91 protein-coding genes, 4 tRNA genes, 1 other RNA gene and 1 pseudogene are annotated in these 101,446 nt (G+C 68.1%); 52 read left to right on the top strand and 45 right to left on the bottom strand.

The genetic code is table 11. The annotated features are described in order from the left end of the window. Positions 1-244, bottom strand: a 244-nt coding sequence (locus ACY48E_RS14190; RefSeq protein ID WP_462872856.1) for a hypothetical protein, incomplete at its 3' end; no start/stop codon positions are given. Positions 245-457: 213 nt separating this feature from the next. Here ACY48E_RS14190 and ACY48E_RS14185 point away from each other — a divergent pair. Together ACY48E_RS14185 and ACY48E_RS14180 are read left to right on the top strand one after the other, a co-directional pair. Further along, on the top strand, positions 458-1,132 hold the full coding sequence (locus tag ACY48E_RS14185) for an RDD family protein (RefSeq protein WP_462872855.1): 675 nt from the start codon (positions 458-460) through the stop codon (positions 1,130-1,132). Positions 1,133-1,191: 59 nt separating this feature from the next. Next, positions 1,192-3,240 (top strand): NAD(+) synthase, encoded by a 2,049-nt coding sequence (locus ACY48E_RS14180; protein WP_462872865.1) that lies wholly within the window; start codon positions 1,192-1,194, stop codon positions 3,238-3,240. Here ACY48E_RS14180 and ACY48E_RS14175 read toward each other — a convergent pair. The 4 genes from ACY48E_RS14175 to ACY48E_RS14160 all read right to left on the bottom strand — a co-directional run bounded on the left by ACY48E_RS14175 (position 3,225) and on the right by ACY48E_RS14160 (position 5,273). Next, on the bottom strand, positions 3,225-4,085 hold the full coding sequence (locus ACY48E_RS14175) for an alpha/beta fold hydrolase (protein ID WP_462872854.1): 861 nt from the start codon (positions 4,083-4,085) through the stop codon (positions 3,225-3,227). The two genes, ACY48E_RS14180 and ACY48E_RS14175, sit on opposite strands and share 16 nt — an antisense overlap. A gap of 29 nt (positions 4,086-4,114) precedes the next feature. Further along, positions 4,115-4,399, bottom strand: a complete 285-nt coding sequence (locus tag ACY48E_RS14170) for a barstar family protein (protein WP_462872853.1) — start codon at positions 4,397-4,399, stop codon at positions 4,115-4,117. After that, the gene (locus tag ACY48E_RS14165; RefSeq protein ID WP_462872864.1) at positions 4,396-4,794 is read right to left on the bottom strand and encodes a guanyl-specific ribonuclease; all 399 of its coding nucleotides are present in this window, start codon (positions 4,792-4,794) and stop codon (positions 4,396-4,398) included. Before ACY48E_RS14165 ends, ACY48E_RS14170 begins: the two co-directional genes overlap by 4 nt. 71 nt (positions 4,795-4,865) lie before the next feature. Next, positions 4,866-5,273: a YccF domain-containing protein gene (locus tag ACY48E_RS14160; RefSeq protein ID WP_462872852.1), complete on the bottom strand. Its 408-nt coding sequence runs from the start codon at positions 5,271-5,273 to the stop codon at positions 4,866-4,868. Between the two features lie 53 nt (positions 5,274-5,326). Between ACY48E_RS14160 and ACY48E_RS14155 the strand changes: the two genes are divergently transcribed. Together ACY48E_RS14155 and ACY48E_RS14150 are read left to right on the top strand one after the other, a co-directional pair. Continuing rightward, on the top strand, positions 5,327-6,187 hold the full coding sequence (locus ACY48E_RS14155; RefSeq protein ID WP_462872851.1) for an SDR family NAD(P)-dependent oxidoreductase: 861 nt from the start codon (positions 5,327-5,329) through the stop codon (positions 6,185-6,187). Positions 6,188-6,309: 122 nt separating this feature from the next. Next, a complete protein-coding gene (locus tag ACY48E_RS14150) occupies positions 6,310-7,353 on the top strand; it encodes an alpha/beta hydrolase (protein ID WP_462872850.1) in 1,044 nt (347 codons plus the stop codon). Positions 7,354-7,402: 49 nt separating this feature from the next. Here the strand turns inward: ACY48E_RS14150 and hisC are convergent, their stop codons facing one another. Further along, the gene (gene hisC / locus ACY48E_RS14145; protein ID WP_462872849.1) at positions 7,403-8,443 is read right to left on the bottom strand and encodes a histidinol-phosphate transaminase; all 1,041 of its coding nucleotides are present in this window, start codon (positions 8,441-8,443) and stop codon (positions 7,403-7,405) included. Between the two features lie 98 nt (positions 8,444-8,541). Here hisC and ACY48E_RS14140 point away from each other — a divergent pair. Beyond that, positions 8,542-8,631 (top strand) — tRNA-Ser (locus ACY48E_RS14140). 34 nt (positions 8,632-8,665) lie between these two features. Then, positions 8,666-8,738, top strand: a tRNA-Arg gene (locus ACY48E_RS14135). Positions 8,739-8,749: 11 nt separating this feature from the next. On the opposite strand, the gene ACY48E_RS14130 is transcribed toward ACY48E_RS14135, so the two are convergent. From ACY48E_RS14130 to ACY48E_RS14115, 4 genes are read right to left on the bottom strand one after another with little or no spacing between them, the layout of a single operon-like run. Further along, positions 8,750-9,469, bottom strand: coding sequence for a DUF998 domain-containing protein (locus ACY48E_RS14130; protein ID WP_462872848.1), 720 nt, complete (start codon positions 9,467-9,469; stop codon positions 8,750-8,752). Next, positions 9,445-9,915, bottom strand: a complete 471-nt coding sequence (locus ACY48E_RS14125; RefSeq protein ID WP_462872863.1) for a very short patch repair endonuclease — start codon at positions 9,913-9,915, stop codon at positions 9,445-9,447. The genes ACY48E_RS14130 and ACY48E_RS14125 overlap by 25 nt, the downstream gene beginning before the upstream one ends. Beyond that, positions 9,908-10,723: a hypothetical protein gene (locus tag ACY48E_RS14120; RefSeq protein ID WP_462872847.1), complete on the bottom strand. Its 816-nt coding sequence runs from the start codon at positions 10,721-10,723 to the stop codon at positions 9,908-9,910. The genes ACY48E_RS14125 and ACY48E_RS14120 overlap by 8 nt, the downstream gene beginning before the upstream one ends. Further along, positions 10,723-11,868, bottom strand: a complete 1,146-nt coding sequence (locus ACY48E_RS14115) for a DNA cytosine methyltransferase (RefSeq protein WP_462872862.1) — start codon at positions 11,866-11,868, stop codon at positions 10,723-10,725. Before ACY48E_RS14115 ends, ACY48E_RS14120 begins: the two co-directional genes overlap by 1 nt. 191 nt (positions 11,869-12,059) lie before the next feature. Between ACY48E_RS14115 and ACY48E_RS14110 the strand changes: the two genes are divergently transcribed. From ACY48E_RS14110 to ACY48E_RS14100, 3 genes are all read left to right on the top strand, one after another. Next, the gene (locus ACY48E_RS14110; protein WP_462872846.1) at positions 12,060-13,850 is read left to right on the top strand and encodes an ABC transporter ATP-binding protein; all 1,791 of its coding nucleotides are present in this window, start codon (positions 12,060-12,062) and stop codon (positions 13,848-13,850) included. After that, positions 13,847-15,739, top strand: a complete 1,893-nt coding sequence (locus ACY48E_RS14105; protein ID WP_462872845.1) for an ABC transporter ATP-binding protein — start codon at positions 13,847-13,849, stop codon at positions 15,737-15,739. The genes ACY48E_RS14110 and ACY48E_RS14105 overlap by 4 nt, the downstream gene beginning before the upstream one ends. 61 nt (positions 15,740-15,800) lie before the next feature. After that, positions 15,801-16,427, top strand: coding sequence for a putative glycolipid-binding domain-containing protein (locus tag ACY48E_RS14100; protein WP_462872844.1), 627 nt, complete (start codon positions 15,801-15,803; stop codon positions 16,425-16,427). A gap of 14 nt (positions 16,428-16,441) precedes the next feature. Here the strand turns inward: ACY48E_RS14100 and ACY48E_RS14095 are convergent, their stop codons facing one another. Beyond that, a complete protein-coding gene (locus ACY48E_RS14095) occupies positions 16,442-17,386 on the bottom strand; it encodes a prephenate dehydrogenase (protein ID WP_462872843.1) in 945 nt (314 codons plus the stop codon). A gap of 66 nt (positions 17,387-17,452) precedes the next feature. Here ACY48E_RS14095 and ACY48E_RS14090 point away from each other — a divergent pair, with 66 nt between their 5' ends. The 10 genes from ACY48E_RS14090 (at position 17,453) to tgt (ending at position 27,766) form a co-directional block, all read left to right on the top strand. Next, positions 17,453-17,983, top strand: coding sequence for a tRNA adenosine deaminase-associated protein (locus tag ACY48E_RS14090; protein ID WP_462872842.1), 531 nt, complete (start codon positions 17,453-17,455; stop codon positions 17,981-17,983). A 5-nt stretch (positions 17,984-17,988) separates the two neighbouring features. Next, complete coding sequence (locus ACY48E_RS14085; protein WP_462872841.1) at positions 17,989-18,453, top strand: nucleoside deaminase; 465 nt, start codon at positions 17,989-17,991, stop codon at positions 18,451-18,453. A gap of 64 nt (positions 18,454-18,517) precedes the next feature. Further along, positions 18,518-18,608, top strand: a tRNA-Ser gene (locus ACY48E_RS14080). Between the two features lie 131 nt (positions 18,609-18,739). Beyond that, entirely contained in the window at positions 18,740-19,222 is a 483-nt protein-coding gene (locus tag ACY48E_RS14075) for an SRPBCC family protein (protein ID WP_462872840.1), read from the top strand. Between the two features lie 9 nt (positions 19,223-19,231). Beyond that, positions 19,232-19,714 (top strand): RrF2 family transcriptional regulator, encoded by a 483-nt coding sequence (locus ACY48E_RS14070; RefSeq protein WP_462872839.1) that lies wholly within the window; start codon positions 19,232-19,234, stop codon positions 19,712-19,714. Positions 19,715-19,781: 67 nt separating this feature from the next. Continuing rightward, on the top strand, positions 19,782-20,423 hold the full coding sequence (locus ACY48E_RS14065; protein WP_462872838.1) for an acyl-CoA-like ligand-binding transcription factor: 642 nt from the start codon (positions 19,782-19,784) through the stop codon (positions 20,421-20,423). A gap of 48 nt (positions 20,424-20,471) precedes the next feature. Beyond that, positions 20,472-22,790, top strand: a complete 2,319-nt coding sequence (locus tag ACY48E_RS14060) for an MMPL family transporter (protein WP_462872837.1) — start codon at positions 20,472-20,474, stop codon at positions 22,788-22,790. Positions 22,791-22,863: 73 nt separating this feature from the next. Continuing rightward, the gene (locus tag ACY48E_RS14055) at positions 22,864-24,597 is read left to right on the top strand and encodes an ABC transporter ATP-binding protein (RefSeq protein ID WP_462872836.1); all 1,734 of its coding nucleotides are present in this window, start codon (positions 22,864-22,866) and stop codon (positions 24,595-24,597) included. 17 nt (positions 24,598-24,614) lie between these two features. Continuing rightward, positions 24,615-26,522, top strand: coding sequence for an ABC transporter ATP-binding protein (locus tag ACY48E_RS14050; RefSeq protein WP_462872861.1), 1,908 nt, complete (start codon positions 24,615-24,617; stop codon positions 26,520-26,522). Beyond that, positions 26,519-27,766, top strand: coding sequence for a tRNA guanosine(34) transglycosylase Tgt (gene tgt / locus ACY48E_RS14045; RefSeq protein WP_462872835.1), 1,248 nt, complete (start codon positions 26,519-26,521; stop codon positions 27,764-27,766). The genes ACY48E_RS14050 and tgt overlap by 4 nt, the downstream gene beginning before the upstream one ends. 8 nt (positions 27,767-27,774) lie before the next feature. Here the strand turns inward: tgt and ACY48E_RS14040 are convergent, their stop codons facing one another. From ACY48E_RS14040 to ACY48E_RS14030, 3 genes are all read right to left on the bottom strand, one after another. Then, positions 27,775-28,464, bottom strand: coding sequence for an RDD family protein (locus ACY48E_RS14040; protein WP_462872834.1), 690 nt, complete (start codon positions 28,462-28,464; stop codon positions 27,775-27,777). A gap of 116 nt (positions 28,465-28,580) precedes the next feature. Next, on the bottom strand, positions 28,581-29,267 hold the full coding sequence (locus ACY48E_RS14035; RefSeq protein ID WP_462872860.1) for a queuosine precursor transporter: 687 nt from the start codon (positions 29,265-29,267) through the stop codon (positions 28,581-28,583). 138 nt (positions 29,268-29,405) lie between these two features. Further along, positions 29,406-30,095 carry a TetR/AcrR family transcriptional regulator gene (locus ACY48E_RS14030; RefSeq protein WP_462872833.1) on the bottom strand — a complete coding sequence of 230 codons (690 nt, stop codon included), beginning with the start codon at positions 30,093-30,095 and terminating at the stop codon, positions 29,406-29,408. Between ACY48E_RS14030 and ACY48E_RS14025 the strand changes: the two genes are divergently transcribed. Beyond that, complete coding sequence (locus ACY48E_RS14025; RefSeq protein WP_462872866.1) at positions 30,019-30,228, top strand: hypothetical protein; 210 nt, start codon at positions 30,019-30,021, stop codon at positions 30,226-30,228. The two genes, ACY48E_RS14030 and ACY48E_RS14025, sit on opposite strands and share 77 nt — an antisense overlap. Here ACY48E_RS14025 and ACY48E_RS14020 read toward each other — a convergent pair. From ACY48E_RS14020 to ACY48E_RS13980, 9 genes are all read right to left on the bottom strand, one after another. Continuing rightward, entirely contained in the window at positions 30,204-31,424 is a 1,221-nt protein-coding gene (locus ACY48E_RS14020) for a cytochrome P450 (protein WP_462872832.1), read from the bottom strand. The genes ACY48E_RS14025 and ACY48E_RS14020 overlap by 25 nt on opposite strands. Before the next feature lie 57 nt (positions 31,425-31,481). Then, positions 31,482-31,688: a ferredoxin gene (locus ACY48E_RS14015; RefSeq protein ID WP_462872831.1), complete on the bottom strand. Its 207-nt coding sequence runs from the start codon at positions 31,686-31,688 to the stop codon at positions 31,482-31,484. 70 nt (positions 31,689-31,758) lie between these two features. Continuing rightward, entirely contained in the window at positions 31,759-32,919 is a 1,161-nt protein-coding gene (locus ACY48E_RS14010; RefSeq protein ID WP_462872830.1) for an NAD(P)/FAD-dependent oxidoreductase, read from the bottom strand. Positions 32,920-33,059: 140 nt separating this feature from the next. Further along, positions 33,060-33,956 carry a tRNA glutamyl-Q(34) synthetase GluQRS gene (gene gluQRS / locus ACY48E_RS14005; protein WP_462872829.1) on the bottom strand — a complete coding sequence of 299 codons (897 nt, stop codon included), beginning with the start codon at positions 33,954-33,956 and terminating at the stop codon, positions 33,060-33,062. Next, positions 33,953-35,128 (bottom strand): MFS transporter, encoded by a 1,176-nt coding sequence (locus ACY48E_RS14000; RefSeq protein WP_462872859.1) that lies wholly within the window; start codon positions 35,126-35,128, stop codon positions 33,953-33,955. The genes gluQRS and ACY48E_RS14000 overlap by 4 nt, the downstream gene beginning before the upstream one ends. Before the next feature lie 35 nt (positions 35,129-35,163). Continuing rightward, positions 35,164-36,141: an alpha/beta fold hydrolase gene (locus ACY48E_RS13995; RefSeq protein WP_462872828.1), complete on the bottom strand. Its 978-nt coding sequence runs from the start codon at positions 36,139-36,141 to the stop codon at positions 35,164-35,166. 290 nt (positions 36,142-36,431) lie between these two features. Beyond that, positions 36,432-38,036: an MDR family MFS transporter gene (locus tag ACY48E_RS13990; protein WP_462872827.1), complete on the bottom strand. Its 1,605-nt coding sequence runs from the start codon at positions 38,034-38,036 to the stop codon at positions 36,432-36,434. A 66-nt stretch (positions 38,037-38,102) separates the two neighbouring features. Next, complete coding sequence (locus tag ACY48E_RS13985; RefSeq protein WP_462872826.1) at positions 38,103-38,771, bottom strand: TetR/AcrR family transcriptional regulator; 669 nt, start codon at positions 38,769-38,771, stop codon at positions 38,103-38,105. A gap of 220 nt (positions 38,772-38,991) precedes the next feature. After that, a tRNA-Ser gene (locus tag ACY48E_RS13980) sits at positions 38,992-39,079 on the bottom strand. Positions 39,080-39,177: 98 nt separating this feature from the next. Between ACY48E_RS13980 and ffs the strand changes: the two genes are divergently transcribed. The 7 genes from ffs (at position 39,178) to ACY48E_RS13945 (ending at position 48,540) form a co-directional block, all read left to right on the top strand. Further along, an RNA gene (gene ffs, locus ACY48E_RS13975) (signal recognition particle sRNA small type) lies at positions 39,178-39,272 on the top strand. Positions 39,273-39,353: 81 nt separating this feature from the next. Then, positions 39,354-40,643, top strand: a complete 1,290-nt coding sequence (locus ACY48E_RS13970) for an aminotransferase class I/II-fold pyridoxal phosphate-dependent enzyme (protein ID WP_462872825.1) — start codon at positions 39,354-39,356, stop codon at positions 40,641-40,643. Between the two features lie 226 nt (positions 40,644-40,869). Continuing rightward, complete coding sequence (locus ACY48E_RS13965; RefSeq protein ID WP_462872824.1) at positions 40,870-42,009, top strand: DUF4185 domain-containing protein; 1,140 nt, start codon at positions 40,870-40,872, stop codon at positions 42,007-42,009. 115 nt (positions 42,010-42,124) lie between these two features. Next, the gene (locus tag ACY48E_RS13960) at positions 42,125-42,739 is read left to right on the top strand and encodes an HhH-GPD-type base excision DNA repair protein (RefSeq protein ID WP_462872823.1); all 615 of its coding nucleotides are present in this window, start codon (positions 42,125-42,127) and stop codon (positions 42,737-42,739) included. A 76-nt stretch (positions 42,740-42,815) separates the two neighbouring features. Beyond that, positions 42,816-44,960, top strand: coding sequence for a DNA polymerase III subunits gamma/tau (locus tag ACY48E_RS13955; RefSeq protein ID WP_462872822.1), 2,145 nt, complete (start codon positions 42,816-42,818; stop codon positions 44,958-44,960). Positions 44,961-45,150: 190 nt separating this feature from the next. Continuing rightward, complete coding sequence (locus ACY48E_RS13950) at positions 45,151-46,362, top strand: acetyl-CoA C-acetyltransferase (protein WP_462872821.1); 1,212 nt, start codon at positions 45,151-45,153, stop codon at positions 46,360-46,362. A gap of 15 nt (positions 46,363-46,377) precedes the next feature. After that, positions 46,378-48,540, top strand: a complete 2,163-nt coding sequence (locus tag ACY48E_RS13945) for a 3-hydroxyacyl-CoA dehydrogenase NAD-binding domain-containing protein (protein WP_462872820.1) — start codon at positions 46,378-46,380, stop codon at positions 48,538-48,540. Between the two features lie 124 nt (positions 48,541-48,664). Here ACY48E_RS13945 and ACY48E_RS13940 read toward each other — a convergent pair whose 3' ends face one another. Continuing rightward, positions 48,665-49,759: a substrate-binding domain-containing protein gene (locus tag ACY48E_RS13940; RefSeq protein WP_462872819.1), complete on the bottom strand. Its 1,095-nt coding sequence runs from the start codon at positions 49,757-49,759 to the stop codon at positions 48,665-48,667. A 112-nt stretch (positions 49,760-49,871) separates the two neighbouring features. Here ACY48E_RS13940 and ACY48E_RS13935 point away from each other — a divergent pair, with 112 nt between their 5' ends. Genes ACY48E_RS13935 through ACY48E_RS13915 form a run of 5 tightly spaced genes read left to right on the top strand, consistent with a single transcriptional unit; the run spans position 49,872 to position 56,053 of the window. Then, positions 49,872-51,194 (top strand): ABC transporter substrate-binding protein, encoded by a 1,323-nt coding sequence (locus ACY48E_RS13935; protein ID WP_462872818.1) that lies wholly within the window; start codon positions 49,872-49,874, stop codon positions 51,192-51,194. Then, positions 51,191-52,135: a carbohydrate ABC transporter permease gene (locus ACY48E_RS13930; RefSeq protein WP_462872817.1), complete on the top strand. Its 945-nt coding sequence runs from the start codon at positions 51,191-51,193 to the stop codon at positions 52,133-52,135. Before ACY48E_RS13935 ends, ACY48E_RS13930 begins: the two co-directional genes overlap by 4 nt. Then, positions 52,132-53,025 carry a carbohydrate ABC transporter permease gene (locus ACY48E_RS13925; RefSeq protein WP_462872816.1) on the top strand — a complete coding sequence of 298 codons (894 nt, stop codon included), beginning with the start codon at positions 52,132-52,134 and terminating at the stop codon, positions 53,023-53,025. The genes ACY48E_RS13930 and ACY48E_RS13925 overlap by 4 nt, the downstream gene beginning before the upstream one ends. Continuing rightward, positions 53,022-54,032: a hydroxyacid dehydrogenase gene (locus ACY48E_RS13920; RefSeq protein WP_462872815.1), complete on the top strand. Its 1,011-nt coding sequence runs from the start codon at positions 53,022-53,024 to the stop codon at positions 54,030-54,032. Before ACY48E_RS13925 ends, ACY48E_RS13920 begins: the two co-directional genes overlap by 4 nt. Further along, the gene (locus tag ACY48E_RS13915) at positions 54,029-56,053 is read left to right on the top strand and encodes a DUF2264 domain-containing protein (RefSeq protein ID WP_462872814.1); all 2,025 of its coding nucleotides are present in this window, start codon (positions 54,029-54,031) and stop codon (positions 56,051-56,053) included. Before ACY48E_RS13920 ends, ACY48E_RS13915 begins: the two co-directional genes overlap by 4 nt. Before the next feature lie 34 nt (positions 56,054-56,087). On the opposite strand, the gene ACY48E_RS13910 is transcribed toward ACY48E_RS13915, so the two are convergent. Next, positions 56,088-57,662 carry an acyl-CoA synthetase gene (locus ACY48E_RS13910; protein WP_462872813.1) on the bottom strand — a complete coding sequence of 525 codons (1,575 nt, stop codon included), beginning with the start codon at positions 57,660-57,662 and terminating at the stop codon, positions 56,088-56,090. A 60-nt stretch (positions 57,663-57,722) separates the two neighbouring features. Between ACY48E_RS13910 and ACY48E_RS13905 the strand changes: the two genes are divergently transcribed. Together ACY48E_RS13905 and ACY48E_RS13900 are read left to right on the top strand one after the other, a co-directional pair. Continuing rightward, on the top strand, positions 57,723-58,328 hold the full coding sequence (locus ACY48E_RS13905) for a TetR/AcrR family transcriptional regulator (RefSeq protein ID WP_462872812.1): 606 nt from the start codon (positions 57,723-57,725) through the stop codon (positions 58,326-58,328). 196 nt (positions 58,329-58,524) lie between these two features. Continuing rightward, positions 58,525-59,430: an alpha/beta hydrolase gene (locus ACY48E_RS13900; protein WP_462872811.1), complete on the top strand. Its 906-nt coding sequence runs from the start codon at positions 58,525-58,527 to the stop codon at positions 59,428-59,430. 21 nt (positions 59,431-59,451) lie between these two features. Here the strand turns inward: ACY48E_RS13900 and ACY48E_RS13895 are convergent, their stop codons facing one another. Continuing rightward, a complete protein-coding gene (locus ACY48E_RS13895) occupies positions 59,452-60,048 on the bottom strand; it encodes a TetR/AcrR family transcriptional regulator (protein ID WP_462872810.1) in 597 nt (198 codons plus the stop codon). 59 nt (positions 60,049-60,107) lie between these two features. Further along, entirely contained in the window at positions 60,108-61,031 is a 924-nt protein-coding gene (locus ACY48E_RS13890) for an SDR family NAD(P)-dependent oxidoreductase (protein WP_462872809.1), read from the bottom strand. A gap of 203 nt (positions 61,032-61,234) precedes the next feature. On the opposite strand from ACY48E_RS13890, the gene ACY48E_RS13885 reads away from it, so the two are divergent. Next, complete coding sequence (locus ACY48E_RS13885) at positions 61,235-63,082, top strand: flavin-containing monooxygenase (protein ID WP_462872808.1); 1,848 nt, start codon at positions 61,235-61,237, stop codon at positions 63,080-63,082. A gap of 28 nt (positions 63,083-63,110) precedes the next feature. Here the strand turns inward: ACY48E_RS13885 and ACY48E_RS13880 are convergent, their stop codons facing one another. Beyond that, on the bottom strand, positions 63,111-63,905 hold the full coding sequence (locus ACY48E_RS13880) for a sugar phosphate isomerase/epimerase family protein (protein ID WP_462872807.1): 795 nt from the start codon (positions 63,903-63,905) through the stop codon (positions 63,111-63,113). Positions 63,906-63,956: 51 nt separating this feature from the next. After that, the gene (locus ACY48E_RS13875) at positions 63,957-64,976 is read right to left on the bottom strand and encodes a LacI family DNA-binding transcriptional regulator (RefSeq protein ID WP_462872806.1); all 1,020 of its coding nucleotides are present in this window, start codon (positions 64,974-64,976) and stop codon (positions 63,957-63,959) included. Positions 64,977-65,133: 157 nt separating this feature from the next. Between ACY48E_RS13875 and ACY48E_RS13870 the strand changes: the two genes are divergently transcribed. Genes ACY48E_RS13870 through ACY48E_RS13860 form a run of 3 tightly spaced genes read left to right on the top strand, consistent with a single transcriptional unit; the run spans position 65,134 to position 68,311 of the window. Further along, the gene (locus ACY48E_RS13870; protein ID WP_462872805.1) at positions 65,134-66,294 is read left to right on the top strand and encodes a Gfo/Idh/MocA family protein; all 1,161 of its coding nucleotides are present in this window, start codon (positions 65,134-65,136) and stop codon (positions 66,292-66,294) included. Then, complete coding sequence (locus ACY48E_RS13865) at positions 66,291-67,475, top strand: dihydrodipicolinate synthase family protein (RefSeq protein ID WP_462872804.1); 1,185 nt, start codon at positions 66,291-66,293, stop codon at positions 67,473-67,475. The genes ACY48E_RS13870 and ACY48E_RS13865 overlap by 4 nt, the downstream gene beginning before the upstream one ends. After that, entirely contained in the window at positions 67,472-68,311 is an 840-nt protein-coding gene (locus tag ACY48E_RS13860; protein ID WP_462872803.1) for a sugar phosphate isomerase/epimerase family protein, read from the top strand. The genes ACY48E_RS13865 and ACY48E_RS13860 overlap by 4 nt, the downstream gene beginning before the upstream one ends. Positions 68,312-68,316: 5 nt before the next feature. On the opposite strand, the gene ACY48E_RS13855 is transcribed toward ACY48E_RS13860, so the two are convergent. Beyond that, positions 68,317-69,615: a class I SAM-dependent methyltransferase gene (locus ACY48E_RS13855; RefSeq protein ID WP_462872802.1), complete on the bottom strand. Its 1,299-nt coding sequence runs from the start codon at positions 69,613-69,615 to the stop codon at positions 68,317-68,319. After that, on the bottom strand, positions 69,612-71,018 hold the full coding sequence (locus ACY48E_RS13850) for an FAD-binding oxidoreductase (RefSeq protein WP_462872858.1): 1,407 nt from the start codon (positions 71,016-71,018) through the stop codon (positions 69,612-69,614). Before ACY48E_RS13850 ends, ACY48E_RS13855 begins: the two co-directional genes overlap by 4 nt. 193 nt (positions 71,019-71,211) lie before the next feature. On the opposite strand from ACY48E_RS13850, the gene ACY48E_RS13845 reads away from it, so the two are divergent. Then, on the top strand, positions 71,212-71,664 hold the full coding sequence (locus ACY48E_RS13845) for an SRPBCC family protein (RefSeq protein WP_462872801.1): 453 nt from the start codon (positions 71,212-71,214) through the stop codon (positions 71,662-71,664). A gap of 35 nt (positions 71,665-71,699) precedes the next feature. Beyond that, entirely contained in the window at positions 71,700-72,311 is a 612-nt protein-coding gene (recR, locus tag ACY48E_RS13840; RefSeq protein ID WP_462872800.1) for a recombination mediator RecR, read from the top strand. A gap of 4 nt (positions 72,312-72,315) precedes the next feature. On the opposite strand, the gene ACY48E_RS13835 is transcribed toward recR, so the two are convergent. The 9 genes from ACY48E_RS13835 to ACY48E_RS13795 all read right to left on the bottom strand — a co-directional run bounded on the left by ACY48E_RS13835 (position 72,316) and on the right by ACY48E_RS13795 (position 82,590). Next, complete coding sequence (locus tag ACY48E_RS13835) at positions 72,316-73,023, bottom strand: hypothetical protein (protein ID WP_462872799.1); 708 nt, start codon at positions 73,021-73,023, stop codon at positions 72,316-72,318. A 107-nt stretch (positions 73,024-73,130) separates the two neighbouring features. Further along, positions 73,131-73,598, bottom strand: coding sequence for an RNA polymerase sigma factor (locus tag ACY48E_RS13830; protein ID WP_462872798.1), 468 nt, complete (start codon positions 73,596-73,598; stop codon positions 73,131-73,133). A gap of 112 nt (positions 73,599-73,710) precedes the next feature. Further along, positions 73,711-74,178, bottom strand: coding sequence for a hypothetical protein (locus ACY48E_RS13825; protein ID WP_462872797.1), 468 nt, complete (start codon positions 74,176-74,178; stop codon positions 73,711-73,713). 113 nt (positions 74,179-74,291) lie between these two features. Further along, the gene (locus tag ACY48E_RS13820; RefSeq protein WP_462872796.1) at positions 74,292-76,106 is read right to left on the bottom strand and encodes an Hsp70 family protein; all 1,815 of its coding nucleotides are present in this window, start codon (positions 76,104-76,106) and stop codon (positions 74,292-74,294) included. A 79-nt stretch (positions 76,107-76,185) separates the two neighbouring features. Further along, on the bottom strand, positions 76,186-77,613 hold the full coding sequence (locus ACY48E_RS13815; protein WP_462872795.1) for a GTPase: 1,428 nt from the start codon (positions 77,611-77,613) through the stop codon (positions 76,186-76,188). After that, entirely contained in the window at positions 77,610-79,475 is a 1,866-nt protein-coding gene (locus ACY48E_RS13810; RefSeq protein ID WP_462872794.1) for a dynamin family protein, read from the bottom strand. Before ACY48E_RS13810 ends, ACY48E_RS13815 begins: the two co-directional genes overlap by 4 nt. A 163-nt stretch (positions 79,476-79,638) precedes the next feature. Then, entirely contained in the window at positions 79,639-80,442 is an 804-nt protein-coding gene (locus ACY48E_RS13805) for a hypothetical protein (RefSeq protein WP_462872793.1), read from the bottom strand. A gap of 194 nt (positions 80,443-80,636) precedes the next feature. Beyond that, on the bottom strand, positions 80,637-81,350 hold the full coding sequence (locus ACY48E_RS13800) for a type 1 glutamine amidotransferase (protein ID WP_462872792.1): 714 nt from the start codon (positions 81,348-81,350) through the stop codon (positions 80,637-80,639). Then, positions 81,343-82,590: a MurT ligase domain-containing protein gene (locus ACY48E_RS13795; RefSeq protein ID WP_462872791.1), complete on the bottom strand. Its 1,248-nt coding sequence runs from the start codon at positions 82,588-82,590 to the stop codon at positions 81,343-81,345. Before ACY48E_RS13795 ends, ACY48E_RS13800 begins: the two co-directional genes overlap by 8 nt. A gap of 56 nt (positions 82,591-82,646) precedes the next feature. Between ACY48E_RS13795 and ACY48E_RS13790 the strand changes: the two genes are divergently transcribed. Together ACY48E_RS13790 and ACY48E_RS13785 are read left to right on the top strand one after the other, a co-directional pair. Beyond that, positions 82,647-83,288, top strand: a complete 642-nt coding sequence (locus ACY48E_RS13790; protein ID WP_462872790.1) for an MSMEG_1061 family FMN-dependent PPOX-type flavoprotein — start codon at positions 82,647-82,649, stop codon at positions 83,286-83,288. A 385-nt stretch (positions 83,289-83,673) separates the two neighbouring features. Continuing rightward, positions 83,674-85,185, top strand: a complete 1,512-nt coding sequence (locus tag ACY48E_RS13785; RefSeq protein ID WP_462872789.1) for an LGFP repeat-containing protein — start codon at positions 83,674-83,676, stop codon at positions 85,183-85,185. Between the two features lie 1,048 nt (positions 85,186-86,233). Here the strand turns inward: ACY48E_RS13785 and ACY48E_RS13780 are convergent. Beyond that, positions 86,234-87,157: pseudogene (locus ACY48E_RS13780) on the bottom strand (EamA family transporter); the annotation flags it as partial. A 71-nt stretch (positions 87,158-87,228) separates the two neighbouring features. Between ACY48E_RS13780 and ACY48E_RS13775 the strand changes: the two are divergent. Together ACY48E_RS13775 and ACY48E_RS13770 are read left to right on the top strand one after the other, a co-directional pair. Beyond that, on the top strand, positions 87,229-88,134 hold the full coding sequence (locus tag ACY48E_RS13775) for a LysR family transcriptional regulator (RefSeq protein ID WP_462872788.1): 906 nt from the start codon (positions 87,229-87,231) through the stop codon (positions 88,132-88,134). A gap of 28 nt (positions 88,135-88,162) precedes the next feature. Beyond that, the gene (locus ACY48E_RS13770; protein ID WP_462872787.1) at positions 88,163-89,023 is read left to right on the top strand and encodes an SDR family oxidoreductase; all 861 of its coding nucleotides are present in this window, start codon (positions 88,163-88,165) and stop codon (positions 89,021-89,023) included. A 12-nt stretch (positions 89,024-89,035) separates the two neighbouring features. Here ACY48E_RS13770 and leuA read toward each other — a convergent pair whose 3' ends face one another. Next, complete coding sequence (gene leuA / locus ACY48E_RS13765) at positions 89,036-90,844, bottom strand: 2-isopropylmalate synthase (RefSeq protein WP_462872786.1); 1,809 nt, start codon at positions 90,842-90,844, stop codon at positions 89,036-89,038. Between the two features lie 288 nt (positions 90,845-91,132). On the opposite strand from leuA, the gene ACY48E_RS13760 reads away from it, so the two are divergent. Further along, entirely contained in the window at positions 91,133-92,398 is a 1,266-nt protein-coding gene (locus ACY48E_RS13760; protein WP_462872785.1) for an aspartate kinase, read from the top strand. Between the two features lie 7 nt (positions 92,399-92,405). Continuing rightward, the gene (locus tag ACY48E_RS13755) at positions 92,406-93,431 is read left to right on the top strand and encodes an aspartate-semialdehyde dehydrogenase (protein WP_462872783.1); all 1,026 of its coding nucleotides are present in this window, start codon (positions 92,406-92,408) and stop codon (positions 93,429-93,431) included. A gap of 12 nt (positions 93,432-93,443) precedes the next feature. On the opposite strand, the gene ACY48E_RS13750 is transcribed toward ACY48E_RS13755, so the two are convergent. Both ACY48E_RS13750 and ACY48E_RS13745 read right to left on the bottom strand, forming a co-directional pair. Continuing rightward, entirely contained in the window at positions 93,444-93,638 is a 195-nt protein-coding gene (locus ACY48E_RS13750) for a PspC domain-containing protein (protein ID WP_462872782.1), read from the bottom strand. A gap of 10 nt (positions 93,639-93,648) precedes the next feature. Further along, entirely contained in the window at positions 93,649-94,626 is a 978-nt protein-coding gene (locus ACY48E_RS13745) for a phosphotransferase enzyme family protein (RefSeq protein ID WP_462872781.1), read from the bottom strand. Positions 94,627-94,851: 225 nt separating this feature from the next. On the opposite strand from ACY48E_RS13745, the gene ACY48E_RS13740 reads away from it, so the two are divergent. The 5 genes from ACY48E_RS13740 (at position 94,852) to ACY48E_RS13720 (ending at position 100,237) form a co-directional block, all read left to right on the top strand. Next, the gene (locus ACY48E_RS13740) at positions 94,852-95,379 is read left to right on the top strand and encodes a TetR/AcrR family transcriptional regulator (protein ID WP_462872857.1); all 528 of its coding nucleotides are present in this window, start codon (positions 94,852-94,854) and stop codon (positions 95,377-95,379) included. Next, a complete protein-coding gene (locus ACY48E_RS13735; RefSeq protein ID WP_462872780.1) occupies positions 95,376-96,866 on the top strand; it encodes a flavin-containing monooxygenase in 1,491 nt (496 codons plus the stop codon). Before ACY48E_RS13740 ends, ACY48E_RS13735 begins: the two co-directional genes overlap by 4 nt. Further along, positions 96,863-98,596: a GMC family oxidoreductase N-terminal domain-containing protein gene (locus ACY48E_RS13730; RefSeq protein WP_462872779.1), complete on the top strand. Its 1,734-nt coding sequence runs from the start codon at positions 96,863-96,865 to the stop codon at positions 98,594-98,596. The genes ACY48E_RS13735 and ACY48E_RS13730 overlap by 4 nt, the downstream gene beginning before the upstream one ends. Positions 98,597-98,666: 70 nt before the next feature. Further along, on the top strand, positions 98,667-99,140 hold the full coding sequence (locus ACY48E_RS13725; RefSeq protein ID WP_462872777.1) for a Dps family protein: 474 nt from the start codon (positions 98,667-98,669) through the stop codon (positions 99,138-99,140). A 71-nt stretch (positions 99,141-99,211) separates the two neighbouring features. Continuing rightward, complete coding sequence (locus ACY48E_RS13720; protein ID WP_462872776.1) at positions 99,212-100,237, top strand: hypothetical protein; 1,026 nt, start codon at positions 99,212-99,214, stop codon at positions 100,235-100,237. Positions 100,238-100,252: 15 nt separating this feature from the next. On the opposite strand, the gene ACY48E_RS13715 is transcribed toward ACY48E_RS13720, so the two are convergent. Next, positions 100,253-100,816: a dihydrofolate reductase family protein gene (locus ACY48E_RS13715; RefSeq protein ID WP_462872775.1), complete on the bottom strand. Its 564-nt coding sequence runs from the start codon at positions 100,814-100,816 to the stop codon at positions 100,253-100,255. Between the two features lie 113 nt (positions 100,817-100,929). On the opposite strand from ACY48E_RS13715, the gene ACY48E_RS13710 reads away from it, so the two are divergent. Continuing rightward, positions 100,930-101,446: DUF222 domain-containing protein (locus ACY48E_RS13710; RefSeq protein ID WP_462872774.1), on the top strand; the 517-nt coding region annotated here is incomplete at its 3' end.

The raw sequence follows: 101,446 nt of genomic DNA, 5'->3' as shown, positions 1-101,446 counted from the left end.
TAGGGATGGTGGTGCCGTCCCCGCATTCCCGGTTCCGCCGCCCCTGATCGACATCGGCCGCCTCCGCGCGCTCGTGCAGCCGCGCGATCACACGCAGCTGCTCCGCGGCGGCGAACGCCACCACCCGCTCCAAAGACCCCAACGCCCGCTCGAGGGCACCATCGGACAACGAGTCACCGACCCTCAGAGCAGACCGCACCGCCTCCTCGTCCACCCCCACACCACCGACCCCCGCACCGTCCACTGCTCCACACCCCCTCACCGGCATCCCCCGACGCCTCCGACCACCCTACCACATGATCGAACATATGTTCTATATCTCGATCGAAAATCAGAGAGATTCCCCGGAGGGTTCCGTGACGACCAGCAGTGGAGCAGCGGGCACCACTGCGGACGGGAACATTTCGCGCACCGACGCCATCTGACCTCCCGATCGCCGATACCAGTCCCGATCGCCATGCCAGTCCCGATCGCCAGTGCCCAGTCGCCGCAGGAGGCAGCCGTGAACTACTACAACCAGAACCAGAACCCCTACGCCCGACCCGTCGACCCGCCCACCCAGCTCGTCGCTAAGGTCCCACCGCAGGGTCCGCGTTATCCCGCGCCGGGCAATCTCTACGGTCCGCCCCCGATTCCGCCCGGTCGCCAGTACGGCTACCCCGCGCCAGGACCGCTGAACGTGCGGTACGCGTCGTGGGGTCGTCGGGTGCTCGCCTACTTCGTAGATGCGCTGACGATCGTGCCCGTCTCGATCGCGTCCCTCGGTGTTCAGGTGTGGTACTTCGCCGGAATCCGCTCCAGTATCGAGAGAGGCGGGAATGTCCCGGAGATGTCCCCCGGCATGGTGGCGCTCCTCGGTCTGATCAGCATCGCAGGCGTCGTGGTCGTGGTGTGGAACCTGATCGTTCGGCAGGGCCGCACCGGAGCCTCGCTGGGCAAGAGCGCGATGGGGATCAGGGTCGTCGACGCGAAGACCGGACAGCCGGTCGGGGTGGCCACCGCATTCCTGCGCCACTTCGCACACTTCCTCGACCTTCTCCCGCTGGGTCTGGGCTACCTGTGGCCACTGGTCGACGAGCGCAATCAGACCTTCGCCGACAAGGTGGCCGGCTCGGTGGTGGTTCGGTCCTGAGCATCCTCGGTCGAGATCGCGGGCGGACCTGCCAAGATGGCAGGGTGACCACTCGCGATCTGCCCTTCGAGAGCATCTACCGCCACGGGTTCGCGCGCGTGGCCGCGTGCACGGTGCCGGTTGCGATCGCCGATCCGGCCACCAATGCCGAGACCGTGCTCGCCGAGGCCCGGCTGTGCAACGACGACGCGGTGGCGGTGGCCGTGTTCCCGGAGCTCTGTCTGACCGGTTATGCCATCGACGATCTGGTGCTGCAGGACGCGGTGCTCGACGGTGTGCTGGCCGCGCTGGACCGCATCACCGCCGAGTCCACCGCACTGATGCCCGTCCTGCTGGTCGGTGCGCCGCTGCGGCACGGCAATCGAATCTTCAACTGCGCAGTGGTAATTCACCGGGGACGGGTGCTGGGCGTGGTCCCGAAGTCCACCCTGCCCACCTACCGCGAGTTCTACGATCGCCGCTACTACGCGCCGGGTGACGATCAGGTCGGTGCGAACATCACCCTCGGCGGCACCGAGGTCCCGTTCGGGCCGGACCTGCTCTTCGACGCCGTCGACGTGCCGGGCCTGACGGTGCACGTGGAGATCTGCGAGGACATGTGGGTGCCCGTGCCGCCGTCGTCGCTCGCCGCGCTCGCGGGTGCGACGGTGCTGACCAACCTCTCCGGTAGTCCCATCACCATCGCCCGGGCCGACGACCGGCACGCGCTGGTGGCCGCACAGTCGCTGCGGTGCCTGGCCGCCTACGTCTACGCCGCGGCCGGATCGGGGGAGTCGACCAACGACGTCTCGTGGGACGGGCAGACGATGATCTACGAGTGCGGAATGAAAGTGGCAGAGTCCGAACGCTTTCCGGACGGTCCTCGCCGGAGTACCGCCGACGTCCACCTCGATCGACTGGTCCAGGACCGCCTGCGGCAGGGCACGTTCGACGACAATCGACGCACCCTCGCCCCGACGTTTCGCACGGTGTCGTTCGAACTCGCCCCGCCGGCCGCCGACATCGGTATCCGCCGCACCCTCGATCGGTTCCCGTTCGTACCCGACGACCCTGCCCGACTGGCGCAGGATTGCTACGAAGCCTTCAACATCCAGGTCTCGGCGCTGGTGCAGCGGATGGAGGCGATCGGGCATCCGCGCCCGGTGATCGGTATCTCCGGTGGGTTGGACTCCACCCACGCGCTTCTGGTGGTGGCCCGCGCGATGGATCGAATGGGCCGCCCGCGCAGCGACATTCTCACCGTCACCATGCCCGGGTTCGCCACCTCCGACCATACGAAGTCCAACGCGGTTGCGCTCTGTGAGGCCGTCGGGGCGCCCTGTCGGACCATCGACATTCGCCCGGCGTGCACCGAGATCCTCACGGGCATCGGCCATCCCGCGGCCAACGGTGAGCCGGTGTACGACGTGACTTTCGAGAACGTGCAGGCCGGGATGCGCACCGATTTCCTCTTCCGGCTCGCCAATCGCCACGGCGGCATCGTGATCGGCACCTCCGATATGTCGGAGCTGGCTCTGGGCTGGGCAACCTACGGCGTGGGCGATCACATGAGCCACTACGCGGTGAACCCCGGGGTGCCGAAAACGTTGATCCAACACATCATTCGGTGGGTGATCGCCCATCGCGAGGGGATAGACGACGCGGCGGCGCAGGTGATCCAGTCGATCCTCGACACCGAGATCAGCCCGGAGTTGGTACCGCCCGGCGCCGACGGGTCGGTGCAGTCCACGCAGTCCACCATCGGCCCGTACGCGCTGCACGATTTCACGCTCTTCCACGTGCTGCGGTACGGACTGCGACCGTCGTCGATCGCGTTCCTGGCGCACCAGGCGTGGCGAGATCCGGCCGTAGGCGCGTGGCCCCCGGGTTTCCCGGACGACGAGAAGATCGCCTACGACCTCGCCACGGTCACGCGGTGGCTGGAGGTGTTCCTGCGCCGTTACTTCGGCTTCGCCCAGTTCAAGCGCAGTGCAATTCCGAACGGGCCCAAGGTGTCCGCTGCCGGTTCACTGTCCCCGCGCGGCGACTGGCGGGCGCCGTCGGACGGCAACCCTCGAGTGTGGTTGGCGGAGTTGGCTGCCGCACTTCCCGATCACGTGAGCGGGTAGGCCTGCAGGTGGGCCAGTACGCCCTCCCGCACGGCGTCGGGGGCTTCCTGCACGAGCCAGTGGCCGGCATCGACGTCGACCACCTCGTACGGCCCCGTCATGTATTGCGCGGCGCGCTCGACGGCCAGGCGCCCCACGTACGGATCGTCCCGGCCCCACAGCAGTGTGGTGGGGATGTCGACGGGGCCGAAGTCCAACGACGTCCCATCCAGAGCGCGCTCGTGTGCGCGCGCCGCGCGGTACCACTTCACTGCCGCTGTCAACGCGCCGGGCTGGCCCAGAACACCCGCGTACGAATGCTTTTCGTCTTCGGAGCTCGCAGACCACACGGCTCGCAGGCCCTCGAGATCGCGCGCGGTCCACATCTGCTCGAGGTCCACGTTCTCATCGGTGAGCAGTGTCAGCAGGTTTCGGTAGAGGTCGCCTCCGGGGTCGTCGCGAACCGCCTCGGCGAAGCCGCGGTAGTGCGGGATCGACAGCGCGCACAGGCTTGCGATGCGCTCACCACCGTCGATATCGGCCGCGCACCAGGCCGCCCCCGCGCCCCAGTCGTGTGCCACCACGTGGAAACGGTCGACGCCAACCGCGGTCGCAATGGCGAGCACGTCCTCACCGAGGTGACGGTGGTCGTAGGACTCCACCTGATCGGGGCGCGCACCGGGGCTGTAACCGCGCTGATCCGGTGCCACGCAGCGGTATCCGGCAGCCACCAGGTCGGCCATGAGCGGCTCCCACATGGCGGAGGTCTCCGGGAACCCGTGCAGCAGCAGCACGGGCTCGCCGTCATCGCCGGCAGCGCGAGCGGTGAAGGTGAGACCGGAGGCCTCGATCTCGGTGGTGTCCACGAACCCTCCCGGTGCGGTGATCGGTCATCTCACCGTAGTTCGAGGCGCACGCCCACATCGTCGAACACCGCGAGTACGTTCTCGCCCCCGCCCAACCGGTGCAGGCAGGGTTCGCTCTCGGTCAACTCGAAAGCGAAATTGCCGTGGTCCGGGGTGCCGAAGCCCCCGCGCAGGCAGTCCTCGAGGGCGTCGAGGTTGCTGCCGAAGTACCCGTCGGGGCCGTTCACGGCACGACCGATCTCGCGGTAGAAGTCCGACATCGACTCGATGGCCGAGCCGTCGATCCGGTACACGACGGTGTCGTGAGAGCTCATGCGTCGATTATCTCGCAGAACGAGCTGTAGTGGTCACCGGTGTAGTAATAGTGCGCAGGCGAGTACAGCGGAGTGCCGCCGGTGATGACGCGGCGGGTGCCGCGCGTACTCGCACCGGGGGTGATGACGGTGTACTCGTGGTAGTAGCTCGCCGATGCCGGCGGCAGGAGGCCCTCGCGGTTGCCGAACACCACGCCGTCGTTGCGAGGGTAGGGGAACGGGCCGCCGGAGTGGATGAGGTCGACGGTGTCGCTCGCCTGCACCGGCAGGTCGGACAGTGAGCAGGTGGGGATGGCGGCGTCGGCCACACCGGGCGTGAGCAGGGCGATGGACGCCGCACCGACGGCGGCGACGAGCGCGGTGAGCGGGCGACGAAGGGTGCGGGGAGCGGAAATCAGGTGTGTAGTCACCGTAAGGGTTTTACCGGCTCACGATGACCGGCGTGTGAACGACGGATGACCCGTCGTCATCGCATCGCGGGGTACCCGGCGGCGAACGGCTGATCGGTCGGCACGATCCGCGCTCCCAGGGGCAGCAGCGACACCGGAATCAGCTTGAAGTTGGCAATTCCCAACGGGATTCCGATGATCGTCACGCACATCGCGATCCCGGTCACCAGGTGCCCCACGGCGAGGAACAGACCGAAGAACACGATCCAGATGATGTTGCCGATCAGCGACAGCGGACCCGGGGTCGAATCCAGCTCCACCCGGCGCCCGAACGGCCACAGCGCGTACGCCCCGATCCGGAACGACGCGATGCCGAAGGGGATGGTGATGATCAGCAGGCATGCGATCACGCCGGCCACGAAGTACCCCAACGCCAGCCACAGACCGCCGAAGACCAACCAGATGATGTTCAGCACGAGTCTCATGACAACCAGTCTGCCCGAGACCAGGGTGGGGGCCACCGGATACGGTCGTGACCATGGCTTCACTACTGACTTCTCTCGTCGACGGGGTGGTCCACACCGCGTTCCAGCGCCCGCGCACCTCGCGCGAGCTCGCCGGCACAGCCGTCTCGATGGCCGGCAAGACCGTGCTGATCACCGGTGCGTCGTCGGGCATCGGCGCCGAGGCCGCACGGCTGTTCGCCCGTAAGGGCGCCACCGTGATCGTCGCCGCCCGTCGTCGTGACGAACTCGACACCCTCGCCCGCTCGATCAACGCCGACGCGGCCGAACCGGTGGCGCACGCGCTGACGGTCGACATGTCCGACACCGACGACGTGGCTCGGTTCGCCGAGGTGGTGCTCACCGAGCACGGATGCCCGGACGTGGTGATCAACAACGCCGGGCGGTCGATTCGTCGCTCGGTGCTCGATTCCACCGACCGCCTGCACGACTACGAGCGCACGATGGCCGTCAACTACTTCGGGCCGGTGGCGCTCACGCTGGCCCTGCTCCCGGCGATGCGTGAACGCGGCAGCGGGCACTTCATCAACGTCTCCACCTGGGGAATCCCCATCGGTGCGGTGCCGAAGTTCTCCGCGTACGCCGGGTCCAAGGCGGCGCTGACGTGCTTCGGGCGCAGCATTGCGCTCGACCTCGAGGGCACCGGAATCGACGTCACCACCGTGTTCTTCCCGCTGGTGCGTACCCCGATGATCGCGCCCACCGAGGAGTTCACCACCGCCCCCGCGCTCGACCCCGACGAGGCCGCACGGTGGTTGCTGCACGCTGCCCGGTACCGCGAGTCGGAGGTCATGCCGCGCGTCACACGCTTCATGCGGCGACTCGGTTCGATCAATCCGGCCATATCCGACGGGCTGATCGCCTACGTCTCCTGAAGTCGGGGCGGACCGCGGTTTCCGCCCCGAGCTGCTCCCGTCGGTGGTCATGGTGGAACTTACCGAGCGGTAAGCTATCGATCGGGTCGTCCGAACGTCGGACGCGCCAGTAGGGAGTTGCCGTGTTCCGCAAGTTCGTCGCGTCAGGCCTCGTAGCCGCGTTCGCGCTGGCTGCCGTGATCGCGGCGCCCGTCGCGCAGGCCAACGTACCGGGAGGCGCGAATACGCCGGGAACCGGGAACACGGGACAGACGACGGCACCGACGAGTTCTTCCGGAGCGACCATCGACCGCATCGTCCCGATCTCCGACCGCCGCGTCGCGGTGTTCGTGAAGTCCCCGGCGATGAGGTCGATCGTGCAGGTGCAGGTTCTGCTGCCGGCCAACCGTGCTGCGAGCAGGCCCACCCTCTACATGCTCGACGGCGTGACGGCGGGTTCGGAAGCGAACAACGTCGAGAGCACCTGGACGTACCGCACCGATGCCGAGTCCTTCTTCGCGGACAAGAACGTCAACGTGGTTCTCCCGGTCGGCGGCCGGGCCAGCTACTACACCGACTGGCTCCGACCCGACCCGGTGCTCGGGGTGTACATGTGGGAAACCTTCCTCACCTCCGAGCTCCCACCCCTGATCGACCGGGAGTTCAACGGCAACGGCAACAACGCGATTCTCGGCCTGTCGATGGGCGCGCAGTCGGCGGTCAATCTCGTCGCCCGCCATCCCAAGCTCTACACCGGCGTCGCCGGGTTCAGCGGCTGCTACTCCAACGGCTCGACCGTCGACCGCGCCGCCGTGCGTGGCGGCGTGATCAGCCAGGGCGGCGACCCGAACAACATGTGGGGTGCCGACGACAACTCCGCCTGGGCGGCCAACGACCCCTCACTGCACGTCGATGCTCTTCGCGGCAAGCAGATCTACATCGCCGTGGGCAGCGGGGTACCGGGACCGTACGACGTGGGCGTCGAAGCGTTCTACAGCATCCCGATCGGCGGGCCGCTCGAGTCCGCGGCAGCGGAGTGCACCAGGAGGTTCACCGACAAGCTCGCCGCGGCAGGGATTCCCGCCACCGTCGACTTCAAGCGAGTGGGCACCCACGCGTGGAAGTACTGGCAGGACGACATGAAGGCATCCTGGCCCACCCTCGCGCGTGGCCTGCGGCTCGGCTGACCCAGCGTCTGCGCGAACGGACCCGGCTTCAGCGAGAACGGACCCGGCTTCAGCGAGAACGGATGAAGTGAAGGAAGCGGTCGTTCTCCTCGGGATCGCCGATGCTCACGCGCACACCCTCGGTTCCGTAGGCGCGCAGCAGGACGCCCGCCTCGGCGGCCGCGGCGGTGAACTCCGGTGACCGCTCACCGAGCGGCATCCACAGGAAGTTCGCCTGCGAGTCGATCACCTCGACACCGAGGGTGCGTAGCTCCCGGGCCACCCGCTCACGCTCGGCGATCACGGCGTCGGTGCGCGCCAGCAACTCGTCGCGGGCCTCGAGCGACGCGATGGCCGCCGCCTGGGCCACGGCGCTCACCGAGAAGGCGAGGTGCACCTTGGCCATCGCTGCGATGACCGAAGCCGGACCGACGGCGTAGCCCACGCGCAGCCCGGCCAGTCCGTACGCCTTGGAGAACGTGCGCAGCACCACGACGTTCGGCCGCTCACGCCGGACGTCGATGCCGTCGATGTCGCCGCGGTAGTACTCGTAGTACGCCTCGTCGAGCGCCACCAGGACGTGGCCCGGCACCGCGTCGAGGAACCGGTCGAGCTCGGCGCGGGTCACCGCGGTACCCGTCGGGTTGTTCGGGTTGCACACGTAGACCAGCCGCGTGCGGTCGGTGACGGCCGCAGCCAGGGCGTCGAGATCGTGGACGAAACCAGGGCCCAGCGGCACCCGCACAGCCGAGGCGCCGGCCACCTGCGCCACGATCGGGTACGCCTCGAACGAGCGCCACGCGAACACCACCTCGTCGCCGGCCGCGCACGTGGCCTGCACGAGTTCCTGGCACAGGGCCACCGATCCGCATCCGATCGCGATCGAGTCGCCGTCGACGCAGAGGAACTCCGCGAGCGCGTTCACCAGGGCGCTCGAGCGGTTGTCCGGGTAGCGATTGACCGTTGCGGCGGCGGCAGCGATGGCCTCGACCACACTCGGCAGCGGCCCGTGAGTGCTCTCGTTGCTGGCCAGTTTGACGGCGCCGGGATGGGTGCGGCCGGGTATGTAGCCGGGTATCGAGTCGAGGTCTGGGCGCGTCCACGTTCTCACCCGTCCGAGTATGGCAGCCGTTTTGCCTTCCACAGATCGGGCTGTGTAGTCTTCCGATTCGGCGGTTCGAAAGGACCGGTGCCCTCGCAAGAGGCTCAGGAGGCGTGCCAGAGCGGCCGAATGGGAGTCACTGCTAATGACTTGACCCTTCACGGGGTCCGGAGGTTCAAATCCTCTCGCCTCCGCCACACCGGCGTTTCGTCGGCACAAGTTCACATCCAGGCGCCCGTAGCTCAACGGATAGAGCACTTGACTACGGATCAAGAGGTTAGGGGTTCGAATCCCTTCGGGCGCACAGCGGCAGGTCTAGCCTGCCTGACGAATCGGGTGCATCGAGTCACCCCTGCGGTCACTCTCTGCACCGGATTCACCACTGCTCGCACGCCACACCGCGGCACCCAACAGCACCATCCATACAGTGATGCCGCCGATCTGGATGCGCTGGGCCAGGCCGAGGGCGTAGTCGCCGGGCAGGTTGTCCGCGGCGAGCATCCATGCCGTCGCCACGGAAATGACTGCCAGCACGCTCGCCCCCACAGTTCGCAGTAGCGGCAACCGCCGGTATCGAGTGGCGGCGACGGTGAACGCGATCATGGTGGTGAAGATGGCGAACACGGCGACGCTGCTGGTGAGCGCATGAATGTGGTGCAACTGCGGGAACAGCCCGCTCGGCCCGGTGGGGCACTGGGGGTCGACCCCCGGGATGCACTCGATGGGCGCCAGCACGTCGGCGAGCGTGGCGCCGGCGAACACCAGTAGGGCAACCCAGCCGGTGCGCACCCACCGCTGACCCCGCACGGAGATCGAGAGCCCGGCCACCGCCGCCAGGATGCACAGCACGGCGGTGATGGTGTCGCCGGTGGAGAACACCTCGGCGTACGGGCGGCCCACCGCATCGAGCTCACTGAGGAAGGAATCGGTGGGATCGAGGCCGGTGGGGAGAACGAACTCGAGTACCCACGACGAGTACGAGATCCCGGCGAGCGCGACGGCAAGGGCGACTATCCCTCGCCATCGGGTGGACATGACTCACCATCGTAGGCGAGCGCCGAGACCACTCGATCCGCCGCCGCAACGGGATGCTCGTGCTCCCAGATGCGGATCACCGTCCACCCCAGTGCCCGCAGCCGGGCGTCGGTGTCGCGGTCACGTGCGACGTTGGTGTCGAGCTTGTTCGCCCACCACGCCGCGTTGGCGGCCGGGCGGGTGCCGTGCACCGGGCAGCTGTGCCAGAAACACCCGTCCACGTACACCGCCACTCGGCGCCGCGGGAACAGCACGTCCGCCCGTCGACGCAGCGTCGGATCGGGTGCGCGGTCCACGAAGTACCGCAGGCCGCGGCGATGCAACTCCCGCCGCAGCGCCATCTCCGGCCCGGTGTCGCGGCGGCGCTGGCGGGACAGGCGGGCACTGGTGGCGGGGTCGGTGGTGGGCCTTTCGGGGGCTGGCGTTCTGCGGGCAGGTTTACGGATCGTCGTCCTCCCAGGCGTCCGACCAGGAGGGGGCGAAGCGGTTGCGGTGTTCGACCTCGCGGTGCACGGCGTCGATGAATTCCTCGAACGACAGGGTGGACCGATCGGGTGGGCGGCCGTTGCGCGGCGGCGCGTCCTCGACGTCGAAGAACCGCACCTCCCCGCGATACGGCCCGTCCGGCTGGTAGAGCCCGATGTAGACCTTCTCGAACAGCTCGTGGCGCGAGTCCTCGGCGCCGAGATCGATCCAGGCTCTTCCCTCGAGCCCGACGACGGGACGACGGCCGCGGCCGGTGCGCTTGGCCAGGGTGGTCACGTGGTGGGCGAAGGAACTCTTGCCGGTGTCGCTGGCCTTGGCGGGATCGCCGTCCTCACACGTCGACCACGGCTCGAACAGCACAGCGACCAGCACGCTGTAGGGCTGACGTTGGTGCAGAACCATCGCCTCCCCGCGCAGCTCGTGGTCGTTGCGGACGATGTTCTTGGTCCACCGACCGAGCTTGCCGGTGGTGGGGCTGTAGTCCTGGAAGCTGTAGGTCTTGATCGACAGGGCCAGGATCAGACCCAGTGTGGGATCGAGTGCCTTGACGTCGAGGCGCTTGCGGCCCTTGGCGACATCTACCTGTGATTCCTGACCGGCGCCGAGCGCATCCGGGGTGACCGACGGGTACTGCGGGCGCAGCGCATCCGCGAGAGTCTGGGCGAGCTGGTTCGACAGGCGCTGCGCGTAGTTCTTCTTCGCGCTGCGATCGGCATCGGGGGCGGGACGGTCGCCGGCGAAATCGAGCGCGAACGTCAGGGGGTACATCAGGCCACCATCACCGGCTGGGCGCTCATCCGATCGAGGTGAGCCTCCACGATGTCGAGGAACCCGTCCTCGAATCGCAGGTTGCCCGAGCGAGCCCGCTTGAGGAACCCGGCCGTCGCGCGGGCCGAGAGCAGCTTGGCCTCGTCGAGGAACCCGTCGAGATTCTCGTACGGCTCCTGAACCGGCCAGGTGCTCGCCGCCACCCGATACGCGGTGCGGTCGCGACCCCACGCCGCCGACGGCCACCGCCCGCCCGGCAGGAGCAGCTGGTCACCGGATGCGTCGTACACAGTGGGGGAGTCGATGCCGCGGCCCACCCACTCCGACATCCGCACGCTCACGGCATTGCCGACCAGCTTGAACCGGTGCCCCGGGCGAACCCCGGGCGCCGTGAGAGCGGGCGCCGTCCAATCCGGATCGAACCCCTGCAGGCGCTCGACATCGGTGATGCCGGGGGTGACCAACTCGCCGGAGGGCAACCGCACCGCGGGCGGGCTGGCGATACCTATGGTGGAGCCGCCCTTGAGAGTGGGCACGGCGTTGACGGCCCAGCCCAGCCCGCGCACACCCTCGGTCCAGTAGAAGCCGCACGGATGCTCGGCAGCATCGCCCACCTCCGCCTCACCGGCGTCCGCTCCGAAGAGCACCTCGCGGGGGTCCTCGGTGCGTGATGCCAGCATCAGCACGCGTTGACGACGCTGCGGCAGCCCGAACGATCGCGCGTCGACCACCCGGTAGGCCCACGTGTAGCCCAGATCCTCGAGGGCGTGGGTGATGTGGCGCATGGCGGCGCCGCGACCGAGCGAGAGCATGAAGGGCACGTTCTCGATCAGCAGCCAGCGCGGACCGCGACGACGGGCGACGAGGCGGAAGACGTGCTCCACCAGGCCCGACCGATCGCCGGTGATGCCCGCCGTGCGCCCGGCCTGCGAGAGGTCTTGACAGGGAAAGCCTGCCGCAACCAGGTCCGTGCCCGACGGCAGTGCCCGCAGAGTGCCGACATCGGTGTGCAGCGGGGCGTTCGGGAACCGGGCGGCCAGCACAGCACCGGCGCCGGGGTCGATCTCGCACAGCAGTTCGGTGGACCACCCGTGCTCGGCGAGCCCGAGTTCGAGCCCGCCGATGCCGGCGAACAACCCGACCATGCGCCCTGCCGTCACCACAGCCCTCTCGTTCGCCCAGACCCGTGAGAATCCGAGGCTACCGCTGCCCACCGACAAACTCGGCCGGCGACGAGCGCGTCGAGTCCGATCCCTACCGCCGACTATTTCAGTTGCCTCGCTAACGAAATGCGAGGACACTGGAGGCTTCGCCCGCTGTGAAGGACGCCGCCCACGTGAGCACCGCAACACTGAACTCGTCCGTCGACAACCGAGACACCCGCCCGACCACCATCGCGCACCCAACCAATTCTCTGATTCGCCTCTGGCCCTACATCCGCCCGCACCGGGTACTGATCGCGCTGTCGATGGTGGTGGCCTTCGTCGGGACCGGCACCGCGCTGCTCATCCCGATCGTCGTGCGCCACGTGATCGACGGCCCGGTTGCGCGCCGCGACTTCGCAGGTGTGTGGTGGCCGGCCGCCGGTGTCCTGGCCCTCGGACTGGTCGACGCACTCGCCGTGTGGCTGCGACGGTCGATGGTCGCCGTACCGGCCAACACGTTCGAGACCGACAGTCGCATGGTGCTCTTCCGCAAGCTGCAGGACCTCTCGGTGGGCCGCCACGACGGGTGGGAGTCTGGTCAGTTGCTCTCGCGCGCGATCACCGACCTGTCCACCCTGCGCCGATTCATCGCGTTCATCGCCCCGTTCCTCGTGGTGAACACCCTCGTCATCGTCACCGGCGCGATGGTGTTGGCCGCGATCGCGCCGATTCTCGGCCTCGTGATGCTGGCGCTGGCGGTGCCGATGATCGTGCTGTGCGCCTACTTCGAGACTCGCTACCGCTTGTTCGCCCGTCGCGCCCAGGAACAGTCGGGCGACCTCGCCACCACCGTCGAGGAGACCGTGCACGGTATCAGGGTTCTGAAAGCGTTCGGCCGCACAGGATTTCAGGGCCGCCGCTTCCTCCGGGAGGCCGCGGCGCTGCGCGGTTCCGAGCTGACGAAGGTGCGCTACGACGCGTGGCTGTTCATGGTCATCGCGGCGCTGCCCACGGTGGCCATCGGGATCATGCTCGCCGTGGCCACCCACTCGATCGTCGCCGGCACCCTGACCGCGGGTTCCCTCGTGGCCGCCATGTCGGTGATCGCGGTGCTGCTCTGGCCCATCCAGTCGTTCGGATTCCTGATCGCCGAACTGGTCAACGCGCGCACCGCAGCGGATCGATTCTTCGACATCATCGACCTGCCCAGTGACATCGCCGATCCCCCGCAGCCGCACCCCCTGCCGAGACGCGTGCGCGGTGAACTGAGTTTCCGCGGAGTCGATTTCGCCTTCCCCGATGCGCCGTCCCTCCTGCTGCACGACGTCGACCTCGATGTTCGACCCGGCGAGACCGTCGCGGTGGTCGGTGTCACCGGCAGCGGCAAGACAGCTCTGTTGTCACTGGTCCCGCGTCTCTACGACGTGCGAGCGGGGTCGGTGTGCATCGACGGCATCGACATCGCCGACCTCGCCGTCTCGGACCTGAGATCACTCGTCGCGGTGGCGTTCGAGGAACCGGCCCTGTTCTCGGCCTCCGTGCGCGAGAACATCACGATGGGGCGAGCCGGTGTCGACGACGATCAGGTGTGGGCGGCCCTGGCCGTCGCGCAGGCCGACGGGTTCGTCGCCGACCTGCCGTGGGGCCTGGCCACACGTATCGGGGAGCAGGGCCTCTCGCTCTCGGGCGGTCAGCGTCAGCGACTGGCCCTGGCGCGCGCGATCATCGGCCGCCCGCGAATCCTGATTCTCGACGACCCCCTGTCCGCCCTGGACGTGGGCACCGAGGAGAAGGTGCATCGCGCCCTCGCCCCGACACTGGCCGGGGCCACGACCCTGCTCGTCGCCCATCGGCCGTCGACGGCGGCGCTCGCCGACCGCGTCGTGCTGCTCGACGGCGGCACCATCGCCGCCCGCGGCACACACGAGTCCCTCCTGCGCACCAGTGCCCGCTACCGCCACGTGATGGGCGGTACCGCATGAGCAGCCCAGCCCCAACATCGAGCAGCCCGGCCCCCGAGGACGACTGGCGCGGGATCGCCGAGGACAACCCCGACGACACCCGTCAGGCCAACCTCGCGCTGGCCCGCAGTTCACGAACCCTGCTGTGGTCGCTGGTGCGCCCGCACCGCCGTCGTGCGCTGCTGGCAATCCTGGTGATCGTCGCCGACAACGCGGCCAACCTGTCCGGGCCGCTGTTCATCGCGATGGCCATCGACCGCGGCGTCGCCGGAGCGCGCGACGGCAACTGGACACCGCTGACGCTGGCCATCGCCGGGTACTTCGTCTCCGGTCTGATCGGCGCGGTGACCACCTTCACGTTCGTCCGCATGTCCGGTCGGCTCAGTCAGGACGTGCTGATCGAGCTGCGGGAGCGAGTGTTCCGCAAAGCCACCGAACTGAGCGTGAGCTTCCACGAGCGCTACACCTCCGGGCGCGTGATCTCCCGCATGACCAGCGACGTCGAATCCATTCAGGCCCTGCTCGACAACGCTCTCACCGATGCGTTGAACTCGATCCTGTCCATCGTGACCGTCGCGGCGATCCTGCTGTACCTGGACCTACCGCTCGCCGCGCTGGTCATGGCCGGGTTCGTGCCGCTGATCATCCTCACCCGGTGGGCGCAGCGCCACCAGCGTCGCGGCTACCGGCGCACCCGCACGGCCATCGCCCGCGTCGTCGTGCACTTCGTGGAGTCGATGGTGAGCATCCGCGCGGTGCAGGCCTTCCGGCGGCAGACGCGCAACGAGTCGATCCTCGCCGACGAGGACAGCCGCTACCTCGCCGCGAACGTGTCGGCCTTCCGCGGCATGGCGGCTTTCGGCGGCGGCATTCGTCTGATCGGCAACATCAGCACCGTCGTGGTGCTGCTGGTGGGCAGTTGGCGCATCGTCGGCGGGCACATCGAGATCGGCGTGCTGGCCGCGTTCCTGCTCTACATTCGCCGCTTCTACGGACCCCTCGACGACCTGGCCCAGGTGTTCAACTCCTACCAGTCGGCCGCCGCCGCCCTCGAGAAGCTCTCCGGGCTGCTGAACGAGAAGCCGAGCGTCGCGCCGCCCGCCGACCCGGTGGTTCCCGCGTCGTCCGCCGGTGCCCTGACGCTCGAGAAGGTGACGTTCGGCTACGGCGAGAGCACCGCCGGAACGGCACGGGTGAACACCGCCGGAACGGCACGGGTGAACACCGTGCTCCCCGAGTTCTCCCTCACCATCCCGGCGGGCCAGGTGGTGGCCCTGGTCGGGGCAACGGGGGCGGGCAAGTCCACCCTCGCCAAACTCGTCGCCCGCTTCTACGACCCGGACGAGGGCGTGGTCACTCTCGACGGCGTCGACCTGCGCCGGATCGCCGACGACGAACTGCGCCGCCGCGTGGTGATGGTGACGCAGGAGGCGTATCTGTTCGGCGGCTCGGTGGCCGACAACGTTCGGCTCGGGCGACCCGACGCCACCGACGCGCAGGTGCGCGCCGCCGCCGACGCCGTGGGCCTGACGGAGTTCGCCGCCACCCTGCCCGAGGGTTTGGACACCGATGTGCGCAAGCGCGGCGGGCGACTGTCCGCGGGGCAGCGCCAGCTCGTGGCGTTCGCGCGCGTGTTCCTGGCGTCGCCGTCGGTGATCGTGCTGGACGAGGCCACGTCCAGCCTCGACGTGCCCAGCGAACGGCTGGTCCAATCGGCACTCGAGACGGTGCTGACCGGCCGGACCGCGCTGATCATCGCGCACCGGCTCTCCACCGTCGCCATCGCCGACCGTGTGCTGGTGATGGACGGCGGCCGCATCGTCGAGGACGGAACGCCGGCCGATCTGATCGCAGCGGGCGGGCGCTTCGCCACGCTCGACTCCGGGTGGCGGGACTCGCTCGTCGGCTGAACGGGGGCAGGGACCAATTCCGGGCGGTCGAGCCCCGCACGAGGACCGGTGATCTACCGTGATGACCGTGACTACCTCGGCCCACGACAGCTCTGCCCCGGATGCTGCGGACACCTCGGCTCGGTGGCCCGCTGTCCTGACCTGGCGGGCGCCCTCGGCGCCGCGCATGGAGTCCGTGCGTGTGCAGGTCACCGGCAAGCGGATCAAGGCGGCGGGTCGGATCATCGGCGGCGAGTGCGACGAGCATCCCGCCTTCTCCGCCTCCTACGACCTGCTAACCGACGACACCGGCCGTACCCGTCGAGTCGTGTTCCGCGCGGCGGTGAAGGCCGAGAGTCGTCAGCTCTCGGTCACCCGGGACTCCGAGGGCTTCTGGCTGGTCGATCGCGGCTCGGGTGCCGATGCGCGTGAGACGTACGGCGGCGCCGTCGATGTCGACGTGGTGTGGAGCCCGTTCTTCAACGCCCTCGCCATCCGCCGCCTGGACCTGGCCGCCGTCGCGGGGTCCCACGAGGTGCCGGTTGCCTACGTCTCGCTGCCCGAGCTGACGGTGCAGGCGCACTCGATCTCCTACACCGGCGGCGGTGGCGAACCGCTGGCGGTTGCCTCACCGGTCGGCGACGTCACCGTCACCGTCGACGCCGACGGGTTCGTCCTGGACTACCCGGGCCTCGCGACGCGCATCTGACGCACCGCGTGCGGTCATCGAACGGTGCGTAGGACGCCGCCGCGGCGCCCGGCGTCGCGCAGATCGGCCAGCCACGACCCCTCACCGATCGTGATGCCCTCGATCTCCCACCCACCCAGCTGGTCCTCGTATCGCCGCCGCGCCGAGTGCCCGATGCGGGTGATCTCCGCGGTCGAGCCGTGATCGGCGAGGTCGGCGCGTGCCCGGGTGAGTAGGGCCAGGGCTTCGTCGAGGGCGTCCGTCAGGCTCGGGGCGTTGGCCTCGCACATGGCCGAGACCAGCGTCGGAGACGACCCGGCGACGCGTGTGCCGTCACGGAACGATCCGGCTGCCAGTCGCAGCGCGAGGTCACCGCCGTCGGCTCCCACGGCCGCGAGTGTCTCGGCGAGCAGATGCGGGAGGTGCGAGACGCGAGCCACTGCTCTGTCGTGCTCGACGGAGACCGCCGGTACCACCGTCGCGCCGCAGTCCAGAGCCAACTGGGCAACCTCGCGCCAGACGCCGGGTTCTACTGCGTCGTCGACCGAGACCACCCACACCGCGTCGTCGAACAGCGTTGCCGTCGAGCTCGACCATCCTGACGCCGACGCTCCCGCCATCGGATGGCCGCCGACGTAGCGTGCGGTGAGTCCGCGCGCGGCGACGGCGTCGGCGACGGCGCCCTTGACGCTCACCACATCGGTCAGGGCGCAGTTCGGGGCGTGCGCGGCGACGGCGTCGAGCACCGCGGGGACGGCCGGCATCGGCACCGCCACCACCACCAGGGCATCGAGCTCGGCGGCGCGGGCGAGTGCGTCGGTCAGGGTGCGCCCGGCGTCGTACCCGTCGGCGACGGCCTCGGCGGCGGGCTCGGGGCTGCGGTTGTACCCCCAGGCGGGCCGCCCGGCGGCCACTGCTGCGCGTAGTACCGAGCCACCGATCAGGCCCAGGCCGATCACACACACCGGTTTCCTGCTCACGCGGACAGGCTGTCACACGCTGGGCCGCCTGTGTGGGTGGCACGCCTTCGGTCTACCGTTGAGCGCATGTCTGCAGAGCGCGTGGGTGGCGAGGGCTTCGCGGTCGACGAACTCGAGGGCTTCGCGGTGGCAGTGGTGCGCGAGGACGGCAAGTGGTCGTGCAGTTCGATGACCTCCGAGGCCCTCTCCAGCTTGCGGGCGGCCGAGACGCAGCTCCGTGAGATGCGGAGCTCGGGTGCGGTGTTCGGGCTCCTCGACGTCGACGACGAGTTCTTCGTGGTGCTGCGTCCTGCGCCGTCGGGCACCCGCCTGCTTCTCTCCGACGCCACCGCGGCCATCGACTACGACATCGCCGCCGATGTACTCGATGCCCTCAACGTCGACATCCCCGACATCGACCCGGACGATCTGGACGACGTCGAGCCGTGGGAGGAGGGCGACGCCGGGCTGCTCTCGGATCTGGGGCTGCCCGAGCCGGTGCTGGGTGTGATCCTGGCCGAGACCGACCTCTACCCCGACGAGCAGATCGGGATGATCGCGCAGCGGCTGGGATTCGCCGACGAGTTCGCCGCGGTGCTCGACAAACTGCCGCGGTAGCTCCTGTGGATCGCGCCGCGACCGACGACCGGTGGATGGGCCGAGCCCTGGACGTCGCTCGCTCCGCGACGGGCGGCGACGTTCCGATCGGCGCCGTGGTGGTGTTCGATTCGGCCGAGATCGCCGCCGCGTGCAACGAGCGCGAAGTACGTGGCGATCCCACTGCCCATGCCGAGATCCTGGCCCTGCGTGCCGCCGCCCTGGTGCGTGGTGACGGCTGGCGCCTGGGCGGCGCAACCCTCTACGTCACGGCCGAACCGTGCACGATGTGCGCGGGGGCGGCGGTTGCGGCGCGGGTCGAGCGCGTGGTGTTCGGGACGTTCGAACCCAAGACCGGCGCGGTGGGGTCGCTGTGGGATGTGGTGCGTGATCGGCGGCTGACGTATCGGCCGGAGGTGAGCGCGGGGGTGCGCCGCGTGGAGTGCGCGCAGGTTCTGCAGCAGTTCTTCGCGTCGCTGCGGGCGCAGTAGCCGCGGCCTCGGCCTCCGCCGACGGATTTTCGAACGCGGTCCCCGATCCGGTAACGTACCCGCCGGTGGCGTGTCCGAGCGGCCTAAGGAGCACGCCTCGAAAGCGTGTGACGGGTAACCCCCGTCCGAGGGTTCAAATCCCTCCGCCACCGCCACAGTCCCCCGCCTGTCGTTGCAGGTGGGGGACTTCGTGTCTGATCCGGCCGCGTCAGGAACCTCGGTGCACCGAACCACCTCAGCGGTGGTCGACTGCACCCAAGTTCAGCCGGGAGCCCCGAGGAGTGACGTGCACTGGACCACGAGCATCGTGATCGACCACCCGCTCGAACGGGTGCGGGCGGCGATCGCCGATCAGCGCGAGATGCTCGCGTGGTCGAGTGCGCCGAGCGAGGCCGGCGGCACGGTCGAGATCGAGGGCGACGGGGTGGGCGTCGGGTCGGCCATCGTGCACCGAGACGCCGACGGCGTCGAGAAGGGTCGCCAGGAGTTGATCGAGGTCGGCGAGGGCGGGGTGCGCTACCTGCTCACCACGGCCGGCCCCGGCGGTCGCACGTTGACCGCGACGGGGGTGTTCCGCGTGCACGCGCGTGGGGCCGCGTGTACCGAGGTGTTCGTGGACTTCGACGTGGAGATCGCGTTGCCGTTCCCCGTCCGGCGGGTGGCGGAGAAGGCGATCGGCCGCATCGGGCGCGCCCAGCACGCCGCTGACCTCGAACGCCTTGCGGCCTACCTGGAATCCTCGCCCGAAGGCGGTGCGAACCACCGTTAGTCTGGCCCGGTGCATGTGACCGCTCGCGCCGATCTCGCCGTGCGAGCACTGGTGGAGATCGCCCACCGCGGTGGCGCGGCGGTGAAGGCCGACGCGCTCTCCGCCGCGCTCGAGGTGAACCCCAAGGTGCTCGAGGGTGCCCTCACCGATGCCCGTCGGGCCGGTTTGATCACCGGCCGTCGCGGTCCCGACGGTGGATATCGGCTCACTCGCGCGCCGGGGGAGACCTCTGTCGCCGACGTGATTCGCGCGGTGGACGGGCCGCTGGCGTCGGTGCGGGGGGAGCGGCCCGAGTCGCTGGTCTACCCGGAGTCGCCGACGGCCGACGGTGTGGACCGCGAGCACCTGTTCCGGTCGATGTGGGTGGCGGTGCGGGCGAACGTGCGCTCGGTCCTCGAGGGGGTGTCGATCGGCGACCTGGCCGATGGCGGCTTACCGACCTCGGTGTCGGATCTGACGCGTGATCCAGAGCACTGGCAGCGACGGACGTGATGCGATCCACATAATTGCAGACTTCTGCAAGTTTGCAGACATCTGCAAGTTCCGTATGGTCGATCGGGTGTGTACCCCACTGAGCCTGCGTGACCGCAAGAAGGCCGCCACGCGCGCCGCCCTCGGCAACGCCGCGATCAAGCTCGGCCGGATCCATGGTTTCGACCACGTGACGGCCGAGGCCATCGCCATCGAGGCCGGAGTGTCCACCCGGACCTTCCACAACTACTTCTCCAACAAGGAGGAGGCCGCGCTGCACCACCTCGAGGAGAGCGCGCTCGAGTGGGTGGCGCTGCTGAAGTCGCGACCCGAGGGCGAGTCGTTCTGGGAGTCGGTGCGCCGCATCGTGCTCGCCGTGATCGACGACCCCGAGCGCGACCTGGCCGAGATCGCCGCGGTCGCCAAGATGGTGGAGACCACGCCGGCCCTGCTCGGCAAGAAGATGGAACTCGACGACACCATCAGCGACGTGATGGCCACCGCCATCGCCGAACGCCTCGGGATGGACGCCACCACCGACCTCTATCCCCGCATGCTCAAGTCCGTTCTCGGTGCCGCCATCAATTCGGCGCTGGCGCTGTGGGAATCGGGTAACTCCTCGGCGGGTTCCGTACGAGAACTCGTCGAACAGGCGCTGCGCCAGCTCGAGCGAGGGTTCCTCGTTCCCGTCCTCCCGCAGACCAACGCACCATCGACCTCCCCCGCGTGACCTTCGCACATACGACCCGCTCCACCCGACCCGTCTCAGGAGAAAATTGTGGCCAGCTTTCTGTACCGCGTAGGTAGGTTCTCCTACCGCCGAAAAGGGATCGTCCTGACGGTCTGGCTGGCACTGCTCGTGCTCGCCGGCGTCGGTGCGGCCACCCTCTCGGGCCCCACCGTGAACTCCTTCTCGATCCCGGGCACCCCTGCGCAGCAGGCCCTGGACCTGCAGAAGGAGCGCTTCGGCGGCTCTGACGATCCGCTGATGACACCCGTCGCGGAGTACGTGTTCAAGGCCAAGGACGGCACCACCCTCGACTCCCCGGAGAACGTCGCCGCCATCGAGGCGACGCTGAAGAACGTGCGCGCCCTCGCGGCGGTGGCCGACTCGGTCAAGGCCGACCCCGCCGCCGGCCCGCCGCCCGCCGGATCCCAGCCGCTGCTCGACCCGGTCGCCGCCAACGCCGCGATCGTCGCCCAGTACGAGAAGACCGGTAGCCCCACCGCGGCCGCGGACGCTGCCGCCGTGTCGCCGCTGAGCGCGGACAAGACCACGGGCATCGTCGACGTCAAGCTCGGCGGTGCGATCGTCGACGTCAAGGACGACACCCGCACCGCACTGCAGGACGCCGCGGCCCCCGCTCGCGACGCCGGCATGACCGTCAAGGTCGGCGGCACGGCCATGCAGGCCAACCAGCCGCCCGGTGGCAAGGCAGAGGCTGTGGGCCTGGCCGTCGCCGCCGTGGTGCTGGTGATCATGTTCGGCTCCGCCGTGGCCGCCTCGATCCCGCTGATCACCGCGATCGTGGGCGTCGGCATCACCAGCCTGGCCATCACCACCGCAACAGGCTTCATCGATCTCGGCTCCACCACTCCCGTGTTGGCCATCATGATCGGGTTGGCGGTCGCCATCGACTACTCACTGTTCATCACCGCGCGCTACCGCCACGAGTTGAACGAGACCGACGATCGAGCGGAGGCCGCGGGCCGGGCAGTGGGAACTGCCGGTGCCGCAGTGGTGTTCGCCGGAACCACCGTGTTCATCGCGCTCATCGCTCTCCAGGTGGTGGGCATCCCGTTCCTCACGCAGATGGGCACCGCAGCCGCGTTCGGTGTGCTGGTGGCCGTTCTCGTCGCCCTCACCATGCTGCCGGCCGTCTTCGGTCTCTTCGGCAGCAAGGCGTTCGCCGGGAAGATTCGCGAGGTTCCCGATCCGGAGACCACCGACAAGCCCACGATGGGCCTGCGCTGGGTGCAGCTCGTCGTCAAGCGCCCGGGCCTGATCCTTCTCGCCGGTGTGGCGTTGCTGCTGGTCATCGCCGGTCCCGCCACCGGTCTCAAGCTCGCGCTGCCGTCGGTTGCCACGGCGGACCCGAGCACCTCGGTTCGGCAGGCCTACGACCTCGTCGACGCCGGCTTCGGGCCGGGCCGCAACGGCACCCTGCTGGTGGTGGCCGATGCCTCCAAGGTGGCCCCGGACGCTCGCACGGCGGCGTTCGAGTCGGTCGTCAAGCTGGCATCGGACAACCCGGACACCCAGAACGCGCAGATCGCACAGGTCAACCAGGCCGGCGACACCGCTCTGATCGCAGTGACACCGAAGAGCTCGCCCAACAGTGACCAGACCGAGAACCTGGTGAACTCGCTGCGGGACTCCGAGGGGTCGTTGACCTCCGGCGTGACGTTCGGGGTGACGGGTCAGACCGCCCTGCAGATCGACGTCTCCCAGCGCCTGCTCGACGCGCTCGTGCCGTACCTCGCCGTGGTTGTCGGCCTGGCGTTCCTGCTGCTCATGGTGGTCTTCCGGTCGATCATGGTGCCGCTCACCGCCACCGCAGGGTTCCTGCTGAGCGTGATGGCCACCTTCGGCGCCACGGTGTTCATCTTCCAGAAGGGTGGACTGGGCCTTATCTCCAACCCCCAGCCCATCGTCAGCTTCATGCCGATCTTCCTCATCGGCGTGGTGTTCGGTCTGGCGATGGACTACCAGGTGTTCCTGGTCTCGCGGATGCGCGAGGCGTACGTGCACGGTGCGGACTTCAGCACTGCGATCGTCACCGGCTTCAAGTTCGGTGCCCGCGTGGTCACGGCCGCCGCGGTGATCATGATCTCGGTGTTCGCGGCCTTCATGGCCGAGCCGGACTCGCTGATCAAGTCGATCGGTTTCGCCCTCGCTGCGGCGGTGTTCTTCGACGCCTTCGTCGTGCGCATGGTGCTGATCCCCGCCGTCATGCAGTTGCTCGGTGACAAGGCCTGGTACATCCCTGCCTGGCTGGATCGGGTGCTGCCGAACGTCGACATCGAGGGCGAGAAGCTGGCCGCCACGCTCGCCGCGCGCGAGGATTCCGAGAAGGAGAAGGTCGGCGCACGGTGATCGCGCGCAGCAAGGCTGATCGGTACTCTCCACCCGCAGGCCCTCGGGCCGCTGACATCCCTCTGGAGGCACAGTGCTGATCGCCTTGCTGCGCACCTATCTCGCTCCGTACAAGCGGCAACTGTGGGCGGTGTTGGTGCTGCAGTTCGTCGCCACGGTGGCGTCGCTGTACCTTCCCCGGCTCAACGCCGACATCATCGACAAGGGCATCACGCGCGGCGACACCGGCTACATCCTCGAACTCGGTTCGGTGATGTTGGCAGTCTCGCTCGTGCAGATCGCGTGCTCGGTGGCCGGTGTGTACTACGGTGCGCAGGCCGCGATGGCGGCCGGCCGCGACATCCGCGGTGACCTGCTCGACCGCGTGGGCACGTTCTCCGCGCGGGAGGTGGGCCGCTTCGGTGCCCCGTCGTTGATCACCCGCAACACCAACGACGTTCAGCAGGTGCAGATGACGATCCTGCTCTCGACCACGCTGCTGGTGATGGCCCCGATCATGTGTATCGGCGGCATCATCATGGCCCTGCGTGAGGACGTTCAGCTGACCGGTGTCCTCGCCGTTGCCATTCCGGTTCTGGCGCTGACCATGGGCATCATCATCGGTCGGACGGTCCCGGCCTTCAAGGCGCTGCAGAAGCGACTCGACGTGGTCAATCGAATTCTGCGCGAGCAGATCACGGGTATTCGCGTGGTGCGCGCGTTCGTCCGCGAGCCCGATGAGCAGGAGCGCTTCGGCGAGGCCAATCTCGCGCTGCGCGCAACCGCCCTGCAGGTGGGCAAGTTGCAGGCGTTGCTCCTGCCGGCGGTGATGCTCATCGCCAACATCACCTCCGTGGCCGTGATCTGGTTCGGCGGCAAGGGAATCGACGCCGGCCGCCTGGAGGTGGGCTCGCTCACCGCGATGCTCGCCTACATCCTGCAGATCCTCACCGCGGTGATGATGGCCTCGTTCATCGCGGTGATCGCCCCGCGCGCCTCGGTGTGCGCCGAGCGCATCGAGGAGGTTCTGCGCACGCAGTCGTCGGTGGTGCAGCCCGAACGCCCCGTTCCCTTCGCGACGTCGCCGTCGACCGTCGAGGTTGTCGGTGCCGCCTTCTCGTACCCGGGTGCCAACGAGCCAGTGATCGCGGATGTCTCCTTCACCGCGCGGGCGGGGCAGACCACGGCCATCATCGGAAGTACCGGCGCCGGCAAGACCACCCTGGTGAACCTGATCCCGAGGCTGATCGACGTCACCGCCGGGAGCATTCGAATCGGTGGCGTGGACGTGCGCGAGTTGGACCTGCAGGCGCTGCGGGCCGAGATCGGCCTGGTGCCGCAGCGGCCCTATCTGTTCTCCGGGACCATCGCCTCCAATCTGCGCTACGGCCTTCAGGACGCCACCGAGGAGCAGATGTGGCAGGCCCTCGAGATCGCGCAGGCCGCCGATTTCGTGCGCGAGATGCCCGCGGGCCTCGACACTCCCATATCCCAGGGCGGCACCACGGTCTCCGGTGGTCAGCGTCAGCGACTGGCCATCGCCCGCGCCGTCATTCGTCGGCCCGGCATCTACCTGTTCGACGACGCGTTCTCCGCGCTCGACCTCACCACCGACGCGCGACTGCGAGCGGCGCTGGCACCGGCCACCCGGGACGCGGCGGTGATCGTGGTCGCTCAGCGGGTGTCGACCATTCGCGACGCCGACCACATCGTGGTGCTCGACCGCGGTGTGACCGTCGGCGCCGGGACGCACGACGAGTTGGTGCGCACGTGCCCGACGTACGCGGAGATCGTGGACTCCCAGCGCACCGCGGCAGGTGTCGCGTGAGCCGCCCCGGAGGTCCCATGCGCGCGGCGCCGGGTGCGCCCGGCACCAAGCCACTCGAGTTCCGCCGATCCACCGCCCGGCTGATCCGTCTTCTCGCGCCGCATCGCGTCATGCTCTCGGCGGTGATGGTGCTCGGGATCGGGTCGGTGGTGCTGTCGGTGCTGGCGCCTCGAATCCTCGGGCACGCAACCGATCTCATCTTCGCCGGTGTCATCGGCAAACAGCTGCCCGCGGGTCTGTCGAAGGCCGAGGCGATCGAGCAACTTCGTGCGAGCGGGCAGTCCAAGTTCGCCGATCTGATCCAGGGTGTGGCCGTCACGCCCGGCTTCGGCATCGATTTCGACGCCGTCGGGCGTGTGTTGCTGATCGTGCTCGCGCTCTACCTGGCCTCGGCGGTGCTGGCGTGGTTGCAGGGGTATCTGCTCAACATTGCGCTGCAGAGCACCATCCGCCGCATCGGCGATCAGGTGGAGGCCAAGATCCACCGACTGCCCCTGAGCTACTTCGACTCCACCAAGCGCGGCGATGTGCTCAGTCGCGTGACCAACGACGTCGACAACATGGCGCAGAGCCTGCAGCAGACCATGAGCCAGCTGGTGACGTCCGTGCTCACCGTGATCGGCATCCTGGGGATGATGGTCTTCATCTCGCCGCTGCTGTCGGTGGTGGCGCTGGTGACGGTGCCCATCACGGCGTTCCTCGTCGCGGCCATCGCCAAGCGCTCGCAGCCGCACTTCATGGCGCAGTGGAAGCAGACCGGCTCCCTCAACGCCCAGGTCGAGGAGGCCTACACCGGTCACGAACTGGTCAAGGCGTACGGCCGTCAGGACGAGACCGCGCGGGTGTTCCACGAGAGCAACGAGGCGCTCTACCAGGCCAGTTTCCGCGCCCAGTTCATCTCCGGGATCGTGATGCCGTCCATCATGTTCCTGGGCAATCTCAACTACGTGGTGATCGCGGTCGTCGGGGCGCTGCGGGTGGCGTCGGGTTCGCTGACCCTCGGCGAGGTGCAGGCGTTCATCCAGTACTCGCGCACCTTCACTCAGCCGCTGACGCAGATCGGGTCGATGGTGAACCTGCTGCAGTCCGGTGTGGCGTCCGCCGAGCGGATCTTCGAGATCCTCGACGCCGACGAGGAGAGCGAGGACCCGGCCGCACCGGCCAGCCCGGCGGCTCGCAGCGGGCGCGTGGAGTTCGAGAACGTGCGCTTCTCCTACGACCCCGAGCAGCCGCTGATCGAGAACCTCTCCTTCGTCGCCGAACCGGGTCGCATGGTGGCGATCGTCGGTCCGACGGGTGCGGGCAAGACGACGCTGGTGAACCTGATCATGCGCTTCTACGAGATCGACGGTGGACGCATCACCCTCGACGGCGTGGACACCCGAACCATGACGCGTGCGGACCTGCGCTCGCGCACCGGCATGGTGCTGCAGGACACGTGGCTCTTCGGCGGGACCATCTACGACAACATTGCCTACGGCGATCCGAGCGCGCCGCGGGAATCGGTGCTCGAGGCGGCGCGGGTGAGCTACGTCGACCGATTCGTGCACACCCTGCCCGACGGTTACGACACCGTGATCGACGACGAGGGTGCCAACATCAGTGCCGGAGAGAAGCAGCTCATCACGATCGCGCGGGCGTTCCTGGCGAACCCCTCGGTGCTGATCCTCGACGAGGCGACGAGCTCGGTGGACACCCGCACCGAACTGCTGGTGCAGAAGGCCACGGCCGCCCTGCGCAGCGACAGAACGAGTTTCGTGATCGCGCACCGGCTCTCGACCATTCGCGACGCGGATCTGATCCTGGTGATGGAGAAGGGCACCATCGTCGAGCAGGGCACACACGACGAGCTGATCGCCGCTCGCGGGGCGTACCACCGCCTCAGCGCGTCGGGTCTGGGGATATCGGAGTCGGTCGGGGGATGAGCGAGCGGGGATTCGGCTTCGACGTCGGTACCCGCCTCGACGGCCGCGCCGGCCGCACCGGGACCATCCACACCCCGCACGGCGACATCGCGACTCCCGCGTTCGTGGCCGTCGGCACCAAGGCGACCGTGAAGGCCGTTCTGCCCGAGACGATGTCGGAGCTCGGTGCGCAGGCCGTGCTCGCCAACGCCTACCACCTCTACCTGCAGCCGGGCGCCGACATCGTCGACGAGGCGGGTGGTCTGGGCAGGTTCATGAACTGGCCGGGACCGACGTTCACCGACAGCGGTGGGTTCCAGGTGATGTCGTTGGGCGTGGGGTTTCGCAAGGTGATCGCGATGGACGCCGAGCGGGTCACCTCCGACGACGTGATCGCCGAGGGCAAGCAGCGCCTGGCCCACGTGGACGACGACGGGGTCACCTTCACCTCCCACCTCGACGGTTCTCGTCACCGGTTCACCCCCGAGGTGTCGATGCAGATCCAGCATCGGCTCGGCGCGGACATCATGTTCGCCTTCGACGAGCTGACCACCCTCATGAACACGCGTGGCTACCAGGAACTCTCGCTCGCGCGCACGCAGGCGTGGGCGGTGCGGTGCATCGCCGAACACCACCGCCTGACCGTCGAGCGCGCGGACAAGCCGTACCAGGCGCTGTTCGGAGTGGTGCAGGGCGCACAGTACGAGGACCTGCGGCGGCAGGCCGCCCGCGGTCTCGAGACCGTGATCGGACCGAACGGACGCGGATTCGACGGCTACGGCATCGGCGGGGCGCTCGAGAAGCAGAACCTCGGCGCCATCGTCGGCTGGGTCACCGACGAGCTGCCCGAGGACAAGCCGCGGCACATGCTCGGTATCAGCGAGCCGGACGACTTCTTCGCCGCCATCGAGAACGGCGCCGACACCTTCGACTGTGTCAACCCCTCCCGGGTGGCACGCAACGCCGCGATCTACACCCGCGACGGACGCTTCAACATCAACACCGCCCGATTCCGGCGGGACTTCTCCCCGATCGAGGACGGGTGCGACTGCTACACGTGTGCGCACTACACCCGCGCCTACATGCACCACCTGTTCAAGGCCAAGGAGATGCTGGCCTCGACCCTCGCGACGATCCACAACGAGCGGTTCACCGTGCGGATGGTCGACGAGATCCGCGCATCCATCGACACCGGACGCTACGACGAGCACAAAGCAGAAACGCTCGCCCGGTTCTACCGGACGAGCGTTCCCGAGTCTTCCTGACCAGGTGCCTAGCTCTTGGCCACCTGGGTGCCGCCGGCGAGCTCGTCGTGCTTGCCCTGCTTGCGGGGGTTGTTGCTGATGGTGACGGCGATCACGATGTAGGCGACCAGTGAGACCAGCGTGCCGATGATCGGAATGATCCCGACGATCTGAAACGCATTACGGATCGCGGATTCCTTCGGCGTGGGGTTCCCCCCGCTGGGTCCGCGCACGGAGAGCCCGAGCGCCTTCTTGCCGAGAGTGCCACCGGACTGCGACTCCATCAGCACGAAGTAGAGGTAGCCCAGAATGGCCAGGAGCAGCGACATAAAGTAGGTCAGGTTCGAATTGGAGATCCCCACCGCGAAGATGATGATCGCTGTGGGGATGCCGACGATCAGGCCGTCGATGATCCGCGCCAGGAAACGAATGCCCAGGTCGGCGGGCACACCCCCGCCGGGGAGCTGGTTGAGCTGGTTGTTGAACTGCGGGGCGGCCGGGTATCCGCCCGGACCCTGCGGGGGCGGGAAGCCGCCCTGCGGGTAGCCGGCGGGGCCACCCTGCGGGTACGGCGCCGGCCCGCCGGGGGGCGGGTAGGAACCCTGAGCCGGAGGCGGCGGGTACCCGCCCTGGGGAGGCGGGGGGTAGGCACCAGGCGGTGGGTAGGAGCCCTGCGGGTTCTGCGGATCCTTGCTCGGATCGAAACCGCTCGATGTCATTGTCTTTCCCTCTCTCGGTGGTCGGAGGAGTCTCCTCGGCCTTGAGGGCAGCCTACGGACTCGGAGCGGAATATCCAGGGGTTGGGATCAGGTCGTGCCCCAACCGTGCCCTTTGTTCAGGCAGCGATGTAGGTGGGTTCGCGACGCTTCAACAGCGCCACCACCCGGTACGTGATGGGGAGAACCAGCACTTCGGCGAGGGTCTTCCACACGAACCCGAAGATCACGTAGTTGATGAAATCGCGCCAGGTACTGATGCCGATCACCCCGGCCGCGATCGAACAGAAGATCAGCGTGTCGAAGAACTCGCCGACCACGGTGGAGCCGATCAGGCGCACCCACAGGTGCTTCTCGGCGGTGCGGCGCTTGATCAGCACCAGCACCGCGGCGTTGAGGGTTTGGCCCACCAGGTACCCGGCCAGACCGGCCACCACCAGGCGCGGCACCACCCCGATCACCGTCGAGAGCGCGTCCTGGTTGGTGTAGAAGGGAGCCGACGGCAGGGCGATCGCGATCGCGAAGCATGTGCTGGCCAGAACCAGTGACGCGAAGCCGACGAAGATGGCCCGCCGCGCGGCTCGGAACCCGTACACCTCACTGATCACGTCGCCGAGAATGTAGGCCAGCGGGAACAGGAAGAACGCCCCGTCGGTGTTGATGGGCAGTATTTGGATGGGGCCGAGGGACACCGAGGAGTCGGTGAAGAACGACACCCCCTTACCCGCGGTGATGTTCGAGATCAGCAGGACGGCAGTGAAGACCCCGACGATCGCCGGGTAGTACCCGGTTCCCGTCCGGGCCATCGCTGCCTGTCCAGAGTGCGGTTCGTCCTGGGCGTCGGCCGACGAGGCCGGGGAGGTTCGGGTCATGCGGTCATCGAAGCACCTGCACTCCCATCACGCCGAGCGGGGTTCGACATCGGTACCGGGCTTCGCTGGAGATCAGCACCGACTCGAACTCACCGGGGCGGTCAGCATTCCCGCGAGAGCGTCGATGAGGTCGGTGCCGCACTCGTACCATCGCTCGTGCAGGTCCGATTCGCTCCCCACCATCGCCGCCTCGAGGTCGGCCATGAAGTGGATCAGAACGTGCCGCGCCATGTTCCGGCGCTCGAGTTCGACTGCGGGCGGAAGGCTGCGCATGCATCTGGCGAGGCCGGCGATGGTGTCGCGGTGCCCGCGTGAGCCCTGTGCCTCGTCGTAGCCGAGTTCCTGCAGCCCGGGGTCCGCGAAAACCCGGGCGCAGAACCGTGCGTACCAGGACGGTGAGCCCAGCTCGGCGAGGTGCTCGGTGGCAGGGCGGATCAGGCAGGTGAGCCAATCTCGAATGTCGTCCGACCCCTGGTACTCGGCCACCAGCTGCCCTCGCCGCTCCTCCACGGGGATCGCATGCTTGCCCAACACCGCGCGCACCAGATCGGTCTTGGTGCCGAAGTGATAGCCCACCGCCGTGTTGTTGCCCTGTCCTGCGGCCTCGCTGATCTGCCTGTTGGACACCGCATGCAGTCCGCGTTCGGCGATCAGCCGCTCCGCCGTGACGAGGATGAGGTCACGAGTGGCAGCCGAACGCGCCGTGCGCTGGGACGAGGTTGTGCGCTGGGATGACGTTGTGATCAGCGGGCTCGACGGCATGATCGCTCCTCTCGTCGTCGCGCCCGGCACCGTCGGCCGATGCGGGCGCTCGTGGTCGAGTATGAACCTGCCCGCCGCCCGAGGGTTCGGGGTGTCGTGCCCGGTGTCCTACCAGGTGACGGGCAGTTCGTAGACGCCGTAGACGGCAGCCTGGTGCTTGAACGGCAATTCGAGGACATCGGTGGCGAGCCTGAGTGTGGGGATGCGTCGGTAGAGGGTGCCGTAGACCACCTCGAGTTCCAGACGCGCCAGCGGCTGGCCGAGGCACTGGTGTGGGCCGAAACCGAAGGCCACGTGCCGACGGGCGTCGCGACGGAGGTCCAGGGTGTCGGCGTCGTCGAACAGCTCCGGGTCGCGGTTGGCCACCTCGATGGGCAGCACCATCCCCTCCCCGGCCTTGATGGTGATGCCGGCTACCTCGATGTCCTCGGTTGCCACACGCCGGAGGCCGTCGTGAACGATCGAGAGGTATCGCAGCATCTCCTCGACGGCGCCCGGGACCACAGCGCTGTTGTCCTCGGCCTGCAGGAGGGCGAGTTGGTCAGGGTGCTGCAGGAGCAGGGCTGTACCCAGGGCCATCATGTTCGCGGTGGTCTCGTGCCCGGCGAGCAAGAGCAGCGCGCCGATTCCGACGGCGTCCTCGGGGCTCAGTTCGCCGCTTCCGACCCTGCTCCCGAGCATCGAGAGCACGTCGTCCTGCGGGTGGTCGGCCTTGTGCTTCATCAGTTTGGCGAGGTAGCCGAGCAGTGACTGCAGTGCCGCCCCACGCTCTTCCATCGGAACATCTCGCCGCACCATGGTGTGGCTGTACCGCTGGAACTCCTCGTGGTCGGAGTACGGGACCCCGAGCAGGTCGCTGATCACCAGGGACGGCACCGGCAGGGTCAGGGCCTCCACCAGGTCCACCGGCTTGGGACCGGCCAGCAGCGCATCGATGTGCTCGTCGACGATCCGCTGCACCGCCGGCCGCATCGCCTGCACGCGCTTGATGGTGAAGATGGGCTGCACCATGCGCCGCAGTCGTGCATGTTCGGGATCGTCCATGTTCAAGAAGCTGAAGGTGCCGGTGTTGGGCCCGTGCATGGGATGACCCGGATTCCTCGAGTCAGCGGAGACGAGCGGGTTGCTCAGCAACGCCCGCTGGTCGTGGTAGCGGGTGACGACGTGTACGGCTTTGCCGGTCGGAAGGACGGCCCGCGCGACGCCGTCCGCGCCCTGCAGATCGATCAACTCCGGAGCCGGATCGAACGGGCACCTCGCCGCCCGGTCCATCGGGAAGGTCCGTCCCGGGTCCGCTGGGGTGGGGGTGGTGGTCTGTGCGCTGCTCATGGTGGTTCCTTCCGCGCTGCTCGGGCTTACTGGTTCGGTGGGTTGTCGGCGGCCGGGTCAGGCGCCGTCGGCGATGCGGATGGCGAGTGCGGGACACACCGCCGCGGCCTGTTCGACGTTGGCTCGTTCGCTCTCGTCGACGACGTCGCTGTCGTTGACGAACACCGCGACACCGTCCTCGTCGCGCTGGTCGAAAACCTCCGGTGCGGCCATGACGCATTGGCCGGAGGCAACGCACTTGTCCTGCTCCAGGACGACCTTCATGTTCGAACTCCTTGTCGGTCGGGATTTGTCGGGCACTGGGGAATCGGTTCGGGTGTCTGTCGGGGTCTCGTCAGGCGTGGGAGACGGCGCGGGCGTTCAGATCGGTGCGCCGTCGGCGTGCTTGTTTGGCCATGTTCCAGCCGATTACCGCGTGAAGGTCGTCGTCGTGGCGGTGTTCGGCCACGAAGCGCCCGGAGGCCACGTCCCCCTCGACGATGGTGGTGTCGCCGTCTGTGGTGACCGTTCCGTGGACCTGGATGGTTGCGTCGAACTGTGTGGTCCAGAAGTAGGGGATCGGTGCGTAGTCGACCTGCTCGCCGAGAATGTCGGCGGCGACGGCCAGGGCCTGTTCGGTGGCGTTGGTGCGGTTCTCGAGCCGGATGGTGCGTCCGAGGCCGGGGTGGGAGAAGCGCGCCACATCACCCACCGCGTAGATGCCGTCGGCAGCGCGGCAGTGGGCGTCGCACACGACGCCGTCGTCGATGTGCAGACCGCTGTCGGCCAGCCAGTCGGTGTTGGGGGTGGAGCCGACAGCGGCGACGACAACCTCGGCGGTCAGGGTCGTTCCGTCGTCGAGGACCACGTCGGTGCCCGTCGCCACATCCCTGACGCCGATTCCGCAGCGCACGTCGATGCCGTGTTGGGTGTGCAGTTCGGTCAGTGCTGCTCCGACGGTCGCGCCCAGGGGCAGGGCCATGAGAGTCGGCTCGGGTCCGACGATGGTGACGTCTGCGCCGAGAGTGCGCAGTGTGGCGCCGATTTCGGATCCGAGTACCCCGGTGCCGATGACCACGACTCCGATGCCGGGAGTGGTGGCTGCGCGCAGGCGCAGAGAATCCTCGAGGGTGCGGATGGTGTGGACGCCGGACCAACCGAAGGTGCGGGGTGTGACGCCGGTGGCGATGACGATGTTGTCGGCGGAGAACGTCGTGCCGGAGGCGGTGGTGACCGTGCGGGTGGCGGAGTCGAGTGCGGTGGCCGGGTCGCCGAGGTGGAGGTCGATGCGCAGCTCGGCGAGGCGGTCGGGGGTGCGGAGGGTGATCCTGTCGATGTCCCAGTCCCCGGCGAGAACCTGCTTGGACAGCGGCGGTCGGTCGTAGGGCAGGTGGGGTTCGTTGCCGATCAGGGTGATGGTGCCGTCGAATCCATTACGGCGCAGTGCTTCTGCCGTGGTGGTCCCGGCTGCGGCGGCGCCGACGATCACAACCGAACGGGGAGCATTCGTGGTCAACGGTGACGTCCTATCGCGTGATCGGGAGTCGGTCGGGATGTGGTTCTCGACCTCCAAATTACGTCAGGCGACTGACTTAAAACTACTACGAATTGGTAACGGCGCGGCCCCCGCGTTCCGACCGTCAGTGTCGGTCCTGGTCAGAGGGCGGGGAACCACGCATCCCGTGGCAGGCGCGCGGGGTCGAAGTGCTCGAGCAGGCCGCCCGCGGTGCCGGCGTCGCCCCGGTCGGTACCGATCGAGCGGGCGAGCATCCTCAGAACGTCGGGCGGTTCGCATCCTCGGTCCCGTAGGGCTGCGAGCGTCACGGCCCCGTCGCGCTTGGCCAACCTCGCTCCGGTCGGACCCAGCGCCAGGGGCACGTGAACGTACTCCACGGGTGGGTACCCCAGCAGGGCGCCGAGCACGCGCTGGCGCGGCGCCGACGACAGCAGATCCTCGCCCCGGACCACCTGATCGATCCCTTGCTCTCCGTCGTCCACCACCACGGCCAGGTTGTAGGCGGGTGTGCCGTCGCCGCGCATCAGCACCAGGTCGTCCACCGCCGCGGTGTGGTTGCCGTGCAACAGGTCCGGCACGGTGCACGTGGATTCGGGTGCGCGCAGCCGCAGGGCCGGCGGGCGCCCCGAAGCCCGGCGAACGGTGCGCTCGGCCTCGGTCAGTTCGCGACACGTTCCGGGATAGGCACCCGGTGGCGCGTGTGGAGCGGTCACCGCCTGCGCGATCTCCTTGCGGCTGCAGAAGCACTCGTACACCAACCCGCGCGAGCGCAACTGCTCCACCGCATCGGTGTAGAGGGCGGTGCGGTCGCTCTGCGCGACGACGGCGGCGTCCGAGACCAGACCCAGCGCGGCGAGATCGGCCAGTTGCCGTTCACGCGAGCCCTCGACCACCCGGGCGGTGTCGAGGTCTTCGATACGCACCAGCCACGATCGGCCGGTGGTGCGGGCGAACAACCACGACAGCAACGCCGTTCGGAGGTTGCCCAGGTGCAGATCACCCGTCGGGCTGGGAGCGAAGCGACCGGCGCCGATCATTGGTGTGTTTTCGAGCTCTCGGGTGTCGAGCTCTCGCGCGTCCATCCGATCAGCAGTGCAGCCCCGGCCAGGAGCGCAGGCGCCACGACCAGCGCCCGCATGATGGTGGTGTGCTCGGCGATCAGGCCGATCAGCGGTGGACCGGCGAGGAACGCGCAGTATCCGATCGAGGACACCACGCCGACGCGCGTGGCGGCGTATCGGCCGTCGTCGGCCGCTGCACTCATGCCCACGGGGAACCCGAGCGAGGTGCCGATTCCCCACAGGAGCGCACCCGCGAACGCGATCTCGACGGTCGGTCCGAGGACGAAGATCATCGAACCCACCACGGCCGACGTCACCAGTACGCGCAGCACCGCGACCCGTCCCCACCGGTCGAGAAGGGCCGGTCCGAACCACCGGCCGGCGGTCATGGCCGCGAGGAACACGGTGAAGACCACGGTGCCCAGGGCCTGCGAGGTGCCGAACTTGTCGATCACCGCCACCGCGGCCCAGTCGTTGCCCGACCCTTCGGAGAAGGCGAACGCCAGCACCACCAGGCCGATCAGGAGAGTTCGCGGCTCGGTCCAGGCTGCCCGCACGCTCGGGGTATCGGCCCGAATCGGGGTGGTGTCAGGAGCGCTCGGGGTGTCGGGGGCGAATCCGCGCACCGCCGGGACGACGGCGGCCAGCACGGCGCCGGCCACCACGGCCAGGTGCCCTCCGGCGGAGATGCCGAGCGCGGTCACCCCGGCTCCGAGCAGTGATCCCGCGACGGTGCCCACACTGAATCCGGCGTGGAATCTGGCCATGATGGACCGGCCCAGCAACTTCTCCACCGCCGCGGCCTGCACGTTCATCGCCACGTCCCACGCACCGTTGGACACACCCAGCGCGAACAGGCCCACGGTCAGCACCGCAACGTGGGTGACGCTGCCGATCGCCACCACGACCATCGCCGCGCAGAACATCCACACCGCACCGGAGACGACGGTTCGCGACGACGTTCGGGCAATGAGCGCGCCCACCAGCGGCAGGGCGACGAGTGAACCTGCGGCCAGGGCCAGCAGCACCAGCCCCAGGGTCGACGGGCTCAGAGACAGGTTCTCGCGGACCGCCGGGATGCGGGAGGCCCAACTGGATATCGCGAAACCCGCGGCGACGAAGGCGACGGTGGTTGCCCGCCGCGCGATCGCCGTCGCCCGGGCCTCGGTGGTCGGGTGCGCGGTCAGCGTGTGGCGACGCTGACCCGGGCGCGGCCGGCCCGTCGTGTACCGGCTCGGCTCGTCCGCGATGTGTCGGCGGCGCAGTCGGACATGAACTCGGCGAAGACGGCGTCGAAGCGCTCGGCGTCGTCGAGGTGGGGGAAGTGGCCGGCGTCGGGGAAGATCTCGACGCGTCCCGACGGCAGTTCCTGGCGCAGGTTGTCGGTGTGCGACATCGGGATGATGCTGTCGCGCTCACCCCAGATCAGCAGCGCCTGGATGTCCTGGTAGTCCTCGAAGTGGCTGCGGGCGCTGACCGATTGCCCCTTGACGCCGATCACCGATCGGGCGGTGGCGAGGAACGCGCGACGGGTGCCGGCGTCCTGGACCGAGGCGAAGGACTGCCAGGCCTCATTGGCGCTGGTGCTCAGGTGGGTCAGGCCGATGCGGCCGAGCCCCTCGAGTGCCTTGTCGGTGACCGAGCGCACGGCCTGCGAGGCCACGATGGGGAGGACGAACTCGCTTCCGGGCAGGATCGCCGCGCGGAGCAGAGGGCTGACCTCCTGGCCGAGGCCGCCGCTGGCGACCAGCACGAGACGCTCGACCAGGCCGGGGAAGAGGTACATCGCCTGCATGGCGACTCCGCCGCCGAAGGAGTGTCCGGCGAAGGTGGCCGACTCGATGCCGAGCGAATCCAACAGATCGCGCACCGTCGCAGCGTGGGCGCTGAGGGAGTAGTCGCCGTCCGGCTTGTCGGAGAGTCCGTGACCGAACAGGTCGGGTGCGATCACGCGGTACTTCTTGCTCAGGGTCTCGATCTGCGGCGCCCAGTTGTGGTGCGAGCCGAGAAGGCCGTGGAGCAGGACGACGGCGGGACCGTGGCCCTCGTCGACGTAGCGAAGCTTGTCGCCGTGCAGCATCAGCGTGTGCAGGGCCCGCGTGGAGGTGGTCGGCATCGTCGAGACGGGTGCGGACCGCGGCGTCACGGTGGGTGTGGTCATCGGTGTCTCCTAGCGGATGGGTGCTCGCGCACGACATCGGATCGGGCATCCGACGCTCTGTCCATCGGTGCGTGAACCGGAGTTGCTACAACCCGGTGGTGCCCCGACTGAATTGATTCAACCGTAAACCGGTTCGGTTGATTCCTGAATCGGCCGAATTCGGGCACATGGATTGTTTTGTGCACGGTTCGCCCAGGTCGAAGACCCCCGACACCGTGACCCACATCGCTGCGGGGCGGTATCGGGGGCCTGCACACATTCCAGTGTTCGGGGCCGGCGCTCGGGTCGGGTCAGTGCATGACCGGGATGGCCGACTCCATCGGTGCGTCTTCCTTGCGTGGGTTGCTGTCCTCGCCCGCGTCACCTCGGTCGATTCGGGTGGCCAGTGGCTTCTCGACCACGAAGGCCAGGATCACCGCGGCGAACACCACCAGCGGCACCAGGTACAGGAAGATCGGTGTCAGAGCGTCGTTGTAGGCGCCCACGATGATCGACCGGATCGGCCCCGGCAAGCTCGACAGCACGCTCGGGGTCAGCGAGTTCTCGCCGCCGCCGATCTGACCGCCCTCGGGCATCCGCTCGGCCAGCAGTTCGCTCAGCCGCGAGGCGAAGATGCTGCCCACCACGGCCGATCCCAGGGATGCGCCGATCTGACGGAAGAAGTTGTTCGACGCGGTCGCCGTCCCCACCTCCGAGCCGGGGAACGTGTTCTGCACGATGAGGATGAGGATCTGCATGCTCATGCCCAGTCCGATGCCCATCAGCGCGATGAACATCCCCAGCACGACCAGCGAGGTCGACGGCGTGAGCGTGGACAGCAGCACCAGCGACACCGCCACGATCGCCGTCCCGACCACCGGCAGCCACTTGTAGCGACCGGTGCGGCTGACGTACTGACCGGAGATCACCGACGTGACCAGCAGACCGGCCATCATCGGGATGAGCAGCAGACCGGCCTGGGTGGCGTTCTTGCCCGTCACCATCTGCAGGTAGGTGGGCAGGTAGGCGAGGGCGCCGAACATCGCGATGCCGGTGATCAGGCCGGCGACGGTGGTCAGCACGAAGTTGCGCTCGGCGAACAGGTGCATGGGGATCACCGGCTCGGGTGAGCGACGCTCGACGAGTACGAACGCGACGGCGGCGGCGACGGCGACGACGATGAGGCCGATGATCGTCGGCGATGCCCAGGCGTAGGTGTTGCCGCCCCAGGTGGTGAACAGGATCAGTGCTGTCGCGGCGATGCCGACCAGAACCATGCCGGGCCAGTCGATGACTGGGTTTCGCTTGCCGCCCTTGGGAAGTCGCAGGAAGAACAGGGCGCTGGCGAGTGCGATCGCGCCGAGCGGGACGTTGATCCAGAACACCCAGCGCCACCCGATGCTCTCGGTGAACCAGCCACCGAGCAGGGGGCCCGCCACCGAGGCGAGTGCGAACACCCCGCCCATCGCGCCCATGTACCGACCGCGCTGACGGGCCGGGACCACATCGGCGATGATCGCCTGGGCCAGCAGGATCAGGCCGCCGCCGCCGAGGCCCTGGATGGCGCGCCCGGTGATCAGCATCGTCATGTCGTGGGCCATGCCGCCGACGATCGATCCGACGATGAACACGGCGATCGCGCCGATGAACAGCCCCTTGCGGCCCAGCAGGTCGCCGAGCTTGCCGTAGACCGGCATCATCACCGTCGAGGCCAGGATGTAGGCGGTGGTCACCCACACCATGTGGTTCACGCCGTTGAGCTCACCGACGATGGTGGGCAGGGCTGTGGAGAAGATCATCTGGTCGAGCGATGCCAGCAGCATCGCGATGAGCAGACCCGCGAACACCAGGCCGATGGACCTCGTGTTCTCGGATTTGGGGGCGAAGTCGGTGGACTTCGTCACGGATGTGGACATGGGTGGTCCTTACCTCTCGGGCTGGGGGGGTGGTGCTGGGGGGGGTTGGTGCTCAGGGGTTGGTGCTCAGGGGTTGGTGGTGGGCGGAGCCGGCTGATTGCGGCGGATGATCGCTGCCATCAGCTCGAACGCGGGCGCCAACATGTCCGCTCGCGAGCCGCGTCTGCCGGTGGCCTGCCAGCGTCGGAACGCGTACTTCATCGCTGCGCCCGCCGTCATCACCAGCGCCAGAGCCTCCTCGTCGGGGGTGATCTCGCTGCGGACCCGATCGCCCAGCGTGCCGCCCCGCGCGCGAATTCGGCTCTCGACCACGCGGGTGAGCGCTTCCTCGAGTTCGTTCATGCGCGCGAAGTGGCGGTGCATGAGGTCCGGGTGCGACTTGATGATGCGGTGGCGTGCGAGCAGGAGGTCGGACTCGCCGTCGTCGGCCATCGCGGTGGACTCGAACACCCGCACCACGCCGGTCAAAAGATCCGGCTCGTGCTCGGCGAGAACCGCGTCGATGGCCTCGTCGGTGGGGATCGAGATCAGCTCTCCCACCACCGCGGCGTCCTTGCCGGGGAAGTAGTTGAAGAACGTGCGGGTGGAGATGGTGGCGGCGTCGCAGATCATGTCCACGGTCACGGCGTCGTAGCCGTGCTCGAGGACCAGCGAGACGGCACTGGTCTCGATCTGTCGCCGGGTGGCGATCCTCTTGCGCTCCCGGAGCCCGAGAGCCGATTCACTTCGCTGCACGAATGAATAATTGCACTGCGTGCACAATTGCGCAAGTTGCAAGATTGCGTGTCCTGCATCACATGCGGGTGGGCCTGCTTTCGGTACCCAATGTGACAGTTGGTCACCAGAGCTGACCAACTGTCACATTGGGTACAGACGGACCGGGCCAGCAGCGCCGAGCGAGGGAGCCGGGGGAACGACGAACGCCCCCGACTCGTACGGAGTCGAGGGCGTCCGGTGGCGGAGGATAGGGGATTTGAACCCCTGAGGGCGTTAACCCAACCCGCGTTCCAGGCGAGCGCCATAGGCCACTAGGCGAATCCTCCGCCTCGAAGCATAGAGGCAGCACCCGCGCCCGGACCAATCCGGCCGTCCGCCGGGAGTGCGGATTGCTCGGCGGGGTGACCGGCCGTCTACAGTGATCAGTGGATCCCGCGCGGCGCGCATCCTGTGAACTCCCCCAGGGCCGGAAGGCAGCAAGGGTCAACGGGCTCTGCCGGGTGCGCGGGGTCCCCTTACATCTCGACGAGCTCGTCGCCTCTCCGCGTGGCGGGCGCTCGCGCCGGAAGAGTCTGTCGCTCATCGAAAGGTCAGCGCTCCATGCCCGCCCAGACCCAGTACGGACTGATGACCCGCGCGGAACTCGAAGCCGAGCACGCGGCACAAGTGGCTCTCTACCAGCAGTTGCGTGAGCGTGGACTGTCGCTGGACCTCACCCGCGGTAAGCCGTCGCCGGAGCAGTTGGATCTGTCGGCCGCGCTGCTGACCCTGCCCGGTGAGGGCACCTTCCGCGACGCCGACGGTACGGATTGCCGCAACTACGGCGGCCTGATGGGTCTTGCGTCGCTGCGGTCGATCTTCGGTGAGCTGCTCTCGGTGCCGACGGCCAACCTTCTCGCTGCAGGCAACTCGAGCCTCGAGCTCATGCACGACTACCTGGTGTACGCGCTGCTGCACGGGACGGTCGATTCCGAGAGCCCGTGGGCGGCGCAGGGGCCGGTGAAGTTCGTGTGTCCGAGTCCGGGGTACGACCGTCACTTCGCGGTGTGCGAGACGCTCGGCATCGAGATGATCCCGGTGCCGATGCTCGAGGACGGGCCCGACATGGCGGCGCTCACCGAGATCGTCGCCACCGATCCGTCCGTCAAGGGCATGTGGGCGGTCCCGACGTACTCGAACCCCACCGGCGCGGTGTTCTCCGCGGATGTCGTTCGCGAGCTGATGACCATGCCCACCGCGGCGCCGGACTTCCGAATCCTGTGGGACAACGCGTACGCCGTGCATCCCTTGGTCGAGGAGTTCGCGCCCGCGATCGACGTGCTCTCGCTCGCTGCCGCGGCGGGGGTGCCGAACCGTCCGGTGGTCTACGCGTCGACGTCGAAGATCACCTTCGCGGGCGCCGGAGTCGCCTTCCTGGGGGCCTCGACGGCCAACCTGGAGTGGTACACCCGGTTCACCGCGACGCGCAGCATCGGTCCGGACAAGCTCAACCAGCTGCGGCACGTGCTGTTCTTCGGCGACGCCGACGGCGTGCGCGCCCACATGGCGGAGCATCGGCGGATACTCGCTCCCAAGTTCGCCCGGGTGGCGGAGATCCTGGCCGATCGGCTGGGCCCGTCGAAGGTCGCGTCGTGGACCGATCCGAAGGGCGGGTACTTCGTCAGCCTCGATGTGATGGATGCCACAGCGGCGCGCACGATCGCGCTGGCGAAGGACGCCGGAATCGCTCTGACCGCGGCCGGATCGGCCTTCCCGTACCGACGGGACCCGCACGATCGGAACATCCGACTCGCACCGAGTTTCCCATCCATGGATGATGTGTCTGCGTCCATGGACGGGGTCGCAACGTGCGTGTTGCTCGCAGCCGCGGAGAAGCTCCTGAACAACTAGATAGCACCACTGGTCACAAAAGCGGGCGAAAGTTCGTTTACAGGTCCGGGTCCAACCTCTGTTATGTTTCCACCGTCATCGCAGCGGGGGTTGCACCGACAGGTCCGAGTCAGCACGTGAGACCCGCCCGCCCGGGCGGACAGCGCAAAGGGGATTTCGAATGCGGGTACGCCGCCGTATCGTGTCGGCGACGGTTCTGGCACTTGCTGTCGGAACGTTGACAACCTTGACCTCACCCGTGGCCAGTGCGGAGGCGTGCGGCGGATTCGCCGGCAGCGGCAACATCGGCGCCGGCCTCCCCGGCCAGATCCCCAGCGGACGCCAGGGACCGCCCCCGGTCTACAACGGCCCCAACACCTCGGTGATATCCTGGGTGACCGGTCCCGCGAGCCAGAACGCTACCTTCGATCGCTTCGGCATCTCCGGAACCGACCTCGGCATCTCGTGGGACAACGGCGCCGGGCAGACGCTGATGGCCTTCGGCGACACCTTCGGCGACTGCACCTGGCCCGGTGGCCAGTGGCGTCACCAGACTCTGCTTCGCAGCAACGACACCAACCTGGCCGACGGCCTCACCATCGACGACGGGGTCAAGGAGCCGGGCCTGAACTACGCCGCTCAGCTCATCCCCGCGCTGGGTCTGGCTCCGGTCGAGCTCACCGTGGTTCCCACCTCGGGCATCGCGGTCGACGGCGTGCAGTACATGTCGTTCATGTCGGTGCGCAGCTGGAACGGTCCGGTGTGGTTCACCAACTACAGCGGCATCGCCACCTCGCGTGACAACGGGCAGACCTGGCAGGTCGCACCGAGCACGATCCGCTTCAACAACATCTTCGGCGTCGACGTCCCCGGTCGGGAGAGCGGCACCTCCCGGTTCCAGCAGCTCGGCTTCATGCGGGGCAAGGACGGCATGGTGTACCAGTACGGCACCCAGAGCGGCCGGATCGGCGCGGTGTACCTCTCGCGCTCGACCCCGGACGCCATCCTGGACCCGAACCGCTACGAGTACTGGTCCCCCAACGGCTGGACCCGTGACCTCAACGCGTCCACCCCGGTGGTGCGTGAGCCGAACGGCGAGCTCTCGGTGGCCTGGAACGACTACATTCAGCGCTACATCCTGCTGACGTTCAACGACATCGAGCAGCGCCTGGTGCTGCGCACCTCCCCGAACCCCGAGGGTCCGTGGAGCGAGCAGACCACCCTGGTGCCGAGCGCTGAGATCAACGGCGGCGCCACCGGCACCGCGCTGTACGCGCCGTTCATCCACCCGCGTTCGAGTGGGAACTCGCTGTACTTCACCGCCTCGCAGTACTCGTCGTACAACGTGCTGCTGCTGCGTACCAACCTGGACGCCATCCCGCGCTGACCTCGGCAACGGACGAGAAGAACCGGCCGCTTCCTCACTGCGAGGGGGCGGCCGGTTCCTTGCGTTTCGAGGCACTGGCCCCGGGTGGGACAGCGCAGGTGGAAGAATCGGCGGCATGGCCGAGACCTTGAACCTGGTGGGCGATCCCGACGCGGACGCGCTGCTCTCGACGGATCCTTTGGCGCTGCTGATCGGGATGCTCCTCGATCAGCAGGTGGCCATGGAGTCGGCGTTCGCCGGTCCGAAGAAACTCCACGATCGGCTGGGCACGCTCGATGTGCGGGTGCTCGCCGACCACGATCCCGATGCGTTCGCCGCCCTGTGCGCCCAGACCCCCGCCGTGCACCGGTACCCGGGTGCGATGGCCAAGCGGATCCAGGACCTGTGCGCGTACATCGTCGAGCACTACGACGGGCGCGCCGACGCCATATGGGTCGACGGGGATCCCGACGGCACGGAGGTCCTGCGCCGACTGCGCGCGCTGCCCGGTTACGGCGATCAGAAGGCGCGGATCTTCCTGGCCCTGCTCGGTAAACAGTGCGGCCTGACCGCCCCGGGCTGGCGCGAGGCCGCCGGAGCGTACGGCGAGCCGGGATCGCGTCGGTCCATCGCCGACGTCGTCGATCCCATCTCGCTCGGGGAGGTCCGCGACTTCAAGCGCGCCACCAAGGCCGCGGCCAAGGAGGCTGCCGCGGCGAAGGCTGCCGCGAAGGCCGCGGCGGAGAAGTAACACGCCGCCGAGCGGTCACCGCCTGGTGGTCGTCGCCGCCGAGGACGGTGTCCGAAGGCGCCGGTAACCTTTGTCCGTGGCTCTGTACCGGAAGTACCGTCCAGCGACGTTCGCCGAGGTTGTCGGGCAGGAGCACGTCACCGAGCCGCTGTCGGTCGCTCTCGATTCGTCGCGGATCAACCACGCCTACCTGTTCTCCGGTCCACGCGGATGTGGCAAGACGTCCTCCGCGCGCATTCTGGCCCGCTCGCTGAACTGCGAGCAGGGCCCCACCTCCACCCCGTGCGGCCAGTGCTCGTCGTGCATCGCGTTGGCGCCGGGTGGGCCGGGAAATCTCGACGTGATCGAACTCGATGCGGCCAGCCACGGCGGTGTCGACGACACGCGCGAGCTTCGCGATCGCGCGTTCTACGCGCCGGCCGAGTCGCGGTACCGGGTGTTCATCATCGACGAGGCCCACATGGTCACCACCGCGGGCTTCAACGCGCTGCTCAAGATCGTCGAGGAGCCACCCGAACACCTGATCTTCATCTTCGCCACCACCGAGCCGGAGAAGGTGTTGCCCACCATCCGCTCACGCACTCATCACTACCCGTTCCGGCTCCTCGCGCCCGCCGCGATGCGCTCGCTCATGCAGCGGATCTGCGCCGACGAGAACGTGGTGGTCCAGGATGCGGTGTACCCACTGGTCATCCGGGCCGGGGGCGGATCCCCGCGTGACACGCTGAGCGTCCTCGACCAGTTGATTGCCGGCGCCGGCGACGAGGGGGTGCAGTACGGGCGCGCACTCGCTCTGCTCGGCGTCACCGATGTGGCCCTGATCGACGAGGCTGTCGACGCTCTCGCCTCGCTCGACGGTGCGGCACTGTTCGGGACGGTCGAGAAGGTCATGGACGCCGGGCACGATCCTCGGCGTTTCGCCGTCGACCTGCTCGAGCGGCTGCGGGACCTGATTCTGGTCCGCGCTGTTCCCGACGCCGCCGACCGGGGTTTGATCGACGCGCCGGCAGATCAGCTCGACCGCATTCGCGCACAGGCCGAACACATTGGTCCGGCCACGCTCACGCGCTACGCGGAGACGGTGCACACCGGGTTGGGGGAGATGCGCGGGGCCACATCGCCGCGCCTGCTGCTCGAGGTGATGTGTGCGCGGATGCTGCTGCCGTCGGCCTCCGATGCCGAGTCCGCGCTGCTGCAGCGCCTCGAGCGGATCGAGCGTCGACTCGACGTCACCCGGCCTGCCGGAGAGGCCGAGCTCCACTCCCCGCCCCCGGTCACCCCACGCACTGCCACCCCACCCACTGCCACCCCACCCACTGCCACCCCACCCACGGCCACCCCGCCGCCGCGCTTCCGCCGGCCGTCGGATCCGGTGGTCGCTGCCCCGGCGCCGGTTGCAGTGCCCGAGCCGGTTGCAGTGCCCGAGCCGGATGCAGTGCCCGAGCCGGATGCAGTATCGGCGCCGGTTCCAGTGCCCGAACCGGCAGCACCCGAGCCCACGCCGGAGCCCGCGCCTGAACCTGCCGCCCGTTCGGGGCCGGATGTGGCGGCTGTTCGCGCCGTCTGGTCCGAGGTGCGCATCAAGGCGCGGGACCGCTCGCGCACCACCGAGGTGATGCTCTCCGGCGCGACCGTGCGCGCGGTCACCGGCGACGCCATCGTGTTGGCCCACCACTCGGCGCCGTTGGCGAAGAGGCTCCTCGAGCCGCGTCACGTCGAGGTGATTCGCGACGTTCTCCGGGACATGTTCGGGGTCGACTGGGAGGTGCGCACCGAAGTCGAGCCGAATTCGGAGGCTGCGTCGTCGGCGCCTCAGCTCGGCGAGGCGTCGGCTGTTCCCTCGCCGCCACGCGCGCCCGCGCAGTATTCGCGGCCGAGCCGAACCGCACCCCCCGAGAAGTCGCCGCCTCGGAAGGCAGCGCCGCAGGGCTCGGGCCGACAGGCTCCGCCGCCGCGGGCGGACGACATCCCGCTGCCCGACGAGCCGGACGACCCCGAGCCGCCCGAGGTCGACCCCGTCGACCTGCCGACCGGTGATCCGACGCCGTCCGACCCGCCCCCGGCCGAGACCGACGAGGATCGGGCGGAGATGCTGGCCGAGGCGGCGCGAAACCCGGAGTCCAGGGACCGCCGCGATCCCGAGGAGGTGGCGCTGGAGTTGTTGCAGAGCGAACTCGGCGCCACTCGTCTCGACGGCCGCGGCAGCGCCGGCGGTTCGTAACGGCAGCTCCCAGCCCTCATGAGCACGACGACGGGTCCGCCGTCGTGTCACATTCCGCGCTCGGTTCGGTCCTGTCAGCGCGTCGGGGCCACCCTCTAGAGTGATGGCCGTCGAGGTCTGCACCTCGTGGGCCAGGGCGCCGCGGCGCGCCGGTCCGCAATCGAGAGTCAAATCGGAAGGAAAGTGCGCTGTGTCTACAGAGGCATTCATTTACGAGGCCATCAGGACACCGAGAGGCAAGGGCAAGAACGGATCGCTGCATTCGGTCAAGCCGATCTCGCTGGTGTCGGGACTGGTCGAGGAACTTCGTCGTCGCTACCCGGACCTCGACGAGAACCGGATCTCCGATGTGATCCTCGGAATCGTCTCGCCGGTCGGTGACCAGGGTGCCGACATCGCCCGCGCGGTCGTCAACTACACCGGGATGCCCGACACCGTCGGTGGCGTCCAGATCAACCGCTTCTGCGCCTCCGGCCTCGAGGCCGTGAACATGGCCGCGCAGAAGGTGCGTTCCGGATGGGACGAGCTGGTCATCGCCGGTGGCGTCGAGTCGATGTCCCGCGTCCCCATGGGCTCCGACGGCGGCCCCTGGCCGCTCGACCCGTGGACCAACTACAACACCTCGTTCGTGCCGCAGGGCATCAGCGCAGATCTCATCGCCACCATCGAGGGCTTCTCCCGCGAGGACGTCGACGCCTACGCCGTGCAGTCGCAGGATCGCGCCGCGGCGGCGTGGTCGGGTGGGTACTTCTCGAAGTCCGTGGTGCCGGTGGTCGACCAGAACGGTCTGCTCGTTCTCGATCACGACGAGCACATGCGTCCGGGCAGCACCGTCGAGTCCCTCGGTCAGCTCAAGCCGGCCTTCGAGGCCCTCGCGGCCATGGGCGGCTTCGACGACGTCGCGCTGCAGAAGTACCACTGGGTCGAGAAGATCAACCACGTGCACACCGGCGGTAACTCGTCGGGCATCGTCGACGGCGCCGCCCTGGTGCTGCTCGGCACGGAGAAGGTGGGCAAGGACCTCGGCCTGACCCCGCGTGCCCGCGTCGTCGCCACCGCCACCAGCGGTGCCGATTCCACCATCATGCTCACCGGTCCCACCCCGGCTACGGAGAAGGCGCTCGCGCAGGCCGGTCTGTCGATCGACGACATCGACATCTTCGAGCTCAACGAGGCCTTCGCGTCGGTGGTCCTGAAGTTCCAGAAGGATCTGAAGATCCCGAACGAGAAGCTCAACGTCAACGGTGGCGCCATCGCCATGGGTCACCCGCTCGGGGCAACCGGCGCCATGATCACCGGCACCGTCGTCGACGAGCTCGAGCGCCGCGGCGCGCGCTACGGCCTGATCACCCTGTGCATCGGCGGCGGTATGGGTGTCGCCACCATCATCGAGCGAGTCTGAGGAAGCTGAACGTATATGTCTGACAACATGATTTCGTGGGATCAGGATGCCGACGGCATCGTCGTCCTGACCATGGACGACCCCAACCAGGGCGCCAACACCATGAACGAGCTGTACAAGTCGTCCATGGCGGCCACTGTCGATCGCCTCGAGGCCGAGAAGGACTCCATCACCGGTGTCGTGATCACCTCGTCGAAGAAGACCTTCTTCGCCGGTGGCGACCTCAACAACATCATCAAGGCCGGCGCGGACGACGCGCAGGCGGTGTTCGACGAGGTCGAGGGCATCAAGGCGCAGCTGCGCCGCATCGAGAAGCTCGGCAAGCCCGTCGTGTCCGCCATCAACGGCGCCGCGCTCGGTGGCGGCCTCGAGATCGCTCTGGCCACGCACCACCGCATTGCAGCCAACATCCCGTCGGTGCAGATCGGTCTGCCCGAGGTTTCGCTGGGTCTGCTCCCCGGCGGCGGCGGCGTCGCCCGCATCACCCGTCTGCTGGGCATCCAGAACGGCTTCATGACCGTCCTGGCCCAGGGCACCCGCTTCAAGGCGCAGAAGGCGCTCGAGGTGGGGCTGATCCACGAACTGGTGGATTCGGTCGAGGAACTGGTCCCCGCAGCCAAGGCGTGGATCAAGGCCAACCCCGAGGGCGGCGTCGCCCCCTGGGACGTCAAGGGCTACAAGATCCCTGGTGGCACCCCGTCCAACCCGTCGCTCGCCTCGATCCTCCCGGCGTTCCCGGCGAACCTGCGCAAGCAGATCAAGGGTGCCCCGATGCCGGCGCCGCTGGCCATCCTCTCCGCCGCGGTGGAGGGTGCCCAGGTCGACTTCGATTCGGCGTCGACCATCGAGTCGCGCTACTTCACCACCCTCGTCACCGGTTCGGTGTCGACGAACATGATCCAGGCGTTCTTCTTCGACCTCAACGCGATCAACTCCGGTAAGTCGCGCCCCGAGGGTTACGAGAAGACCACCTTCAAGAAGGTGGCCGTTCTGGGCGCCGGCATGATGGGCGCCGGCATCGCGTACGTGTGCGCGAAGGCCGGTATCGAGGTCGTCCTCAAGGACGTCGCCATCGAGGCCGCTCAGAAGGGTAAGGCGTACTCCGAGGCCATCGAGGCCAAGGCCCTCTCGCGTGGCAAGACCACCCAGGAGAAGTCCGACGCCCTCCTCGCGCGCATCCACCCCACGGCCGACGCCAACGATGTGGCCGGCGCCGACCTCGTCATCGAGGCCGTGTTCGAGTCCGTCGAACTCAAGCAGAAGGTGTTCCAGGAGATCGAGGATCTCGTCGCACCCGACGCGCTGCTCGGATCGAACACCTCGACCCTGCCGATCACCGGTCTCGCGACCGGCGTGAAGCGCCAGGAAGACTTCATCGGCATCCACTTCTTCTCCCCCGTGGACAAGATGCCGCTGGTGGAGATCATCCGCGGCGAGAAGACCTCCGACGCCGCGTTGGCGAAGGCGTTCGACCTCGTGCAGGCGATCAAGAAGACCCCGATCGTGGTCACCGACTCCCGCGGCTTCTTCACCTCGCGCGTGATCGGCACCTTCATCGACGAGGCCATCACCATGCTCGGTGAGGGCGTCGAGCCCGCCACCATCGAGCAGGCCGGTCTGCAGGCCGGGTACCCGGCTGCTCCGCTGCAGCTCTCCGACGAGCTCACGCTCTCGCTGATGCAGAAGATCCGCAAGGAGACCGACGCGGGCCTGGCCGCCGAGGGCAAGCCCGTGCCGGAGCGTCCCGCCGCCTGGGTGGTGGACAAGATGGTCGACGAGTTCGACCGCCCGTCCAAGCTCAAGGGCAAGGGCTTCTACGAGTACGTCGACGGCAAGCGTGCCGGGCTGTGGCCGGGCCTGCGGACCGAGTTCAAGACCGGCCCGACGGACATTCCGTTCCACGACCTCATCGAGCGCATGCTGTTCATCGAGGCCATCGAGACGCAGAAGTGCTTCGACGAGGGTGTGCTGCTGAGCACGGCCGATGCCAACATCGGTTCCATCTTCGGCATCGGATTCCCCGCGTGGACCGGCGGCGTGCACCAGTACGTCGTCAACTACGACGGCATCAACGCCGGACGCCCGGAACTGCGTGGCCAGGCCGGCTTCGTGGCCCGCGCGGAGGAACTCGCCAAGAAGTACGGCGAGCGCTTCACCCCTCCCGCATCCCTGCGGTAACACCGTCTCCACTCGGCGCGCCCGGTCCCCTCGTCGGGGCCGGGCGCGTCGGCGTCTGCGGGGCTCGTGGGGGGCATTGTTCCCGTACCCAATGTGACATTTGGTCACCCTGGATGACCGAATGTCACATTGGGTACACGGGCCCAGCCGCGCCGCAGGACTGGCGGACGGTGATGGTGGGCCAGAGGGTGGTGCGGTGGACGGGACGGTCGAGTCCGCCGAGTGCGCGGGCGAGAGCGAGTTCGGCGGCGACAGCGCCGAGCCGGGACTTGTCCGGGCGCACGGCGGTCAGCGGTGGGTCGCAGGCGCCGGCGACCTCGTCGTCGTAGGACACCACGGCCAGATCGTCGGGAACGCGCAGGCCACGGTCACGTGCACGTTCGATCAGGCCGATGGCCTCGCGGTCGGAGTGCACCAGAACGGCGGCCACGTCCTCGCGGATCAGACGGTCCAGAACCGCGTCGTAAGCCGGTCGCCAGCCGGTCGCGCCGTAGGAGGGGATGTCGAGGTCGGGGGCATCGGAGTCGGCGCCGAGTTCGGCAACGGTCTGCGCCCATCCGCGTCGAACACCGGTGGTGGTGGGGCTCGGGCGGGAGGTGATCAGCCCGATCCGACGGTGGCCGAGTCCGGTGAGGTGACGGATGGCGAGCCCCGCGCCGAGGGCGTGGTCGGTGACGACGGCGTCGAGGGCGAGGGTGGGTAGCGACGGTGGCGGCGTTCGTTCGACGAGCACGACCGGGATGGGCAGTGTGCCCAACCAGCGCAGCAGGTCCAGCGAACCGCGGGCGCCGAGGGTGGGTGCGATGAGCAGCACGGCGATTCCCTGGTCGATCAGGCGGGTCGCCTGGCGACGGTCGTCGTCGGGGTCGTAGCTCGAGGCGCGCAGTGCGAGCCGATCGCCGGTCTCCGCCATGGACATCTGGGCGCCGCGCACCACCGCCGGCCAGTAGTACTCCACCGAGGGCACCACCATCCCGACGAAGTACCGGGTCGCGCGTGGCGCTGCTCGACCCGGAGAACTGGGAGCGCGATCGAGTCGACGGGGCAGCGCCACACCGCCGTGCACGCGGGTGAGCAGCCCCCGGTCGGCCAGGCGGGTGACGTCGCGGCGGACGGTGACGGCGGTGACGCCGAGGTCGTCGGCGATATCGGTGAGCCGGACGGTGCCGTGCTCGCGGACCGCGGCGAGGATTCGGTCCTCACGTTCGGCAGCCAACATGCGCATTCCTGATCGTGTGTGATCGCTTCTGATCGATTCGATTGACGACGCTACCGTGCGCACCGACGCTTGCGGGGACGTTCGAGCAACACGGGATGAACTGGAGGCGGATGTGCGGACCGCGACACCGGCAGGGTTCTCACGCCGGAACTTCCTCCGGGGCTCGGTGGCGCTCGGCGCGGGGCTGATGGCCGGCGGTGCGCTGGCCGGGTGCGCCTCGAGTGCGGCGCCGCCGGGTGCGACCACGGTCAGCGTCTGGTCGTGGCTGACGGGGATGGACAAGTACGTCGCGGCGTTCAACGCGGCGCAGAACGAGGTGTTCGTCGAACTGTCGGTGATCGCGTCGGGACTCTCCGGCGGATATGCACAGCAGACCAACGCCATTCGAGCCCACAATGCTCCGGACATCCTGCACGTGGAGTACCAGGCGCTGCCGCAGATACTCACCAGCGGCGGGCTTCTCGACATCACCGACCAGGTGGCGGACCTCGAGACGAAGTACAGCCCCGCCGCATGGCGGGGGGTGCGTCCCGACGGGCGCACGTGGGGTGTGCCGTACGACCTCGCGCCGCAGGCGTTCTACTACCGCAAGGATCTGTTCGACAAGCACGGCATAGCGGTGCCCACCACGTGGGACGAGTTCGCGACGGCCGCACGCGCGGTCCGCACCGCCGATTCGAATGCCCACATCACCACGTTCCCCCTCAACGACGGCTCGTTCTTCGCCGGGATGTGTTGGGGCGCCGACGATCCGTGGTGGCGGGTCGACGAGCAGGCATGGCGGGTCAATGTTGCCTCCGACGGGTCGAAGCGGACCGCGGCGTTCTGGCAGAAGGCCATCGGCGACGACCTGGTGCTCACGATGCCGACCAGCGGGCAGGCATGGACCGCCTCGATGCACGACGGGCGACTGTGGGGGTTGCTCGGTGCGGCGTGGAGCGTGGGCACGTTCAAGAAGTCCGTTCCCGACGACACCGGCAGGTGGGCCGTGGCGACGATGCCGGTGTTCGACGCCGCCGCGCCGGCGAGCGGGGTGCAGGGCGGCACCACGTTCGGGATCTCCCGCGAGTCGTCCGCACCGGAGGCCGCGCTGACGTTCCTGCGCTGGCTCTCCACCGATCCGAAGGTCACCGAGATCGGCACCACGTTCACCTCACCGTTCTCGGCCTACACCCCCAGCCGCGCTCTGGCGCGCACCGCCTACAAGGGCGGCTACTTCATCGGCGACCCCGTCTACGACGTTCTCGACACCGCCGCTGCGCGCGTGCCGGACTGGACGTGGGGTCCCAACGCGCTCGCCACGTTCTCCACGGTGGTGGACAAGATCGGAAGTGCCGCAGGCGATCTCGTGGGTGCCCTCGATCGTGTCCAGTCCGCCGCGGTGTCGGACATGCGGGGCCGCGGCCTCACCGTCGTCGAAGGGAACCCGTCGTGACCATCACCTCGCCCGCACCGGACCGAACGGCACCGAGCGATCCCCTGCTCGCCCCGAGCGCCCCGGCGAACCCGCGGCGTCGCACGGCCGCGCGGTCGGGACTGCTGCTCGCGGCGCCGTTCATCGTTCTGCTCACGACGACGGTGCTCGTGCCGATCGGGTACGCGCTGTATCTGAGTCTGTTCACCGACCGGCTGTCCGGGCTGGGGTTCGGCGGACCGCGCCAGGTGTTCGTCGCCCTCGGCAACTACGGGGCGGTGCTCGGTGACCACGACTTCCTGAAAGCTCTGGCAAATGTTGTGGTGTACGCGCTGATTCACGTTCCGCTGATGATGGGTAGCGCGCTGGTGCTGGCGCTGCTGCTCGACTCCGCGGTGGTGCGCTTGCGCCGAGTGTGGACGCTGGCGATGTTCCTCCCGTACGCGGTCCCGGGTGTGATCACCGGCCTGATCTGGGCTTACCTCTACTCACCCGGCGTCGGCCCGATCTCGGCGATCGCGCCGATCGATCCGCTCTCCGGCGGCGGGATCCTGGCCTCGATCGTCAACATCTCGCAGTGGCAGTGGATGGGCTACAACATGATCATCTTCTACACCGCACTGCAGACCGTGCCGCGTGATGTCATCGAGGCGGCCCGGGTGGACGGCGCCGGTGGGCTGCGCATCGCGCTGCGAATCAAGACGCCCCTGATTCGTCCGACCATCTTCGTGGCGTTCGTCTTCACCGTGATCGGATCGATACAGCTGTTCACCGAGCCGCTGATCCTGCGCACGTTCACCGGAGCGATCACCTCCACGTGGACGCCGAGTCTGTACGTCTACGAATCCGCCTTCGTCGCCGGCGATTACGGTCGCGCCGCCGCAGCCTCGGTGATCCTCGCCGGCGCATCCGCCGTTCTGTCCGCGCTGGTGATGCGCCTGTCCTCCCGGAGGTCGAAGTGACTGCTGTTCTCGCCGACAAGGATTCGGCCCCCGCAGCGGCGCCCGTCGGGAGCCGATCCCGGTGGACCTCGCGCACGGCGGTGAACACGCTGCTGATCATCGCCTCCCTCTACAGTGTGCTGCCCCTGATCTGGTTGGCCACCGCGGCCACGAAGTCGGCGCAGGATTTCGCCACCACGTCGGCGTTCTCGTTCGGGTCGTGGAATCTCTGGTCCAACTTCGGCACCCTGTTCAGCCAGGAGAACGGCATCTTCCTCGAGTGGGTGCGCAACTCGGTGCTCTACGCCGGGTTGGGTGCGGCGGTCGGTGCGCTGGTGTGCGCGGCCTGCGGCTACGCGATGGCCAAGATTCCGTTCCCCGGACGCGGTGTGCTCTTCGGCCTCACCCTCGCGGGCGTGCTGGTGCCCACGACGGCTCTGGCCATGCCGCTCTATCTGCTGGCATCGCAGATCCACATGGTGAACACCTTCTGGGCGGTGTTCGTCCCGATCCTGACCAACCCGTTCGGGGTGTACCTGGCGCGGGTCTACGCCGAGTCCGCAGTACCCGACGAGATCGTCGAGGCCGCGCGTGTCGACGGGTCGGGCGAGTTGCGCACGTTCGTGCGCATTGCGCTGCCGCTGATGAGGCCGGGCATCGTCACGGTGTTCTTGTTCCAGTTCGTCGCGATCTGGAACAACTTCTTCCTGCCGCTGGTGATGCTCACCGATCCGCATCTGTTCCCGATGAGCCTGGGGCTCTACCAGTGGAGCAACAAGACGGTGCAGTTCCCGCAGTACAACTCGCTCGTCATCACCGGCTCCCTGCTGGCCGTCGTGCCGTTGATCGTGGCCTTCATCGTTCTGCAACGGCAGTGGCGATCCGGTCTGGCGGCCGGGGCGGTGCGGTGAGCGGCCCCCGTGCACTGCTGGTGATGGATTCGCCGACCTTCCACGTGCAGTTCGGTGACGACGAACTCACCCGTCTGCACCGCCTCGCCCGGGTGGACGATCCGTCGATGCTCTCGGAGCTGTCCTCGCCCGCTGCCCGCCGTCGACTCGCCGATGTGGAGGTGCTGATCACCTCCTGGGGATGCCCGGTGATCGATGCCGAGGTGCTCGCCGCGGCACCGGCTCTGCGCGCGGTGTTCCACGCCGCGGGCTCGGTTCGCGGGCACATCACACCCGCGGTGTTCGACCGCGGGATCATGGTGACCACCGCGGCCGACGCCAATGCCGAGCCGGTCGCCCAGTACACCCTGGCGGCGATCCTGTTCTCGTTCAAGAAGGCTCCGTTCCTGGCCGCGGATGCGCGTCGGTACCGGCAGGACTGGCACTACCGTGACTCCCGTGGCGAACTGTCCGGTCGCGATCGCACGGTGGTGCTCGTCGGCTTCTCCCGGGTGGGACGACGGGTTGCCGAGCTTCTGGTCGCGACCGGAAGCGGCCGGGTGATCGTGGTCGATCCGGTGGCCGATCCCGCGGAGATCCGTGCCGCCGGAGCCGTGCCCATGACGCTCGCGGACGCGCTTGAAGTGGCCGATGTGCTGTCCCTGCACGCTCCGGCCCTGCCCGAGACGCACCGCATGATCGGGGCGCTGGAACTGGCGTTGCTGCGCACCCACTGCACCGTGATCAACACGGCGCGGGGCGCCCTGATCGACACCGCTGCACTCGAATACGAGTGCAGGTCGGGACGGCTGCACGCGATTCTGGACGTCACCGATCCGGAGCCCCTGCCCGCGACGAGCGTTCTCTACGACCTGCCGAACGTGATGATCACCCCGCATGTCGCGGGGTCGCTCGGGGGTGAGACACGGCGGTTGAGCGCAGCTGCCCTCGACGAGCTGGAGCGGTTCGCCGCCGGACGGCCACCGGCGGCAGCGGTCACCGCACCGGACCTGACCGTGCAGGCGTGATCGACCGCGTGCTCTCGCCCGATCACGAGCAGTGGTCGCGGCAGGACTGGGCGCGCTGCGCGGACCGCTTCATCGCCGCCGTGGAACCCTCGCGCTCACCCGGGTGCGCACGGGTGGTCCTACCCGGCCCGACGAGTCGGTACGGCCGCGACAGCGACGAGCTCGAGGGGTTCGCGCGCACCTTCCTCGCGGGCGCAATCCGAATAGCCGGGGAGGGCGGCCGGGACCCGCTCGGGCTGCTGTCGCGGTACGCGGACGGTTTCGCCGCCGGTACCGACCCGTCGCACCCGGAGGCGTGGCCGCGACCGGATCGACTCGATCAGGCCAAGGTGGAGGCGTCGTCGTTGGCGCTGGGCCTCCAGCTCACCCGGCCCTGGTTGTGGGATCGACTGCCGGACCCGGTCCGCGCGCGGACCGTCGCGTGGTTCGAGACGGTGATCGGCCAGGAGTATCCGCCGATCAACTGGGTGTGGTTCCGGATTCTGGTCGAGTCGTTCCTGCGCGAGGTCGGCGGCACCTTCTCCCGCGAGGACATCGAGGCCGATCTCGCCGTGCACGCGAGTTTGCGTCGGCCCGCCGGCTGGCTGACCGATCGGGACGGCGAACGCAGTTTCGACCACTACGTCGGGTGGGCACTGCATCTGTTCCCCGCCCTGTGGGTGCAGCTGTTCTCCGTCACCGATGACGACGGCGGCCAGGGAGAACCCTTGTGCGCGCGAACTCTCGCCGCGCAGTGGAACACCGATCTGGGCCGATACCTCGAGGACGCCTGTGACCTCGTGGGCGCCGACGGTGCGCCGCTGCTGCAAGGTCGCTCGCTGATCTACCGTCATGCCGCGGCGGCGCCGTTCTGGATCGGGGGATGGACGGGCGCGCTCGATCCCGCTCTCGCCCGCCGCGCCGCGGGGCTGATCGTGCGGCACTTCGAGGCGCGGGCGAGCCATCCCCTCACGATCGGGCTCCACCATCGATGGCCGGCGATGCGGCAGGCCTACTCCGGTGCAGGGTCTCCGTACTGGGCATCGCTGGGGCTGCTCGGACTCGCGCTGCCGGTGGAGCATTCGGTGTGGCGGGCGCAGGAGCGGGCATTGCCGTCCGAGATCGCCGACCGGGCGCGGGTGGCGCGGGCACCGGGCTGGTTGATCACCACCTACGACGGCGTTGCGAGCGTGGTGAACCACGGCACCGACCATGCGGCAGCGGGTGCAGTGGTCTCCGACGCGCCGCTGTACGCCCGCCTCGGATACTCGACCGCGACGATCCCACCGCTGGTGGGAGCGTCGGTCGAGTCGCCGGTGGACAATTCCGTCGTCCTTCTCGATGTTCGCGGAACCGCCTCGCACCGAGCGGGTTTCACCACCCTGGTGTGCGAGGAGCGCGACGGCACCGTGGTCGGCGTCAGCCGTGGACGGGTGCACTGGATCGACCCCGACACCGCCGGCGGCGGCCACGATCACGGCTCGGGACGAGCAGGCCGCGCGGTCGACGGGCCGGTGCTCACCGTCGCCTCGCTGGTTCGGCCGGGTGTGGAGGTCCGCCTGGCACGGATCGAACCCGGATCGGGGCCTGTGCCGGGTGTGTTGCGCATCGGCGGTTGGCCCGTCTCGGGCGACGAGATCACCTGCGCCACCGACGAGATCACCTGCAGCACAAACGATTCACCGCGCCCGGTGGTCTCGGTGACCGGACCGGTGTCCACCACCGTGGTGGGGCTGCGTGGAATGCGCCGGTGCGGGGTCGAGATCGAGCACGACGTCACCCCGCTGGCTGCCCGCACCGCGACGTCCTGGGTCGCCACCGGCGATCCGCCTCAGCCGGGAACCGTGGTCGCCGTGGCGATCGGTCTTCATCGGCATCGGCCGATTCCCACACCGTCGGTGGAGGTCTTCGACCACGACGGCCCGCGGGTGCGGGTCACCTGGGCGGACGGTAGCGGCACGGATCTCGTGTGGCCGCCGCTGCTGGACCTACCGCTCCAGCTGGACCGGCCGCCCTCACAGGCCGAGCCACCCGCGCAGTGAGGCGGCGTCGATGCCGAGTTGCGCGGGGTCGTCGTCAGGTCGGTCGGCTGTCGGCGAAGTCGTCTCGCAGTATCCGCTTGAGTATCTTTCCGCTCGGATTCTTCGGCAGGGCGTCCGCCAGGACGACATGCTTCGGCGTCTTGTAGCCGGCCAGCAGCGAGCGCGTGTGGGCGATGACGGCGTCCGGGGTGAGTTCTGCGCCGTCTCTGGGGACCACGACGGCGACGACGACCTCGATCCAGTGCGGGTCGGGGGCGCCGAACACAGCCACCTCGGCCACACCGTCGAGCTGGTAGATCGCCTCCTCGACCTCCCGGCTGGCCACGTTCTCGCCGCCGGTCTTGATCATGTCCTTCTTGCGATCGACGACCCGCAGCACGCCGTGCTCGTCGAGAACGCCGAGGTCACCGGAGTGGAACCACCCGCCTGCGAACGCCTCGGCCGTCTTGACCGGGTCGTTGTAGTACCCGAGGGTCGCGTGCGGGCTGCGGTGGACGATCTCGCCGACCTGACCCGCCGGCACCGGCCGGTCCAGATCGTCGACGACGCGGGTCTCGACGTTGACGGACGCTCTGCCCGCCGAGCCTGCGAACTCGACCTGCTCGTGCGGCTTGAGAATCGTTGCCAGAGGCGACATCTCGGTCTGGCCGTAGAAGTTCCACAGCTGCACGTCGGGAAGGCGCTGCCCGATCTCCCGCAGCACCTCGACCGGCATGGCCGACGCGCCGTAGTAGCCCTTGCGCAACGAGGTGAGGTCGGTGCTGTCGAAGTCGGGGCAACGGAGCAGGGAGATCCAGACGGTGGGCGGCGCGAAGAACTTGGTGACCCGGTGCTGCTGGATCAGTCCCAGTACGGTCGTCGGGTCGGGACCCTGCGTGATGATGCTCGTCGCGCCCAGATAGACGTCGGGCCCGAGGAAGCAGTCCAGTTGTGCGCAGTGGTACATCGGCAACGAGTGCAGCTCGATGTCGTCCTCTGCCATCGAGCCATCGATGACGCAGGTGGCGTACTGCCACATCAGAGAGCGGCTCGACAGCAGCACGCCCTTGGGACGCGACTCCGTGCCGCTTGTGTACATCAGGCGCACAGGGTCGTCGTCCGCGACCTCCGCCTCGACCGGGGTGGGGTCGCCGTGATCGAGCCAGGACCCGAACGGCTCCCATCCGTCGGTGGGGTCACCGATACACGTGCGTACTTCGACCCGTTGTTCGCATCGTTCCAGCGCTTGGCTGCCCACGGTGGTCAGGTCGGAGCCCACCACGAGACCGCGCGCACCGCTGTGGTCGAGAATGAAGGAGATCTCGTCGGCATTGAGCATGAAGTTCACCGGCACGAGGACGATGCCGAGCCTGGCTGTTGCGAAGGAGAGCACGGCGAACTGCCAGCTGTTGCGCGAGAGCACGGCGCACCTGTCGCCGTGGACGAACCCGCGCTCGCGCAGGGCGTTGGCGACTCGGTCCACGAGCCCGTCGAATTCGGCGAAGGTCAACCGGACGTTCCCGTCGACGATCGCGAGCTTGTCGGGAGCTCTGGCGGCCGATCGGCGCGGGAGATCGCCCAGGGAGTGCTGTCGGGCGCGTCGGACAACGTTGACTGTGGCGGCCGTCACCTACCCGACGATACCCCTCGCGTAGATCGTGGCCGGTGTCCCCGGCCCTAGAATCCTCGGATGACCGGGTCCGAATCATCGCCACCCGCAACGCCGTCGATCCGGGCACGCCGCAAGGCCTTCACCCGGGACCGGCTGCTGGAAGCGGCCGACGAGTTGTTCCGCCGACAGGGCTTCGACGCAACGTCGGTCGAGCAGATCACCCGGGCCGCAGGGGCCAGCAGGGCAACCTTCTACCTGCACTTCGAGCAGAAGGTCGACGTCGCCGCCGCACTTGCCGACGGAATGTGGACTCGGGCCGAGTTGTTCTTCCGCGGATTGACCGATCTCCCGGATTGGTCGGAGCGCGCACTACATGCCTGGATCGAGACGGGCCTGGCGGAGTGGGACGCCGAGAGCCTGGCGATACGAGCTCTCTCGCCGCCGATGCTCACCGAGCGGCCCGACGAGATGACCGCGCGCATGGAGACCATCGCCGCTGCCATGGTCGACGACGCCGGTCGATGGGCGCGGTGGAGCCGTGAGGAGGGGCTCCTTCGGGCGTCGATCGTGATCGACCTGCTCGTCGGGCGGTTCAGGCACTGGCAGCGCCGCGGGTTCGTGGTAGACCCCGACGCCGACCTACGCCTGGCTGCGGCCATGGTTCGGCATGCACTGACCACGTAGGCGGTCCCTGCACAGATGTTCTGGCGGGGGGGGTGGCTGAAAATCAAGATTCTCGAACCTAATCGTGCACTCGACGGATGAATAATTGACAGCTGTATAGCTTCTCGATACTGTCCGTCGTAGTGACGCGGGCCACAGAATCCGCGTCGAGGTCGTGTCGGTGCACGGCTCTGACCGCTGCCCACGAGGAGACCCCATGTCCCTGACACCGCAGGCCGCAGCCCTGATCGAGGCATCACGTGCAGCGATGCCCGTCCCGATGCACCAGGTCCCTCTCGATCTGCTCCGCCAGGGCACGTCCTCCGTGCCGCCGTCGACCGAGCCGATCCACGAGACACGCGACGTGCAGGTCGAGACCCCAGCCGGGCCCGTGACGGTGCGTGTGTACAGGCCCAGCGCCGCCACGGACCTGCCGGTCCTGCAGTACATGCACGGCGGCGGGTTCGCCATCGGCGGCCTCGAGATGCACGACAACTTCCTGCGCGTGATGAGCAACGCCGCGCAGCTCGTCATCGTCTCGGTCGACTATCGGCTCGCGCCGGAGCACCCCTACCCGTCGGGCCTGGATGACTGTGTGGCCGTGTGGGAGTGGATTCAGACCTCCCCGGCGGTGGTTGCCGGTGACGTCGGCAGGATGGCGGTGGGCGGGGACAGTGCCGGCGGTTCTCTGGCCTTCGCGCTGGCTCTGCGCGTCCGTGATGGCGGTGGTCGGGTGCCGGACGCGCTGGTCAGCGCCTACGGCACGAGCGAGATGCGGGTGTCGAACCCGGAGTTGAGCACTCCGATGCTCGATCCGGAGTCGTGCGAGTGGTTCTGGGACATGTACGCGGCCGACTCCGACCAGCGGGCCGACCCGTACTGCAACGTCGCTCGGGCATCCGACCTCTCCGGTCTCGGCCCGGCCCTGATCATGACGGCCGAGTTCGACCCCACCCGCGACGCGACGGAGGAGTACGCCCGTCGCCTTGCCGACGCCGGTGGCGACGTCACACTGACCCGGTACGACGGCGTGATGCACGGCTTCTACACGATGCTCGGTGTGCTTCCCGAGGCCGACGCGGCGTTCGAGCAGACCCTCGCGTTCCTGGGCCAGCACCTGTGACCGCGGGTGTGGGAGTGGTGCTCAGTCGGTGACGTGCAGGATCTCGGTCACGACCGTCCGCATGGCCCGCTGACTGTCGTCCGGGTCGAGATCGAGCCCGGACGTGAAGCGTTTCATCATGAACGACTCGACCATCGAGATCAGCATGGACGCTCGCGCTTCGGCCTCGGGCCGCTCGAACCGGCCCTGCCAGTGATCGCCGAGGAGTGCTGCGATGTAGCGCCGGTGGTACTCGATGTGGCGGGCGGCCAGGCGCTGGAACCCGGCCTCGGATGCGGCACGGTTGCGACGGTGGACGTTGCTCCAGCGCTCGACCACGCCATCGACCCACCGTCCCACGGTTTCCGGTGTCCACTTCTGGAGTGAGCCGAGTTCGGCGTACATCTCGTGCGCCTCGCTCCACATCAGGTCGATGATCGCGTCGAGGATCGCGTCCTTGGACTCGAAATAGGAGTAGACCGTGGCCCGACCGGCGCCCGCAGACCGGGCGATCTCGTCCATCGACGTTGCGTTGAAGCCGTTCCTGCCGATGAGGTCCGCCGCCGTGCGCAGCAGGTGCTCGCGGGTTTGCTCCCGTTGGCGTTCCCGCAGTGTCAGAGGTGCCTGCTCGGATTCCATACGCGGAGTCTAGTCACTGGACCAGCTGGGCACGCGGGTCGAACCAGGAGCCTCGACGCTCACACGCCGCCAAGTTTGCCGAGGTCGATGCGGCCCAGCTCGGCCGCGGCCTCGGGTCCGATCCGCTCGGCCAGTAACGCGACATCGCCCCACATCGAGGGTGGCACCACGAGGTCGTCGAGGGCGGTGATGGTGTCGATGTTCTCCGCCCACACGTCGGGGTTTCGGGTGAGGTCGAGGTGGCCGCGATTCTTGGCCTGGACGACGCGGGCGACCACGCCTCCGCCCACGGAGAAGGCCATGCCGCTGACCGAAGCGCTGGGGTGAGCGAGGTAGGTCACGAAGCCGGCGACGTGGTCGGCGTCGAACCTGGACTCGAGCCACGTCGCCAGGGCGGCGTCGGGCAGCCCGGCCGTGGAGTTAGCCCAGGCTGTCGGCAGCACGACGTTGGCGCCGATGCCGACGTGACGCCCGTTGCGTGCCTGGATGCGGGTCAGGGCGATGACTGCCGATTTCGCCGTTCCGTACGCGGGCGGGCCGTCCAAGCCCCATGTGGCGTTCGATGCGGTGTTGACGATGCGGCCTGCTCCGGACTTCTCGAGCCACGGCCACGCGGACTCGGACATCCGGTGGGTGCCCGCGACGTGCACGTCCAGCATCCGCTCGAAGGTGCCACCCGCACCCGCGTTGTTGATGAGGACATCGAGTCGACCGTGCCGGTCGATCGTCTCGGCGACGATCCGTTCATGGTCGGTGGCCACGTCACCGTGCACGGCACTGGCCACGGCCCCGCCGTCGACGAGCCGCTGGGCCACTGCCTCGGCTCCGGGCGTGGTGGACCGGCCCGCCCAGTCGACGCCCAGATCGTTGAGGACCAGGGTCGCGCCGCGCTCGGCGAGCTTGGTTGCGTAGGCGTCGCCGAGGCCACCGGGGCCGACGCCGGTGATGAGGACGACGAGGCCGGTGTGGTCGATGGTGCTCACGTGAGATCTCCTTCGGAAGGGTCGGCGCGACCGCGGGTGTCCGCGCCCGGCGTCCGCGTCGGTGGCTCGACTCACCAACTACCGGCGAGCCATTCGGTATACAGACTGTAGATCTGTTGACTGGACAGTGAGTCCAATTTACGGTGTCGATATTCGGTTGATTGGCGTGACCCCGGTCACGTCCGAAGGTAGGGACGGCGCTCATGGCGATCTACGACCAACTCCGCGAACACATGGACTTCGGGTTCGATCCGCAGGCGCTCGAGGAGCGCTATCGCCGAGAGCGGGACAAGCGCATGCGGACGGATTACGAGGAGCAGTTCGTCCAGGTCGACCTGGACTCACGGCCACAGTTCCTTGTCGACGACCCGTTCACCGCGGTCCAGGAGCGCGACGCTGTCGACGACGAGGTCGAATCCCTCGTCGTGGGAGGAGGGTGGGTCGGACTCATGACCGCGGCCCGGCTCAAGGCAGCTGGGCACCACGACGTGCGGATCATCGACGGCGCCGGCGACTTCGGTGGCGTGTGGTACTGGAACCGCTATCCCGGCGCCCAGTGCGACATTCAGTCCTACCTGTACCTGCCGCTGCTGGAGGAGACCGGCTACATGCCGAAACGCCGCTACGCGGACGCACCGGAGATCTTCGAGCACGCCCAGCGCATCGGTCGCCATTTCGGCCTCTACGACAACGCTCTGTTCCACACCTGGATCAAGGACATGACCTGGGACGAGGACTCGTCGCGATGGGTGGTCACGACGAACCGTGGCGATGTCGTCCGCGCTCGTTTCGTCGTGCTCGGCACGGGTTCGGCCTCACGGCCACGACTGCCGGGTATTCCAGGGCTCGACTCCTTCGAGGGACGTGCCTTCCACACCAGTCGCTGGGACTACGACTACACGGGCGGCGACTCGACGGGGGGCATGACCGGTCTGTCCGACAAGCGGGTCGCGATCATCGGAACCGGTGCCACCGGCGTCCAGGTCATCCCGCGCGTCGCCGCCGATGCGCGGGAGACGTTCGTCTTCCAGCGGACCCCGTCGCCGGTCGGCCCTCGGCGCGACGCGCCGACCGACGAGAGGTGGGCCGCCGGGCTGCAGCCGGGTTGGCAGGAGGACCTGCTGCGCGAATTCGACCGCGTCGTCGCCGGAGCGCCGCCCGAGACTCCGGTCCTGAAGACGGAACCCATGCTCAACATGGGCGCCCGCCTGCAGCAGATGTTGGCGCACCTCGACCTGGCTTCACTGCAGCCGCAGGACATGGCCGACCTGGCGGACCTGGCGAACCACATGACGATGGAGACGCTGCGCGATCACGTCGACGCGGTCGTCACCCGGCCGGAGCACGCCGAACTGCTCAAGCCGTGGTACCGCTTCATGTGCAAGCGTCCGACCTTCAGCGACGAGTATCTGCCCACGTTCAACCGCGAGAACGTCACCCTGGTCGACGTCAGCGCGAGCAAGGGCGTCGAGCGCATCACCGCGAACGGTGTCGTGGCCAACGGGGTCGAGTACCCGGTGGACTGTCTGATCTTCGCCAGTGGCTTCGAGATCACCAGCAGCTTCGAGCGTCGGGTCGGCATCCCGATCCGAGGCGTCGGGGGCCGGTCGCTCTACGAGCACTGGTCCGGCGGGATGCGCACGCTGCACGGCATCATGACACACGGCTTCCCGAACCTGTTCGTTCTCGGCGGCCTCTTCCTGCAGTCGCTCAGCCCGAACTACAACACGCCGGTCGACAGCCAGGCGCGCCACGTCGTGCACATCGTGGACGCCGTGATCGCACAGGGCGCCCGGACCTTCCAGCCTGCGGACGACGCCGAGGAGGCCTTCGTTCAGGAGCAGCTGACGGGCGATCCGAGCCCGTTCGCGATCTCCTTCGGCGGCAGCCCGGAGTCGTGCACACCCGGCTACTACAGTCAGGAGGGTCGGCCCATGTCCGAGCGTCGTCAGACACGGCAGGAGACGTATCACAAAGGCGGCGAGGCATACTGGGCCGCCATGCAGGCGTGGCGCGACGAGGGTCGACTGGCCGGACTCGTGGTGTCCTGACCTGCCGCTCCAGCTGAACCGGCCGCCCTCACAGGCCGAGCCACCCGCGCAGTGAGGCGGCATCGATGCCGAGTTGTGCGGGGTCGTCGTCACGCACGAACTCGAGGAGAACGTCCCGATCCACCTTCTCGTCGCCGAGAATCGCCAGGGCCGACTCCCAGAAGGACCGCCGATGATCGAGCGGTTGGCGTGTGTCACCGGGCCACCACGAGAAGGCATGTACCGCAACGGTCCAGGGCAGAACGCGCCGCAGACCGTCGAGGGCGTCGGCGTCGTCCATCGATTGCGGGGGCTGCCAGTACGTGCCCAGCACACCGGGTCGGTCGATGTCCTCGAGCAGTGCCAGTGTCGACTCGACCGTGTCGGTGAGGGTGCCACCGTGGAACTCGAGCCCGATGGTCAGTCCGAGGTCGGCGGCGCGCGCGGCCAGGGCGCGACCGTCCTCGGCAACGGCGCGGCGGTACTCGGCCGCGGCGCTGCGATACGCGCCACCGCCGCCGGCCGATCCCGTGGTTCCCGCCCACACTCGTACTCGCGGAGCTCCGAGGGCCACCGCGGTGGCGAGTACGTCCGCACCGCTGGGCTCAGCAGCCTGATCGGCGCCCAGGCGCAGGTAGCTGCCGTAGGCGGCCACGTGCAGGCCCGCGTCCAGCGTGCGCGCCCCCACCTCGTGCGCCGTGTCGAGGTCTGCGGGCGGGACGTGGATGTCGCCACCCCACTCGATGGACGCGAGCTCGGCCATGCCGGCCAGGTCGATCACGTCGTCGGTGGCGTGCGACCGCAGGGTGACCGAGCACAGGCCGGGCCGCAGGGTCGCCGTCATCCACACGACGATAGACGCCGAGATCGCCCCCGGATAGGAAAGCGCATTCCTTCAGATGGATTCGGTCAGCGCTGTGCTCTCCCGCACCACCACCCGGCCACCGACCACCACGCGTGCGTCCGGCGACTCGGTGTCCAGCGCGATCTCGAGAGCCCGGCGACCCAGATCGGTCAGGGGTAGGGCCACGGTGGTCAGCGCGGGGCGTACATCGCGCAGGATCGGAATGTCGTCGAAGCCCGCGACCGCCACGTCGCCGGGAACGTCGAGCCCGGAGTCGTGCAGCGCGGACAGCACACCGAGGGCGACGACGTCGTTGACGGCGAACACACAACCCGGCGGTGCCCCGCGTGAGAGCAGGTCGACGGCGGCGCGGTACCCACCGTCGCGGTCGAACTCGGAGGTGACGATCGCCTCGTCCGGGATCGTGATGCCCAGTTCCGACAGTCCGAGCACGAAGCCCTCCACTCGATCGAGCGCTGTTCTCAGATGAGCCGGGCCGCCCACCACCGCGAAGCGGCGATGCCCGCCCGCGTGCAGTTCGCGAGCGAGGGCCGCGGCGCCGAACCTGTTGTCCACCAGCACCACCGGGATGTCGAGCACGTCCTGTCCGATGGCGGCGACGGCGCCCCCGTCACGTCGCAGGGCTGCCACCTCGGTGCGCATGGCCGTGGTGAGGTGGGTGTCGGTGGTGCGTGATCCGGCGATCACCACCGCCGCGAGCCGCTGCGCACGCAGCATCGCGACCAGCTTCACCTCGCGTTCGGGATCGCCCTCGGAACTGGCGATGGTCACCAGCAGATCGCGGCGAGCCGCCTCGGCCATCACCCCGGCCGCGATCGAGGAGAAGTACGGGTCGGCGATGTCGTGCACCACCAGGCCGACGGTGCCCGAGCGACCGCGTGCCATGGCCTGCGCGCGTGCATTGGGGACGTAGTCGAGTTCGGTGGCCGCGGCCACCACCCGGTCCACCAGGGCCTGCGCGACCTGACGTCCGGCGCTGCCGTGCAGCGCGCGCGAGGCCGTCGCGAGCGAGACGCCTGCGCGGGCGGCCACGTCGGCGAGCGTCGTCAATTTCTCACACCCCTGATCTTCTGCACGCCGCGCGCATCGGGTCGGTACACGGATCGGGACGACCTTACGCGCGGGGGTTGCCCGCATCGCGTCGATACTGCACCATTCAGAGGCAGCGGGAAAGCGCTTACCAACCATTCGTAGTCGAAGGAGCCTCATGGACACCCTGCGCATCGTGATGAACGGCGTCACCGGTCGGATGGGATACCGCCAGCACCTGGTGCGGTCGGTCCTCGCGCTGCGCGACGGCGGCGGTCTCGAGTTGCCCGACGGGCGGCGTGTGGCGATCGAACCGATCCTCGTCGGCCGCAACGCCGTCGCCCTGGCCGACATCGCGGCTCGTCACGACGTGGCCTCCTGGACCACCGACCTCGACTCCGCGCTTTCCGACGACACCGCCTGGATCTACTTCGACGCCGCCACCACCGCCGCCAGACGCCCCGCCATCCTCGCCGCACTCGACGCGGGCAAGCACGTCTACACGGAGAAACCCACCGCATCGACATACGCGCAGGCGCTCGAACTCGCCGCCGCGGCCGATCGTGCCGGGGTGGTCCACGGGGTGGTGCACGACAAGCTGTACCTGCCAGGGCTGCGGAAACTGCGTCGCCTGGTCGAGAGCGGCTTCTTCGGCCGAATCCTCTCCGTGCGCGGGGAGTTCGGCTATTGGGTCTTCGAAGGTGACTGGCAGAGCGCTCAGCGCCCGAGTTGGAACTACCGGGCCGCCGACGGCGGTGGCATCGCGGTCGACATGTTCCCGCACTGGAACTACGTGCTCGAGAACATCGTCGCGCCCGTCAGGGCAGTGACCGCGCGGGTGGTCACGCACATTCCCGAGCGGGTCGACGAGTCCGGAACCTCCTATGTCGCCACGGCGGACGACGCCGCGTACGCCATCTTCGAGCTCGAGGGTGGGGTGATCGCGCAGATCAACTCGTCCTGGGCAGTACGTGTCCATCGGGACGAACTGGTCGAGTTCCAGATCGACGGCACCCACGGCAGCGCCGTCGCCGGGCTCTTCTCGTGCCGGGTCCAGCCCCGGGTCACCACGCCCAAGCCCGTATGGAACCCGGACCTGCCCACCGACATCGCGTTCCGCGAGCAGTGGTCCGAGGTTCCCGCCAACGCCGAGTTCGGTAACGGGTTCGCCGACCAGTGGCGCGACTTCCTGCTCGACGTCATCGCGGGACGGCCCCATCGGTACGACTTCCATGCCGGGGCGCGCGGGTTGCGCCTGGCCGAGGCGGGACTCGAGTCGTCGACCACGGGTCGGCGGATCGAGATACCCACCTCCGTGCGGGTGCCGGTGACGGCATGACGGTCGCGCCGACCGTGCAGCTTCCCGGTCCCGACGGCAGCCTCCGTCTCCACACGCTGGGCGAACCGCGACGTTTCGAGCCGAGAACCACCCCGCACACGATTCGTACGGCGTTCGCGGCTGCGCACGTGGTCCCGGACCCGCTGGCTGCCGGCGGCGCGGGCGGGTCCGCCGCAGTGGACTTCGAATCCACCCTCGCCGTTCGCCGGCATCTGCTCTCGACCGGCCTCGGCGTGGCCGAGGCGATGGACACCGCCCAGCGCAACATGGGTCTCGACTGGCCGACGGCCATCGAGCTGATCACGCGCACAGGTGAACTCGCGCGCGAGATGGGAAGGCACGCGCACTCGGTGGTGGCCGGTGCTGGCACCGACCACGCTCCCGAGGCCGCCACCCTCATCGACATCACCGCCGCATATCTCGAGCAGGTCGAGGCAGTCCAGCGCGCCGGTGTCGGTGTCGTCGTCATGGCCTCGCGTCAACTAGCCGCAGCAGCGAGCACGGCCGATCACTACCGCACCGTCTACGCCGACGTCCTCGCCGCCGTCGATCGGCCGGTGATCCTGCACTGGCTGGGGTCGGTGTTCGATCCGCAGCTCGCCGGGTACTGGGGCAGTGACGATCTCGCGCGCGCCACCGAGACGTTCCTGTCGCTGTGCCACGATCATGCCGACCGCATCGACGGCGTCAAGGTCTCACTTCTCGACGCCGATCACGAGGTCGCGCTGCGCGCAGCACTACCCGACGGCGTTCGGCTGTACACCGGCGACGACTACCACTACCCCGACCTCATCCGCGGCGACGGCACCCACTTCTCGCACGCGCTGCTCGGCGCCTTCGCCGCGGTGGCCCCGGCGGCGTCCGCGGCACTGACCGCACTCGAAGCGGGTGACGTGGCCGGCTACGACGAGCTGATGGCGTCGACCCTGCCGCTCTCGCGCCACATCTTCGCCGCGCCCACCCCGTACTACAAGACGGGAATTGCGTTCCTGTCGTGGCTGTGTGGACGCCAACCCGGGTTCACGATGCTCGGTGGCCTGGCCTCGGCGCGTTCGGTCCCTCATCTGGTGGAGGTGTTCTATCTGGCCGACCGCGCCGGTCTGCTGCCCGACCCGGATCTCGCGGCGCACCGGATGCGGACCTTCCTCGAGGTCGCCGGGGTGTCGGGGGTGTCGCGGTGACCGGCTCTGCGCGTGCGCGTCTGTCGCTCAACCAGCGCAGCATCGCGTCGTGGAGCGTGCAGCAGGCGGTCGCGGGGTGTGTCGCGTCGGGTGTGCCGTCGATCGGGTTGTGGCGCGAACCTGTTGCCGACGTGGGCTTGTCGGTGGCCGCGCGCATGGTCGCCGATGCGGGTCTGCGGGTGTCCTCGCTCTGCCGTGGTGGTTTCGTGACCGTTCCCGACGGCCCCGAGCGCGTGCGCGCACTCGACGACAATCGCCGCGCGATCGAGGAGGCTGCAACTCTCGGCACCGCGACGCTGGTCCTGGTGGTCGGCGGGCTGCCGTCGGGTTCGCGTGACCTGCCGGGCGCCCGCGGACGCGTCGCCGATGCGATCGCCGCCCTCGTGCCGTACGCGGTGCAGTGCGGAGTGCGGTTGGCCATCGAGCCGATGCACCCGATCTACGCGGCCGATCGGGGCGTGGTCTCGACCCTCGCGCAGTCCCTCGACCTGGCCGAGAACTTCTCCGCCGACGAGGTGGGGGTGGTGGTCGATACCTTCCATGTGTGGTGGGACCCGGACGTGCACAACCAGATTCGACGGGCAGCGACGCGCATCGCGTCCTATCAGGTCGGTGATTGGATCACGCCCCTGCCGCCGGATGCGCTGCTCGCGCGCGGAGTGCCGGGGGACGGGCACATCGACTTCGCGGATCTCACCGGTGCGCTCTCCTGCGCCGGATACGTCGGCGACGTCGAGGTGGAGATCTTCAACGCCGACCTGTGGGCACTGGACGGCGAGGTGGCTCTGGCGAGGATCGTGGAGTCCTACGAGGAGCACGTCGCCCCGCATCTGTGAACAGGTCAGCCGTTCCACCACGGGCGCAGGGGCAGGGATGCGTCGGCATCGGGTCCGAGCTTGACGCCGAGCACCTGGTGGAGTTGGACCACGTTGCGCTCGAATCCGAGGCGACTGCCCGCCATGTACAGGCCCCAGACCTTGGCGGTACCGATGCCGACCTCCTCGACGCACGCATCCCAGTTGTCGACGAGATTGCGACACCAGTCCCGCAGGGTGAGGGCGTAGTGCTCGCGCAGGTTCTCCTCGTGCCGCACTTCGAGGCCCACGTCCTGCATCTCGGTGATGATGCGGCCGGACCCGGTGAGCTCGCCGTCGGGGAAGACGTAGCGATCGATGAACCCGCCCGCGTGGGGTGAGGTCCGGTTGGTGGGTCGGGTGATGCAGTGGTTGAGGATTCGGCCGCCGTCGCGCAGGCGCGCCTTGATGAACTCGAAGTACGCCGGGTAGTTGGAGACACCGATGTGCTCGGTGAGACCGATCGAGGACACGGCGTCGAACCCGGTTTCGGTGATGTCCCGATAGTCGCTGTGGCGAATCTCGGCGAACTGGGTCAGGCCCTCCTCGACCACGGCCTTCTGCCCCCATTCGGCCTGCTCGCGAGAGAGTGTGGCACCGATGACGTGCACTCCGCGGCGCGCGGCGTAGCGCACCATCGAACCCCAGCCGCAACCGATGTCGAGGAGCCTGTCGCCGGGCCGTAGACCCAACTTGTCGAACACCAGGCGGTACTTGTTCTCCTGCGCGTCCTCGAGGCTCTGCTCCGGGCTGGTGTATGCGGCGCAGGTGTAGGTCATCGAGGTACCCAGCACGTGCTCGTAGAAGGCGTTGGACACGTCGTAGTGATGCTGGATCGACCCGGCGTCGCGTGAGCGCGAGTGCCGCAGACCCTCGGCGATCCGACGCCACCGCGGCAGCGATTCCTGTGGGGGAGGAGCGATGGGGCGCAACAGCTCCCAGCCGAGTGAGCGAGTGACTCGCGCGAGGGTCAGGGCCGACGGGCGCGCGAAGTCGAGCCCGTCGCGCATCAGCCGCAGCACCTCGTACGGATCGCCGGGGTGGGCGCCGACGATGTCGAGGTCACCGGAGACGTACGCGCGCGCCATCCCGAGGTCGCCGGGCGCGGTGGCGAGGTAGGTGGTGCCGCGCGGGGTCAGCAGGTTCAGGCCGTACGGGCTGTCCTTCGGCCCGGCGGAACTGCCGTCGTAGGCGGTGAAGTGGAACGGCAGCTCGCCGCGGGTGAACTCGACGAGCATCTCGGCGATCGAGAGCTTCCCGCCGATCACGGCGTCGGAACTGGTCATTTACGTTGCACCGCCTTCGAATACAGATCCAGCAGACGTGAATCCGGGTCGTACTTCTTCTTGAGGTCGCCATAGGTGTACCCGCCGTAGAGCTCGTCGAACTCCTCGCGGCCGTAGTAGGCGTCCGAGTAGAGGGATTTGTGGCCGTCGAGTTCGGACACCTTCTTCTCGATGGCGCGGTTGGCCGCGCCCGGTGGTGCGCCGGCGACGGTGGGTACCGAGGACCAGAACCCGATGTTGACGTAGGTGCGGTGCGCCTCGAGCGGATACAGCGGCCACTCCCGCGGCCCGCCGGGACTGTGGTCGGTGTAGCCGGATGGTTCGCGAAGTCGCAGAGGGCACAACCAGATCGGCTCGATGGGGATCTCGCGCAGGAACCACTCGGTGAACTCGGCGGTGCGTTCGATCGGCACCTCGATGTCCTGCACCACCCGCTCGCGCGGCAGGTTGCCCTTGCGCTTCTCGAGGCGATCGGCGATCCCGAAGCGCTGATCGAGCGCGATGAGCTTCCAGTAGAAACTGCTGCGCCGGTACCTCGCGGGCCAGAACTTGCGGATCCGCGGATTCTGGGCGCCGAACGCTCGTGAGCACCAGAACCAGTCGGTGTCCCAGCGCCACAGGTAGTCGGCGATGGTGAGTCGGTCGGTGCGGGGGGTGTCGCCGTCGTGCTGGATCGATCGGTAGTAGATGTCGACGTCGGTGTAGTCGCTGACCGGACCGGGCTCGTCGGTGCGCACGCCCAGCGTCAGGTAGCTCTCGTCGGCGCTGAAGACCACTCCGTCGAGGTAGTCGACGTCGATGCCGTCGTGCGACCGGTCGGCGACGATGGCCTGCATCGTCGACTCCAGGGTCGCCAGGTCGCAGAACCGCACGTGCCGCAGTGCCACGAACGCCGGCACTGGTTCGAGTTCGATGCGCAACCGCGTCGAGTAGCCGAGGGTGCCGTAGGAGTTGGGGAACCCGGCGAAGAGGTCGGCGTACTCGTTGCTCGCCGTGGCGGTGACCACCTGGCCGTCACCGGTCAGGATGTCGATCTCGAGGATGGACTCGTGCGGCAGGCCGTTGCGGAACGACGTCGACTCGATGCCCAGCCCGGTCACGGCGCCGCCGAGGGTGATGGTCTTCAGTTGCGGCACCACGAGCGGCGCCAGCCCGTATGCCAGCGTGGCGGCCACCAGGTCCTCGTAGGTGCACATGCCCTGCACGTCGGCCGTGCGTGCGTCCGGGTCGATCGAGATCACCGAGTCCAGGCCGGAGACGTCGAGGCCGGGGGCGGTACTGTGCGCACGGGTGCGGAAGATGTTGGAGGTCTTCTTGGCCAGGCGAACCGTGGCACCCGCCGGAATTGTCCGGTAGCTCGCCAGCAGCGCCTGGACACCCCGTCGGTGCGCGTCGACGCCCACCTCCCGCGGACTGTCGGACCGACGATGTTCGACGTTCGATGCCACCGCGCCACGGTATATCGCCGCGCTGTTCGGTGCGCGGTCGATGCACCGGGACGTGGCGTACCGGTCGCCTGTCGGTGCGGTACGGCAGGATGGTGGGACCAGGTCGGCCGGGTCGTTCGGTCGCCGCGAACTCACAAGGAGTCGATCGGTGGCTCAGGTCAGCGCAACCACGTCCCTCGATGTCGCTCATCCTCCCGCGGACGTGGTGGCCGCCCTGCTCGATTACGCCACGGTGCGCCCGAAGATCCTCTCCGAGCACTATCGCGACTTCGCGGTGATCTCCGGCGGTGTGGGTGCCGGAACGGTGGCGACGTGGACGCTGCAGGCCACCAGCAAGCGCAGCCGCAACATCGAGGCCACCGTCTCGGTCGAGGACGGTGGGGTCGGGGGCGGGTCGACCATCACCGAGCGCGACGCGAACTCCTCGCTGGTCACCACCTACACGGTCATCCCGTCGGGCGCGGGTTCCACCGTCCGCACCACCACGTCCTGGACGGGCGCCGGCGGTGTCGGAGGATTCTTCGAGAAGACCTTCGCGCCGATCGGACTGCGCAAGATTCAGGCCGCGGTGCTGGGCAACCTCGACCGCTACCTCGGCTGATGGCCCGGCAGATGTGCGGGCGGTAGGTCGCGGCTGTGTTCGAGGGGCCCGTACAGGATCTGATCGACGAGCTGGGCAAGCTGCCCGGGATCGGTCCCAAGAGCGCGCAGCGCATCGCGTTCCACCTGCTGTCGGTGCAGGCACCCGATATCGATCGGCTGCAGCGCGCCCTGGGGCGGGTGCGTGACGGGGTTCCCTTCTGCCAGGTGTGCGGCACGGTCTCCGATCAGAAGACCTGCCGCATCTGCGCCGATGCTCGCCGCGACCGCACCAAGATCTGCGTCGTGGAAGAACCCAAGGACGTTCAGGCGATCGAACGCACCCGCGAGTTCAAAGGTCTCTACCACGTGCTCGGCGGGTGCCTCGACCCCATCAACGGCGTCGGACCTGATCAGCTGCGCGTGCGAGAGTTGTTGCAGCGCATCGGTAATCAGGTCGACGGCGTCGACGTCTCCGAGGTCATCCTCGCCACCGCACCCACCACGGCGGGTGAGGCCACGGCCACCTACCTTCTGCGCACCATCCGCGACTTCCCGGGTCTGCGCGTCACGCGCATCGCCTCGGGACTGCCGATGGGTGGGGAGCTCGAGTTCGCGGACGAGATCACTCTCGGCCGCGCTCTCGTGGGCCGCAACGTCATGACCTGATCGATCAGTGGTGGTGCCCGGCGTCGCTGTGCAGGTCGGCGTCGTCGAGGCTGACATCGGTCTCCGGAACCGGGTCGTAGACGTAGGCGCTGCCGTCCTGGTGGTCCCAGACGCCGTCGAAATTGCGGTCGGTGATCACGGTGTCGACGTCGCCGTCACCGTCGATGTCGATGTTCTTGACGTCGGTGGTCCCGTCGCCGTTGGTGTCCACGGCCTGGACGTCCGGTCGGCCGTCGCCGTCGGTGTCCCACGTGACGGTGTCGTAGTTGCCGTCGCCGTCGCCATCGGTGACCTGCACCTCCATGCCGTCGACGACACCGTGGAGGGCGGGTGTGGACGAGGAGTAGCCGGCCGGGTGGTCGGAGGTGTGGTCGTTCGGGCGGTCGTAGGTGCGGTCGTAGGGGCGGTCGGAGGAGTTGTCGGAGGTCCGGGGCGAGGTGTGGGAGTCGTATTCGGGGGCGTACTGCGCCATGTCGTCGAGGTCGATGGTGACCGAAATGGGCTGGGAGTAGTCGTAGGTGCCGTTGCCGTCGGTGTCCACGCTCGTGGTGTCGGCGATGCCGTCACCGTTGTCGTCGGTGATCTTGCCCTCGGCGACGCCGTCGCCGTCGGCGTCGTTCAGCAGGGTGTCGTAGTGGCCGTCGTGATCGGTGTCCTCGAGCCAGAGGTCGGTGCGTCCGTCGCCGTCGAGGTCGATGTACCTGGTGTCCATGATGAGCTCCTGTGTGAGTGCCAGTGGTTCTCGGCGACATCGGCTGTCACCGTCACACCCTTGGATGCACCGACAGGACCGGAAAGTTCCCGGGGGAGGAGAAGAACTCAGACGAGCATGCGCTCGGCCAGCTGCGCGCGGGCGCGGTTGAGACGCGACTTCACCGTCTGGATGCCGATTCCCTGGTGCTCGGCGATCTCGGCGTAACTCATGTCGCCGAACTCGCGCAGCACCAGGGCCGTGCGGAAGTCCTCGGGAAGCTCGGCCAACGCCAGACGCAGTTGGTCCCGAACTGCCAGCTGCTCGCTGAAGTTCGACGCCGCGGTGTCCTCGAGCACGATGGGTCGCTCGGTGTCGTTGAAGTCGACCGTGTCGGTCTGCGGCTTGCGGCGGCGCACCAACGCGAGGGCCGCGTTTGCGGCCACCCGGTGCAGCCAGGTGCTGAAGCGTGCCTCGCCGCGGAACTTGTCGAGGTTCTGCCATGCCGCGATGAGGGTGTCCTGAACGGCGTCCTCGGCGTCCTGACGATTACCGACGATGTTCAGGCACACCCCCCACACCCGGTTCTTGTGCATACCCACCAACTGGGCGAACGCATGCTGATCGCCGGCACGAGCTGCGACGAGCAGGGAAGCCTCGTCGGCGGTGGTGCCGGCGTCGAACCCGGGTGAGCCGGAGCGCGGTGACTCAGAGATGGAAGCCAGTGTCGTACCCGTCTGTCGTTCCGTCGTGGCCGGAGCTGTCGTGGCCGTATGTGTCGTGCCAAGAGCTGTCGTGCGAGTCGGTCGAGTGATCGGCTCCGTATCCCCCGTGGTCGTAGCCTGCGTCTGCGTAGCCGTCGTGCCCCGTGCCGTCGTGGGCTGTGGGGTCGAACGCGTCGTGGTCGGATCCGCTGCCGTCGTGCACGTGATCGGACCCGGCCGGATCGTGCCCGCCGGCGTCGGAATCGTCGGGATCGGGCGTGACGTAGTCGTTCTCGTCCTCGACGTAGGGCAACTCGTCGTCCATGTCGGGAACGATGGCGTCGTCGGCGACGGGTGTGTTCGGGTCGAAGGCGACCTCGAGTGCGCTGTCCCACACTCCGTCGGGAATCGTGTAGTCGTCCGCGTCGGGGTCGATCCCCAGATCCGCGAGTAGCGAACCGTCCTCACTCATCGTGGGCTCCTCATCGTGTCGGTCAGATGTCTCTGTCCACAGTTGGATGCGGCCGATCAGTCGATTGTTCCCGCCGGCGGCGGACCGGTGTCCGAGTTCCCGGACGCCCAAGACTAGTTCATCAGGCCGGACCTGCTGAGGAAGGTCTTGGCCTTGTCGACATCCACGATGGAGAAGATCGACGCCTTCAGGTTGGTCGTGTTGTTGGCGTAGTCGATGTTCACGGTGTCGTTCGACGGGGTGATGCGGGCAGCTGCGGTGCGGCCCGGGTTCTCCACGAGCACCGAGTTCGGGTTCAGCGAATCCGGCTGCCGCAGGCTCACCACCTGCGGTCGAGCTTCCTTGTCGTCGACGCTGAGGACGATGAACGGGTCCTGGAACTTGTCGGCAGCCGGACCCAGGCCGGCGATGACGGTGGACCCGCTCTTGAAGTCGCACTTGATCTCGAGTCCACCGTTGGTGGTGGACCCGTTGGGCAGGCATTTCTCGAGATCGCCCGCCAGCGCGACGGGCACCGATGCGAGTACCTGGTCGGTGGTGGTGGCCAGTTTCACCGGTCCGGTGGAGGTGGTCGACGCCGAACTCGCCGTGGTGGCGGGGCTGTCGGATCCCCGTGTGAGCACCACGGCGGCGATCCCCGCGCCCACCACCACGATCACGGCCGCCGCGATTCCCGCGAGGAGGGCGGGGGAGCGCTTGGTGCGGGTCGGCCGAGGATCCGGCGGCGCAGCAGCAGGCGCGGGCCCGGTGCGTGGTGTCGTGATGGGCCCGGAGGCGGGCCGATCCCACTGGGCCATCAGCGCGTCGCGGCCGGGAACGACGGGTGCCGCTGCGGGCGCGGGGTTCATGGCCATCCAGGCGCTGAGCGCGCCCCGGGCAACCACGGTCTTGGGGTCGTCCAGGGTCGCGACCGGCCCGATGCCCTGCAACGTCTTGTGCACCAGGGGGATTCGCGATGTTCCGCCGGTGAGGTAGAGGGCTTCGAGCGGTGTCGCGCTGGTGATACCGGCATCGGCGAGGGTGGCGCGCGCCAGGCGCGCGGCCTGATCGAGCGGACCGGAGATCAGTTCCTCGAACTCGTCGCGGGTGAGCTGGAACGTCTCGTGGAAGCCCTGTCCGGCCGCGGTGATGGTCGCCGACGGGGTCTCCGAGAGCAGTTCCTTCGCGCGGCGGATCGAGTCGTCGAGCTGCTGGCGCACCCCGACGGGCGCCTCCCGGCGCAGGTACTGCATCAGGGGAGGGTTGCGCGCTTCGAGTTGGTGATCGACCCACTGCCGAATGAGGGCGTCGAAGTTCTTGCCGCCCAGGCCGTTGTCGCCGCGGGCGGCGATCACGTCGAAGGTGCCGTCGCCGTTCTTGCGCAGCACCGCCACGTCCAGGGTGCCGCCACCGAAGTCGAAGACACCGATACGGGAGCCGTCCGGCAGCGACCGGCTGCGGGTGTAGTGCGCTGCGGCGGCGCGGGGTTCGGAGATCGTGGAAATCTGCCCCGGGTCGGCCCCGGCCATCACGGCCGCGTCGACCAGGGTCTTGATCTGGTCGGGTGACCATGCCTCGGGATGGGTGAGCACCAGGTGCTCGGGCATCCGGCCGGCGTGTGCGGCCGTGGCCCGCGAGAACACGCTGCCGAGCACCGCGGCGATCGGCGCGGCAGTGGGCAGCATGAACCCGTTCACGGCGATGCTGGGCTGGCCGACCAGTCGTTTGGGTGAGGGGATGTAGGCCGCCGGGTTGCGCTGCGCCTCGTTGACGGCGTGCTCACCGACAGCGATGCGGTCGGGTGCCTCGACCAGTACGCCGGAGGGGATCAGGTTGCTCGCGTGCGAGAGGGACAGCGATTCGATCGCACCGCTCACCGCCGCGGAGTGGGCGGCGGCGGTGTTCGACGTTCCGAAATCGACGCTCAGCAGCCAGTCGGAGGCGTTCACGGGGTTCCTTTCGCGTGGGGTCGACTCGACTCATCATGACGGACGGTCGAGCGATGGTTCTCGGTGGCGGGGAGCTCGGTCACAGCACACCGCCGGATGCGAGGGTGGTGTAGGCGCGCACCACGTCGACCAGGGCCGCGTCCTCGGAGGCCGTGACCGTCGACATCCCCCGTGCCTGCGCGTGCGCCAGTCGCTCGAAGGCCACCGCCCGCACCTTCTGGTCGCCCGCGTCCGGGGGCAGGCCGACGCAGGCGGCCGGGGTGCGGCCGGTCAGCAGCAGTCGAATTTCGTCGACCAGCGGCGCGTGCGGGTCGGCGGCGAGCATGCGCTGCAGGTCCGCCAGGAGCGCCACCCGAAGCATCGCCGGGTCGCTGCGCATGGTGTGGGCGATCGCGCGCACCTGCTCGCGGGCCGGGTGGGTGTAGGCGAGCTGATCGACGTAGTCGAGAACGCGGCGTGCGCGGTTGAGCACCGCGAACTCGCTCAGCGACGTCTCGAGCACCTCACGCAGCCGAGCGAGCCCCGAGCGGGCCAGCAGCCATTCGTTGAGAGCCGCCGCACCGCGTCGGGCGATCTCGCGGCCGTTGAGCACGCCGTACTCACCGATGATGTCGAGCAGACGCCCGCGCACCGCCGGCGGCACCGGACCGGGCCCGTCGGATTCGAGCAGATCGATCAGGTCCAGGGCGCCGATGCCACCGAGTGCGGCCAGGGCTCGGGCGTCGTCCTCGACGAGCATCCCGGTGCGCGATGTCTGCGCCATGAGACCGGAGATGGGCACCACCGCGCACACCCGGCCGGCCAGATCGCTCGCCAGCGTGCGCGCGTGCTCGGCGGCGTGATCGAGGGGATCGCGCCGCCCGAAGGCGCCTTCGCCGAATCCGTCGGCCCGCGAGAGCACGGCCAGGGTGTTCAGCGGCGAGAGCGGCAGCTGCTCGAGGAACGCCAGTTCGTCCGACCGCGGGGTCGAGTCGAAGAGGAACACGGCGGCGTCCGCATCGACGGACGCCGTGCGGGTCTGCTCGAACCCGTCGATGAGCACCCGACGGGTCGCCCGCTCGTTGCGGGTGGTCAGGGTGGCCAGGCCGGGGGTGTCGATGAACGTCATCCCGCGGATGGCGGCCGAGGGCAGCCAGCGGTCGATGTAGGCGATCTCCTCCTCGGGGATCGGCAGGTCGGCGGGTCGGCCGCCGCCGATCACCAGCGGGTGGCGACGGCCGTCGAGCCCCACCGCCTCGGCGCGCGAGGGCGCACCGTCCTGGTACACCGCCACCAGGCGGGTGGCCTCGAGAGCGGCGGTCTCGGCGACCGGCGCGCCGATGAGTGCGTTGACCAGGGTCGACTTACCCGCCTTGAGGCGCCCCACCACGACCAGCCGCGGGGGAGCCCACAGGCTCGCGCCGATGGTGTTGGCGTGGTCGATCAGGTCTCCGCCGAGGCCCGCCAGGGCGTGCAGGCCCCGGTCGAGAACCCGGTGGACGGGGTCCTGGATCACTCCTGTGGTCATGACGCACCTGCTGTCTTCTGCAACCGGGCCAGCAGAGCGTCGGCCGCGGTGAGGCGTTTGTCGATGATGTCGCGGTTGTGGGTGAGCCGCTTGATGTCCTTCTCACGCTTGGTGGCGTCGGAGTTGGCGGATTCCTTCGCCGCGGCGATCTGCTTCTGCAGCTCCTCGATGGAGTTGCGCAGCTGCTCGCGGTAGCGCACCACGATCTCCGGCCGGGCCTGTGACATCGCGGTCTCGAGCAGGCGGGCGGTGACGGTCTTGGTCAGACCCAGCGTTTCGCGCAGCCAGTTCAACAGGTTCGTCTTGCCGGTGCGCATGGCCCGGAAACCGAGGTTCACGCCCACCCACACGGTGCCGACGATCGCGCCGACGCCGAGAGCCGCCGACAGTCCGATGAGTCCGCCGATGGTCGACGACCCCATCACACCCATGGTCAGCAGGGTGGGGTCGAGGATTCCCTGGTGCTTGCTGCCCACCTGCGGACCCTCGATGCTCTGCCCGCCGAGGCTCGAGACGATGCGTGAGCAGATCTCCTCCCACACCACGTTCGAGGTGAATCGCGGCGCGACGATGGTGGTGTAGAGCTGCTCGAGGAACCCGGCCATCGTCTCGGCCATCGCCTGCTGCAGTTCGGCCTGCATGTCGGCGGTGAACTTCTGCGGGCTGCGGCGCAGCACCTCCATACCGTTCTTGTTGATCGTGTTGGTCCAGCGTTGACGAATCTCCTCGAGCCGTCGGTCACTGTCGTCGATGGCCTGTTGGCGCAGCTGCGTCAGGTCGCGCGCGAGGTACTGCTCCCACTCGCGGCTCTGATCCTTCAGGCTCTCGAGCTTGTCGAGTTCGCGGGTGAGGTCGGGCAGGGTGGCCCCGCGACCCTCGACGGCCGCGAGTTCGGAGGCCACCCGGGCACGCAGGGTCACCAACCCTTCGCGGACCGTGCGCAGCGCGTCGATGGCCGGCAGCTGCTCGGCGAACTCGAGGCGTCGGGTGATCTCGGCGCGCAGCTCGGTGATGCCGGACGCGATCTCGGTGTGCTCGCGCAGCGGGCCGGGCGGCATCTCGGAGGCGATCGCAGCGCGCAGCGACGAGACGCCGATGACGGTGACCTCACGCGAGAGGTGCTCGCGGAGCAGCTTCCGGTTCTCCTCGACGATGTGCTTCCACCGCCGCAGGTTCTTGTCGGTCTTCGTCACCGCCACGATCAGCGCGTCCACCGACGATCCGGCGTCACGAATGAAGTCCATCTCCGGGGCGGTGACGGGCGAGGACGCGTCGCACGCGATGACCACCACGCACGCCTGCTGGGCACTGTGGGTCGCGAGGGCGGCCATGGTCGGGTCCAACCCGCCCACACCGGGGGTGTCGACGATGGTCACGCCGGGCATCTCGGTGTGCGTGATCGGGATGCTGGCGCGCGTGGGCAGCGACTCGACGGCGGGGTCGCGCACGTATCGGCCGTCGACGGTCACCCAGTCCGCCAGCGTGGTCAGCGGCACCTGTTCGCTGCGGTCGGGGAACATCAGGTCGACGGTGCCGTCGAGCGGTGGGTCGCTGACCGGTCGGATGCTGACGGCGACCGTGGTGGCCAGGCCGACGCCGACGGGTGCGAGATCACGTCGGCCGACCAGGGCGTTGACCAGCGAGCTCTTGCCGCGCTTGACCTCGCCCACCACCACGACGCTGCGTACCTGACGTTCCCGGGCGGCCTTCTGCTCGGCCAGCTCGGCCACGTTGTCGAGCTTGTAGGCCCGCAGCACCTGGCCGGCGGCAGTGAGCACCGTCTCGACTTCGCCGGGTTTCGGAGCCGCCGCACCCTCGGCCGTCGCGGTGTCCGCGGCCACCGGGTTCTGCACTTGGCTCATCACGTCGTCCTGTTCGTGGGTCTCGGGTGGGTCGGGTGGGTCGGTGTCACGGGTGGGTCGGGTGGGTTGGTGTCACGGGTGGGTCGGTGTGAAACGCCACCCGCCCGAGGATCGCGAGATCCTCGGGCGGGTGAGTGGGTCGAATCTCGTGGACCGAGACTCCTCAGAACCCGTGGTGCCCGCCGCCGTCGTGCGAGGTGGACTCGTAGGGGGTCTCGCTGGAGCCGTGCGAGTCCGAGCCGTAGGGCGAGCTCGAACCGTACGGGTCCGAGTTGGCGTACACGCTGCCGGAGGCGTCGTCGTACCCCAGGGACACGTCGGTCTCCGTGGCCGGATCCACGACGCCGTCGACCGTGGAGTCGATCACCCCGTCGCCGTTGTTGTCGATGTAGGTGGTGTCGAGCCGGCCGTCGCCGTCGGTGTCCTCGATCTGGTAGTTGGCGGTGCCGTCCTCGTCGGTGTCGACGAGCTTCTCGTCGTAGCTGCCGTCCTCGTTGCTGTCGACCGCCATCACGTCGGTGGTTCCGTCCCCGTCGGTGTCGAACAGGACTGTGTCACCGATGGAGTCGCCGTCGGTGTCCTCGATCACCACGTCCATCCCGTTGACCGTTCCGGTCCACTCGCTCGGGCTTCCGGAGTCGCCGTAGGAGGGTGTGTGCGAGTCGCCGTGGGGGGTGCTGCCGTGGGAGTCGCTGCCGTGGGGGGTGCCACCGTGCGGGGTTCCGCTGCCGGGGGTGTAGGTGGTCTCCTCGGTCTCGCTGTTGGAGTAGTAGCCGTCGCGGTTGCTGTCGCTGTAGGAGTAGTCCGCGATGCCGTCCTCGTTGGTGTCCACCACGACGGTGTCGCCGAAGCCGTCGCCGTCGGTGTCCACCTCGACGGTGTCGCTCACGCCGTCGCCGTCGGTGTCGTAGAAGCGAGTGTCGTCCTGGCCGTCGCCGTTGCTGTCGACGTCGTAGCTGGTGCTCATTGTGTTCTCCCTTGTCGTGGTTGGTTCTTCTCGAACCGGTCAGAGCATTGGATGCGGGCGGTTGCGGAAAGGTTCCCGGCATCGCCAGAAAACTTTTCGGTGGGCATCGACGACGGCGTCCGGTGCGTCGTGACGGGTCGAGACTAGGGCAGAGTCGCTAGCTTCGGGAAGTAGAAACCGACCGGATCGAGATGTCATCCGCCCGCGGCTGTCAGCCGCTCACGCCTGAGCTGCTCGACGTCGTCGAGCATCAGGGGCTCGAGCGTACGGCCCAGCGCCACCGACAGCAGGTGATCGGCCAGTTCCGGGTTCCGCGCCAAGGCCGGTCCGTGCAGGTAGGTACCGATCACCGAGCCCTGCACCACACCCTCCGTGCCGTCGCCGACACCGTTGCCCACCCCCGCGATCACCCGGCCCAGCGGCCGGGCATCGGCACCGAGGGAGGTGCCGCCGCGGTGGTTCTCGAACCCGGTCAGGCGCTGGGTCAACCCGTCGAGGAGCGGCTGGGTGACCACCTCGCCGATCGACCGGCTGGCCTGCGGCGCAGTGGTGACATCCAGCATCGAGATGCCGTCGACGCGTTCCCCGGCACTGGTCTCGTACCAGTGCCCGAGCACCTGGATGGCGGCGCAGATCGCCAGCACCGGCGCACCACGCTCGGCCGCGCGCTGCAGGCCCGGGTAGCGGGTCAGGTGCTTGGTGGCCAGACGCTGCGCGAAGTCCTCGGCCCCGCCGAGCACATACACATCCAGCGAGTCGGGCACCGGGTCGTTGAGGGTGATGGAGACGATCTCGGCGTCGATCCCGCGCATGCGCAGCCGCTGACGCAGTACCAGGGCGTTGCCGCCGTCGCCGTACGTGCCCATCACATCGGGCAGCACCAGGCCGATGCGGATTCCTTCAGCCACGGGCGCTCCTCTCGAGTGCGCGCCCGAGGTCGCGGAACGCGGTGTAGTTGGCCAGCACCTCCACCCGTCCGGGCGGGCACGAGGCGATGGCGGCGACGGGATCTGGTACCACCGCGTGGGGAGATCCCGCGTAGGTCAGGCGCACACCGAGGTCGGTGGCGCGTTCACCGGCGGCGACCACGGTGACTCCCTCGAAGTGTTCGAACCGCACGTCCCACAGCCACGAGAGGTCCTCGCCGTCGGGCACCTGCCCGTTGACGGCGATCACGAGGCCGTCGACTGTCGGGTCGATCATCGACAGCGCCTCCTGCCAGCCCGCGGGGTTCTTCGCCAGCAGCATGCGTACGGAGTGCTCGCCCACCTGCACGGTGCTGTAGCGGCCGGCGATCTCGGTGACCGATGCTGCCGCTGCGGCCGATTTCTCCGGGTCCGCGCCGAGTGCCACCGCAGCGGCGACGGCCTGGGCGGCGTTGCCGCGATTGGCCTTGCCCGGCAACGCCAGCGACAGCCCGATCACCAGACCTCCAGGGCCGTAGAGGTTCTCGTCGTCGAGCCACCACTGCGGGGTCGGCCGCGCGAAATCGGTTCCGGTGGAACGCCAGTGCTCGCCCTCCCACACGATGGGCTCACCCGATCGGGGGCAGCTGACCGAATCGCCCACCCAGCCGCCGCCCGCGGAGACCCACACCACGTTCGGGCAGTCGTAGGCTGCCGAGGTCATCAGCACGTCGTCGCAGTTGGCCACCACCACCGCGTTCGGGTGGCGGGCGAGTCCCTCGCGTAGGCGCCGCTCGATCATGTTGATCTCGCCGACGCGGTCGAGTTGGTCGCGGCTGAGGTTGAGCAGAACCACCGCGGCCGGGTCGAGGGCATCGCACACGTGCGGCACGTGCAGCTCGTCCACTTCGATCGCCGCCAGCCGCGCGTGGCGGTCGGTGTTCAGGGCGGCGACGATCCCGGCGTCCATGTTCGCCCCGTCGGCCTGTGTGGCGACGGGACCGAGCGTGCCCAGCGCTGCGGCCGTCATTCGAGTGGTGGTGGACTTGCCGTTGGTTCCGGTGATCACCACCGTCCGCCGACCGGCGCCGAGCTGCGCCATGACGGTCGGGTCGATCTTCAGCGCGACCAGGCCGCCGATCATCGAACCCTTGCCGCGTCCGGCCATCCGTGACGCCCGCGCGGTGGCCGTGGCCGCTGCGAGAGCGAGTCGTCCGCGCAGGCGCATCGGTGTCTCGACCATGGCGGTGAGTCTGGCATATCCACTGGAAGCGGACCGGGCGGGCGGATATCGTTCGCATGGTGAACCACACTTGGAGTCGCATCGAGACGCACGAGGCCCTGACCGGCGTGATCGGGGTGCCCAACGCCCGCGTCGCGGCCAAGGCGCGGCCCAGTTTGCACCATTACGACCGGGTGTGGCTGGCGTCGTCGCCGTTCGTGCTGATCGGGACCGCCGACGCCACCGGCCGCTGCGACGTCTCACCGAAGGGTGACCCCGCGGGCGGTCTCGTGCACGTGCTCGACGACACCACCATCGCCCTCGCCGAGCGGCCCGGCAACAAGCGTGTCGATGGCTATCGGAACGTGTTGGACAACCCGTTCGTGGGTCTGAACTTCTTCATCCCGGGTCGTGGCGACACGTTGCGGATCAATGGCCGGGCGTCGCTGGTGGGCGATGCTGATTTCTTCGACGAGTTGGTGGTCAAGGGGCATCGACCGTTGCTGTGTCTCGTGGTCGAGATCGAGGAGATCTTCCACCATTGCGCCAAGGCGTTCTTGCGGTCGAGGCTGTGGGAGCCGCAGACCTGGGATCCGACGGTGGTGCCGTCGACGGCGGTGTTGACCAAGGAGTTGATGCCGAACGTGACGGAGTCGGTGCAGGAACTCGAGCAGTATTACGGTCGGGCGTATCGGGACGGTCTGTACCGGCAGGGGTGATCGCGCGCGGTGTGCGTGTGGTGTAGCGGCTGATCAGAAACGCCGATGCCCCGGACCCGAAGATCGCGCTGACCACCACGTCGGCCGCGCAGGCGCATCGGTGTCTCGACCATGGCGGTGAGTCTGTCTTGTCCGCTGGAAGCGGACCGGGCGGGCTCGGCCATGGGGTCGGTTGCCGTATCACCTTGGGGTTGTTTTCGTTATCGAATCGTGCCGCCGCACACTCGTGAATTTCTCAAGTGTAGGTAAAGATGATCGGTACTCAGGTCGGAGAATCCGGTCGTCGCGTGAAGGATCCCATATCCATGCCCACCCCCCCAGAGTTCGTGTTGCGCCGTCGGTGCGTACTTGTGTCCGGCGTGGTCGCGCAGCGCTGATTGCCTCGGTGATCGCGTTGAGCGTCGTCACGGCCGCGCCCGGTGCTGCTGACCCGGTTCAGCCCACCTCACCCGCGCCTGTCGTCACCACACCACCAGTGACCACCGGCTCGCTGCCCTTCACCGAGTCGAGCCCTACTACGCAGTCAACGGCTGAGTTCCAGGTTCCTGCACAGGTTCCCCCGAACGCCGAAACCTCCGTGACTGAGCCCCCGACAGCGGAACCGGCCGAGTCGCTGCCAAAGATTCCGTACACGGGTTTGCCGACGGAGAATCCGAACAGCACGATCGTCCCAGGGCGGATGCGGTCCGATCGTGAGGAGTTGCCGGAGGGGTTCACCAAGGAGCAGGCCGATCGGGCGGAGGTTCGGGAGTACGAGCTGCAGCAGATTCAGCGTCAGCGGGCGCTGTCTCGGGGCCCTGCGCCGGGACCGGATTGTCAGCAGTACTGGCCGTCGGAGAACTGGGTGTGTGGTGCTATTCGGGACAAGTACAACGCTCTCGGTGCGCAGTCGAGTTTTCTGTTGTTCCCGACGAGCGAGGAGTTGGTGAACCCGGATGGGTTCGGCCGCCGGCAGACGTTCGCCAACGGCCCCATCTACTGGTCTCCGGCGTCGGGTGCGCATCCAGTGGCCAACCACTTTTTCGCCGCGTGGCAGCGCAACGGGTGGGAAGGCGGAGTTCTCCGGTATCCGACGAGCGATGAGATCGTCAACCCTGATGGGATCGGTCGGCGCCAGGAGTTCCAGGGTGGGACGGTGTATTGGCGACTCAACGAGGCGTATTTCGTCACCGGTGCCATCAAGGAGAAGTGGTTGACTGTTGGTGCTGAGACGGTCGGCGGTGCCCTCGGCTACCCCATGTCCGATGAGATCAGGCTTCCCGACGGTGTCGGCAGGATGAACCGCTTCGAACGCGGGGTTATCTACTGGACATCGAGCGGCGGTGCACACCCGGTTGGGGGAGTCATTTTTCGGGTTTGGGCTGATTCCGGCTATGAGGGCGGAACGTATGGGTACCCCACTTTTGATCAAGTCGGAACCCCGATCAGCCAGTCTCAACAATTTCAGGGCGGGACTATCGAATTTAGTTTGGAGAACCCGGTGGCGGTCTCGTTCTATGACTGCAAGTTGAATACTGAATGGCCACACGTTTCATCGCACGATCCCAACACAGTTAATGTACTCACTACTGGTTCCTGCGCTGATCCGAAACTAATCGTCCAAGCATCGACGCGGCTGATCTTCTCTCCAAGCTGTGAAAAATTTGGTATGTGCGTACTTCGATATGCTGAATCATCTGGCGCGTCTGGTGATGAGGTCTCGGCGACGGTTCAGCCCGAAGTCAGGTTCAGTACGAGCATGGGTTGCGCACCAGGTTCGTATTATGCCGAAACCCGATGGAAGATTCGAAATGCAAATGGGGGAACATTGACCACCAAGGCGCTTACAAATGAGGTTAGACTCGGGTACGGGACCGGTGGCCTCGACAAGTTGTGCGGTGGGGGATACGCACGGTAGACGCCAGGTCAACGATTGGCTCGTTCTCCCCAGTGTGCTTATGTGTTGCCTGACTCCAACAATCAAGAGATCACCGTCGAATCAGGAGCTCAAGGGATATCGTTATGGAAGCAACTACCGAGTGGAGCTCATCCGAATCTGTTAATTCTCCTATCTCGTATGGGCAGAAGGATCAACCTTACAAGATCGGCACAGTGGGGGCGCTCTTCCCGAAGCCGTATGAAGCGTATGTTCGCGTTTTTCATCCCGCGGGCACTTTTGAAGGTGGTGGCTCTGTACGATGGTCTACAGTCGCTGCGGCCTCTGGGACAACAATCAGGCCGGATACGCAGTGGTCGGAGCTTTCTTGGCGCGCGTCAAACTATCTCCCTCCTCGAAAGGGGGATCTACCGGTTCCAGCCGCTCGTTTCGTTAGAGATACCTTGACGCGCTTCTGCTCCGCTGAGAGTTCATGGTTCTTTGGTTTCTCTGTAATTCGCGGATTTACCGAGACAAATTGCGCGCCGGTGGCTGCGCTCGATCCCCAGAGCGTGCCAATGTACGTGTTTCGTGGCGGCAAAGAAGACGTGAGTCGGACGTTTCAGTCCGAGCATCCCAACATGTGGTGGCCAGACTCGCTCGCTTGGATTGTCGTTAGCGATATCGACCTCGATTCAACCTACATCGCATGTGAATCCGCGGCAGCAGATGCGTTGCTTGTTAACGGTGATTTGGAGTGTGCAAGGTGCACGGCAACCGATGACGTACGGAACCGGTCCTAGTACAATTTGTTCGACTTGTGTGACTGCTGGTTCGCCTGAAATGAAAGCTATTCTCTTGCTTCGGGAATCAGCTAAATTCCTGTTTGTTGCCAAGGGATACTCAGTGGTGGTGGTCCACCATCGGAACTACTGGCGATGAGGAGAGCAGAATGGCGCCCACCTCGCGCAAAGGTTTCTTCACTGGAGACTCTGGCTTTAGGGGCTCTTCCGGTTTTAGAGTGCATCGAGTGCTCGGGTGAGGTTGCCGCAGTGCAGCAGTGATCGGATGCGGTAGTCGGTGCAGGAACTCGAGCAGTATTACGGTCGGGCGTATCGGGAAGGTCTGTACCGGCAGGGGTGATCGCGCGCGGTGTGCGTGCGGTGGCGATGAGGAGTCCGATGATCACCACGGCGCCTCCGGTCAGGGCCAGGGGTGTGGGCACCTCGCCGAGCACCAGCCATGCGGCGGCGATGCCGACCACCGGCACGAGCAGTGAGTACGGAGCGACGCTGCCGGCGTTGTAGCGGCTGATCAGGAACGTCCAGGCCCCGGAGCCGGCGATCGTGCCGACCACCACGATGTAGGCCAGCCCGAGCAACCCCGTCCACCCGTCGGCGGAGAACGACCGGGCGAGGGCGGCCCACCCCGTCGTCGGTCCCTCGACGGCGGCCGACACTGCCAGCATCGGCACGGGCGGGATCACGGTCATCCACAGCATCAGACGCATGGGTTCGGTGGTGGCGGCCAGGCGGCTGCCGATGTTGCCGACGGCCCAGGCGAGACCGGCCAGCACGGTCAGCAGGAGTGGGACCAGGGCTGCGGTGTGTGCACGGTCGTACCCGATGACGGCCATGCCGAGCACGGCCACCCCAATTCCGGCTGCGGCGCGGGCGGTGAGCTTCTCGCGCAGGAACAGTGCGCCGAGGAGCACGGTGAACGGCGCCGACGACTGCAGCACCAGCGACGCCAACCCGGCCGGCATCCCGAGGTGCATCGCGGTGAAGATGAAGGCGAACTGACCGAACCCGAAGCCGGCACCGTAGAGCAGAAGCCATCGGGTGGGCACCCGCGGTCGGGGCACGAACAGCACGACCGGGATCGCGATGACCAGGAAGCGGAACGCGGCGAAGAAGAACGGGGGGTAGTGGTTCAGGCCCGCGCGGATCGCCAGGAAGTTCAGACCCCACACGAGTGCGACGGTGAGAGCGAGCAGGCGGTGGCGGGAGGTCATGCGCCCATCGTGCGCGATGGAAACAATTAATTCCATCTACTTGTTCTGAGGTATTGCTGTAGTTTTCCTACATGGATGTTCCTCGTCTGGAGCTGCTGCGCGCCCTCGCCGACCGTGGAACCGTCTCGGCGGTCGCCGACGCGATGCTGATGACGCCGTCGGCGGTGTCCCAGCAGCTCAAGGTGCTCGCCCGCGAGGCCGGTGTGGCACTGCTCGAACCCGACGGGCGGCGTCTGCGGCTCACCGATGCCGGCCACGCGCTGGTGCGCCGCGCCGACGAAGTGATCGCGGCGCTCGAGCGTGCCGACGACGAGATGGCGCGCTACCGCACCACCACCCACGGCAGTGTGCGCATCGCCCTGTTCCCCTCCGGCGCGGCACTGCTGCTCGCGTCGGTACTCGGCCGACTCACCGAGCGCGGCATCACCGTCCGCGCCGCCGACGAGGACGTGCCCGCCTCCGGGGTGCCTCGCCTGCTCGCCGACTACGACGTGGTGCTCACCCACCGCGACGAGCGAGCACCGGCCATCGACTCCGCCCGCGTCGCCACCAGCACCCTCATGCGCGAGCCCATCGACCTCGTCGTCCCCCGCCATCACCCACTCGCTCACCGCGAGCATCTCGAGGTGAGCGAGTTGCACGAGGAGCGGTGGATCAGTGTGCGCGACGGTTTCCCCGTGGGCGACGTGCTGCTCTCGATCGGCCGCATCACCGGTGTGGAACCGCGAGTGGTGCAGCGCATCAACGACTTCCGGGTGATCGAGGAACTCGTCGCCGCCGGGCACGGGGTGGCGCTGATGCCGCGCTACGCCACCGCACACCCGAACGTGGTGTGCCTTCCCTTCACCGGGGTGCGCGCGGCGCGGCTCTACGACCTCGCCACCCGTCCCGGCGCCGAGCGTCGCCCCGTGGTGGCCGCGGTGATCGAGGCCTTCCGGGCATCCGTGCCGGGACTCGACCCCCCTTCTGCCTCCTGAGGGGTGCGAACCGACTACCGTTCGCGCCATGGAGTCCTCACCGTTCACGGGCAAGACCATGTTCATCTCGGGAGCCAGCCGCGGCATCGGCCTGGCCATCGCCACACGCGTCGCCGCGGAGGGAGCCAACGTGGCCCTCGTGGCCAAGACTGCGGAGCCGCACCCCAAACTGCCGGGCACCATCTACACCGCCGCGAAGGAGATCGAGGACGCCGGCGGTCACGCGCTGCCGATCGTCGGGGACGTCCGCGACGGCGACTCGGTGGCCTCCGCGGTGGCCGCGGCGGTGGAGCAGTTCGGCGGCATCGACATCTGCGTCAACAACGCCTCCGCCATCAACCTCGGTTCGATCCAGGACGTCCCTCTCAAGCGATTCGACCTGATGAACGGCATCCAGGTGCGGGGCACCTACGCCGTCACGCAAGCATGTATCCCGCACATGATCGGCCGCGACAACCCGCACATCCTGACGCTCTCACCCCCGCTGCGTCTGGAGGCGAAATGGCTGGTACCCGCGCCCTACATGATGGCCAAGTTCGGGATGACGCTGTGCGCGTTGGGCGCTGCCGAGGAACTGCGCGGCGTGGGCATCGCGTCGAACACCCTGTGGCCGCGCACCATGATCGCCACCGCCGCCGTTCAGAACCTGCTCGGCGGTGACGCCGCGATGGCGCAGTCGCGCACACCCGCCGTCTACGCCGACGCCGCGTACGCGGTTCTGAGCAAGCCCGCAACGCAGTACACCGGGCACACCCTGCTGTGCGAGGACGTGCTGCTCGAGGCCGGTGTGACCGATCTGTCGGTGTACGACTGCGTGCCCGGATCCACCCTCGGAGTGGACCTCTGGGTCGACGATCCCAACCCGCCCGGCTACTCCGCGCCCCAGTAGGGCGCGGGAGGGTCAGCGCCGAGCGCGGTTGACGGCCGAGACGACGGCGCGCAGCGACGCGGTGGTGATGGACGTGGCGATACCCACGCCCCACACCACCGTCTCGCTCCCACCGGGACCGGTGACGGCGGCCTCGACGTACGCCGCGGCCTGCGCGTCGTCACCCGCCGACATGGCGTGCTCGGAGTAGTCGAGCACGCTCACCCGGAAACCGATGGAGGACAACGCGTCCACGAAGGCGGCCAGCGGGCCGTTGCCCTCACCGGCGATCTCCTGCTCGACGCCGTCCACCTTGACCGTGGCGACGATGCTGTCCGTGCCGCCGTCCACCTCGGCTGCGGTGACGCGCTGCCGGATCCGCTCGAGCGGGCGAACCGGGGCGAGGTACTCCTCGGAGAACACGTCCCACATGGCCTTCGGTGACACCTCACCGCCCTCGCCGTCGGTGACGCGCTGCACGATCTGGGAGAACTCGATCTGCAGGCGTCGGGGCAGGGCGAGCCCGCGATCGGCCTTCATGATGTAAGCCACGCCGCCCTTACCGGACTGCGAGTTCACCCGGATCACGGCCTCGTACGTGCGCCCCACGTCCTTGGGGTCGATGGGCAGGTAGGGCACCTGCCAGAGAAGGGTGTCGACGTCGGAGTTCTTCTCGTCCGCCGCGGCCTTCATCGCGTCGAGGCCCTTGTTCACCGCATCCTGGTGGCTGCCGGAGAACGCCGTGTACACCAGGTCGCCGCCGTAGGGGTGCCGCTCGTGCACACCGAGCTGGTTGCAGTACTCCACGGTGCGGCGGATCTCGTCGATGTTGGAGAAGTCGATCTGCGGGTCGACTCCCCGTGTGAACAGGTTCAGCCCCAGCGTCACCAGGCACACGTTGCCGGTGCGCTCGCCGTTGCCGAACAGGCAGCCCTCGATGCGGTCCGCCCCGGCCTGGTATCCCAGCTCGGCGGCGGCCACGCCCGTGCCGCGGTCGTTGTGTGGGTGCAGGCTCAGGATGATCGAGTCACGACGAGCGAGGTTGCGGTGCATCCACTCGATGGAGTCGGCGTAGACGTTGGGGGTGGTCATCTCGACCGTCGCGGGGAGGTTGATGATGATCGGGTTCGCGGGCGTCGGGTCGATCACCTCGACCACCGCGTCGCACACCACCTTGGCGTACTCGAGCTCGGTGCCGGTGTACGACTCGGGCGAGTACTCGTAGCGCCACCGAGTCTCCGGGTACTTCGCGGCCTGCTCGAGCACCATGCGAGCGCCGGAGGTGGCGATGTCGACGATGGCGTCGCGGTCGGCGCGGAAGACCACGCGCCGCTGCAGGATCGACGTCGAGTTGTAGAAGTGGACGATCACGCTGCGGGCGCCCTCGCACGCGAGGAAGGTGCGCTCGATCAGCTCCGGGCGACACTGCGTGAGCACCTGGATGGTGACGTCGTCAGGAATGGCGCCGTCCTCGATGATCTCGCGGACGAAGTCGAAATCGGTCTGGCTGGCCGAGGGGAATCCCACCTCGATCTCCTTGTAGCCCATGGTGACCAGCAGGTCGAACATTCGACGCTTGCGAGCCGGACTCATCGGATCGATCAGCGCCTGGTTGCCGTCACGCAGGTCCACTGCGCACCACAGCGGCGCCCGGTCGACCACCCGGTCTGGCCAGGTGCGGTCGGGAAGGGAGATCGGTTCGACCTCCTCGGCGAACGAGCGGTACCGGTAGGTCGGCATCGAGGAGTTCTTCTGGGTGTTCCATGCGGGCTGATCGCCCGGAGCCGGCCGAGCCGGTGTGTTGATGGTTCGCGAGGCTGAGTTGTACGCGTCGACTGACATGGCGTGACTCTTTCTGGGGCAGCTGTCTCATCTGGGTGAGGTGCTTCTCCCGCACTGGTGTGAGAAGCACCCCTCGCGACCGGCACGGCGAACCCCCGCGACGGGGTGCCGGTCGACCGATAGGTCAGGCCCCGTCGCGGCTCGCAAGAAGCCGCGCACCGAACATGGCGCCGATGGTACTCCAGGCTCGCCGGACCCCGACACCGAATGCGCGTCGGTCGCGGCGGGGTCGGTAGGCTGAGCGCGCGCGATGTCAAGGTGCGTGCCCAACGAGGAGGTAGTGCGAGCGTGGCTCTCGTCGTCCAGAAGTACGGGGGGTCCTCGGTGGCGACCGCCGAGCGCATCCGGCTCGTCGCGCAGCGCATCGTCGAGACCAAGAAGCAGGGCAACGATGTGGTGGTGGTGGTCTCGGCGATGGGCGACACCACCGACGAACTGCTCGATCTCGCCGAGCAGGTCTCCCCGAACCCACCGGCGCGGGAGATGGACATGCTGCTGACCTCGGGTGAGCGCATTTCCAACGCCCTGGTTGCGATGGCCATCCACGGTCTCGGTGAGCAGGCGCGTTCGTTCACCGGGTCCCAGGCCGGTGTGGTCACCACCGGGGTGCACGGCAACGCCAAGATCATCGACGTCACGCCCGGTCGGGTGCGCGCTGCCCTCGACGAGGGATCGATCGTGTTGGTCGCGGGTTTCCAGGGCGTGAGCCAGGACAGCAAGGACGTCACCACGCTCGGACGCGGCGGCTCCGATACCACCGCCGTCGCGCTGGCCGCTGCTCTGCACGCCGACGTCTGCGAGATCTACACCGACGTGGCCGGCATCTTCACCGCGGACCCGCGAATCGTCTCCAACGCCCGTCATCTGAAGACGGTGTCGTTCGAGGAGATGCTCGAGATGGCTGCGTGCGGGGCGAAGGTGCTGATGCTGCGGTGCGTGGAGTACGCACGGCGCTACAACGTTCCAGTTCACGTCCGCTCGTCGTACACCACCGAACCAGGGACCATCGTGTCCGGATCCATGGAGGACATTGCTGTGGAAGAAGCCATTCTCACCGGGGTAGCGCACGACCGCAGCGAGGCCAAGGTGACCGTGGTCGGGCTGCCGGACGAGCCCGGCTACGCCGCCCGGGTCTTCCGCGCCGTCGCCGACGCCGAGATCAACATCGACATGGTTCTGCAGAACATCTCGAAGGTGGAGACCGGCAAGACCGACATCACCTTCACCCTTCCGCGCACCGACGGTCCCACCGCGGTGAACAAGCTGACCGCTCTGCGTGACGAGATCGGTTTCTCCGAGGTTCTCTACGACGATCAGATCGGCAAGGTCTCCCTCGTCGGTGCCGGGATGAAGAGCCACCCGGGCGTGACCGCCACGTTCTGCGAGGCCCTCGCCGAGGCGGGCATCAACATCGATCTCATCAGTACCTCGGAGATCCGAATTTCCGTGCTGTGCAAGGAATCCGAACTCGACGACGCGGTACGCGCGCTGCACGCCGCGTTCGATCTCGGGGGCGACGACGTGGCCGTGGTGCACGGCGGGACGGGTAGGTAGGGCTGTCATGGGACTGCGAATCGGCATCGTCGGCGCCACCGGTCAGGTGGGTGAGGTGATGCGAACCCTGCTGGCGGAGCGCAACTTCCCGGTGGACGAGGTGCGCTTCTTCGCCTCGGCCCGCTCGGCAGGCCGGACGCTCCCGTGGAAGGGTGGGGAGGTGCCGGTCGAGGACGCGGCCACCGCCGACGTCTCCGGTCTGGACATCGCGCTGTTCTCCGCCGGTGCCACCACCTCGCGTGAGCAGGCGCCGCGCTACGCCGCCGCCGGGGTGACCGTCATCGACAACTCGTCGGCGTGGCGCAAGGACCCCGACGTTCCGCTGGTGGTCAGCGAGGTCAATCCCGAGGCCGTTCGCACTCTCACGAAGGGCATCATCGCCAACCCGAACTGCACCACGATGGCCGCGATGCCGGTGCTGAAGGTGCTGCACGACGAGGCCGGGCTGACCCGTCTGATCGTCTCGAGCTACCAGGCGGTGTCCGGCTCCGGGTTGGCCGGAGTGCAGGAGTTGGCCACGCAGGCACGCGCGGTGATCGGCGAGGCCGAGAAGTTGGTGCACGACGGCTCGTCGGTTGCCTTCCCCGCTCCGGGTTTCTACACGGCACCGATCGCGTTCAATGTTCTCCCGCTCGCGGGTTCCCTCGTCGACGACGGTTCGGGGGAAACGGACGAGGATCAGAAGCTGCGCAACGAGTCACGCAAGATCCTCGGTCTGCCGGATCTTCTCGTCAGCGGCACCTGCGTGCGGGTTCCGGTGTTCACCGGGCACTCGCTGTCGATCAACGCCGAGTTCGCGCGCCCCATCTCGCCGGACCGGGCGCGTGAACTGCTCGCCGATGCGCCGGGTGTGTCCCTGGTGGACGTGCCCACCCCGCTGCAGGCCGCCGGTGCGGACAACTCGCTCGTGGGGCGTATCCGCACCGACCCCGGCGTGCCCGACGGGCGTGGACTGGCGCTGTTCGTCTCCGGCGACAACCTGCGTAAGGGCGCCGCCCTGAACACCATTCAGATCGCGGAGCTGTTCCTCTAGCTGCCGGGCTGGCTAGAAGCCCTTCGGCATGAAGATCCACAGAAGTATGTAGAGCACCACCTGCGGACCCGGCAGGAGCAGTGAGAGCACGAACAGCACGCGCACGAGTGTGGGGTTGAGGCCGAAGTACTCGGCGATCCCGCCGCACACTCCGGCGATGACCTTGCTGCGCGGTGAACGGGTGAACCGGCGTGCGGGGTAGTTCATGACTTTCACTTTACCGGTCGAGCAGGGCCTCGGCCACGGTCACGGTGCCGGTGGTGAACTCCGCTCCGAGGGCCCGCGCCGTCTCGGCGTCGGGGTGTGAGGCGATCCAGGCGGTGAGCAGGATGCGGCGCATGGTGACGAAGACGGCGATCATCGATTCCTCGACGGCCGAGATCGGCGCCACCGTGCGGTAGCCCTCCAGCCACGCGGCGATCAGCTCGGGAACGTCGGGGCGGTTCTCGACGAACGAGAGCGATGCCGCCAGATCGGCGAGGTACCAGCCGAATCCGCAGTCGTCGAAGTCGATCACGGTCAGCGCTGCCGCGGGTGCATTGTCGTCGACGATGAGGTTGGCAGCGCGCAGATCGGAATGGATCAGACCGAATACGTCCGCACCGTCACCGAACTCGTCGACTCGCTGGGAGATCATCTCGACCGCCCTGTCGAGCAGGGCGCGGCTGTCGTTGTCGAGCCCGAGCGCGTCCTGCCAGTGTCCCCAGTGCCCGTGCGGTCCCAGCTGGTCGGCCAGCCCCCACCGTGCCCGGGTGAATCCGGTTGGGCGAGTCCATGATCGGGCGTGGGCGTGCAGACGCGCTGCGATCGCGCCGATCTCGGTGAACCACCGCGGCCCGTCGTCGTCGGCGGGTGCTGCGCCGGGCACCCAGTCGAAAACGGTGATCAGTCGCGACCTGACGTCGGCGACCGGATCGCCGCCGGTGGTGCGGATCGGGGCGGGTGTGCGAACCACGGCGTCGGCGCGCAGCGCATCGATCCACGCGATCTCACTGACCACCGAGCGTCGATCGCGGTACCCGTCGCGGCCCACCCGCATGGCGTACGAGCGGCCCGTGCCGGCGTCCGTGAGTCGAAAGGTCGCGTTCTCGGAGACCGTGACGGGCTCGATGGGGGAGGTCGGGTCGAACCCGTAGAGGGGCAGGGCCGCACGGGCCAGATCCAACTCGGTGTCCACCTCGCGCACGGTCGGCATCGCACCATCGAACCATCCGTGGCCGGCGGGTCGGGTGCCGACCGGACAAACTTAAAGTCAGGCTGGACTGTTTGTTGTTTTCACTCTACTGTGTCCCATGTGACCGCCGACACCATCGCGACAGGGGACGGGCCTGCCGACTCCCGAACCGCTCCTGCCCGTCGCACCCCTGCCGCTCAGCGATCTCCTGCCGCTCGGAGATCACAGAGCCAGCGCACGGAGGACATGCGGGCTCGTCTGCTCGATGCCGCGGTGGAGGCCCTCGTCGAACTCGGCTACGCCCGGGCGAGCACGCAGGAGATCTCCCGTCGGGCCGGGGTGTCGCGGGGCGCGCAGTTGCACCATTTCCCCAGCAAGGAGCAGCTGGTGGTGGCGGCCGTCGAACACCTGGTGCAGATGCGCCTCGAGGAGATCGCCGCGCTGGGCAGCGTTCCGATCGAGCAGGGGCTGGATCTGCTGGTGGACACCTTCTCCGGCCCGCTGTTTTACGCCGCCCTCGAACTGTGGGTGGCGGCCCGCACCGATCCGGCGTTGCACGCGGCCATGGTGCCGCTCGAGCGGCGCGTGAGCGATGCCATTGCCCTCGGATCTGCCGAGACCTTCGGTGATTCGGTCTCCCCCGAGGCCATCGAATTGAGCGTCGAGCTGGCGCGCGGTCTCGGTGTCTCGGCCATCTTCCGCACACCCGTTGCGGAGTCGAATCTGCGCGAGCGCCTGCTCCCGATCTGGAAAGCGTTGGTGATCACACCGTGAGCACACCTGTCACCGAGGTCGATACCCTCGTCGTGGGCGCCGGCTTCGCCGGTATGGCCCTGGCTGCCCGCACCCTTGCCAAGGACCCGGACGCCGACATCCTCGTCGTCGATCGTGGTGCCGAGGTGGGTGGTACCTGGCGCGACAACACCTATCCCGGCGCCGCCTGCGACGTGCCGACGGTGCTGTACTCGTTCTCCTTCGCGCCGTATGCCGAGTGGTCGCACACCTTCGCCCGCGGTCCTGAGATCTTCCGCTACCTGCGCAGCGTCGCCGACACCTTCGGCATTCGCGAGCACCTGCGCCTGAACACCGAGCTGCTCGATGCTCGGTGGGACGAGGCCACGCAGCGCTGGCACGTCGAGACCTCCACCGGCCCCATCATCGCGCGAATCCTCGTGGCGGCCACCGGAACCCTGTCCACCCCGTCGCTGCCCGCCGTGCCCGGGCGTGAGAGCTTCTCCGGGCCGATGTTCCACTCGGCCACGTGGGACGACTCGGTGGATCTGCGCGGCAAGCGCGTCGCCGTGGTGGGCACCGGCGCCTCGGCGGTGCAGTTCGTTCCCGAGATCGCCGATGTCGCCGACTCGCTCGTGGTGTTCCAGCGAACCCCGGCGTGGGTGATCCCTCGACTCGACCGCACCCGCGGCCGCGTGGAGCGCTGGTTCTACCGCAGGCTGCCGATCACGCAGAAGCTCATGCGCGCCATCAATTACAGCTACCGCGAGGTGTACGTGGAGATGATGGCCAAGCATCCGCGCACGCTCGTCGCGGCTCGGGCGCTCGCCCTGGCCCACCTGCGCCGCCAGGTACGCGACCCGCAGACCCGCAAGCACCTCACGCCGTCGTTCACCATCGGTTGCAAGCGAATTCTGATCTCCAACGATTGGCTGCGCACCCTCGATCGCGACGACGTGACGCTGGTCCCCAGCGGGCTCGCCTCGATGGGGGAGAAGAGCGTGACAGCCTCGGACGGAACGGAATACGACGCCGACGTGGTGATCTTCGGGACGGGGTTCACGCCCACCGAGCCACCCGTGGCGCACCTGCTGCGCGGCACGGACGGGCGCACTCTCGCCGAACGCTGGGCGGGTTCACCGAGCGCCTACCGCGGCACCACGATCACCGGGTTCCCCAACCTGTTCCTGATGTACGGGCCCAACACCAACCTCTCGCACAGCTCGATCGTCTACATGCTCGAATCCCAGTCCGCCTACATCGAATCGGCGACGGCGATCATGCGGGCCCGGGGAATCGAGTCGGTCGAGATCAAGCCCGAGGTGCAGGCCACCTACAACGCGGGAATCGACCGTGCCCTCGAGGGCACCGTCTGGAACACCGGCGGCTGTTCGAGTTGGTACACCGACGCCAGCGGGCGGAACTCGGCTATGTGGCCGAGCTTCACGTGGGAGTTCCGCGCCGCGACAAGAAAATTCGACATCGAGAACTACATCACCGTGGCAGCACGAGAGGCGGTACAGGTATGAGCACCGACCAGCAGGGCACCGACTACGACGTCGTGATCGTCGGCTCCGGTTTCGGTGGCAGCGTGGCAGCGCTGCGCCTGACGGAGAAGGGCTACCGCGTGGCGGTGCTCGAGGCGGGCCGCCGGTTCGCCGATGACGAACTACCGAAGACCAGCTGGCGACTGCGCAAGTACCTGTGGGCACCGTGGTTGGGCTGCTACGGGATTCAGCGCATGCACCTGCTGCCGGATGTGCTGGTGATGGCCGGCGCGGGTGTGGGCGGTGGGTCGCTGAACTACGCCAACACTCTCTACAAGCCGCCGTCGTCGGTGTTCGAGGATCCGCAGTGGGCCGACGTCACCGACTGGGAGAAAGAGCTCACCCCCTACTACGACCAGGCTCGGCGCATGCTCGGCGTCGAGGACAACCCCACCATCACCCCCGCCGACAAGGTGATGAGCGACATCGCCAACGAGATGGGTGTGGGCGAGACGTTCACCACCACCCCGGTCGGTGTGTTCTTCGGTGAGCCCGGCCAGCGTGGCCAGGACGTTCCCGACCCGTACTTCGGTGGGGCCGGCCCCACTCGCACCGCGTGCACCGAATGCGGGTCGTGCATGACCGGCTGCCGCGTGGGCGCCAAGAACACCCTGGTGAAGAACTACCTGTACCTCGCCGAGAGCGCAGGGGCGCAGATCCTGCCGCTGACCACCGTGCGCACCGTTCGCCCCCGCACCGGCGGTGGGTACGAGGTGATCACTCGCCGCACCGGCGCGAAGCTGCGCCGGAAGGAATCGGTGATCACTGCCGATCAGGTGATCTTCGCCGCGGGCACCTATGGCACGCAGAAGTTGCTGCTGGCCACCAAGGATCGCGGCGATCTGCCGAGGATCTCCGACCGGCTCGGCTCGGTGGTGCGCACCAACTCCGAGGCCGTTCTCGCGGCCACCGCCCGCAACCTCGATGTCGACTACACCGAGGGCGTCGCCATCACCTCCTCGTTCCATCCCAACGACCACACACATGTCGAGCCGGTGCGATACGGCAAGGGCAGCAACGCGATCGGACTGCTGCAGACCGTGCTCAGCGACGGCGGCGGACGAACGCCGCGGGTTCTCAAGACTCTGGGGGTCGCCCTGCGTCACCCGGGTGCGACGCTGCGGAGCCTGTCGGTGCGCAACTGGTCCCAGCGCACCGTCATCGCCCTGGTGATGCAGACCGACGACAACTCGCTCGAGCTGACGTCGAAGAAGGGTGTGCTCGGCCGTCGACTCTCCAGCCGACCCGGCGCGGGCGATCCGCCGCCGTCGTGGATCCCCGAGGGCCATCAGGTGGTCCGCTCCGCCGCGGAGAAGATCGGGGGCGATGCCGGCGGCTCCTTCGCCGACGTCGTCAACATCCCGATGACGGCGCACTTCCTCGGCGGGTGCGTCATCGGATCCTCCCCCGAACGCGGGGTCATCGATGGCTACCAGCGCATCTTCGGGTACGACGGGCTGCACGTGGTGGACGGCTCGGCTGTCAGCGCGAACCTGGGTGTGAATCCCTCGCTCACCATCACCGCGCAGGCCGAGCGTGCCATGTCGCTGTGGCCCAACAAGGGTGAGGCAGACCCGCGGCCGCCGGTCGGGCTCGGCTACCGTCCGGTCGATCCGGTGCGGCCGGTCAACCCGGTGGTCCCCGAGCACGCTCCGGGTGCGTTGCGGCTTCCGCTGTTCGTGATCGGACAGGACGCTGTGAAGGGTAAGTAAGGCTTACTTTTCTTGAATCAGTCCAAAAAAGTGGGAACACTGGTCTTCTAAGCCGACGAAAGGACGCACGATGACCAACCCCATCACGAGCACACTCGAGACCGGACAGCAGAAGATTGCCGGTGACGCGCTGCAGGCAACCGTGGTCGACCTCACGGACCTCTCGCTCCTCGGCAAGCAGGTTCACTGGAACGTCGTGGGCCGCCACTTCCAGTCGATCCACCTCGCACTCGACGAACTGGTCGACACCGCCCGCGACTACGCCGACAAGGCTGCCGAGCGCGCCACTGCCATCGGCGTCAGCCCGGACGGGCGTGCCGCAACCGTCGCGGCCGACGCGTCGACCACCGGTGTAGGCCCCGGCTGGACGCAGGACTCCGACGCCGTGCGGACCATCGTGACCAACCTGGCCGCCGTGATCGCCGGCCTGCGCCACCGTGTCACCGATACCGCGGAGGCAGACCCGGTCACGCAGGACCTGCTGATCGAGATCACCGCCGAACTCGAGAAGGCGCACTGGATGTGGCAGGCACAGGTCGCCTGATCCGTCACCTTCCGTTCACCGAGCAGGGCCAGTGTTGAGCACTGGCCCTGTTCTCGTTGATGGAGGTACTGATGTTTCGTCGAATCGGCACGGTCTGCCTGGCGCTGGCGTGTGCGGTGGTGGTCGTGCCCGCCCAGGCCACGCCGCGGGAGAACTCGGTGTACACCTACGCCGTGATCGGCGACCTGCCGTACGGCACCGACCAGGTCGCGCTGTTCCCGTCGTGGGTCGACCAGATCAACGACGACGCCGCGGTGCGCTCGGTGTTCCACCTCGGCGACATCAAGAACGGGTCGTCGCAGTGCTCGGACCAGTACTTCGCCAGTATCCGGACGCAGTTCGATCGCTTCCGCCAGCCGCTGATCTACACCCCCGGTGACAACGAGTGGACCGATTGCCACCGCGCCAACAACGGCGCCTACAACCCGCTCGAGCGACTGTCGGCGGTGCGGAAGGTGTTCTTCGACAACCCTGGCCGCACCCTCGGTCAGCGTTCGCAGCCCGTCGCATCCCAGGCCGCGGTGGGTCTGCCCGAGAATGTCTCCCTCTCCGAGCACGGAGTGTCGATGGCCACCCTGCACGTGGTCGGCAGCAACGACGACCTGCAGCCGTGGACGGGCATCGGGCGCAGCGCACCTGCACCGGAGCAGATCGCCGACCAGGCTCAGCGCATGGCCGGAGCTGTTGCGCAGGTGGCGGGCACGTTCGCGCAGGCGATCTCGCGCAACGATCGAGCGGTTGCGTTCTACCTGCAGGCGGACATGTTCGATCCCACCGTCACGCCGGTGACCGAGAACGGCTTCGGTGCCTTCCGGCCGCTGGTCAACGCCCTCGCCCTGGGCGCCGCGGCGTTCGGCAAGCCCGTCTACCTGTTCAACGGCGACAGCCATAAGTTCAACGTCGACAACCCGCTCGGGGCGGGATCGTCGTGGCTGAACTTCTACGGGGCACCGGCAGCTCCCAACCTCACGCGTGTGACGGTCGACGGGTCCGAGAACAACCGGGACTACCTGCGCGTGAGCATCACTCGCCCCAACAGTTCGCCCGACGTGCTCACCTGGGAACAGGTGCCCTACACGGCGCAGCCGACGTCCTGAGCATCCGGTCGTGTCCTACGCCCGAACGTCGTAGACCTGCTTGATGATCCCGTTGCCGTAGGCCTCGTGCTCGACGAGGGTGAGCGCGGTGGCGTCCTTGTCGGTCTCACTGAACAGGCGCCTGCCTGCGCCGAGCAGCACCGGGAAGACCAGGAGGTGGTAGCGGTCCACCAGGCCGGCATCGGCCAGCGACTTGCCCAGGGTCGCGCTGCCCTGCACCAGGATCGGGCCGCCGTCGCCGTCCTTGAGGGCGGCAACGTCGTCGACGGACCGGAGAATCTGCGCGGGCCACCGTGAGTCGTCCTGCTCGAGGGTCGTCGAGACCACGTACCGGGGGAGGGTGTTCATGTGCGCGAACTCCTCCATCGTCGGCCACACGGGCGCGAAGGCCTCGTACGAGGTGCGGCCGAACAGCAGCGCCGACGCCTCTTGCTGCTCGCGGCCCTTGATCTCGTAGGCGGCGGGGTCGAACTCGATGTCGGTGAACGTCCAGCCCGAATTGCGGTAGCCGGGCTCGCCTCCGGGGGCTTCCATCACACCGTCGAGGGAGACGAAGGCGGTGACGATCAAGGTGCGCATGGTGGTCCTCACGTTCGGGTCGGCTGGCCGGCGGGGCGAGCCTATCGACCGGTCGAGGAGTGGGGCGCAGTGTTCGGTGGTTCGTGTCGGTGGGGTGGGATACAGTCGAACACATGAGCGAATCGAGTCGGGCGGAGGCCACCACACGCGCCGGTTCCTCGCGCGTCGGGTCCTCGCGCGGTGGTTCGTCCCTGCCCGGGTCGGTGTGGTCGGGGCTCGATCCGGCGGTGATCGGTGTCGAGCCCGACCCCGATGCCGGTGCCGCGGAGTTGTTGGTGGGGTTGCGTCATGCCGGCGCGGGGCAGTCGTTCCTCGAGTGGGTGCGTTTGCGCACCGCGGCGGCGCTGTTCGAGGTGATGGACGCCGGGGCGCCGGCCGAGGATCGGCGCCGCTACGACACCCACACCCGGTGCGCGGCGGCGATCGCGGCCACCGACACCGTGACCCAGTACGCCGCCGAACGTCTCCTCGACACCGCCCTGGCCCTGCGCACCCGGCTACCGCAGGTGGCGTTGTGCCTGCGGGACGGGTTGATCAGCGCCCGCGATGTGCAGCTGATCGTCGAGCGCACCGACCTGGTCACCGACCCCGACCATCAGCGGGCCGTCGACGGCGACATCGCGCGGCTGT

This window comes from Rhodococcus sp. AZ1 (assembly GCF_054979605.1).
Note: the sequence above shows the minus strand (reverse complement) of the source record. Positions and strands in the feature narration are given on the sequence as shown.

Coding starts and splice junctions, on each gene's coding strand:
- ACY48E_RS13905 (WP_462872812.1), top strand. CDS start 57,723: ATGACCGGGTCCGAATCATCGCCACCCGCAACGCCGTCGATCCGGGCA.
- ACY48E_RS13755 (WP_462872783.1), top strand. CDS start 92,406: ATGGGACTGCGAATCGGCATCGTCGGCGCCACCGGTCAGGTGGGTGAG.
- ACY48E_RS13770 (WP_462872787.1), top strand. CDS start 88,163: ATGGAGTCCTCACCGTTCACGGGCAAGACCATGTTCATCTCGGGAGCC.
- ACY48E_RS13995 (WP_462872828.1), bottom strand. CDS start 36,141: ATGACCACACCCACCGTGACGCCGCGGTCCGCACCCGTCTCGACGATG.
- ACY48E_RS13835 (WP_462872799.1), bottom strand. CDS start 73,023: ATGGACACCAGGTACATCGACCTCGACGGCGACGGACGCACCGACCTC.
- ACY48E_RS13775 (WP_462872788.1), top strand. CDS start 87,229: ATGGATGTTCCTCGTCTGGAGCTGCTGCGCGCCCTCGCCGACCGTGGA.
- tgt (WP_462872835.1), top strand. CDS start 26,519: ATGAGCGAGCGGGGATTCGGCTTCGACGTCGGTACCCGCCTCGACGGC.
- ACY48E_RS14100 (WP_462872844.1), top strand. CDS start 15,801: ATGACCGTGACTACCTCGGCCCACGACAGCTCTGCCCCGGATGCTGCG.
- ACY48E_RS13750 (WP_462872782.1), bottom strand. CDS start 93,638: ATGAACTACCCCGCACGCCGGTTCACCCGTTCACCGCGCAGCAAGGTC.
- ACY48E_RS14020 (WP_462872832.1), bottom strand. CDS start 31,424: ATGAGCAGCGCACAGACCACCACCCCCACCCCAGCGGACCCGGGACGG.
- ACY48E_RS13895 (WP_462872810.1), bottom strand. CDS start 60,048: ATGGAATCCGAGCAGGCACCTCTGACACTGCGGGAACGCCAACGGGAG.
- ACY48E_RS13830 (WP_462872798.1), bottom strand. CDS start 73,598: ATGCACAAGAACCGGGTGTGGGGGGTGTGCCTGAACATCGTCGGTAAT.
- ACY48E_RS13815 (WP_462872795.1), bottom strand. CDS start 77,613: ATGACCACAGGAGTGATCCAGGACCCCGTCCACCGGGTTCTCGACCGG.
- ACY48E_RS13940 (WP_462872819.1), bottom strand. CDS start 49,759: ATGTTGGCTGCCGAACGTGAGGACCGAATCCTCGCCGCGGTCCGCGAG.
- ACY48E_RS13880 (WP_462872807.1), bottom strand. CDS start 63,905: ATGACGGCGACCCTGCGGCCCGGCCTGTGCTCGGTCACCCTGCGGTCG.
- ACY48E_RS14160 (WP_462872852.1), bottom strand. CDS start 5,273: ATGAGACTCGTGCTGAACATCATCTGGTTGGTCTTCGGCGGTCTGTGG.
- ACY48E_RS13885 (WP_462872808.1), top strand. CDS start 61,235: ATGGCGATCTACGACCAACTCCGCGAACACATGGACTTCGGGTTCGAT.
- ACY48E_RS13870 (WP_462872805.1), top strand. CDS start 65,134: ATGGACACCCTGCGCATCGTGATGAACGGCGTCACCGGTCGGATGGGA.
- ACY48E_RS14130 (WP_462872848.1), bottom strand. CDS start 9,469: ATGTCCACCCGATGGCGAGGGATAGTCGCCCTTGCCGTCGCGCTCGCC.
- ACY48E_RS13945 (WP_462872820.1), top strand. CDS start 46,378: ATGTCTGACAACATGATTTCGTGGGATCAGGATGCCGACGGCATCGTC.
- ACY48E_RS14115 (WP_462872862.1), bottom strand. CDS start 11,868: ATGGTCGGGTTGTTCGCCGGCATCGGCGGGCTCGAACTCGGGCTCGCC.
- ACY48E_RS13900 (WP_462872811.1), top strand. CDS start 58,525: ATGTCCCTGACACCGCAGGCCGCAGCCCTGATCGAGGCATCACGTGCA.
- ACY48E_RS13825 (WP_462872797.1), bottom strand. CDS start 74,178: ATGAGTGAGGACGGTTCGCTACTCGCGGATCTGGGGATCGACCCCGAC.
- ACY48E_RS14035 (WP_462872860.1), bottom strand. CDS start 29,267: ATGGCCCGGACGGGAACCGGGTACTACCCGGCGATCGTCGGGGTCTTC.
- ACY48E_RS14050 (WP_462872861.1), top strand. CDS start 24,615: ATGCGCGCGGCGCCGGGTGCGCCCGGCACCAAGCCACTCGAGTTCCGC.
- gluQRS (WP_462872829.1), bottom strand. CDS start 33,956: ATGATCGGCGCCGGTCGCTTCGCTCCCAGCCCGACGGGTGATCTGCAC.
- ACY48E_RS13855 (WP_462872802.1), bottom strand. CDS start 69,615: ATGACCAGTTCCGACGCCGTGATCGGCGGGAAGCTCTCGATCGCCGAG.
- ACY48E_RS14015 (WP_462872831.1), bottom strand. CDS start 31,688: ATGAAGGTCGTCCTGGAGCAGGACAAGTGCGTTGCCTCCGGCCAATGC.
- ACY48E_RS13810 (WP_462872794.1), bottom strand. CDS start 79,475: ATGAGCCAAGTGCAGAACCCGGTGGCCGCGGACACCGCGACGGCCGAG.
- ACY48E_RS13990 (WP_462872827.1), bottom strand. CDS start 38,036: ATGTCCACATCCGTGACGAAGTCCACCGACTTCGCCCCCAAATCCGAG.
- ACY48E_RS13960 (WP_462872823.1), top strand. CDS start 42,125: ATGGCCGAGACCTTGAACCTGGTGGGCGATCCCGACGCGGACGCGCTG.
- ACY48E_RS13790 (WP_462872790.1), top strand. CDS start 82,647: ATGGTGAACCACACTTGGAGTCGCATCGAGACGCACGAGGCCCTGACC.
- ACY48E_RS13715 (WP_462872775.1), bottom strand. CDS start 100,816: ATGCGCACCTTGATCGTCACCGCCTTCGTCTCCCTCGACGGTGTGATG.
- ACY48E_RS14185 (WP_462872855.1), top strand. CDS start 458: ATGCCAGTCCCGATCGCCAGTGCCCAGTCGCCGCAGGAGGCAGCCGTG.
- ACY48E_RS14090 (WP_462872842.1), top strand. CDS start 17,453: ATGTCTGCAGAGCGCGTGGGTGGCGAGGGCTTCGCGGTCGACGAACTC.
- ACY48E_RS14155 (WP_462872851.1), top strand. CDS start 5,327: ATGGCTTCACTACTGACTTCTCTCGTCGACGGGGTGGTCCACACCGCG.
- ACY48E_RS13795 (WP_462872791.1), bottom strand. CDS start 82,590: ATGGTCGAGACACCGATGCGCCTGCGCGGACGACTCGCTCTCGCAGCG.
- ACY48E_RS13730 (WP_462872779.1), top strand. CDS start 96,863: ATGAGCACCGACCAGCAGGGCACCGACTACGACGTCGTGATCGTCGGC.
- ACY48E_RS14040 (WP_462872834.1), bottom strand. CDS start 28,464: ATGACATCGAGCGGTTTCGATCCGAGCAAGGATCCGCAGAACCCGCAG.
- ACY48E_RS13720 (WP_462872776.1), top strand. CDS start 99,212: ATGTTTCGTCGAATCGGCACGGTCTGCCTGGCGCTGGCGTGTGCGGTG.
- ACY48E_RS13740 (WP_462872857.1), top strand. CDS start 94,852: ATGCGGGCTCGTCTGCTCGATGCCGCGGTGGAGGCCCTCGTCGAACTC.
- ACY48E_RS13970 (WP_462872825.1), top strand. CDS start 39,354: ATGCCCGCCCAGACCCAGTACGGACTGATGACCCGCGCGGAACTCGAA.
- leuA (WP_462872786.1), bottom strand. CDS start 90,844: ATGTCAGTCGACGCGTACAACTCAGCCTCGCGAACCATCAACACACCG.
- ACY48E_RS13725 (WP_462872777.1), top strand. CDS start 98,667: ATGACCAACCCCATCACGAGCACACTCGAGACCGGACAGCAGAAGATT.
- ACY48E_RS14120 (WP_462872847.1), bottom strand. CDS start 10,723: ATGTACCCCCTGACGTTCGCGCTCGATTTCGCCGGCGACCGTCCCGCC.
- ACY48E_RS13805 (WP_462872793.1), bottom strand. CDS start 80,442: ATGAGCACCAGCTACGACGTCGACAGCAACGGCGACGGCCAGGACGAC.
- ACY48E_RS14030 (WP_462872833.1), bottom strand. CDS start 30,095: ATGCCGTCGAGCCCGCTGATCACAACGTCATCCCAGCGCACAACCTCG.
- ACY48E_RS14105 (WP_462872845.1), top strand. CDS start 13,847: ATGAGCAGCCCAGCCCCAACATCGAGCAGCCCGGCCCCCGAGGACGAC.
- ACY48E_RS13865 (WP_462872804.1), top strand. CDS start 66,291: ATGACGGTCGCGCCGACCGTGCAGCTTCCCGGTCCCGACGGCAGCCTC.
- ACY48E_RS13745 (WP_462872781.1), bottom strand. CDS start 94,626: ATGCCGACCGTGCGCGAGGTGGACACCGAGTTGGATCTGGCCCGTGCG.
- ACY48E_RS14170 (WP_462872853.1), bottom strand. CDS start 4,399: ATGAGCTCTCACGACACCGTCGTGTACCGGATCGACGGCTCGGCCATC.